Origin of the sequence: Methylocella sp. (assembly GCF_044226135.1) — a bacterium.
GTDB lineage: Bacteria > Pseudomonadota > Alphaproteobacteria > Rhizobiales > Beijerinckiaceae > Methylocapsa.
Map to the genome: position 1 here is coordinate 1 of NZ_JBGAHM010000009.1, position 105517 is coordinate 105517.

Annotated in this window: 99 protein-coding genes, 2 tRNA genes and 1 pseudogene; 52 read left to right on the forward strand and 50 right to left on the reverse strand. The window is 69.4% G+C overall.

All coding sequences use genetic code 11. The features are described 5' to 3' along the window. From ACILRB_RS06135 to ACILRB_RS06175, 9 genes are all read right to left on the reverse strand, one after another. Positions 1-819: serine/threonine-protein kinase (locus tag ACILRB_RS06135; protein WP_395665417.1), on the reverse strand; the 819-nt coding region annotated here is incomplete at its 3' end. Between the two features lie 43 nt (positions 820-862). Further along, complete coding sequence (locus tag ACILRB_RS06140) at positions 863-1318, reverse strand: FKBP-type peptidyl-prolyl cis-trans isomerase (RefSeq protein ID WP_395665418.1); 456 nt, start codon at positions 1316-1318, stop codon at positions 863-865. Between the two features lie 36 nt (positions 1319-1354). Next, entirely contained in the window at positions 1355-2068 is a 714-nt protein-coding gene (gene tagF / locus ACILRB_RS06145; RefSeq protein WP_395665419.1) for a type VI secretion system-associated protein TagF, read from the reverse strand. Continuing rightward, positions 2065-5646: a type VI secretion system membrane subunit TssM gene (gene tssM, locus ACILRB_RS06150; protein WP_395665420.1), complete on the reverse strand. Its 3582-nt coding sequence runs from the start codon at positions 5644-5646 to the stop codon at positions 2065-2067. Before tssM ends, tagF begins: the two co-directional genes overlap by 4 nt. A gap of 8 nt (positions 5647-5654) precedes the next feature. Then, a complete protein-coding gene (gene tssL / locus ACILRB_RS06155) occupies positions 5655-7151 on the reverse strand; it encodes a type VI secretion system protein TssL, long form (protein WP_395665421.1) in 1497 nt (498 codons plus the stop codon). A gap of 93 nt (positions 7152-7244) precedes the next feature. Further along, positions 7245-8582, reverse strand: a complete 1338-nt coding sequence (gene tssK / locus ACILRB_RS06160) for a type VI secretion system baseplate subunit TssK (RefSeq protein ID WP_395665422.1) — start codon at positions 8580-8582, stop codon at positions 7245-7247. Positions 8583-8673: 91 nt separating this feature from the next. Continuing rightward, the gene (tagH, locus tag ACILRB_RS06165; protein WP_395665423.1) at positions 8674-9984 is read right to left on the reverse strand and encodes a type VI secretion system-associated FHA domain protein TagH; all 1311 of its coding nucleotides are present in this window, start codon (positions 9982-9984) and stop codon (positions 8674-8676) included. Between the two features lie 39 nt (positions 9985-10023). Continuing rightward, positions 10024-10584, reverse strand: coding sequence for a DUF6931 family protein (locus ACILRB_RS06170; protein WP_395665424.1), 561 nt, complete (start codon positions 10582-10584; stop codon positions 10024-10026). A gap of 11 nt (positions 10585-10595) precedes the next feature. Further along, complete coding sequence (locus ACILRB_RS06175; RefSeq protein WP_395665425.1) at positions 10596-12455, reverse strand: type VI secretion system Vgr family protein; 1860 nt, start codon at positions 12453-12455, stop codon at positions 10596-10598. Positions 12456-12643: 188 nt separating this feature from the next. Between ACILRB_RS06175 and ACILRB_RS06180 the strand changes: the two genes are divergently transcribed. From ACILRB_RS06180 to tssH, 8 genes are all read left to right on the forward strand, one after another. Next, positions 12644-13972 carry an ImpA family type VI secretion system protein gene (locus ACILRB_RS06180; RefSeq protein ID WP_395665426.1) on the forward strand — a complete coding sequence of 443 codons (1329 nt, stop codon included), beginning with the start codon at positions 12644-12646 and terminating at the stop codon, positions 13970-13972. Positions 13973-14169: 197 nt separating this feature from the next. Continuing rightward, complete coding sequence (tssB, locus tag ACILRB_RS06185; RefSeq protein ID WP_395665427.1) at positions 14170-14706, forward strand: type VI secretion system contractile sheath small subunit; 537 nt, start codon at positions 14170-14172, stop codon at positions 14704-14706. A 14-nt stretch (positions 14707-14720) separates the two neighbouring features. Continuing rightward, complete coding sequence (gene tssC, locus ACILRB_RS06190) at positions 14721-16229, forward strand: type VI secretion system contractile sheath large subunit (RefSeq protein WP_395665428.1); 1509 nt, start codon at positions 14721-14723, stop codon at positions 16227-16229. A gap of 129 nt (positions 16230-16358) precedes the next feature. Continuing rightward, positions 16359-16844: an Hcp family type VI secretion system effector gene (locus ACILRB_RS06195; RefSeq protein ID WP_395665429.1), complete on the forward strand. Its 486-nt coding sequence runs from the start codon at positions 16359-16361 to the stop codon at positions 16842-16844. A gap of 119 nt (positions 16845-16963) precedes the next feature. Further along, positions 16964-17512, forward strand: a complete 549-nt coding sequence (tssE, locus tag ACILRB_RS06200; RefSeq protein WP_395665430.1) for a type VI secretion system baseplate subunit TssE — start codon at positions 16964-16966, stop codon at positions 17510-17512. Between the two features lie 2 nt (positions 17513-17514). Further along, on the forward strand, positions 17515-19473 hold the full coding sequence (gene tssF, locus ACILRB_RS06205; RefSeq protein ID WP_395665431.1) for a type VI secretion system baseplate subunit TssF: 1959 nt from the start codon (positions 17515-17517) through the stop codon (positions 19471-19473). Then, on the forward strand, positions 19470-20480 hold the full coding sequence (gene tssG / locus ACILRB_RS06210; RefSeq protein ID WP_395665432.1) for a type VI secretion system baseplate subunit TssG: 1011 nt from the start codon (positions 19470-19472) through the stop codon (positions 20478-20480). Before tssF ends, tssG begins: the two co-directional genes overlap by 4 nt. Positions 20481-20489: 9 nt before the next feature. Further along, on the forward strand, positions 20490-23123 hold the full coding sequence (gene tssH, locus ACILRB_RS06215; RefSeq protein WP_395665433.1) for a type VI secretion system ATPase TssH: 2634 nt from the start codon (positions 20490-20492) through the stop codon (positions 23121-23123). Between the two features lie 48 nt (positions 23124-23171). Here the strand turns inward: tssH and ACILRB_RS06220 are convergent, their stop codons facing one another. The 3 genes from ACILRB_RS06220 to ACILRB_RS06230 are packed head-to-tail and all read right to left on the reverse strand — an operon-like array spanning position 23172 to position 26502. Continuing rightward, the gene (locus ACILRB_RS06220) at positions 23172-23825 is read right to left on the reverse strand and encodes a DUF4384 domain-containing protein (protein WP_395665434.1); all 654 of its coding nucleotides are present in this window, start codon (positions 23823-23825) and stop codon (positions 23172-23174) included. A 20-nt stretch (positions 23826-23845) separates the two neighbouring features. Further along, on the reverse strand, positions 23846-25504 hold the full coding sequence (locus ACILRB_RS06225) for a caspase domain-containing protein (RefSeq protein WP_395665435.1): 1659 nt from the start codon (positions 25502-25504) through the stop codon (positions 23846-23848). Continuing rightward, on the reverse strand, positions 25501-26502 hold the full coding sequence (locus tag ACILRB_RS06230) for an OmpA family protein (RefSeq protein WP_395665436.1): 1002 nt from the start codon (positions 26500-26502) through the stop codon (positions 25501-25503). Before ACILRB_RS06230 ends, ACILRB_RS06225 begins: the two co-directional genes overlap by 4 nt. 246 nt (positions 26503-26748) lie before the next feature. Between ACILRB_RS06230 and ACILRB_RS06235 the strand changes: the two genes are divergently transcribed. From ACILRB_RS06235 to ACILRB_RS06250, 4 genes are all read left to right on the forward strand, one after another. Next, positions 26749-27039 (forward strand): PAAR domain-containing protein, encoded by a 291-nt coding sequence (locus ACILRB_RS06235; RefSeq protein WP_395665437.1) that lies wholly within the window; start codon positions 26749-26751, stop codon positions 27037-27039. A gap of 39 nt (positions 27040-27078) precedes the next feature. Further along, complete coding sequence (locus tag ACILRB_RS06240; RefSeq protein ID WP_395665438.1) at positions 27079-28089, forward strand: DUF4424 domain-containing protein; 1011 nt, start codon at positions 27079-27081, stop codon at positions 28087-28089. A 30-nt stretch (positions 28090-28119) separates the two neighbouring features. Further along, on the forward strand, positions 28120-28671 hold the full coding sequence (locus tag ACILRB_RS06245) for a hypothetical protein (protein ID WP_395665439.1): 552 nt from the start codon (positions 28120-28122) through the stop codon (positions 28669-28671). A 71-nt stretch (positions 28672-28742) separates the two neighbouring features. Next, complete coding sequence (locus tag ACILRB_RS06250) at positions 28743-30440, forward strand: hypothetical protein (protein ID WP_395665440.1); 1698 nt, start codon at positions 28743-28745, stop codon at positions 30438-30440. Between the two features lie 6 nt (positions 30441-30446). Here ACILRB_RS06250 and ACILRB_RS06255 read toward each other — a convergent pair whose 3' ends face one another. Both ACILRB_RS06255 and ACILRB_RS06260 read right to left on the reverse strand, forming a co-directional pair. Next, positions 30447-31493 carry a TraB/GumN family protein gene (locus ACILRB_RS06255; RefSeq protein WP_395665441.1) on the reverse strand — a complete coding sequence of 349 codons (1047 nt, stop codon included), beginning with the start codon at positions 31491-31493 and terminating at the stop codon, positions 30447-30449. Continuing rightward, on the reverse strand, positions 31435-33009 hold the full coding sequence (locus ACILRB_RS06260; RefSeq protein WP_395665442.1) for a hypothetical protein: 1575 nt from the start codon (positions 33007-33009) through the stop codon (positions 31435-31437). Before ACILRB_RS06260 ends, ACILRB_RS06255 begins: the two co-directional genes overlap by 59 nt. Before the next feature lie 331 nt (positions 33010-33340). Between ACILRB_RS06260 and ACILRB_RS06265 the strand changes: the two genes are divergently transcribed. From ACILRB_RS06265 to fae, 8 genes are all read left to right on the forward strand, one after another. Next, positions 33341-35686, forward strand: a complete 2346-nt coding sequence (locus ACILRB_RS06265) for a tetratricopeptide repeat protein (RefSeq protein WP_395665443.1) — start codon at positions 33341-33343, stop codon at positions 35684-35686. 186 nt (positions 35687-35872) lie between these two features. Beyond that, on the forward strand, positions 35873-36847 hold the full coding sequence (locus ACILRB_RS06270) for a beta-ribofuranosylaminobenzene 5'-phosphate synthase family protein (protein ID WP_395665444.1): 975 nt from the start codon (positions 35873-35875) through the stop codon (positions 36845-36847). 20 nt (positions 36848-36867) lie between these two features. Next, positions 36868-37755 (forward strand): NAD(P)-dependent methylenetetrahydromethanopterin dehydrogenase, encoded by an 888-nt coding sequence (locus tag ACILRB_RS06275; protein WP_395665445.1) that lies wholly within the window; start codon positions 36868-36870, stop codon positions 37753-37755. Between the two features lie 10 nt (positions 37756-37765). Further along, the gene (locus tag ACILRB_RS06280; RefSeq protein ID WP_395665446.1) at positions 37766-38923 is read left to right on the forward strand and encodes an ATP-grasp domain-containing protein; all 1158 of its coding nucleotides are present in this window, start codon (positions 37766-37768) and stop codon (positions 38921-38923) included. Next, a complete protein-coding gene (gene mch / locus ACILRB_RS06285; protein ID WP_395665447.1) occupies positions 38910-39872 on the forward strand; it encodes a methenyltetrahydromethanopterin cyclohydrolase in 963 nt (320 codons plus the stop codon). Before ACILRB_RS06280 ends, mch begins: the two co-directional genes overlap by 14 nt. A gap of 12 nt (positions 39873-39884) precedes the next feature. Further along, on the forward strand, positions 39885-40835 hold the full coding sequence (locus ACILRB_RS06290) for a RimK family alpha-L-glutamate ligase (protein WP_395665448.1): 951 nt from the start codon (positions 39885-39887) through the stop codon (positions 40833-40835). Then, the gene (locus tag ACILRB_RS06295; RefSeq protein WP_395665449.1) at positions 40832-41743 is read left to right on the forward strand and encodes a triphosphoribosyl-dephospho-CoA synthase; all 912 of its coding nucleotides are present in this window, start codon (positions 40832-40834) and stop codon (positions 41741-41743) included. The genes ACILRB_RS06290 and ACILRB_RS06295 overlap by 4 nt, the downstream gene beginning before the upstream one ends. Before the next feature lie 144 nt (positions 41744-41887). Further along, complete coding sequence (fae, locus tag ACILRB_RS06300) at positions 41888-42397, forward strand: formaldehyde-activating enzyme (protein WP_395665512.1); 510 nt, start codon at positions 41888-41890, stop codon at positions 42395-42397. 237 nt (positions 42398-42634) lie between these two features. Here the strand turns inward: fae and ACILRB_RS06305 are convergent, their stop codons facing one another. Further along, a complete protein-coding gene (locus ACILRB_RS06305) occupies positions 42635-43351 on the reverse strand; it encodes a HisA/HisF-related TIM barrel protein (RefSeq protein ID WP_395665450.1) in 717 nt (238 codons plus the stop codon). A gap of 105 nt (positions 43352-43456) precedes the next feature. Between ACILRB_RS06305 and ACILRB_RS06310 the strand changes: the two genes are divergently transcribed. After that, entirely contained in the window at positions 43457-44494 is a 1038-nt protein-coding gene (locus ACILRB_RS06310) for a hydantoinase/oxoprolinase family protein (RefSeq protein ID WP_395665451.1), read from the forward strand. Here ACILRB_RS06310 and ACILRB_RS06315 read toward each other — a convergent pair. From ACILRB_RS06315 to ACILRB_RS06345, 7 genes are all read right to left on the reverse strand, one after another. Continuing rightward, positions 44479-45036, reverse strand: coding sequence for a DUF447 domain-containing protein (locus ACILRB_RS06315; RefSeq protein ID WP_395665452.1), 558 nt, complete (start codon positions 45034-45036; stop codon positions 44479-44481). The two genes, ACILRB_RS06310 and ACILRB_RS06315, sit on opposite strands and share 16 nt — an antisense overlap. Beyond that, complete coding sequence (locus ACILRB_RS06320) at positions 45033-46487, reverse strand: DUF6513 domain-containing protein (RefSeq protein ID WP_395665453.1); 1455 nt, start codon at positions 46485-46487, stop codon at positions 45033-45035. Before ACILRB_RS06320 ends, ACILRB_RS06315 begins: the two co-directional genes overlap by 4 nt. A 7-nt stretch (positions 46488-46494) precedes the next feature. Then, a complete protein-coding gene (locus ACILRB_RS06325) occupies positions 46495-47136 on the reverse strand; it encodes a uridylate kinase (protein ID WP_395665454.1) in 642 nt (213 codons plus the stop codon). Then, on the reverse strand, positions 47133-48314 hold the full coding sequence (locus ACILRB_RS06330) for a (5-formylfuran-3-yl)methyl phosphate synthase (RefSeq protein ID WP_395665455.1): 1182 nt from the start codon (positions 48312-48314) through the stop codon (positions 47133-47135). The genes ACILRB_RS06325 and ACILRB_RS06330 overlap by 4 nt, the downstream gene beginning before the upstream one ends. A 128-nt stretch (positions 48315-48442) precedes the next feature. Then, the gene (locus ACILRB_RS06335; RefSeq protein ID WP_395665456.1) at positions 48443-49024 is read right to left on the reverse strand and encodes an anthranilate synthase component II; all 582 of its coding nucleotides are present in this window, start codon (positions 49022-49024) and stop codon (positions 48443-48445) included. Beyond that, positions 49021-50412: an aminodeoxychorismate synthase component I gene (pabB, locus tag ACILRB_RS06340; protein ID WP_395665457.1), complete on the reverse strand. Its 1392-nt coding sequence runs from the start codon at positions 50410-50412 to the stop codon at positions 49021-49023. The genes ACILRB_RS06335 and pabB overlap by 4 nt, the downstream gene beginning before the upstream one ends. Before the next feature lie 153 nt (positions 50413-50565). Next, the gene (locus ACILRB_RS06345) at positions 50566-50748 is read right to left on the reverse strand and encodes a hypothetical protein (protein ID WP_395665458.1); all 183 of its coding nucleotides are present in this window, start codon (positions 50746-50748) and stop codon (positions 50566-50568) included. Between the two features lie 404 nt (positions 50749-51152). On the opposite strand from ACILRB_RS06345, the gene ACILRB_RS06350 reads away from it, so the two are divergent. Genes ACILRB_RS06350 through ACILRB_RS06365 form a run of 4 tightly spaced genes read left to right on the forward strand, consistent with a single transcriptional unit; the run spans position 51153 to position 55589 of the window. Next, positions 51153-52259 (forward strand): tungsten formylmethanofuran dehydrogenase, encoded by a 1107-nt coding sequence (locus ACILRB_RS06350; protein WP_395665459.1) that lies wholly within the window; start codon positions 51153-51155, stop codon positions 52257-52259. After that, complete coding sequence (locus tag ACILRB_RS06355) at positions 52259-53887, forward strand: formylmethanofuran dehydrogenase subunit A (RefSeq protein ID WP_395665460.1); 1629 nt, start codon at positions 52259-52261, stop codon at positions 53885-53887. The genes ACILRB_RS06350 and ACILRB_RS06355 overlap by 1 nt, the downstream gene beginning before the upstream one ends. Then, on the forward strand, positions 53875-54783 hold the full coding sequence (fhcD, locus tag ACILRB_RS06360; RefSeq protein WP_395665461.1) for a formylmethanofuran--tetrahydromethanopterin N-formyltransferase: 909 nt from the start codon (positions 53875-53877) through the stop codon (positions 54781-54783). The genes ACILRB_RS06355 and fhcD overlap by 13 nt, the downstream gene beginning before the upstream one ends. Further along, entirely contained in the window at positions 54780-55589 is an 810-nt protein-coding gene (locus tag ACILRB_RS06365) for a formylmethanofuran dehydrogenase subunit C (RefSeq protein ID WP_395665462.1), read from the forward strand. Before fhcD ends, ACILRB_RS06365 begins: the two co-directional genes overlap by 4 nt. A 24-nt stretch (positions 55590-55613) precedes the next feature. Here ACILRB_RS06365 and ACILRB_RS06370 read toward each other — a convergent pair whose 3' ends face one another. The 4 genes from ACILRB_RS06370 to ACILRB_RS06385 form a co-directional block, all read right to left on the reverse strand. Continuing rightward, positions 55614-56063 (reverse strand): ankyrin repeat domain-containing protein, encoded by a 450-nt coding sequence (locus ACILRB_RS06370; RefSeq protein WP_395665463.1) that lies wholly within the window; start codon positions 56061-56063, stop codon positions 55614-55616. Next, positions 56063-56374, reverse strand: a complete 312-nt coding sequence (glpE, locus tag ACILRB_RS06375; RefSeq protein ID WP_395665464.1) for a thiosulfate sulfurtransferase GlpE — start codon at positions 56372-56374, stop codon at positions 56063-56065. The genes ACILRB_RS06370 and glpE overlap by 1 nt, the downstream gene beginning before the upstream one ends. 76 nt (positions 56375-56450) lie before the next feature. Beyond that, the gene (locus ACILRB_RS06380; RefSeq protein WP_395665465.1) at positions 56451-56909 is read right to left on the reverse strand and encodes a Rieske (2Fe-2S) protein; all 459 of its coding nucleotides are present in this window, start codon (positions 56907-56909) and stop codon (positions 56451-56453) included. A gap of 284 nt (positions 56910-57193) precedes the next feature. Then, complete coding sequence (locus ACILRB_RS06385) at positions 57194-57922, reverse strand: cytochrome c biogenesis CcdA family protein (protein WP_395665466.1); 729 nt, start codon at positions 57920-57922, stop codon at positions 57194-57196. A 228-nt stretch (positions 57923-58150) separates the two neighbouring features. Between ACILRB_RS06385 and ACILRB_RS06390 the strand changes: the two genes are divergently transcribed. After that, positions 58151-59593, forward strand: coding sequence for a lipopolysaccharide biosynthesis protein (locus ACILRB_RS06390; RefSeq protein ID WP_395665467.1), 1443 nt, complete (start codon positions 58151-58153; stop codon positions 59591-59593). Here the strand turns inward: ACILRB_RS06390 and ACILRB_RS06395 are convergent, their stop codons facing one another. Further along, entirely contained in the window at positions 59594-60514 is a 921-nt protein-coding gene (locus tag ACILRB_RS06395) for a 50S ribosomal protein L11 methyltransferase (protein WP_395665468.1), read from the reverse strand. Positions 60515-60720: 206 nt separating this feature from the next. Here ACILRB_RS06395 and msrB point away from each other — a divergent pair, with 206 nt between their 5' ends. Then, positions 60721-61125, forward strand: a complete 405-nt coding sequence (gene msrB / locus ACILRB_RS06400) for a peptide-methionine (R)-S-oxide reductase MsrB (RefSeq protein ID WP_395665469.1) — start codon at positions 60721-60723, stop codon at positions 61123-61125. Here msrB and ACILRB_RS06405 read toward each other — a convergent pair. Then, a complete protein-coding gene (locus ACILRB_RS06405; RefSeq protein ID WP_395665470.1) occupies positions 61122-61337 on the reverse strand; it encodes a hypothetical protein in 216 nt (71 codons plus the stop codon). The two genes, msrB and ACILRB_RS06405, sit on opposite strands and share 4 nt — an antisense overlap. A 260-nt stretch (positions 61338-61597) precedes the next feature. On the opposite strand from ACILRB_RS06405, the gene ACILRB_RS06410 reads away from it, so the two are divergent. Next, positions 61598-62293, forward strand: a complete 696-nt coding sequence (locus ACILRB_RS06410) for an alpha/beta hydrolase (RefSeq protein WP_395665471.1) — start codon at positions 61598-61600, stop codon at positions 62291-62293. Here ACILRB_RS06410 and ACILRB_RS06415 read toward each other — a convergent pair. Then, on the reverse strand, positions 62259-63065 hold the full coding sequence (locus ACILRB_RS06415) for a class I SAM-dependent methyltransferase (RefSeq protein WP_395665472.1): 807 nt from the start codon (positions 63063-63065) through the stop codon (positions 62259-62261). The two genes, ACILRB_RS06410 and ACILRB_RS06415, sit on opposite strands and share 35 nt — an antisense overlap. 222 nt (positions 63066-63287) lie before the next feature. Here ACILRB_RS06415 and gloB point away from each other — a divergent pair, with 222 nt between their 5' ends. Both gloB and ACILRB_RS06425 read left to right on the forward strand, forming a co-directional pair. Beyond that, positions 63288-64058 (forward strand): hydroxyacylglutathione hydrolase, encoded by a 771-nt coding sequence (gene gloB / locus ACILRB_RS06420; RefSeq protein ID WP_395665473.1) that lies wholly within the window; start codon positions 63288-63290, stop codon positions 64056-64058. Continuing rightward, the gene (locus tag ACILRB_RS06425; protein ID WP_395665474.1) at positions 64055-64537 is read left to right on the forward strand and encodes a cupin domain-containing protein; all 483 of its coding nucleotides are present in this window, start codon (positions 64055-64057) and stop codon (positions 64535-64537) included. Before gloB ends, ACILRB_RS06425 begins: the two co-directional genes overlap by 4 nt. 40 nt (positions 64538-64577) lie before the next feature. Here the strand turns inward: ACILRB_RS06425 and ACILRB_RS06430 are convergent, their stop codons facing one another. Beyond that, on the reverse strand, positions 64578-65276 hold the full coding sequence (locus ACILRB_RS06430) for an ABC transporter ATP-binding protein (protein WP_395665475.1): 699 nt from the start codon (positions 65274-65276) through the stop codon (positions 64578-64580). An 11-nt stretch (positions 65277-65287) separates the two neighbouring features. Here ACILRB_RS06430 and ACILRB_RS06435 point away from each other — a divergent pair, with 11 nt between their 5' ends. Beyond that, a complete protein-coding gene (locus ACILRB_RS06435) occupies positions 65288-66091 on the forward strand; it encodes an arylesterase (protein WP_395665476.1) in 804 nt (267 codons plus the stop codon). A 133-nt stretch (positions 66092-66224) separates the two neighbouring features. Continuing rightward, positions 66225-66758, forward strand: coding sequence for an RNA 2',3'-cyclic phosphodiesterase (gene thpR, locus ACILRB_RS06440; RefSeq protein ID WP_395665477.1), 534 nt, complete (start codon positions 66225-66227; stop codon positions 66756-66758). An 18-nt stretch (positions 66759-66776) separates the two neighbouring features. Here thpR and ACILRB_RS06445 read toward each other — a convergent pair whose 3' ends face one another. Beyond that, on the reverse strand, positions 66777-68180 hold the full coding sequence (locus tag ACILRB_RS06445) for a cytochrome P450 (protein WP_395665478.1): 1404 nt from the start codon (positions 68178-68180) through the stop codon (positions 66777-66779). A 197-nt stretch (positions 68181-68377) separates the two neighbouring features. On the opposite strand from ACILRB_RS06445, the gene ACILRB_RS06450 reads away from it, so the two are divergent. Beyond that, positions 68378-68453: transfer RNA gene (locus ACILRB_RS06450), tRNA-Glu, on the forward strand. 199 nt (positions 68454-68652) lie between these two features. On the opposite strand, the gene ACILRB_RS06455 is transcribed toward ACILRB_RS06450, so the two are convergent. The 5 genes from ACILRB_RS06455 to ACILRB_RS06475 form a co-directional block, all read right to left on the reverse strand. Continuing rightward, complete coding sequence (locus ACILRB_RS06455) at positions 68653-69135, reverse strand: hypothetical protein (protein ID WP_395665514.1); 483 nt, start codon at positions 69133-69135, stop codon at positions 68653-68655. Positions 69136-69404: 269 nt separating this feature from the next. Next, positions 69405-69551, reverse strand: coding sequence for a hypothetical protein (locus tag ACILRB_RS06460; protein WP_395665479.1), 147 nt, complete (start codon positions 69549-69551; stop codon positions 69405-69407). A 12-nt stretch (positions 69552-69563) separates the two neighbouring features. Further along, positions 69564-71105 carry a DUF1254 domain-containing protein gene (locus ACILRB_RS06465; protein WP_395665480.1) on the reverse strand — a complete coding sequence of 514 codons (1542 nt, stop codon included), beginning with the start codon at positions 71103-71105 and terminating at the stop codon, positions 69564-69566. Positions 71106-71163: 58 nt separating this feature from the next. After that, complete coding sequence (locus ACILRB_RS06470; protein WP_395665481.1) at positions 71164-71946, reverse strand: hypothetical protein; 783 nt, start codon at positions 71944-71946, stop codon at positions 71164-71166. A gap of 131 nt (positions 71947-72077) precedes the next feature. Continuing rightward, complete coding sequence (locus tag ACILRB_RS06475) at positions 72078-74633, reverse strand: arylsulfatase (RefSeq protein ID WP_395665482.1); 2556 nt, start codon at positions 74631-74633, stop codon at positions 72078-72080. Positions 74634-74864: 231 nt separating this feature from the next. On the opposite strand from ACILRB_RS06475, the gene ACILRB_RS06480 reads away from it, so the two are divergent. Beyond that, positions 74865-75878, forward strand: coding sequence for a helix-turn-helix domain-containing protein (locus ACILRB_RS06480; protein WP_395665483.1), 1014 nt, complete (start codon positions 74865-74867; stop codon positions 75876-75878). A 66-nt stretch (positions 75879-75944) separates the two neighbouring features. On the opposite strand, the gene ACILRB_RS06485 is transcribed toward ACILRB_RS06480, so the two are convergent. After that, positions 75945-77549 carry an arylsulfatase gene (locus ACILRB_RS06485; protein WP_395665484.1) on the reverse strand — a complete coding sequence of 535 codons (1605 nt, stop codon included), beginning with the start codon at positions 77547-77549 and terminating at the stop codon, positions 75945-75947. Between the two features lie 658 nt (positions 77550-78207). On the opposite strand from ACILRB_RS06485, the gene ACILRB_RS06490 reads away from it, so the two are divergent. Genes ACILRB_RS06490 through ACILRB_RS06520 form a run of 7 tightly spaced genes read left to right on the forward strand, consistent with a single transcriptional unit; the run spans position 78208 to position 84451 of the window. Continuing rightward, entirely contained in the window at positions 78208-79179 is a 972-nt protein-coding gene (locus ACILRB_RS06490) for an AAA family ATPase (protein ID WP_395665485.1), read from the forward strand. Positions 79180-79189: 10 nt separating this feature from the next. After that, positions 79190-80179 (forward strand): DUF58 domain-containing protein, encoded by a 990-nt coding sequence (locus ACILRB_RS06495; protein ID WP_395665486.1) that lies wholly within the window; start codon positions 79190-79192, stop codon positions 80177-80179. Then, positions 80176-80631: a DUF4381 domain-containing protein gene (locus ACILRB_RS06500; RefSeq protein WP_395665487.1), complete on the forward strand. Its 456-nt coding sequence runs from the start codon at positions 80176-80178 to the stop codon at positions 80629-80631. Before ACILRB_RS06495 ends, ACILRB_RS06500 begins: the two co-directional genes overlap by 4 nt. 1 nt (position 80632) lies before the next feature. After that, positions 80633-81628: a VWA domain-containing protein gene (locus tag ACILRB_RS06505; RefSeq protein WP_395665488.1), complete on the forward strand. Its 996-nt coding sequence runs from the start codon at positions 80633-80635 to the stop codon at positions 81626-81628. Next, complete coding sequence (locus tag ACILRB_RS06510) at positions 81625-82551, forward strand: VWA domain-containing protein (RefSeq protein ID WP_395665489.1); 927 nt, start codon at positions 81625-81627, stop codon at positions 82549-82551. Before ACILRB_RS06505 ends, ACILRB_RS06510 begins: the two co-directional genes overlap by 4 nt. Beyond that, entirely contained in the window at positions 82548-83195 is a 648-nt protein-coding gene (locus tag ACILRB_RS06515; RefSeq protein ID WP_395665490.1) for a tetratricopeptide repeat protein, read from the forward strand. Before ACILRB_RS06510 ends, ACILRB_RS06515 begins: the two co-directional genes overlap by 4 nt. After that, positions 83192-84451: a hypothetical protein gene (locus tag ACILRB_RS06520; RefSeq protein WP_395665491.1), complete on the forward strand. Its 1260-nt coding sequence runs from the start codon at positions 83192-83194 to the stop codon at positions 84449-84451. The genes ACILRB_RS06515 and ACILRB_RS06520 overlap by 4 nt, the downstream gene beginning before the upstream one ends. A gap of 52 nt (positions 84452-84503) precedes the next feature. On the opposite strand, the gene ACILRB_RS06525 is transcribed toward ACILRB_RS06520, so the two are convergent. Then, a complete protein-coding gene (locus tag ACILRB_RS06525; protein WP_395665492.1) occupies positions 84504-86108 on the reverse strand; it encodes a peptide chain release factor 3 in 1605 nt (534 codons plus the stop codon). A gap of 66 nt (positions 86109-86174) precedes the next feature. Here ACILRB_RS06525 and ACILRB_RS06530 point away from each other — a divergent pair, with 66 nt between their 5' ends. Next, on the forward strand, positions 86175-86624 hold the full coding sequence (locus ACILRB_RS06530; protein ID WP_395665493.1) for a DUF1810 domain-containing protein: 450 nt from the start codon (positions 86175-86177) through the stop codon (positions 86622-86624). A 9-nt stretch (positions 86625-86633) separates the two neighbouring features. On the opposite strand, the gene thiD is transcribed toward ACILRB_RS06530, so the two are convergent. The 6 genes from thiD to ACILRB_RS06560 all read right to left on the reverse strand — a co-directional run bounded on the left by thiD (position 86634) and on the right by ACILRB_RS06560 (position 90863). Next, entirely contained in the window at positions 86634-87497 is an 864-nt protein-coding gene (gene thiD, locus ACILRB_RS06535) for a bifunctional hydroxymethylpyrimidine kinase/phosphomethylpyrimidine kinase (RefSeq protein ID WP_395665494.1), read from the reverse strand. A gap of 33 nt (positions 87498-87530) precedes the next feature. Further along, a complete protein-coding gene (locus tag ACILRB_RS06540; protein WP_395665495.1) occupies positions 87531-88034 on the reverse strand; it encodes a DUF2937 family protein in 504 nt (167 codons plus the stop codon). Positions 88035-88152: 118 nt separating this feature from the next. After that, on the reverse strand, positions 88153-89154 hold the full coding sequence (dusA, locus tag ACILRB_RS06545) for a tRNA dihydrouridine(20/20a) synthase DusA (protein WP_395665513.1): 1002 nt from the start codon (positions 89152-89154) through the stop codon (positions 88153-88155). Between the two features lie 56 nt (positions 89155-89210). Further along, positions 89211-89465, reverse strand: a complete 255-nt coding sequence (locus tag ACILRB_RS06550) for a hypothetical protein (RefSeq protein WP_395665496.1) — start codon at positions 89463-89465, stop codon at positions 89211-89213. An 82-nt stretch (positions 89466-89547) separates the two neighbouring features. After that, the gene (locus ACILRB_RS06555) at positions 89548-90210 is read right to left on the reverse strand and encodes a 3-oxoacid CoA-transferase subunit B (RefSeq protein WP_395665497.1); all 663 of its coding nucleotides are present in this window, start codon (positions 90208-90210) and stop codon (positions 89548-89550) included. Then, a complete protein-coding gene (locus ACILRB_RS06560; RefSeq protein ID WP_395665498.1) occupies positions 90210-90863 on the reverse strand; it encodes a CoA transferase subunit A in 654 nt (217 codons plus the stop codon). Before ACILRB_RS06560 ends, ACILRB_RS06555 begins: the two co-directional genes overlap by 1 nt. Positions 90864-91083: 220 nt before the next feature. On the opposite strand from ACILRB_RS06560, the gene ACILRB_RS06565 reads away from it, so the two are divergent. Beyond that, positions 91084-92475, forward strand: a complete 1392-nt coding sequence (locus ACILRB_RS06565; protein WP_395665499.1) for a GntP family permease — start codon at positions 91084-91086, stop codon at positions 92473-92475. Positions 92476-92568: 93 nt separating this feature from the next. On the opposite strand, the gene rplQ is transcribed toward ACILRB_RS06565, so the two are convergent. The 4 genes from rplQ to rpsM all read right to left on the reverse strand — a co-directional run bounded on the left by rplQ (position 92569) and on the right by rpsM (position 95275). Next, positions 92569-92997 (reverse strand): 50S ribosomal protein L17, encoded by a 429-nt coding sequence (gene rplQ, locus ACILRB_RS06570; RefSeq protein WP_395665500.1) that lies wholly within the window; start codon positions 92995-92997, stop codon positions 92569-92571. Positions 92998-93110: 113 nt separating this feature from the next. Next, positions 93111-94127: a DNA-directed RNA polymerase subunit alpha gene (locus ACILRB_RS06575; RefSeq protein ID WP_395665501.1), complete on the reverse strand. Its 1017-nt coding sequence runs from the start codon at positions 94125-94127 to the stop codon at positions 93111-93113. A 308-nt stretch (positions 94128-94435) separates the two neighbouring features. Then, on the reverse strand, positions 94436-94825 hold the full coding sequence (rpsK, locus tag ACILRB_RS06580) for a 30S ribosomal protein S11 (RefSeq protein WP_374305666.1): 390 nt from the start codon (positions 94823-94825) through the stop codon (positions 94436-94438). A gap of 81 nt (positions 94826-94906) precedes the next feature. Further along, on the reverse strand, positions 94907-95275 hold the full coding sequence (gene rpsM / locus ACILRB_RS06585) for a 30S ribosomal protein S13 (protein WP_395665502.1): 369 nt from the start codon (positions 95273-95275) through the stop codon (positions 94907-94909). Positions 95276-96050: 775 nt separating this feature from the next. Here rpsM and ACILRB_RS06590 point away from each other — a divergent pair. Further along, a tRNA-Gly gene (locus tag ACILRB_RS06590) sits at positions 96051-96125 on the forward strand. A gap of 137 nt (positions 96126-96262) precedes the next feature. Here the strand turns inward: ACILRB_RS06590 and ACILRB_RS06595 are convergent. Beyond that, the gene (locus ACILRB_RS06595) at positions 96263-96442 is read right to left on the reverse strand and encodes a hypothetical protein (protein WP_395665503.1); all 180 of its coding nucleotides are present in this window, start codon (positions 96440-96442) and stop codon (positions 96263-96265) included. Between the two features lie 280 nt (positions 96443-96722). Here ACILRB_RS06595 and ACILRB_RS06600 point away from each other — a divergent pair, with 280 nt between their 5' ends. The 6 genes from ACILRB_RS06600 to ACILRB_RS06625 all read left to right on the forward strand — a co-directional run bounded on the left by ACILRB_RS06600 (position 96723) and on the right by ACILRB_RS06625 (position 101773). Continuing rightward, a complete protein-coding gene (locus ACILRB_RS06600) occupies positions 96723-97613 on the forward strand; it encodes an SMODS domain-containing nucleotidyltransferase (protein ID WP_395665504.1) in 891 nt (296 codons plus the stop codon). A gap of 20 nt (positions 97614-97633) precedes the next feature. Further along, complete coding sequence (locus ACILRB_RS06605) at positions 97634-98152, forward strand: SLATT domain-containing protein (protein WP_395665505.1); 519 nt, start codon at positions 97634-97636, stop codon at positions 98150-98152. A 251-nt stretch (positions 98153-98403) separates the two neighbouring features. Continuing rightward, a complete protein-coding gene (locus ACILRB_RS06610; protein ID WP_395665506.1) occupies positions 98404-99051 on the forward strand; it encodes a hypothetical protein in 648 nt (215 codons plus the stop codon). A gap of 325 nt (positions 99052-99376) precedes the next feature. Beyond that, entirely contained in the window at positions 99377-100279 is a 903-nt protein-coding gene (locus tag ACILRB_RS06615; RefSeq protein WP_395665507.1) for a hypothetical protein, read from the forward strand. Continuing rightward, complete coding sequence (locus ACILRB_RS06620) at positions 100276-101001, forward strand: DUF2971 domain-containing protein (protein ID WP_395665508.1); 726 nt, start codon at positions 100276-100278, stop codon at positions 100999-101001. The genes ACILRB_RS06615 and ACILRB_RS06620 overlap by 4 nt, the downstream gene beginning before the upstream one ends. Positions 101002-101017: 16 nt before the next feature. Then, positions 101018-101773: a hypothetical protein gene (locus ACILRB_RS06625; RefSeq protein ID WP_395665509.1), complete on the forward strand. Its 756-nt coding sequence runs from the start codon at positions 101018-101020 to the stop codon at positions 101771-101773. Between the two features lie 13 nt (positions 101774-101786). Here the strand turns inward: ACILRB_RS06625 and ACILRB_RS06630 are convergent. Continuing rightward, positions 101787-102538, reverse strand: a pseudogene (locus ACILRB_RS06630) (IS5 family transposase). A gap of 214 nt (positions 102539-102752) precedes the next feature. On the opposite strand from ACILRB_RS06630, the gene ACILRB_RS06635 reads away from it, so the two are divergent. Both ACILRB_RS06635 and ACILRB_RS06640 read left to right on the forward strand, forming a co-directional pair. Continuing rightward, a complete protein-coding gene (locus tag ACILRB_RS06635) occupies positions 102753-102959 on the forward strand; it encodes a hypothetical protein (protein ID WP_395665510.1) in 207 nt (68 codons plus the stop codon). Between the two features lie 331 nt (positions 102960-103290). Continuing rightward, positions 103291-105486, forward strand: a complete 2196-nt coding sequence (locus ACILRB_RS06640) for a ParB/RepB/Spo0J family partition protein (protein ID WP_395665511.1) — start codon at positions 103291-103293, stop codon at positions 105484-105486. Positions 105487-105517 lie beyond the last annotated feature (31 nt).

Consider the following 105517-nt stretch of genomic DNA (forward strand, 5'->3'; position numbering starts at 1 on the left):
GGTCTGCAGCCGGTCGGCGGGATCTGGCCGCAGCATGGCGTCGAGCGCCGGCCGCAGCCGCGCGTCGACCCCGGAGAGATCCGGAAGACGCTGGCGCTTCTCGATCATCTCGACCTGCGTCCCGCCCATGTCGAGCGCTTCGCCGCGCAGCGCCTCGGCGAGCACCAGGCCGAGGCTGTAGATGTCGGACCGCGGCCCGACCTCGCCGCCATAAAGGCCGACCTGCTCGGGCGACACATAATTGAGCTTGCCGGCGAAGCCGACGTCGATCAGCGTCGTGCCGGCCTCGGTCGAGCGGGCGATGCCGAAATCGATGATCTTGGCCTCGTCGACGTCGCCGCGCTGGAGGATGACGTTGTCAGGCGAGACGTCGCGATGCACGATGTCGCGCCGGTGCGCCGCCCCGAGCCCGCCCGCGAGCCGGATCGCAAGGCGCCGGACCTCGGCCGGCGGCAGCGGGCCGCGCCGCAGCGCCTGCGACAGCGGCTCGCCCTCGACGAACTCCATGGCGAGATAGGCGCGGCCGACCGCGGGATCGACCGAGAACAGGAAATAGCGGATGATCGCCTCGTGATGCAGGCGATGCAGCTTCGAGGCTTCGGAGCGAAACAGCGCCAGCGCCAGCTCGTTCTCGGCGAGATCGGCCCTGATCACCTTGATCGCGACGGGATCGCCCGTCTGGATGGCGTGGCCCCGGTAAACCTCGCCCATGCCGCCGCGCGCGAGCAGCGCGTCGATTTCATAGACGCCGTTGAGCTGCTGTCCCGGGCGCAGGATCGCCGCGCCCGCAAGCTCGTCGTGGTTTGATCCGTGAGCCACGATCCGCGACCTGTGAAAAGCGTTGGGCGCCGCGGCGCGCCGGTTATTTCACGCCGAGAAGTTCGACGTCGAACAGGAGCGTCGCGTTCGGCGGAATCACCCCGCCCGCTCCCCTCGCGCCATAGGCGAGCTGCGGCGGGATGACGAGCGTGCGTTTGCCGCCGACCTTCATGCCGGCGACGCCTTCGTCCCAGCCCGGAATGACTTCGCCTGCCCCGAGCCTGAAGGTGAAGGGCTCGTTGCGGTCGACGGAGGAGTCGAATTTCGCGCCCTTCGCGCCGTCCTTGTAGAGCCAGCCCGTGTAATGGACCGAGACCGCCTTGCCGGGCGTCGCCTCGGCCCCCGCCCCGACCGTCGTCTCGGAGACGCGCAGGCCGGATTTCATGGTCGTCTCGGCGGCGAGCGCCGGCGCCGCGGCGGCCGCGAGCGAGGCGCCAAGGAGCGCGGCGCGCGAGGCGCGCGCGCCGGGAAGCAGTCTGCGAAGGAAATCGGCGGCCATGGAAGCCCTTTCAGCTTTGCGACGTCGCCCGACTTATCACATTCCGGCGCCCGCGCCGCCAGCGGATTTCCCCGTCAGGAACAGCGTGAACAGGGAGGGATCGGGCAGGCCCGAGAGCGCCATGGCGAGCGGACGGAAATCCGCGCCGCCGCGCGTATGCCAAAAACTCGCCGCGCCATAGGTCCGCGCCCAGTCGGCGCGGCGCAAAGAGGCGAACAGCCGCTCGGGCGGCGTGTCGTCGAGCGGCGCCATGAGCCCGCCGCGCAGCGCCAGAGCCGGCGCCCGCGCCGCGACGAGGGGCGCGAGCTTCGGCCGGGGCAGCGCGGCGAGCGCGGCGAGCGCCGCCTCGAACGGCGCGCCGGGCGCGAGCGTGCCGAGCAGCAGCTCCTCGGCGGCCTTGAGAAACGCCTCCTGGTCGACGAGCTCAGGAGGCGCAATCCCCTCCGCCCCTTCGGCCATGGCGAAGGCCAGAAGCGGAAAATAGCGCCCGTTCATGTCGATCGAAGGGGCCATGACGCCAAGCGCCGGCGCGCCGCAGATCTCGCCGCCGAGCCAGAAGCGCCAGAGCGGCGCGGCGAGAAAGGCGGAGCGCCAGCCCCTGTCGAGCGCGAGCCGGCTCGCGGCGACGCCCGCATGCAGCCACGGTTCAAGCGCCGCGATGAACGGGCGCGGCGCGTCATGCGCCACATAGTCGGGCCGCGCGGCGATCTTGCCGAACAGGCCCATGCGCAGGGGGGCGGCGCGCGTCACAGATCGGCCGGGCAGCGGAAGTCGCGCAGCGCCGGCAGCGTGAAGGGATTGAGCGTGGTGCCCGCGCGAATCCGGTATTGCAGCTCGCGGCCGCCGACGATGTAGCTCAGCGTCAGCTCGTCGCCGCGCGCCACCGGCGCGCCGGCCTCGATGAGCCGGAACAGCGCCCAGGGGCCGCGCCGCTCGAGACTTGAGGGCTGCGCGCCCGGCGTGTCGGGCGTCACGATCACGGCCGCCCGGTTCGCGCCCGCGCCCGGCCATTGCGCGACGACGGGCGCTGAGGCGCCGGCCGGGCTGACGATGGGCGTGCCGTTGAGGTCCATCTTGACGCCGACGCCGGCCGGCGCGGGGGCCGGGGCCGCCTGCGCCGTTCCGGCCGCGGCCGGCTGCGCCGCGGGCGCCAGCGCCGGCGGGAGCGGCGCGGGCGGCGGCGTGACGGTCAGGGTCAGCGCCGGCATGAGACCCCCTTGAGAAAAGAACGCCTCCCTGATCTGCTGCGCGCGCTGGAACTCCTTCAGCGTGGCGTTGGACGAGGCCAGCGCCCGCCCGACGCTGCTTTCGGGCCGGAACGCCCAGGCGGGTTTCGAGGTGTCGACATATTTGGCGAGCTCGGCCGAAAAGAACCGGTCGAGAATCCCCTGCGCGCCGAACAGCCGGCCGAAATCGGACAGCGCCGCCTCCCGGTCCGATCTGGCGAAGGGATAGCGGTTCGAAACGATCTGCTGGCAGATGTTGGTGACGTTCTCGCGCAGCGACCGGTTCAACTGCGCGCGAAAGCTGTTGGTCAGGTCGCCGTCGACGTCGGTCGCGGCCTGTTGCAGCATGGTCGAGAAGGGCGTGGGCAGAAGATTGGCGTTGCCGCGCAGCGCCGCGACCTGCGCCGCGATCTGGGCGTTGGCCTGCGCCGCCTGCGCCGGATCGCCGGCGAGCCGCAGATTGCGGTGGATCTCGGCGAGATTGCCGATGATCACGTCGATCGGCTGGCGCGCCGGATCGCCGTCGACGAGCACATGATAGGGCTTGAACGCCTGTTCGATCTCGGCGCCCGGCGCGGCGCGGTTCTGGAACAGCACGGCGTCCCTGTCTTTCGCCTCCCTGTCCTTGGCGTCCTTGTCCCTGGCGTCCCTGTCTTTCGCTCCAGCGTCGGCGAAGCCCGGCCGCTCGCGCGTCAGCGCGGTTTCGTCGCGCACTGACTGCACGATCTGCTTCAGCGGCGAGGTCGGCGCGGCGACCGCCGCCAGCGTGGCGTATTTGGGCTTGTCGGCGAGCAGGCGCTTCAGCTTGAGTTTGGCCAGCGCGCCGCGCCAGGCGGCGATGAAGTCGCGCGAATAAAGCGCCAGCAGATCGTCGTTGAGGCTTTTGTACTGGTCCTCCACCGCCGCCTGCGCCCCGGCCTCGCCGAGCGCCCAGCGGTCGGCCTTCAGCCGGTCGGCGATCTGCGGCAGCTCGGGGAGAAACAGGCGATGAAAGCCCGCGTATGTATAAAAGGCGGGGATCGTGACCGTGTCGAGCGGCGCGCCCTGAAGCGCCTCGAACACGAGCGTCGAATCAGGCCCCGCCGCGCGCGCGGCGCTCCATTCGGGCGCGGCCGAGGCCGCGGCCTGCGCGCGCAGAAGCTCATAGGCGCGCTGCGACAGGCTGAGCCGCGCGAGCAGCGCCTGCGTCTCGGCGACGAGCGGCCCGTTGAGCTCGACGGCGACCTCGCCGTTGAGGTCGAACATCGCCGCGACATGCGCCTCGAGCAGGCGGCGCCCCTCGGCGTTGGCCGCGCCCGGATAGAGGTTTTCGGAGAAATCGCGCCGCAGAGAGTTCATCACGAGGTCGCGGTCGACCGGATGCATCCCGCCGAGCATCAGGTAAACCTTCAGCGCCTCATACTGGAAGCTCGCGTCGCCGCGGTTCGCCTCCATGCGCTCTTCGAGCCGGTAGATCAGGCGCGGGCGCAGCAGGCGTTCGAGCGCCATGGCGTAGGCGCCGTTCGAGGCCGACTGCAGCCGCTCGAACTGCGACAGGCCGAAGGTCGCGGACAGCGGCGGCGTTTCGCCCCGCGTCTCGAAGCCAGCCGGCAGATAGCGCAGCTTGTTGAGCGGCGGCAGGATCCTGGCGAGGTCGCGGTCGGAGATCTCGGTCTCGCGGGCGAGCGGCCCGGCGACGGCCGTGAACTCGGCCGCGCCGGCCTGCGTGCGCGCGATGAGCTCCCGGTTGCGCTGGTAGCTGCCGAACCAGGCGAGCGACAGGCCGGCGCAAAGGAGCGCGATCGCGCCGAGCGCCGCCCCTTTGAGCATGCGCGCGCGGAGCACGGCGGCGCGGTCGGTCGAAACCCATGAGGCCTCGCCGATCACCACCTTGCCCAGCAGGTCCTTTAGAAAATAGCTCTGGCCGCGCCCCAGAAAGGCGTTCGCGGCCCCTTCGCGCGCGCCGAATTCGCGCGTCAGCGCGCCGATGAGCTGGTCGATCGGCGCGCCTTCCTGCGTGCCGGAGGTGAAATAGAAGCCGCGCAGCGCCGCATTGGCGTGGTAGCGCGTCGGCTCGAAGATGAGGTTCAAAAAGTCGTGGAGCGGCTTCTTCAGCGCCGCGATCTGCGCCGGAAAGCCGTAGAGCGAGGCGCGCGTCGCGGGCGAGGGCTCCTCCTGCAGCCGGTCGACGACAAGCTCGTTCAGCCGCGCGATCAGCGCGTCATATTGCGCCGGCGTCTCGCCGACGAGATTGGCGGTCTTGTCGGCCGTCTGAAAGGTCGCGCCCCAGACCTGCGCCCGCGCCGTCTCGCCGAAGGACGAGAAGAACTCGCGGAAGCCCGCGACGAGATCGGCCTTGGTGAAGACCACATAGACCGGAAAGTCGATCTTCAGCTCGTCATGCAGCTCGATCAGCCGCGCCCGGACGGCGAGCGCATGGGCCTGAAGCTCGGCCGGCCCCGCCGTGATGACGTCAGACAGCGCGATCGCGACGAGCACGCCGTTGATCGGCTGGCGCGGCCGGTTCTTCTTCAACAGGTCGAGGAAGGCGAGCCAGCTTTTGTGGTCGGCCCTTGCGTCCGAATCCTGCGTGGTGTAGCGCCCGGCCGTGTCGACCAGCACGGCGTCTTCGGCGAACCACCAGTCGCAATAGCGCGTGCCGCCGACGCCGGCGACCGCCGCCGGCGCCGCGCCCCGGCTCAGCGGAAACTTGAGTCCGGAATGGACGAGCGCCGTGGTCTTGCCGGCGCCGGGCGGGCCGATCAGCAGATACCAGGGCAGCTCGTAGAGATAGTCGCGCCCGCCCTTCGACGCCTTTTTCAAGGTGGCGAGCGCGTCCTTCATCCGTTCGGCGAGGACCGACCCGTCGCCGTCCTCGACGGCGGCGGTCTCCATGCCCTTCTCGATGGCCGAAGCGCTCCTGCGCCTGCGCCACAGCGACCAGCCGGCGACGGAGGCCCCGGCCGCGACGACGAGCAGCACCGCGACGTCGCGGACGACCGGATGTTCGAGCGGCCGCCAGCCGCCGATCGAGATCATCGGCCCGGCGAGCCAGACAAGGGCCGCGAGCGAGGTGAGGCCGGCGCCGAAGGCGATGACGCGGAGAATGTCCCTGCCCAGCATGGCGCGCCTCAATCCGACCGGGTGATGGAGATTTCGACGCGCCGGTTCAGGGCGCGCCCGGCCGGCGTGTCGTTGGAGGCGACCGGCTGCTCATCGGCCTTGCCGTCGACCTCGAGGCGCGCGCCGTCGCTGATACCCTTCTTCAGCAGGGCCGAGACGGCCTTCGCCCGGGCCATCGACAGGTCCCAGTTCGAGGCGAAGGGCGAGGTCGGCGCGAGCTTCACATTGTCGGTGTGGCCGACGACCGAAATCGCGCCGGGCTCCTTTTCGAGCGTCTCGGCGACGCGCGCCGCGACCGGCTCGAAAGCCGGCTTGACCACGGCCTTGCCCGAGGCGAAGGCGGCGAGGTCGCCGACGATGATCTTGATGCGCGTCGAGGTCTGGGTGGCGTCGACCTTTTTGGCGGCGATCTCGGGCGCGAGCGCGAGGCGGATGCGCTGGAGCTGGGTCAGCCTGCCGGGCTCGGGCGGGGGCGGCGCGGGCGGCGGCGCGAAATTCTGCCGCACGAGCTTGATCTCGCCCCGGCCCAGAAGATCGCCGAGCCCGGCGGCGGCGACGTCGGCCGAGCCCGCCAGCAGCATGCGCAGCGTCACGAACAGCCCGAACAGGGCGAGCGCCGCAAGCCCCGCCACGCTCCACAGCGGGACGCGGGCGCGCAGCGCCCCGCGCGGCAGGTTCTGCCCCTTCCAGAACGGCGACAGGTCGCGGTCGACGCGCGGGCGCACGCGGCGCAGCAGCTCGTAGAGGTCGCGCCTGATCTGTTGCAGGTTGGCGACGCCGTTCTGCGCGCTGCGGTGCACGCCCTGGAAGCCAAGCGCGAGGCAGACATAGAACAGTTCGAGCAGGTCGTAAGTGTTGAGCGGGTCCGCCTTCGCCCTGTCAAGCTCCGCGAAGAAACGCACGCCGCCGATGCGCTCGCCGAAGAAGCGGCTCAGCATCGAATATTGCGTCCAGACGTGGCGGTCCTCGGTCGGGATGTTCTGGACGATGTCGTCGGCGGTGGCGCAGAGGATGTATTTGGCGGATTCGGCCTGCGCCGGCGCAACGCCCGCCTTGCGCACCTCCTTGTCGAACAGGGCGACCGCGTCGGCCACCTGCCCCATCAGCGCGGCCGGCGAGGCGTGAAGCTGGGCGACGCGCAGGCGCCCGAGCAGAAGCAGCAGCGGCCCGCCGGCGCGCAGCAGCGGATTCTCATTGGGGACGATCAGCTCGCCGACGTCGATGTCGCGCCGCGGCCCGTCCTGCGGCGCGAGCTCGGGCGAACGCCCCTTGATCCATTCCTCGCCGGGCGAGGCTTCGGGCGCATAGGCGGGCGGCGGCGCATAGGCCCGCGCCGGAGCGGGACCGGAGGCCGGCGCGGAAGGCGGCGGCGCAAAGGCGGGGGCAGGAAGGGTATGCGCCTGCGCCGGACGGGCGGGCTCGGGGCGCCGGCCGCCGGGATTGGGCACGATCACGGTGCGGCCGTCGCGCCGCCCGAGCCCGTTGAAATTGTCGTCGCCCGTCATGGTCCGGCCTCAGCCGTTCTCGCCGCGCGCACCCTGGCGCGCGCCGCCCCGGCGCGCCGTGCGCCAGCGAACATGGCGCAGCCTGGCGCCATTTTACCCCCGATCCTCCAGCACCGCCCAGAGTTCGAGCGACAGCTCCGGCCAGTCGCCGGAAAAATGCATGCCGATCGAGCTCGCCGTGGAGAATTCCGGCCACAGCGGCGAGGTGCGGTCGAGATAGAAGTACACATGGTCGGTGATGGCGCGGATCTGCGGCGGCGGCGTCGGCAGATGCACGAGCGGCACGCCGGGCAGATGGGCGTGCACAATCTCGTTCATCTTGGAGCCCGGCCCGACCTTGAACAGCTGCGGAAACGCCGTCTGGATTTCCGAAAGCGGACGTCGCGCGGACACTTCGAGCACGAGGCTCGCGGTGCGGAACAGGCTGCGGTCGCGGATCGGCGAGATGAAGGCGTTTTCCGCGCGCGCGATGATGTCGAGCCGGATCGCCCGGCGCCCGAGCCGCGCCGACAGAAAATCCTGAAGGTCGCGCAGCACGGGCGCGAAGGTCGGCTCCAGATTGTCGTGGTCGTAGAGCGGATAGAGCCGCGCGCGCCGCTCGGTGGTGGCGAATGTGGCGAGTTCTCCCGCCAGCCGGACGAGCTCGACGTAAAGCCGCTCGGGATGGACGAAGCGCGAGCCGCGCAGGTGCTGGAGGACCGGAATCGTCCGGTTCAGGACCTGCAGCACGAGATAGTCGACGCTCTGCAGCCCGCCGCCCGCGGTCGGGTCCGCGGCATAGCGGGCGAGTTCGCCGAGCTTGGCGTCGATCCAGCCGATGACGCGGTCGAGCCAGCCTTCGACCGTCGGATGGGCCGAGACGAGCAGCAGCGTCGGCGCGAATTTTTCGTCAAAGATGATCGATTTGTCGCGCACCTCGACGATGCGCGCGACGGCGAGGCCCTGAAAGCCCGGCCGCGCCGTCTTGCGCAGGTCGAACGACAGGCGCGGATAGGCGACGTCGATCTCCTCCTCGACGCGCAGCGGGGAGGTCGAGTCGATGAAGGTCTCGGCGCCGATCACATAGCGGCTCGCGCTCGGGGCCTCGGCCGCGTCGACCTCGCGCGTGTTGGCGGCGGCGGTCGGCATGGAGAGCCAGACGAGCTGGCCGGCGGTGGCGTCAGGCGCCTCGATCGGGGCCGGCGGCGGGCTGTCGTTCGGCACGTCGAAGGGGGTGCCGTCGGGCATGATCCCGGCCGCGCGGCGCAGCGCGAACCGGCTCTGCTGCGCGAGGTCGCGGTCGATCTCGATATGCGAGAACCCCCATGGGTAGGGCGTCACATGGCGCGCGCGCTGCTCGACGAGATGCTCAAGATAGCGGTCGGCCTGCTGCAGATGGTGGGGACGAAGGAAAAGCCCTTCCGACCAAAGGACTTTGCTGTGCCACGACATTCCGTCCACCCCGCCCCGGCGCCTCGGCCGTCCGAATCAGCGCCCCAAACCGCGACGCGCCAAACATAATCCCTTTTGCGCGCCGCGCGCCCTACCCCTTGCGCGCCTCGTCGTAGCATTGCGCGAAATACAGCATGAAGACGCCGGCGAGGCCGTCAGGATGCGCGTCGGCCCGCGCCTTCGTCTGCGCCGCATAGGCCTCCCAGGCCCTGGCCTTGCGCGACGAAAAAAGCCCGCCGTCCTTCTGCTCCGCCTCGATGCGGGCGGGGTCGAAATCGGCGGCGAAGCGCGCCGCCGCCTCGCGCGCGGCCGCGAGCGTCGCGCGCTGCGCGGCGCGAAGGTCGAAAAACGCCTCGCGCAGCGCCTGCGCCGCCGGCAGATAGGCGCGCGACGGCGGGCCGAACATCAGGGCGAGCGCGTCCTGCGCGGTCGGCGAGAATTTCAGCGGATTGTTGCCCGCGGGCTCGATCGTCGTCACATGGGCGCGCGCCAGTCGCTTCATGTCGAGCCGCTCCTGCAGCATGGCCTTCGCCTCCTCGGCGACGACGCGCATCAGGGCGCCGAGCTCGGCCGCGAAGGCCTCGGCGTCAGGCCGCGCCAGCGCCTGCGGGTCGAGCCCCGCGGCCTCGGCGAAGCGCCGCGCGAAACGCGCGTCGACCCCGCCCTGCGGCGCGAAGGGCGCGCCGGCGAAAGGATCGGGCGCGAAAGGATCGCGCGCGAACGGGTCGCGCGCCTCTGGGGGCGCGGCCGGGGCCGCCGCTTCGCTCTCCCACAGAGGGCGGCGCGGAACGGGCGGCGGCGGAACGGGCTCGGGCGCGGCGGGCGCCGGCGGCGGCGGCAGCCAGTCGGCCTCCTCAAAGCGCGCCGGCTCCTGCGGTCCTGCGGCTTCGGGCGGCCTTGCGGGCGCGACCGGATCGAACACGTCGAGCGCCCAGTCGAGAAAATCGGGCCCCTTCGGCCGCTCGGGCGCGGAACGCAGCAGGCGCGGGTCGATCGGCTCAGGCGCGGCCTCGGCGCTCTCCCATAAATCGTCGGACGGACGCGGGAGCGGCGCGGCCTCGGCCTCCGCGCCCGCGGCCTCCGGCCCGTCGAGCGAGACCGCGACGATGTAATGGCCGATGAGCAGGCGGTCGCCGTCGCGCAGGCGGCGCGGCGCGCGCAGGCGGAACGGCTCGTCGTTGACGAAGGTGCCGTTCGACGACACGTCGGTCAGCACATAGCCGCCCTCGGCGTAGCGGATCTCGCAATGCTTGCCCGAGATGAAGCGGTTTGGGTCCGGCAGCGTCCAGTCGAGATGGGCGTCGCGGCCGATGTCGACGCCGCGCCGGCCCGTCACCGTGAGGCTGACGGGGCCGCCGTCCGGCAGGTTGGCGACATTTTCGAGAACGAGCTTCAGCGCCATGGCGTCGGCCTTTTTCGCGGAGGGCTCAGCATCGGCGGGTCAGTCGGCGGCGGCGCGGGCGAGGCCGGCCTCGATCCAGCCGCGCATGAGATCGTCGCGCGCCGCAAAGCCCGCCCGCGCGCCGGCGAGGATGAGGCTGATGCGCGCCGCCTGCGCGGTGGCGTAGAGCGGCATGGGGACGAGATGCTTTTCATCGACGGCGATCTGCCCGCCGGCGCGCCCGGCGGCGAAGGCGGCCCAGGTCGCCGGGCTCTTGACGTCGGCGCGTTCGGCGAGGTCGAGCGCGCGGCGCCGGCGCGTCTCGTCGGGCTCGCGCGTCCAGGCTTCGGCGGCGGCGAGCGCGGCGGCCTCGGCGGGGCTCGCACCGGACATCGCGTCGCGCCGCAGGCATGCGCAGGCCCACAGCACGGCGTCGAAGCGCGACAGCAGATAGGCGCAAAACGACAGCGCCCCCTTGAGCTCGCCCGCGCCCGCGAGCGCGCGCGCGAAGTCGAGGCTGCCGCGCGCGTCGGCCGGCGCGCCGACGTCGATCCGCGCCGTCGGATAGGCCTCATAGAGGTCCTGCGCGGTCGCGAAGCGGAGGCGGACGGCGGCGTTCATCTGCGGGCCCCTCAGTTGATCTTGATGATTCCGGCCGTCAGATTGATCATCGCGCCGCCCGAAACGTCGGTCTTGATCGACGACTGCACCGTGATCATCGGGGCGTTGATGGTGACGCTCACGGGGTCGATGGTGATCGAGCTCGCGCCGACCGTGAAGGTGATCTTCTGGAGCGCCTCGACGGCGATGGTCTGCAGCACGGTCACGTCCTGCTTGCCCTTGACGTCGATCGTCTGGTCGCCGTTCTGGATCGAGAGCTCGTCCGAGCCGTTCCTGAGCGTGGTCTTGCGCGAGGGGTCGCCATGGCCCGCAAAGACCTCGCCGATCTCGACCGTCTCGGCGCGGCGGATCTTCACCTCATGGTCGCGCTCGCCATGCATGCGGATCGTCTCCGCGCCCTTCTTGTCCTCGAACATGAACTCGTTGTAGCCGCCATGGCCCTTCGACGAATCGGACTTGAGGCCGGACTGCGTCTTGTCGGCCGGCATCTCGTAGGGGTGCTTGTAGTCGGCGTTGTAGACCGCGCCGGTGACGAGCGGCCGGTCCGGGTCGCCTTCGAGGAACTCGACCACCACCTCCTGGCCGATGCGCGGAATGGCCTGGCCGCCCCAGCCCTTGCCGGCCCAGACCTGCGCCACGCGCACGCGGCACGACTGCCTGTTCTTGCGGTCCCAGAAGAAGCGCACGAGGATGCGGCCGTGCTCGTCGACGTCGATCTCCTCGCCGTCCTTGCCGACCACCTTCGCCGTCTGCGGGCCATGGACCAGCGGGCGCGGCGTCGCGAGCCGGGCGCGGAACGGCACGTCGCTCGGCAGCAGCTCGTAGCGGCCCGAATAGAGATCGCCGAAGCCGCCCTCGCCCGAGCGATAGGACTGCGCGTTGTAGGCGTGCAGCGCGCGCAGCACGAGATACTCCCTGTTCTCGCCGGCCGAGGGATGGCCGTCGAGCGTCGTCAGCGCGCCGGGAAACAGGCTGACCGAATCGCCTTCCGCGGTCTTGCGCCGGTCCTGCGCCTGCTCGGCCTCAAGGCGCACCCTGGCGTAGGTCTCGCCGTCCGACTTCTTCTTGTAGTTGCCGGGATAGTCGTAGATCTCCATCTTCGAGCGGGCGTAGCGCGCCTGCCCCTGCGCGTCGCTTTTCAGGTCGGCGGTCGGCTGCAGATAGTCATAGTCGACGAGCGCGAATTTCCCCGAGCGGAAGCGCCGCTGCGGCGTCCAGGTCGCGACATGCTCGCGGTCGCGCCGCTCCTGCCGGTCGCCGCCGAGGAAGGGCAGCTTCGAGAGGCCCGGGGCGGGCTTGTGCGAGGATTTGGCGTCGGCGAGCACCAGCGTGTGCTTGTCCTTCGAATATTCGAAGAAATAATAGATCCCGTGCCGCTCCATCAGCCGGCTGACGAAGGCGAGGTCGGTCTCGCGATACTGCACGCAATAGTCGAGCTCGGGATATCCGCTCGTGGTGCGGTCGGAGAAATCGCTGAGGCCGCGGCCCTTGAACACCTCCTTGACGATGTCGAGCGCGGTCTTGTTCTCGAAGATGCGGCAGTCGCTCGTGCGCGACAGAAGCCACAGCCAGGGGCGCAGGGTGAGCCTGTAGAGATGCTGCTCGCCGCGCGAGCCGGCCGCCTGCGCCTCGACCAGCACGCCGTTGAACAGGCGCTCGCGCCCGTCGTAGGATTTCAGCGCGACCGAGCAGTTGGCGCCGATGGCGCGGTCGAAATCGAGGTCGGCCTCAAGGCTCGCCGCCTCGACGCGAAACTCGAACAATTCGCTCAGGCCCTCGGCGCCGTCGAAGCGCCGCGCGGCGAGCTTGTCCTTGCCGAGCGGCGTCTCAAGGACGGCGAGACGCGTGTCTTGAGCAAGTTCGGACGTCATGCGAACCTCGAATGCCCGGTCGGGCCGACGATACAGGCTTGCGGCGGCGCCGTCGAGCCGAAGGCGGCCCGAAGCCCGACCCGAATCCTGTCCGGACGCCTTGCGCATGGCGTTGCGTTTTCACACAGTTCCGCCCGCCCCCAGCTCCGCCCGCCCCGCCGGCCGCGCCGCAACAGAAGGCTGACCCCATGGCCGCCGAAGACGACGACGCCTTCTCGCTCGCCGCGCTCGCCGCGCCGCTCGCCCCCGACGCGCCCTGCGGCCCCGACCTCGACCTCGAAGGCGACGCGGCCTACATGAACTTCATGGCCGCCGGCGAAGGCGTCGTGCCCGCCACCTTCTATTCTCCGCACGACGGGCGCCCGTTCGACCGCGCGCAGGCCGATTTTCCCGCCCAATACGCCGCGCTGAAGCCGCTTCTCGCGCGCACCCGCGACCTGCGCCTCGTGGTCCTGCTCGCGAAGTTCCGCATCCTCGACCGGGATCTCGCCGGCTTCGTCACGGCGGCGCAGGCGCTCGCCGCGCTCTGCGCGACGCAGTGGGAGGCCGTTCACCCGAGGGGCGAGGACGGCGACTTTCTGCTGCGCATGGCGGCGCTGCAGTCGCTCGACGACATGGCGCCCGTCATCCTGCCGCTGCAATATGCGCCGCTGTTCGAGCACAAAAGATTCGGAACCGTATCTTTTCGCCTGCATCTTCTCGCCGAAGGCGAGGCCCAGCCGCGCGGCGAGGAGGAGCGGCCGGACCCCGCCGCGCTGCGCCGCGCCTTTGAAGAAACCGATCTCGACGCGCTGCGCCGCCGCCGCGACGAACTGGGCCTTCTCGTCGACGCGCTGCGGAGCATGCGCGAAGCCTTCGTCAGCCATGTCGGCGCGGCCGAGGCGGTCGCCTTTCCGCGCCTCGCGCCGCTCGCCGACGCCATGCGCGCGCTGCTGCAGGCGCAGGTCGCGCTGCGCGACCCCGCCGCCGCCCCCCCTGCCGACGACGCGCCGCCCGAGACGGGCGCGGCGGACGGCGCGCCGACGGCCGCGCTCCCGGCCGGAGACGTCAAGGACTTTCGCGCCGCGGCGGCGGCGCTGCGCGCGGCCTCCGCCTATTACATGCGGCGCGAGCCCTCCAATCCGGCGCTGCTGCTCGTGCGCCAGGCGCAGGAGCTGATCGGCAAATCCTTCCTCGACGCGCTGCGCGTGCTCGCGCCCGACTATGTGGACGAGGCGAAGCTCTCGATCGGCCGCGCGCATATGTTCGAGCTGCCGGTCGCGCGGCTCGCCGATTTCGCCGCCATCGAGGACGCCCCGGAGGACGACGGCGAGCCGCCGTCGTTTGCGGTCGACACGCGCGAGGCCGCGCTCGCCCTGCTGGCGAAGGTCGGCGCCTTCTACCAGCAGGCCGAGCCCTCAAGCCCGATCGCCTATCTGGTCGAGCGCGCCCGCGCCGTGACGGGCCGCGACTTCTTGAGCCTGCTGAAGGACATGCTGCCGCCCGACACGCTGCGCACGCCGGACGGCGGACGCTAGCGCCCCGTCCCTGTGTCGCGCCGCACATACGCGCCTGTCGCACGCGCCTATCTCCTGTGGCGGGCGCATGAGGCGCCGGCCGACCGTGTGGCGCGGGAATCGATTGACCGTCCAGGCTTTCAGGATCACCCTCGCGCGGACACAGGCCTCAACTCGTTTCGCCGCGGCGCGGCTGCAGCTTTTGAAGGATGTGTGACATGACAGGCGACAGCGGACAGAGCTTCATCAAGCGCAACCGTCCCCCGCGCGTGCAGATCGCTTACGAAGACCCCTACGACGCCGAACGCAAGATCGAGCTGCCCTTCGTCATGGGCGTGATGTCGGATCTTTCGGGCCCGAGCCCGGGCGTCGAGAAGCCCGACGTCGCCGACCGCGGCTTCGTCGACGTCGACATGGACAATTTCGACAAGCGCATGGGCGCGATCGAGCCCGGCGCCTCCTTCGCCGTGCCGGACCGCCTCGGCGACGACCCGGACGCCAGGCTGTCGGTGTCGCTGCGCTTCAAGAAGATGGACGACTTCGGCCCCGCCGCCGTGGCCCGCCAGGTGCCGGCGCTCGCGCGGCTGCTCGAGGCGCGCGACCAGCTCGCCAATCTGCTGCGCTACATGGACGGCAAGGCCGACGCCGAGGCGCGGCTCAAGAAGCTGCTCAGCGATCCGGGGCTTCTCTCCGCGCTCAACGCGCGCATGGGCGAAGCGAAGGGCGGCGAATCCGAAGCCGCCGACAAGGCCTGAGAGAGGAGCGGGACATGGTTGCAGACGCCCAGACCGTCGTCGACTCCTCCGCCTCCGCCGCGGGGCAGGACGTCGAGGAATTCGCCGCGCTCCTGAAGCAGAGCTTCAAGCCGCGCACCGAACGCGCCGAGACCGAGGTCGAGAACGCGGTCTCGACCCTCGTGCGCGAGGCGCTCGCCGACCAGAGCGTGATCAAGTCCGACGTGCTCGACACGATCGAATCGATGATCGCGCGGCTCGACGAGAAGCTCACGGCGCAGATGAACGAAATCCTGCACGCCCCGGAGTTCCAGAAACTCGAAAGCGCCTGGCGCGGCCTGCATTATCTCGTCTACAACTCCGAGACCGACGCGCAGCTCAAGATCCACGTCATGAACGTGTCGAAGAGCGAAATCTACAAGAACCTGCGCATGTATCCGGGCGCCCGCTGGGACCAGAGCCCGCTGTTCAAGCGCGTCTATGAGGCCGAATTCGGCCAGCTCGGCGGCCAGCCCTATGGCTGCCTGATCGGCGACTATGAGTTCAGCCACCTGCCCGCCGACGTGCAGCTCATGCGCGACCTCTCGAAAGTCGCCGGGGCCGCGCACGCCCCCTTCTTCGCCGCCGCCGCGCCGACGCTGATGGGCATGGACTCCTGGACCGAGCTCATGAACCCGCGCGATCTGTCGAAGCTGTTCGACACGCCGGAATATGCGGCCTGGAAGGGCCTGCGCGATTCCGAAGACTCCAAATATGTCGGCCTGTGCATGCCGCGCGTGCTGGCGCGCCTGCCCTATGGCGCGAAGTCGGAGCCTGTCGAGGAGTTCGCCTTCGAGGAGGACACCGACGGCCACAAGGGCGACAAATACGCCTGGATGAACGCCGCCTACGCCATGGCCGTCAACATCAACCGCGCCTTCAAGGACTACGGCTGGTGCACGCGCATCCGCGGCGTGCAGTCGGGCGGCGAGGTGATCAACCTGCCGACCCACACCTTCCCCACCGACGACGGCGGCGTCGATCTCAAATGCCCGACCGAGATCGCGATTTCGGACCGGCGCGAGCATGAGCTCGCCAAGAGCGGCCTCATCCCGCTGATCCACCGCAAGAACACCGACAAGGCCGCCTTCATCGGCGCGCAATCTGTCTACAAGCCGAAGAAATACGAAGGCAAGAACGGCGTCGAGGCGACCGCCTCCGACAACCTCAAGGCGCGCCTGCCCTACATGTTCGCGGTGTCGCGCTTCGCGCACTACCTCAAATGCATGGTGCGCGACAAGATCGGCGCGACCAAGGAGGCCGAGGACCTGCGCGTGTGGCTGCAGGAATGGATCACCCAATATGTCGACGGCGATCCGCGCGGCTCCTCCGAGACGGTCAAGGCGCGAAAGCCGCTCGCCGACGCGCGCGTCGACATCTTCCCCGACGAGGAGAACCCCGGCTATTACGCCGCGCGCTTCTACCTGCGTCCGCACTACCAGCTTGAGGCGATGGACATCGGGCTGAGCCTGGTGTCGCGCCTGCCTTCGGCGGAGAAAAAATAATCCTTCGCCAGAAAACAAGTATTGTGCGATCAAACACCGAGAAACAACAGAGAAGCAGATAGTCTACAGTCAGACGCAACAAGGATGCGGCGTCACAGAGACTGACTTCTCCAACCCATCGAGGCGAACATGTCCGGCGATATTTTCCTGAAGCTCGAAGGCATCGAAGGCGAGAGCGAGGATTCGAAGCACAAGAACGAAATGCAGGTCGAGACGGTGTCCTGGGGCGTGTCGAACGCCACCTCCTTCTCGCAGGGCGGCGGCGGCGGCGTCGGCAAGGCGCATCTCCAGGACATCCATCTGACCAAGAAGGTCGACAAGGGCAGCCCCAAGCTGTTCCTCGCCTGCGCGTCGGGCGAGCATGTCAAATCGGCGACGCTGACCTTCCGCAAGTCGGGCAAGGAGCAGCAGGAATATCTCATCGTCAAGCTGTCGGACGTGATGATTTCCTCGATCTCCTTCCAGGACCACGCCGCGGGCGGCGACCTCGCCCATGAGAGCATCTCGCTGGCCTACGCCAAGATCGAGACGGAATACAAGCCGCAGAAATCCGACGGCACCCTCGCCGGCGGCATCCAGAGCGGCTGGAACGTCAAGGAGAACAAGAAGGTCTGACGCGCCTGACGCCAGCGCCCGGCGCGCGGCGTTCACGGGGCCTTTTTTCGGACACTCGGCCGGCGCTCCGCGTCCCCCCGCGGCGCTCCGGCCTTATTTTCTGCCGGATGGACCGCCGGATGTCTCAAGGCTCGCGCAAGAACCGGCTCAGCCCCCCCTTCATGCACGCTTTCCGCGTCGCCTTCGAAAAGAAGGACGCGCGCCAGAAGCTCGACCTGCGTGACGAGGCCGGCGAGCGCGTCGTGGCCGCGCGCCGCTCGGCCGCCCGCGGCGCCGTGACCGAGGCGGCGTTGCGCCGCGAGGTCGCCCGCGACCTCGAAAATCTCGTCAACGCCACGGCGCTCGAGTCGAGCGAGGACCTGTCCGCCTTCGACGCGGTCCGCGGCTCGATCCTCAATTACGGCCTGCCGGACCTCATCCATCGCACGATCGACGACGCCGGGGTCGAGGGCGTCGGCGCCGAGATCGCGGCCGCCGTGAAGCGTTACGAGCCGCGCCTCGCCCCCGCGACGGTCAGCGTGGCGCGCGACGACTCCTTCGACGGCGCCGAACTCAGGCTGCGCTTTCTCGTGCGGGCCGACCTCATCTGCGCGCCGGTCAACGCGCCGGTCGAGTTCGTCGCCGACGTCGAGATCGATTCAAGCGCCGTCGCCATCAGGAAGGCGTAAGGATGAACCGCGAGTTTCTCGATCATTACGACCGCGAGCTGAAGCTTCTGCACGAAGAGGCGCGCGCCTTCGCCGAAGACTATCCGGGCGTCGCCGAGCGGCTCGGCGGCCTGCTCGACGAGCGCATGGACCCGATGATCGCGGGCCTGCTCGAAGGCGCGGCCTTCCTCGCCGCGCGCGTGCAGTTGAAGCTCAAGCATGAGTTCCCGGAATTCACCAACAATCTCATCGAGCAGCTCGTCCCCGACTATCTCGCGCCGACGCCCTCGGCGCTGCTCTTGCGCGCCGCTCCGCCCTATGACGATCCGGCCCTGCGCGACGGCCTCACGATCGAGCCCGGCGCCTATCTTGAGGCGGTCTATCGCGAGCGCGAGCGCCAGGTCGCCTGTCGTTTCCGCCTCGCGGCGAAGATCACGCTGCTGCCGTTCGAGATCGTCGGCGCCGATTATTACGGCTCTCCGGCGCCGCTGCAGGCGCTCGGCGCGCCGGTCGGGCCCGAGACGCTGGCGGGGCTCAGGATCTCGTTCACCCATCGCAGCGCCGCGCTGCGCGAGGACGAGCCCGCGGCCGAAGAGGCCGGGACGCGGCCCGAGCTCTGGTTCGACGGCTGCCGCTTCGACGAACTGCCAATCTATTTCCTCGGCGCGGAATCCGACGCCGTGGCGCTCTATGAACAGATCTTCGCCTGCCGCGCCGGCGTCTATCTGCGCTATCTCGACCCCTTCGGCGATCCGGTCGTCGTTCCGCTGCCCTCCGACTCCATCGAACAGATCGGCTTTCGCGACGACGAGGCGCTGTTTCCCAAGAACGAGCGCGTCTTTTCGGGCTTCGAGCTGCTGCGCGAATATTTCGTCTTTCCGCGCAAATTTTTAGGCATGAGGCTGACCGGGCTGCGCAAGGTTCTGAAGAAGCTGCCGGCGCGCGACGTCGACCTGATCATCGCCTTCAGCGAGCTCAACCCGCGCCTGCAGGTCGCGACGCGGCCCGACATGTTCGCGCTCTACGCCGCCCCGGCCGTCAATTTGTTCGAGAAGACGCTCGACCGCGTGCAGGTGAAGCCGAACCAGCATGAATATCACGTCGTGCCGGACCGCAGCCGCACGCTCGATTTTGAGCCCTGCCGCATTCTTTCGGTGTTCGCGCATCATCGCGGCGGCGAGGACAAGCGACCGGTTCGTCCGCTCTATTGCGCCGAGGTCGAGGCCGGGTCTGGCGGGCTGCACTACGCCGTCCGGCGCCTGCCGCGCCGGCGCACGGCGCGCGAGGAGAAATACGGGCCGACGTCGGATTATATGGGTTCCGACATGTTCATCTCGATCGTCGACCATTCGCCCGACGCCGAGGCGCGCTCCGTCGCCGAGCTGAGCGTGCGCGCGCTGTGCTCCAACCGCCATCTGCCGGAGCTTCTGCCGACCGGCCAGGGCGGCGCCGATTTCCGCTTCATCGACAATATGTCGATCGAACTGCAATGCGCGGCGGGGCCGACGCGCCCGCGCGAGCCGGTCGTCGCGCAATTGCGCAGCCGCAGCGAGTCGGCCTACGCCGGGCGGGTCGCGTGGCGGCTCGTCAATCTTTTGAGCCTCAACCACCTCGGCCTCGTCGAGCGGGGCGCGGGCGCCGCGGCGGAGGCCCTGCGCGAGACGCTCGCCATGTTCGCCGACATGTCGGACAGCGCGACGGAGCGCCGCGTCAGGGGCGTGCGCAGCGTCGACAGCCGCCCGGTCGCGCGGCGTGTGCGGCAGGCGAACGGGGTCGGCGTCGCGCGCGGCACGGAAGTGACCGTGACCATCGACGAGAAGGCCTTTGAAGGCGCCGGCGCGTTTCTTCTCGGCGCGGTCCTTGACCGCTTCTATTGCGAATACGCCGGCTTCAACCATTTCACCCAGACCGTGGTGCGCAGCGTCGAGCGCGGCGTCATCATGCGCTGGCCCGTGCGCTCGGGCCTCAGGAGGCCGCTGTGAAGCTCGACGACGCGCGTGAAAAACCGTGGAGCTTCGATTTCTTCGCGACGCTGCGCGCTCTGGAGCGGCGCTGCGCCGACCGGCCGCGCATTGGCGACGCCGGCGCGCGGCGCGAGGATTACGCCCGTCTCGGCCAGGACCTTTACATGGATTTCCCGGCCTCGACGCTCGCACGGTTCGAGCCGGGGCCGGACGGCGGCGCGCATATTCTCGTCAAGTTCCTTGGACTGCTCGGGCCGCAGGGCGCGCTGCCGCTCGCCGCGACCGAGGAGGCGCACGGCTGGAGCCTCGCGCGCGACGAGTCCTTTCCGCGCTTTCTCGACATCCTCAACCGCCGCTTCCTGCAGCTGTTCTTCCGCGCCTGGGCCGACGCGCGTCCGATCGCCCAGCACGACCGGCCCGACGAAGACCGTTTCGAGACCTATATCGGCTCGGCCTGCGGGCTCGGCTCGCCGATCTTCCGTCATCTCGACAGCCTCGACGACCGCGCCAGGCTTGGCTATTCGGGCCTTCTCGGCGCCAGCGCGCGCTCGGCCGCGCGCCTGTCCGCCGCCGTGCGCGGCCTGTTCGGCGTCAAGGCCGAGATCGACCAGTTCGTCGGCTCGCGCCTGCCGATCGAGGCCGCCGACCAGTCGCGTCTCGGCTCGGCGGCGCTCGGCGTCGACGCGCTCATTGGCGCAAGCTTCTACAGCGTGCAGGACAAAGTGCGCCTGCGCATCTTCGCGCCCGACATGGCCGCCTATCGTCGCTTCCTGCCGGAAGGCGCGTTCTGCGAAAAGCTCGCCGACCTCGTCTTTTTCTATGTCGGCGACGAACTTGATTTTGACCTCGAACTCGCCATTCCGGCGAGCAAGGTCGAGCCTGTCAGGCTCGGACGCGCCGGCGCGCTCGGCTGGACGAGCTGGATCGCCCCCGACTGGACGAAGGCCGAAGGCGTGCGCCGCGACGCGCGTTTCCATCCGGCCGAGCGCATGCGCGAGAAACGGGCGAAAGCCGCACAGCGATAGGAGAGCAGGATGGCTGACGTCAGTCTTGAGGCGGTGACCGGCAAGCTCAACCGCGTCGGCTATGAAACCTTCATGCAGGCGCTGCGCCAGGCGAAGGGCGCAGGCAACCGCAACGTCGAGCTCGCGCATTGGCTGTCGTTCATCCTGCAAAAGGAGCGCTCGGACCTCGCGCTCACCGCCGACCGGTTCAGTCTCGACCGCGGCAGGCTCGCGGCCGACGTCGCCCGCGCGATCGACGGCTTCCGCCGCAACGAGACCGAGGCGCCCGGCGTCTCCCACGCCATCATCGACCTGCTCGACCGCGGCTGGCATTACGCGACGCTGTTCTTTGGCGAGACGCAGATCCGCACCGGCCATCTCATCGCCGCCGCCATGAAGTCGCTGGAGCTGCGCCGCGCGCTGACGTCGATCTCGCCGGAGTTCGCCAAGATTCCGGGCGACGGGCCGACGGACGAGCATCGCACGCTGTGGGCGGGCTCCGAGGAGGAGAATCTCCAGCCGATCGACGGCTCCGGCGTCGCCGCCGCGGGATTGCCGGGCGCGCAGCAGGCGCAGGGCGCGAAGGGAACGACCGCGCTCGCGCGCTTCTCGCAGGATCTCACCGCCAAAGCCGAGGCCGGCGAGATGGACCCCGTGCTCGGGCGTGACGACGAAATCCGCCAGCTCGTCGACGTCCTGATGCGCCGGCGCCAGAACAATCCGATCCTGACGGGCGAAGCCGGCGTCGGCAAGACGGCGATCGTCGAAGGTCTCGCCCAGCGCATCGCCGCCAAGGAGACGCCGCCGGCGCTGCGCGGCGTGCGCCTGCATGCGCTCGACATCACGCTGATGCAGGCGGGCGCCTCGATGAAGGGCGAATTCGAGCAGCGCCTGCGCGCCGTGATCGACGAGGTCCAGGCGTCGCCGACGCCCATCATATTATTCATCGACGAGGCGCACACGCTGATCGGCGCCGGCGGCGCGGCGGGCACGGGCGACGCGGCCAACATCCTGAAGCCCGCGCTCGCGCGCGGAACGCTGCGCACCATCGCCGCCACCACATGGAGCGAATACCGTCAGCACTTCGAGAAGGACCCGGCGCTGACGCGGCGCTTCCAGCCGGTGCAGGTCGACGAGCCCGACGTCGCGCGCTGCCGCGCCATGTTGCGCGGGCTCGTCGGCCCGATGGAGGCGCACCACAAGGTGCGCATCTCGGACGCGGCGATCGCGGCGGCCGTCAATCTTTCGCATCGCTACATTCCGGCGCGCCAGCTGCCCGACAAGGCCGTGAGCCTGCTCGACACCACATGCGCTCGGGTGGCGATCAGCCAGAACGCCGTCCCCGCCGCGCTCAGCGACGCGCGCGCCGGCGCGCATGCGCTCGAGGCCGAGAAGGCCGCGCTCCTCGCCGACGACGATCTCGGCGAAACCGACGAAGACCGGCTCGCCGAAATCGGGGCCGAGCTCGCCGCGCTTGGCGAAAAGACAAAGGCGCTTGAGGCGGAATGGGCGCAGGAGCGCGCCCTGATCGACGAGATCGTCGCCTTGCGCGCCGCCCTCGCCGAGACGCCGCAGGACGTCGAAAAACGCGCGACGCTGAAGGAGAGGCTCGCCACGCTCGGCGGCGTCGATCCCGAGAAGCGCATGGTCTACGCCCATGTCGACGAGCCGTCGGTCGCGGCCGTCGTCTCGGACTGGACGGGCATTCCGGTCGGGCGCATGGTCAAGGATGAAATCGAGAACGTCCTGCGCCTGCCGGAAATCCTCAACAGGCGCGTCGTCGGGCAGGCGCACGGGCTCGCCATGATCGCGCGTCGCATCGAGACGAACCGCGCCGGGCTCGACAATCCGGGCAAGCCGATCGGCGTCTTCATGCTCTGCGGACCTTCAGGCGTCGGCAAGACGGAGACGGCGCTCGCCCTCGCCGAAGCGCTCTATGGCGGCGAACAGAACGTCATCACCATCAACATGTCCGAATATCAGGAGGCGCACACCGTCTCCTCGCTGAAGGGCGCGCCGCCCGGCTATGTCGGCTATGGCGAAGGCGGCCGGCTGACCGAAGCGGTGCGGCGCAAGCCCTACAGCGTCGTGCTGCTCGACGAGGTGGAGAAGGCCCATCCCGACGTGCATGAGCTGTTCTTCCAGGTGTTCGACAAGGGGATCATGGAGGACGGGACGGGCCGCAAGATCGACTTCAAGAATACGCTCATCATATTGACGTCGAACGTCGGCACGGACGTCATCATGCGCGCGGCGGAAGACGGCTCATCCGACGCCGGCGCCGGCGCGCTCGCCGCCGCGCTGAAGCCCGAGCTCCTGAAATATTTTCCGCCGGCGCTCATCGGCCGCCTCGTTCCCGTTCCCTACCTGCCGCTGTCGCGCGAGACGCTCGCAGGGATCGTGCGGCTCCAGCTCGGGCGCATCGCGCGGCGCGTGCGCGAGGCGCATCAGGCCGACTTCCGCTATGACGACGAGGTCGTGGCGCATATCGTGGCGCGCTGCGACGACCCCGATTCGGGCGGCCGGGTCATCGACAACATCATCACCAACACGCTGCTGCCCGCGCTGTCCCGCGAATTCCTGAAACGCGTTCTCGCCAGGGAGGAGGTGCGGGAGGCGCGGGTGAGGATGCAGGACGGCGCCTTCGCCTATGAATGGGCCTGAGCGCGCAGGATCTGACGCGCGAGGCGGCGCGGCGGCGAAGGAGGCGGTTCAGGGCGTGATTTCATAGGGCTGCGTGGCGATCGACCAGCGCGGGTCCTTGAGGCCTCCGTCTCCGGCGATGCGCAGACGGCGCGCGGCCTCGACCAGAAACGCCTTCGCTTGCCGCGGATCCCTCAGCTCCGCCGGCACGTCGGGCAGATCGACGACATGCACCGGGCTCGGGCTCAACAGCGCGACGAAGAGCCCCGACCCCGCCGGCGGCTCGGCGACATATTCGAACGCCGCGAAAGGATTGAAGCGGTTCGGGATCAACGCCGGGCGCCCGGGCTGCAGCAGGTTCGACCTTTCGCCGGCGCCGGCCGGCAGCGCCATGGAATAGATGTTCGGGTAGCGCTGCGTCACCTTTCCGGCGGCGTCGGCCTCGATCAGGATCAGATAGCCGGGCGCGCGCGCGCTGACGCGAAACGCCACTTTCGAGCCGAGCGGAATATGTTCGCCAGGCGAAATCTCGATCGTGAGACCCGCCGGATTTTCGGGGCCGCCCGCCGTCGACGGCTTTTGCGGCGAAACCAGCGTGACCGCCCGCGTCGCGCCTTCGGCGCGCGCCGGAGCCGCAGCCAGGATGGCGAGGCCGATGAGCGTCGCGAGGCGCGCGCGCCTGCGGCGCCGCCAGGCGAAAAATACATGACGACCGTTCGGCATGCAAAGAGGCGGACCTGGCGTCATGGCGCCGTGAACACGCCGACGGAGCCGACGCGCATGTCGGGGCGCGCGTTCTGCGCCACCGCCCGCACGACCTCGGCGGCGGCGCGGCGCGCGTTGAGGCGCCTGAGCGCGTCGCGCAGCGCCGGCATGGGCTCGTTTGAGCTTATGGCGATCATCTGGTCCGCGCCAAAAGGCGCGCGCGCGCGCACCGCGAGGCGGAACTGCGGCCCTTCGAGGGGCTCGGCCTCGGCGTCGCTGCGCGGATGAATGAGCTGCACCGTCCCGTCTCCGGCGAGGTTGAACAGGATCAGCGAACGCCCGGCTAGATCGTCGACGACGACCTCGAGCTGAGCGCCGCGCCGGTAGAGCCGGCCGTCGGGCGACAGGGAGATCCTTTGCAGCGCGTGCGTCGACATGCGTTTTATGGCGCGCACCGCCGCCGCCCTGTCTATGACGCTCGGCAGATCGTCGCGCGCGATCTCCTGCGCGACGACGTCGCCTTCCGAGACGACGTCGCCGGTCCTCGCGTCCCAGAGAAGTTCGGGCGTCTGACGCGGCGTGACGACCTCGAAGCGCGCCTCGCGCGGGGCGAGGCCCGCGAGCGCGCCCTCGCCGCCGCCGATCCCGGCGATCCGCAGCGGCTTTTCGGCCGCAAGCGTGAGCGCGGACTTTTCGCCGCTCACGCTCGCGGGCGCGGGGCGGGCGCTTTGCGGCGGCGCGACGAAGGTGACGGCGCGGGTCAGTTCGACAACGGGCTCGGTCTTCGGCCGCACCTCGGGCGCCGACGCCGAAACGATGGTCTGGCGCTGGTTCGAGAGCTGATAGGCTTCGGCGCGCACATAGGAGAACAGTTCGTCGACGGTGATCCTGCCGTCGCCGTCGGCGTCGGCCGCGCCTTCGAGCGCGCGGGCGAAGCCATAGCTCAGCGCGCCGCGCCAGCCGTCCACGCCCGGCACGCGGATTTCCGGCGCCTTGGAGCTTTTGTCGACGGCGGCGAGAAAGATCGAGCGCTTGAAGTCGAGTTCGGTGGCGTAGGCGTCGGCCGGCGTCGAAACCGGCTTCAGCTCGTCGTCGGTGACGACATAGGTCGGCGCCGAGCGATAGACGAGATCGCCGCCGCGCGGATCGACCTCGCGCGCGAGGCCGCCGCCCGAGCAGGCGTCGGCCACGAACACGACGCGCGCGCCGCGCGATTCGAAAATCTTGATGAGGTGGTTGAACTCCTTGTCGAGAATGCGCTGGCGCGTGCCGGGACCGGACGGCGCGAAGCCGGCGAGCAGGAACACCGCATCCTTGCCGTCGGCCTCGGAGCCCCTGACGCGCTCGGGCTCCTGCGCGCCATGTCCGGCGACCGTCAGGATGACGAGGTCGCCACGCCCGACGCGCGCCGAAAGTCCGAAGGCCGCCTGAAGGATCGATTCGCGGTCGGCGGCGTCGTCGTAGAGGGCGACGACGTCCTTGACGCCGAGCCCGCGCAGCGAAGTCTCGATGTCGCGCGCGTCGGCGACCGCGCCGCGCAGCGGCGCGAGGTTGCGATATCCGTCGACGCCGACGACGATGGCGTGGACCGCCCCAGGGTTTTGCAGCGCGAGCGCGGCCCCCCCGGCCTGGGCTCGCGCAGGGCCTGCGAGCGCGCCCGAAAGCAGCAAAGCGGCGAGCGCCGCGCGAGCGTTCATTCGCGCCTCCATTCGACGCGCCGGTCGAGCGCATAGCGGTCTTCCTGCGTCAGCCCCTCGAGCCCGTCGGTCTGCAGCGGCTCGTCGGCGCCGACGCCCTCGGCCTCGACCGCGACGGGCACGCCGTTCTGCTTCAGGAAGGCCGCGACCGACTCGGCGCGGGCGACGGACAGCCTCCTGTTGAAGTCCTGGCCGCCGCGCGGGTCGGTATGGCCGACGAGCCGCACGGCGCCGGGCTGCTGCTCCCTGATGGCCCGGGCGAGCTCGGAGGCGGCGAGCCGCCCCTGCTCCGTCAGACTCGCCGAACGATAGTCGAAGGTGATCGGCATCGGCACGGCGCGCGGGACGACGCCGCGCACCCGCGGCGCAAAGACGCCGCCGAGCCGGCCGTCGCGCGTGGCGGCGGCGGCGACGAAGCCCTTTTCGCCCTGCCCCTCGTTGACCGCGAGCAGCCGCGCCGCGGCGGCGCGCCTGACCAGGCTCTCGACCGCCTCGCGCGTCGGCGCCTTGGGCGTCATGGTGTCGTTGCCAAGGATGTCGATGGCCCGGTCGAAGGCGCGCGCGGCCTCGGCGAAACGGCGCTCGCCGAAGAAGATTTCGGCCCGCGTCGCGGCCGCCTGCCACAACACGGCCGGCGCGTCCGCCGCGAGGATGAGCGGCATGTAGCCGGCCTTTGGAGCCTGCGCCGCCATCAGCTTCTGCGCCGCCGCGAGCCGCGCCGCGGCGAGGCGGCGCTGCGCCGGAATGACGAAGCCCGCGCAGGCGGGGTCGGCGACGAGCGCGGCGATCGAGGCGTCGGCCGCCGCGGGCGCGGCGTCGACGGCGCTGTTGAAGGCGGCGAGGCGCCCGGCGCAGCCGTCGGCGGCGGCCGGCGCGACAAAGCCGCAGACGCTCGCGCCCGTAACGCTCGCGCCCATGCCGCTCGCGCCGATGAGGCAGGCGCGCGCCAGAATTCCGGCGCGGCTTGCGCCGTCGCGCGCGGCCGCAGATGTGCTCATGGCGAAGGACCCTCGAACTCCGGATCCGGCGGCTCGCGGCCGCCGACGCGCAGGCCCGGCAGGTCGCGGCCTTGCGATTTTACTCCAACCCGCAGGGGCTTCAAGGCGCGGTGCGGGCGCGCACCGCCGCCGCGCGGCGCCTGCGCGAAAAAGCGTGACGCGACGCCGTCGGGCGGTTGGCCGCCGCGCGCGCCGGCCTATAATCCGGCGCGGAGCCGCCGTCCGGGAGCCCACAGGGAGCCTTCCATGCCGCCCGCAGCACGCCTCACCGACGCTCACGTCTGTCCCATGGTCACCGTGCTCGTGCCCCATGTGGGCGGGCCGATCGTCGCGCCCGGGGCGCCGACGGTGCTGATCGGCGCGCTGCCGGCGGCGCGGGTCACGGACGTCGCCATCTGCACGGGGCCGCCCGACATGATCGCGATGGGCTCGACTTCGGTCTTCATCAACGGGCTGATGGCGGCGCGCATCGGCGACATGACCGCCCATGGCGGCGTCATCGTGACCGGCCTGCCGACGGTGCTGATCGGCGGCTGAGGCGGGTTTTGGCGCGTTCGCGCGGGGAGAGGGAGGCCGATGGCCGGCGCAGGACGAATTCTCGGCGCGGCGCTGTTCCTCGCCCTCGGCGGCGCGGCGGGCCGCGCCAACGACAGCTCGATCGAGCTTGCGATCGGCGGCGTCCGCTTCACGAAATCGCCCGACGTGTCGATGGAGGAGGAGCGCCTCGCGATCACGCCCGAGACGGTGTCGGTGTCCTATCGCTTCGTCAACCGATCCGACGCGCCGGTCACGCTCGACATCGGTTTTCCGCTGCCGGACATCGACCTCGCCCGGGAGGACGAGGAGCTGGCGATCCCGAGCGACGACCCGGTCAATTTCGTCGACTTCAGGACCAGCGTCGACGGCGCGCCGGTCAGGCTCGACGTGATCCAGCGGGCGAAGCTCAAGGGACGCGACGTGACCGCCGAGGTGAAGGCTGCGGGCCTGCCGCTCGCGCTCATCGGCGCCGACGCCTATGACCGCCTCAGGGCGCTTCCCGCCGCGACGCGGGAGAAGCTCGTCGCCGACGGGCTGCTCGCGCCGAACGGGACGGGCGCGAACGACGAAGTCTTCTACGGCGCGCAATGGACCGTCTCGACGGTGTTCGCCCGCAAACAGACCTTCGCGCCGCATGCCGAGGCGCTGGTCGAGCATCATTACCGGGCGAGCGTCGGCATGAGCGTCGACACGGCGCTGCGCAAGGGCGTGCGCGACGGCGACGGCATGGAGGCGTTTCTTGCGAGCTATCGCAAGGACTATTGCCTCAACGAGGATTTCTTCCGCGGCCTCGACCGCGTCGCCGGCCCCGTTCCCTCGGCCGGCCCGACGCTCCTCGAACGCCGCATCGCCTATGTGCTGAAGACCGGCGCCAACTGGGCCGGGCCGATCAAGAAATTCCAGCTGACGGTCGACAAGGGCAAGCCCGACCGGCTCGTCAGCTTCTGCTTCGACAACGTCAGGAAGGCGTCGCCGACGCTCTTCGTGGCCGAGCTCGAGAATTTCACGCCGAAGCGCGACCTGAAAATTCTCATGATCGGCAGGGACTGAGCGCCGGCGCGCCCGCCCGAAAGGAGGCGCATGATGAACGACAAGGTGAAATACTGGTTCACGGGCCAGTCGGGCTTCGAGCTCGACTGCGGCGCGACCGAGAAGACGCGCGTCGTCTTCGCCATGATCGCCGAGGACAAGTCGGAGATCGCCTGGTACATGTTCTCCTCGACGCCGAGCCGGAAGGGCCAGCAGGAATGCGCCAAGACGGACGTCTGGATCATTGACGATCCGTTCGGCTTCAGGGTCGGGATCGGCCGGACGATTCCGCACACCTTCCAGAAGAAGATCGGCATCGACGGCCTCGCCGACGCCAAGACCGGGAGCGTCGCCACGCTGACGATGGAGACCGAGGCCAATTCAAATTTCGTGAGCTTCCGCATCTCCGACCTCAAGACGAAGGCCGGCGAAATCGTCACCTTCCCCTTCGGCATGCAGAAGAGCGACACGCCGAAGCATGTCGGCCAGCCCATCAGCGGCCGGGTCTATTTTCTCGAGAAGCGCGCCTTCGTCGAAAAGGATTTCGACCGCGGGCCGCAGGAGAAGGCGTCGGAGAGCAAGGTCTCGGGCGCCGTCCTTTGAGTCTTGTGCGGCGGGTGCGGCGCCGCACCCATGGCCGGCGCGGCCCGCGCCACAGTGGCGGCGACGGCTTCGTGACATCGACGGACATGCGCATCTTCGCTCCCGCCAGCCTCCTTTTCGCCCTCGCGCTCGCCGCGCCCCCGTGCGGCCCGGCGCGGGCGCAGGCCGCAAGCGCGCAAGGGGCCGCGCAGGGAGCCGCCGCGCAGGGGGCCGCCGCGCAAGACGTCGCCCGGCAGGATCCCGGCGCGCGCGACGCCGTCGTCCGGCGTTTTTCGGCGGGCCTCGGCCCGGAGGCGGTCGGCCTCGTCGACGCGTCCGAAGACACCGAGATCAGCGGGCCGCAGGCGATCTACGCCGGCGACGACGGCCAGATCTATCTGCTCGATCAGGTCAACGACCGCGTCCTCGGCTTCGACGCCCGGGAGCCGTCGCGCACGCGCTCGCTCGCCCTGCCGCCGGGCCTCGAGCCGACCGACCTCATCGTCGCCGCGGGCAGGGTCTATGTCTGGGACGGCCGGCCGATCGCGCTCGAGGCCGCCGACGGCGGGCTGACCCGCAGCCTGTCGGCGCCTGAGGCCGGCGACGAAGACCTCGCCCGCTCCATGTTTGCGCAGACGGGATCGCAGGAGGAGCCGCAGCCGGGGGCGACCCGCGCCGTGACGCCGCCGCGCGCGAACGGGCTCGTCTCGACCCGCGGCAGGGGCGCCGTCTCGGCGAAGGTCACGCTCGACAAGTCGGGCGCCGGCGCCCGCGTCGAGGTCGCCCTGCGCGGCGCGCCAAAACCCTTCGCCACGCTGGCGATGAAGGCGAAGGACAGGTTCGGCTCGATCGAGCTGCTCGACATCGACGCCGACGGCCGTTTCTATGCGCTCGCCGAGAACATTCCGGCCTATGCCGGCCCGCGCGCCGGCGCCTCGACGTTCGTCGCGCGCTTCAGCGCCAAGGGCGCGCTCGAAGGCGTCTATGAGCTGCCGCTGACGCCCGCCGTGGCGCTGTCGCGCCGCTTCGTCACCATCTCGCCCGACGGCGACGTCTATTTCCTGCGCACGCGCAAGGGCGTCGTCGACGTGATCGGCGTCGGCTTCGAGCCGATGCGGCCGGGCCAGACGATCGCGCCCCGCAACGCCGCCGCCGACTATGCGGCGCTGGCGCGGCTCGGCCCCAGCGCCATCGCCGCCATGCGGCCCCTGACGCGCGCCAATGTGGTCGAGATCGGCCGCGCCTTCGAGGGATTTTCGTGGCGCGTCTCGCCACGCTCCTACGGCGGCGAGCCGGACGCGCAATGCTCGGGCTTCAACCGCGTCAGGCGGCCCGGCTATCTCATCGGCCACGCGGGACAGGACGTGCGCGGCGTGCCCTATTGCTGGGGATGCCAGGGCTCGCTCGCGCAATTTTCGGCGCGCGTGTCGAACGGCGCGCTCGCCGGCAACGTCTGCACGCGCGACACGCCGCGCCGCGACGTCGTGGGCGTCGACTGCTCGTCCTTCGTGAGCGCGGCCTGGGGCCTTTCGACCCATTTCACCACGCTCGCCATTCCCTCGATCACGACGCTCGTGCCGGACCCCTGGGCGCTGAAGCCCGGCGACGCGCTGAACAAGCCGGGCTCGCATGTGATGCTGTTCATGGGCTTCACGGCGGACCGCAAGGCCGAGGTGCTCGAAGCCTCGCCCGGAGCCTGCAACGGGCGGGTCTGCCGCAACGTCTATCCGCTCGCCGCGCTGCTGCAGCGCGGCTACGAGCCGCGGCGCTTTCGCGCGCTGGCCGACTGAAAGCGCTCACTGCGCGCGTTCGACCACGAAGCCGCGCCGTTCAAGCCGGCGCAGCAGCCCCGCCTCGCCCGGCAGATGCGCCGCGCCGACCGCGACGAAGGCGGAGCCCGTTTCGAGCAGGGGCGCGGCGCGCGCGGCCATGCGCGCGCTGCGGGCGTCGAGCAGGAGCGCCAGAAACGCCTGCGGCGTCCCCGACCCCGCGACGCCCGGGAGGGGTTCAGGCGCGCGCATGAAAGCCGCGAGCGCGCCGGGATCGTCTTCGGCGTAGCGCAGAAGCGCGGTTTCGACGATGTCCTCGCCGCGTTCGGCCTGAAGCAGCGTGGCGGTCAGCAGCGCACGCGCGGTTTCGTCCGAAAGCGGCCCAAGCCCCGAGAGCTGTTCGGCCATGGTTTCGAGCCCGACGAGCCTTTGGCCGCGCCGGCGCGCCTCGCGCATGATCAGGGCGTCGGCGTAGTCGCCCGATCTGGCGCAGGCCGGCAGGTCGAGCGTGACGGCGAGCGCGCCGGCCTTCGTCGCGCGGGCGGCGGCGGGGTCGAGGCCCGCGGCCTCTGCCAGCGCGTCGAGCCGGGCGAGGTCGTCCGCGTCGAGCAGCGCGTCGGGGCGCTCCTGCGGCGCGGCCCGCGTCGCCGCGCGGAACGCCGCCGGCGCGCGCTTCAGGGCGCGCCGCAGGGCCGCGCCGGTCTCCACCGATTCGACGGCGACGGTCTTCGCCCGCGCCAGCGCCGCGGCGGCGGCGGGCTTCAGCCGGGCCGCGCGCGGATCGGCGAGATGCAGCGTTCCGAACACATAGGAGGCGGCAACGCCCGGGCGCGAGACGCGAAACAGAAGGCCGCGCCTGAAGGGCGCGGCCTCGGCCTCGGCCTCGATCGCCGCAAGCTCCTGCGGCGCGGTCTGCGCGATCAGCGGAAAGAGGTCGCGCCCGCCGCATTCGGCCAGCGCCGGCGCGGCGGGCGCGAAAGCCGCCGCGGCGCAGACGATCAGGGCGCGGAAACGCTCACCATTCGTAGCGCACGCCCGCCCTGCCGCCGGCGCCGATGAGGCCCTTGCCGCCATAAACGTCGCCTGCGAGATAGGAGCTGAGGCCGCCGCCGTGGTCGAGATTGAAGGCCAGCCGGCCGAGGCCGCGCACCTGGTTGCGGTCGGCCGAGGCGAGGAGATTGTCGGCGTTGAAGGCCGCGCCCGGCAGGAAGCCGCCGTTGATCGCCACGGCGCTGTAGGCGAGGCCGGTCAGCGTGATCGAGACCGGCGTGTCATGCACGACGAGGCCCGAGGTTCCGAGCCGCGCGCCGCCCTGCACCACGATGCGGTTGCCGTTGGCGAGGCCGAGATCAGCCGCGCCGCCGCCATAGCCGAGCCAGGTGAAGCGCGCCCCGACCGTCGGCTCGAGATAGAAGCGCGGATCGAGGATGAAGCGGTAGTTGAGGTTGGCCGCGACCGTCGAGGTGAGCAGGCTCGTTCCGCCGCCGCCGGAGAACACCGCGTTGAAGGGGCCGGCCGGGCCGCCGAAGGCGAGAGAATCGGTGAAATTCTGGTCGACGCTCAGAAGGTCGAACTTGGCGAGGATGTCGGCCGAGAACGGGCCGGTGAAATAGCTCGCATAGGCGCCGAGCGTCGGGCCCTGCACGCGCGCGTGCAGATAGGTCGAGCTCGGCCCCACCACGTCGGGCTGCGCCGAGGCGGTCTGCGTGTTGAGGTTCATGGTCGAAGTCGAGAAGCCGGCGAGCGCGCCGACGATCACGCCGTCTCCGGGCGCGAAGACGCCGCGCATCGTGTAGTCGAGGCCGGTGTGGAAGCCGACGAGGCCCGTCTTGGCCGTGACATAGGTGTTCGTCCCCACCGGCGAGCCGTTGTTGAAGTCGGGGCCCGAAACCGCGGCCGGCCCAAAGGCGTCGCGCCGTTCGTAATTGCCGAAGACCTCGCCCCAGACGCCATAGCGCGCGGGCGCCTCGACCGGGACCGGAACGGGGCCGTCCTTGCTGACGAAGGCTGGCGTGACGGCGCGCGCGGGTTCGGGCGCGACATGGCGCGCCGCGGATTTTTGCGCATGTTTTGCGGCGCGCCGCGGCGCGGGCCGCGAGACGGGCGCGGCCGCGGCGGGCTCAGGCGCCTCGGCGGCGGGCGCGGGAATGCGCTCGCAGGCGCCGTCGACGCGGCGGAAGCCGGCGGCGCAGCGGTTGATTTCCTCTTCGCGGCGGCCGGCGACGGATTTCTCGGCGCTGCGGGCGGTTTCCTGCGCGCTCGACTGCGAAAGCTCGCTCAGCGCCTGGCTGGCGAGGGCCGCGCCGGAGAAGGCCGCCGGATCGACGCCGGCCGCGCCGGCGTTGGTGCACTGGCCGTTCTGAAGCTGAACCCCCTCATAGACGACGGTCGCCTGGTAGAACTGGGTCTCCTGCTTCGTGCACTGGCCGCTCGAAGGGTCGAACTCGACGCAGACGAGCTTCGATTTCGTCACGACCTGCGGCACGGACGAAGGGCAAAGAGACGCGGCATGGGCGCCGGCCGAGCCGCCAAGCCATAGCGCGACGGCCGCGCCCGCAGCCCCAAACCCCTTCGACACCCTGATCGCCATGATCTCAAGCCCCCGCTGAGGCGCGCAGGATAGACCGGAAACATGCGGCGGACTGTGTTGTCGGCGCAACAAGCGCGGTTTAAACTTGCGATCGTCATGACCGGGGCGTCAAAAATCCGCACTGCGCCGCGTCAAGTCTTGTCCCGCCTTGACCGCGCCGTCGCCTGCTCCGCCGCCCCTTCGCGCTGGGCCCCGACGCGAGAGAGGCGGGCGGCGTGCCGGCGCGCACCGCCCGTCGCCGCGGACGGCGCCAAAGGTCGCGGGCGGCCGGCGCTTCGGCGCGGCCCCGGCGCGTCAGCCGCGCGTCGGTCAGCTCCGGGGAGCTTTCGCCATGTCCGTCCATCCGGCGCGCCGCGCGCCTCTCGCGGCCCTCCTCGCCGCAGTTTTCACTTTTGCGGCGGCTCCCTCTTTCGCGGCGCCGGCTGGCGACGCCGACGTCGCCCTGTGCGGACGCTCGCTGTCTGACCCCGACGCCGGCATTCCGGCCTGCACCCGCCTCATCGACCTCGACCGCACGGGGCCGGCCGCGCCCGCGCTCTACAACAATCGCGGCGTCGCCAAGGTGCGCAAGGGCGACCTTGAAGGGGCGATCCAGGACTTTTCGGCGGCGCTCGACCGCAACCCCAATTCGGTCGACGCCTATCGCAACCGCGGCTTCGCGCGGCAGGCGATCGGCGACTTCGACGGCGCCGTCGCCGACTACAGCCAGGCGATCCGCCTGAACCCGAAGTCGCCCGATCTTTTCAACGCGCGCGGCGCGGCGCTCGTCAACCGCGACGAAATCGACCGCGCCGTCGCCGACTACGACCACGCCGTCAAGCTCGACGGCAAATTCGCCAAGGCCTATTACAACCGCGGACAGGCGCGCTATCTGAAGAAGCAGTTCGACCGCGCGGTCGAGGACTTCAACGCCTTCATCCGGCTGTCGCCCAATGAGGCGAAGGGCTATGTGCAGCGCGGCGACGCGCGCCTCGCCCAGGGCGACGCCGCAGCCGCGATCAGCGATTACGACGCCGCCGTCAGGGTCGATCCGAAGAACGGCGAGGCGTATAGCCATCGCGGCGAGGCGGCGCGGCTCAAGGGCGACCTCGACGCCGCCCTCGCCGACCAGGACAGGGCGATGGGGCTCGGGCCGACGCCCGAAATCCACCTGAACCGCGCGCTCGTCTACGCCGATCAGGGCCGGCTCGATCCGGCCGTCGCCGATTGCGACGAGGCGATCCTGCTGCGGCCGAAATATGATCTCGCCTACGCCCAGCGCGGGCGCATGAAGCGGCTTGCAGGAGATCTTGCGGGCGCGCTCGACGATCTCGACCGCGCCGCCGCGCTCAATCCGCGCTCCGCCCTCGCCTTTTCGTTCCGCGGCGACGTCGAGCTGGCGCGTGACGCGCGCGAGCGCGCGCTCGCCGATTTTTCGGAGGCGCTGCGCGTCGCGCCGGACTTCGCCCCGGCGCTCGCCGGACGCGGTCAGGCCTATGAGAAGATGGGCGAGACCGCGAAGGCCAGGGCCGATTATGAAAAGGCGCTGGCGCCGCAGGGCGACGCCGAGGCCGCGCTCGCCCGCCCCGCGCAGAACCTCGCACGGGCGCGCCTTTCGGCGCTCGCCGCGAACGAGGCCTCGGCCGCCAAGTTCGCCGCCGCCGGCGCGGCGAGCGCCGCGAGCGACGCGCGCGCGCGCGCCGAAGCCGACGCGAAGGCCAAGGCCGCCGCGGCGCGCGACGCCGCGGCGATCGAGGCGCGCATCGGCGCCGAAGTCGAGGCGCGCACCAAGGCCGCGGCCGACGCCGCCCGCGCCCGGTTCGAAGCCGAAGCCGCGGCGCAGGCCCGCGCCCGCGCCGAGGCCGACGCACGGGCCAAGGCCGAATTCGAGCGGCAGGCGAAGGCCGCGTTCGAGGCGCGCGTGAAGGCCGAGGTCGAGGCCCGCGCCAAAGCCGCCGCCGAAGCGGTCCAGGCCAGGGCCGCGCCGCTCGCGCCGGCCGGGGTGCGCGTCGCGCTCGTCGTCGGCAACTCCAATTACGCCGAAGTCGCGCGCCTGCCCAATCCGACGCGCGACGCGAAGGCCGTCGCCGAGGCGCTGCGCAAGGTCGGCTTCGATGCGGTTCTGGCCGAAACGGACCTCACCCGAGACAAATTCCTCGCCGCGCTGCGCGCCTTCGAGGCCAAGGTCGACACGGCCGACTGGGCCGTCGTCTATTACGCCGGCCACGGCATCGAGATCGGCGGCGTCAACTATCTGATCCCGGTCGACGCGAAGCTGCGCGCCGACCGGGACGTGCAGGATGAATCGATCACGCTCGACCGCGTGCTGCTTGCGACCGAACATGCGAAAAAGCTCCGGCTCGTGATTCTCGACGCCTGCCGCGACAATCCGTTCGCCCAGCGCATGCAGCGCACCATGGCCTCGCGCTCGATCGGCCGCGGCTTCGCCCGCGTCGAGCCGGAAGGCGGCACGCTCGTCGCCTACGCCGCGCGCGACGGGCAGGTGGCGCAGGACGGCGACGGCGAGCACAGCCCCTTCGCCGACGCCTTCCTGCGCAACGTCGTGAAGCCGCAGCTCGAGATCAACATGCTGTTCCGCCAGATCAGGGACGACGTGCGCGCGGCGACCAAGCAGCGGCAGGAGCCCTTCACCTATGGCTCGCTGCCGGGCGAGGCCTTCTATTTCGTGGCTAAATGATACAAATTCGTCGCAATGACGCGATGAAACCGGGCGCGGCTTGAACTCGCGCCGACCCCTGAGTATGAAAGCCTCGCCTTCAGGAGCGGGCCAGGTCTTCCGCCGGAGCCCGCCGCGTCGTCCTGTCGGGTCGGGCGGCCGCGGCCGCGCGCGGCGCCCGTCGCGAAACCTCCGGCGAAAGAAGCGATGTCCGCACGCGTCACCGTCGCCGCCCCCGCGCGGCTTCATCTCGGCTTTCTCGATCTCAACGGCGGGCTCGGCCGGCGCGTTGGCAGCATCGGCCTCGCCATCGACCGCCCGGCGACCCGGCTTTCGATCGAGCGCGCCGCGCGCGACGAGGCGGAGGGGCCTGACGCCGCGCGCGCCGGCGCCCATGTCGCGGCCCTCAGGCGGCGCCACGCGCTCTCCCATAGTTATAAGGTGCGGGTCGAAACGGCGATCCCCGACCATGTCGGGCTCGGCTCCGGCACGCAGCTCGCCCTCGCGCTCGGCGCCGGCCTGCGCGCGCTCGAAGGCCTGCCGAGCGACCCGGCCGACGACGCGCTTCTGTTGCAGCGCACGCAGCGCTCCGGCATCGGGGCGGCGATCTTCGACGGCGGCGGCCTCGTCGTCGACGGCGGACGCGGCGGCAAGACCGTCACGCCGCCGGTGCTCTCGCGCATGAATTTCCCGCCGGACTGGCGCGTCATTCTCGCCTTCGACCCGGATCTCAAGGGCGTGCACGGGCCGCAGGAGGCGGAATCCTTCGCCGCCCTGCCGCCCTTCGCGGCCGAGGCCTCCGGCGAAATCTGCCGCCTGACGCTGATCCAGGCCCTGCCCGCGCTCGCCGAGACGGACGTCGCGGCCTTTGGCGGCGCGATCGCCCGCATCCAGGAGATCGTCGGCGCCTATTTCGCCCCGGCGCAGGGCGGCGGCGCCTTCACCAGCGCGCGCGTCGGCGCGGCCATGCGGGGCTTCGCGCGCCATGGGGCGCATGGAATCGGGCAATCCTCCTGGGGGCCGACCGGCTTCGCCTTCGCCGGCAGCCAAGCCGAGGCTGAGCGGCTCTGCGGCGTCATGCGCGAGGAATCTAACGCTTTAGGAGTAGACATCCGCGTTTGCGCAGGCATTAATCACGGCGCAATCGTAAGGGGCGAAGCGCCCGAAAAGAAGACGCCATAACGCCATCAGAGGGGATCCGCGTGGCCAAGACCATTCTGCATATGTTGACGCCGCTCAAACATATGAGCCCGTTCGACGTGAACATGGCGCTCGACGCCGGCTACGATTCGGTCACGCCCTACACCAATGTGACGCTCGACGAAGTCACCGCCCTGGTGCAGGACGCGATGTTCTCGCGCTCGCCCAGGGACGCCGTGCGCACCGGCGTCTTCTTCGCCGGCAAGGACGCCGGCCTCGCCCTCGACATGATGGACGTCTTCAAGAAGACGCTGCTGAAGCCTTTCGAAATTTCGGCCTTCGCCGATCCGGCCGGCTCCTTCACCACCGCCGCGGCCATGGTCGCCTGCGTCGAGAAGCTGCTCAAGGAGAAGAAGGGCAAGAGCCTCAAGGAGTCGAAGATCCTGATCTTCGGCGCGACCGGCGTCGTCGGCTACGCCGCGGGCGTGATCTCGGCGATCGAGGGGGCGAAGGTCGCGCTCGCCGGCTATGACGGGGCGAAGCGCGTCCAGGGCAAGGCCGACGACATCAAGGCCCGCTTCGGCGTCGAGACGGTCGGCGTCGACGGCTCGACCGAAGACAAGAAGAAAGAGGCGCTCGAGGGCGTCGACGTCGTCTATTGCGCCGCCGCCGCCGGCGTGCAGGTGCTCTCGAAGGAGCTGCTCGCCTCTTCGAAGAGCCTGCTCGTCGCCGCCGACGTCAACGCCGTGCCGCCCGCCGGCATCGAGGGGCTGCAGCTGTTCGACAATGGCGCGGAGCTGACCGGCGGCGCGCTCGGCGTCGGCCCGCTCGCCATCGGCGACATCAAATACAAGACCGAATCCGGCCTGTTCAAGCGCATGGCCGCCTCCGACAAGCCGGTCGCCTTCGACTTCCGCGACGCCTTCGCCCTGGCGCGGGAGCTTGTCTGAGCATAAGTTCATGAATCCCCAAGGGATTCTGATCGCCTCCGGATCCGGGCGGGCGCTCGCCGAAGCCGCCCGCAAGGCTGGCTTCGCGCCGCTCGTCGCCGATCTCTTCGGCGACGCCGACGCGCGGGCGGCGAGCCTCGCGAGCCGGCGCGCCGGCGACTGGCGCGAAGGTTTTGCGCCCGCGCCCCTCCTCGCCGCGCTCGAGGCGCTCGCCGCCGACGGCGCGCGCCTCGGCGCGCCGCCCGTCGGGCTCGTCTATGGCGCAGGCTTCGAGGACCGGCCGGAGCTCGTCGCGGCGATGGCCGCGCGCTGGCCGCGTCTTGGCAACGCGCCGGACGTCCTGCGCCGCGCCAAAGACCCCGAAAGCCTCGCGGCGCTGTGCCGCGCGCTCGCCGTTCCGCATCCCGCGCGGCGGCGCACGCGGCCTGACGCGCCCGAAGGCTGGCTCGCCAAGGCGCAGGGCGGCGCCGGCGGGACGCATGTCGTCCCGGCCGCGGAGGTCGACGGCGCCGGCGAGGCGGAGGGCGTCTATTTCCAGCGCCGCGTCGGCGGCGCGCCGGTCGGCGTCGCCGTGCTCGGCGACGGGCGCGAGGCGATCGCGCTCGGGGCGAGCCGGCAATGGACCGCGCCCGCGCCGCATGAGCCGTTCCGCTACGGCGGCTGCGCGCGGCCGGCCGGCCTGCCCGCCCCGCTTGACGCGCGCCTGCGCGCCGCGGCCCTCGCCATGGCCCGCGCGCTGGGGCTCAAAGGTTTGAACAGCGTGGATTTTCTGGTCGAAGGCGAGGCCTTTCACCTGATCGAGGTCAACCCCCGTCCCGGCGCCACGCTCGACGTCTATGACGCGGCCGAAGCGCCGCTGATGGGCCTGCATGTCGAGGCCTGCCGCGGACGCCTGCCGCGCGTCGCGCCGATTTTTTCAGGCGCGGCGGCGGCGGCGATCGCCTACGCCCCGCGCGAGATCGCGGCCATGCCGGCGCTCGACTGGCCGGACTGGGCCGCCGACCGCCAGAGCGCCGCGAGCTTCGTCGGCGAACATGAGCCGATCTGCACCGTCACCGCCAGGGCGGGCGAGCCCTTCGCCGCCAGAACCCTGGTCGAGGAAAGAAGCGCCGCCCTCTGGGGGGCCATCGAAAAGGAATTGGGAGAGCGACGCCATGAGCCAGCCTAGCATCAACGCGCTGACGGGCGCCCTCGTCGACGCCATGGTCGCCGACGCCGCGCGGCTGCGCGTCGCCGTGTCGACCGGATCGCGCGGCGAGACCGTCATCGACGCCGGCAAATCCGTGCCGGGCTCGATCGAAGCCGGGCTTCGCCTCGCCGAAATCTGCCTCGGCGGCCTCGGCACGGTGACGCTGTCGCCGACGCGCCTCAATCCGAAATGGCCGTTCGAACTCGCCGTGCGCACGACCGACCCGGTCGTCGCCTGCCTCGCCTCGCAATACGCCGGCTGGGCGCTCTCCCATGGCGAGGGCAAGGGCGCCTTTTTCGCGCTGGGCTCGGGCCCCGGCCGCGCGCTCGCCTGCAAGGAGCCGCTGTTCAACGACCTCGCCTATCGCGACAGGGCCGAGCGCGCGACGCTGGTGCTCGAAAGCGAATGCCCGCCCCCGCCGGAAGTCGTCGACAAGGTGGCCGCCGCCTGCGGCGTCGCGCCCGAAAAGCTCGCCTTCATCTTCGCCCCCACGCAGAGCCTCGCCGGCGGCGTGCAGGTCGTCGCCCGCGTGCTCGAAGTCGCGATGCACAAGGCGCATGAGCTGCATTTTCCGCTCGAGCGCGTCGTCGACGGCCTCGCCTGCGCGCCGCTTTCGCCGCCCCATCCCAAATTCGTCGAGGCGATGGGCCGCACCAATGACGCCATCATCTATGGCGGCCAGGTGCATCTCTTCGTCACCGGCGCCGACGACGACGCGCAGGCGCTCGCCGAAAAGCTGCCGAGCGTGACCTCGCGCGACTTCGGCCGGCCCTTCGCCGAGATCTTCAAGGCCTACAAGGGCAATTTCTACGACATCGACCCGATGCTGTTCAGCCCGGCCGAAGCGATCGTCACCGCCGTCGATTCGGGGCGCTCCTTCCGCGGCGGCGGCGTCGACCACAAACATCTCGACGCCAGCTTCGCCTGAGGGGCGTCCGCCTTGGACGATTTCGCGCAAGACGCCGCGACGGCCGGAGCGCCGCGCATCGCGGTGGCGGTCGATCTCTATGACTGGCACGCCCGCGACCTCTGCGCCGCCTTCGCCCGCGCCGGGGCGCGGGCGACGCCGATCCGGCTCGCCCAATGCGGCTTCGACACCCGCCGCAGGCACGGGCTTTCGATCCACGGATTTGGCGGCGACCTGCCCGACGCCGTGTTCGTGCGCGCGATCGGCTCGGGCACCTTCGAGAGCGTGACCCTGCGCCTGTCCGTGCTGCATGCGCTCGAAGACCTCGGCGTTCTTGTCGGCAACGGCGCGCGGGCGATCGAAATCTGCGTCGACAAGGCGGCGACGAGCTTTCGCCTCCTCGCCGCCGGCCTGCCGACGCCGCCGACCTGGGCCGTGCAGTCCGAAGACGCGGCGCGCCGGATCGCGCGGCGCGAATGCGCGCATGGCCCGCTGGTGCTGAAGCCTTTGTTCGGCGCGCAGGGCTTCGGGCTGAAGCTCATCCGCTCCGAAGACGACCTGCCGGCGCTGCACGAAGTCGAATATGTCTATTATCTACAGCGTTTCGTCGCCGCGCCAAAAGACGCGCGGGACTATTCGGACATGCGCTTCTTCGTGTCGAACGACGCTGTCGTCGCGGCCATGATCCGGCGCGCGCCGGACTGGATCACCAACATCAAGCTCGGCGCGAAGCCGGAGCGCCTCGACGCCGACCCCGCCCTGTCGCGGCTCGCGCTGCGCGCGGCTGAAAGCGTCGGCGCGCAATTTTGCGGCGTCGACATGATCTGCGACGAAAAAGGCGCCCCGCAGCTTCTCGAAGTCAACAGCATGCCGGGGTGGCGCGGGTTGCAGAAGGTCGCGTCGTTCAGCGTCGCCGACCGGCTCGCCGGCGATTTTCTGCAGCGCATGCGCGCGGGCGCGAAAACGGTCGCGCGAGTCGCATGAGCGCGGCGGCCGCGCTCCACCCGCCGGCGCCGGCGCCAACCGGGCCGGAGCAGGCGTTCGTCGCCTCCTGCCGCGACGAGATCGAGGCGCTGAAGCCCGGCAACGTGCATGTCCACGCCGCGGGCCATGGCATGACGGTCGACCAGTTTCTGCAAAGCGCCGAGGTTTCGGCGCCGCCCTTGTGCGCGCGCGGCGCGCCTGTAGGCGCCCGCATTCTCGGCGCGACGCGGGCGAGCGTCGCACGCGTCGGACTCAACACCAATCTCGGCATCGTGCTGTTGTGCGCGCCGCTCGCCGCCGCGGCCGAAACGGCGGCGCCGGCCGCTCGCGGCGACGCCGCCGCGTCGCTGCGCGCCGCGCTCAAGACGGTCTTGCGCGCGCTCGATCTCGCCGACGCCGAAGCGGCCTATGAGGCGATCCGCCTCGCTTCGCCCGGCGGCCTCGGCGCGGCCGCGCGCCATGACGCGCGCGAGCCCGCGACGACGACCCTGATCGAGGCGATGCGCGAGGCGCAGGGACGCGACATGATCGCGCGGCAATATGCGCAGGACTTCGCCGAGCTGTTTGGCGCGGGCCTTCCCGCCCTGCGCGCCGCGCGCGAACAGGGCGCCCGCGCGCCATGGCTTGCGAGCGTCGTCCATATGGAGTTTCTGGGCCGTTTCGACGACAGCCATGTCGCGCGCAAATTCGGGCCGGACGTCGCGCGCGGCCTGCGCGAACAGGCGGCGCCGTTGCGCGAAAGATTTTCCGCATCGCGAAATCCGGTTGAATTCAACGCCGAATTGCTGGCCTTCGACGCGGATCTCAAATCCCGCGGGCTCAATCCCGGGACGACCGCCGACCTCACCGTCGCGACGCTGTTCGCGGATCGGCTAATCGACTTGATTGCGCGCGACAATAATGATTGAGTGCGCGCCGGCGGACCAGCGCCGCTTCTATCCGGCTAACCGGCCCGGCCAAGACGGGCGCTGACAACAAGGATCGGACCTTCATATCCGTTTCTTCCTCGATCGATATCGAAGAAGGATGTCTCCATGGGAGGGTTGTTTAACATGACCAAGATCAACAAACTGATGGTTGGCGAGTCGCTCGTCGGCGAAGGCAACGAAGTCGCCCACATCGACCTGCTCATCGGCCCGCGCGGCAGCGCCGCCGAGACGGCGTTCGCCAACGCGCTCGTCAACAACAAGGACGGCTTCACGTCGCTGCTCGCGGTCGTCGCGCCGAACCTGCTGGCCAAGCCCGCCACCGTGATGTTCAACAAGGTGACGATCAAGAACGCCACCCAGGCGGTGCAGATGTTCGGCCCGGCCCAGCGCGGCGTCGCCAAGGCGGTCGCGGACTCGGTCGCCGACGGCGTGATCCCGGTCAAGGAAGCCGCCGACCTGTTCATCTCGGTCGGCGTGTTCATCCACTGGGAAGCCAAGGACGACCAGAAGATCCAGGACTACAACTACCAGGCCACGAAGGAAGCCATCGCCCGCGCCGTCGCCGGCGAGCCGACGCCCGAGACCGTCGTCGCCGAGCGCAACACGGCCAAGCACCCCTTCGCCCCGAACTAAGACGTGACGCGCGGCCCCCAGGGTCGCGCCGAATGAAAAACCCTCCTCGGCGCCTTTTACGGGCGCCGGTCCTCCGCCATCGATCCGCCGCCGCAGCGGAAGGAGCCTCGCTCTTTCCGCTGCGCGCGGTTTGGCGGCGAAGGCCGTGCGCAGAGCGCGCCAAAGACGCCGCAACGCCGCGGGACAGGGTCGTCTTCGGGACCAGCCTGAAAAAAACAACGAAGTCCGGGAGGGAGTCTAGTGGCTCCCTCTCGCCATTTCCGGCGTCGCGGCGAGGTCGCGGCCCGTCAGCTGGCCGTCATGCAGCGCCGACGCCACCAGCGCGCCGGCCACGCCCCCCCGCTTGAGCGCCTCAAGATCCTCAGCGTCGCGCACGCCGCCGGCCGCGAAGACCGTTCGCGCGCCCAGCGCTTTCACCGCCGCGACGCGGCTGAGGTCAGGCCCCGCGTTGGCGCCGATCCGGCCGAAGGTCATGACGATGACGCGCGCCGGCCAGAGATGGGGCGCGTCAAGCAGGCCGGACGGACCGACCAGCGCGTCGCCGCGGAAATCGAGCGACAGGATGAGCCGTCTTTCATTGCGCAGCTCTTTGAGCGGCTCGACGCTGTCGAGCGACTCGCTTCCGATCACGAGATGGGCGTAGCGGTGACGCGCCAGAAAGGCCCGCGCGCTCGCCCCGTCGCGCGCGCCCGCGTCGACCCAGAACATCGTCTCGGGAAAGGCGGCGTAAAGTTCGAGCAGCGCCTCGCGATGATCGCCGGTCCCTTCTATGGCGTCGAGGTCGGCGACATAGATGATCGGGAACGGATGCAGCGCCAGGAATCCCGCGGCGACGTCCACCGGGGCGCTGGTCGCGGACAGAGGAGTCTTGATAGGGGCGTAGAATTCGCGACGCCCCAGACGCGCGCGCACAGCCGTTCCCTTTTTGAGGTCAATGACGGGGATGACGTCCATTCAAGTCAAGGCTCCGGTTCTGGATCACATAGCCGTGCGTGAACTCCACGACTTTTCTAAGATCACCACGCGAATTTTCACTTTTTAGTAGAGGTTTTCGAAGTCATGAGCGCGATCATCGGCTGGGACGTGGGCGGCGCCCATCTGAAAGGCGCCCGCGCCGAGGATGGAGTCGTGACCGCCGCCGCGCAGATCCCCTGCCCGCTGTGGCTCGGGCTTGGCGAACTCGACCGGGCCTTCGGCGAGGCGCGGGCCGCGCTCGGCCGCGCGCCCCTCAACGCCGTGACCATGACGGGCGAATTGTCCGACGCCTTCGCGACGCGCGCCGACGGGGTCGAGGGACTGGCCGAAATCGCCGCGCGCCTTCTCGCGCCGGACCGCGCCTTGATCTACGCCGGCGCCGCGGGCTTCGTCGCGCCCGAGGCGGCGCGCGCCCACGCCGCCGACATCGGCTCGGCCAACTGGCGCGCCAGCGCTGAATTCGCCGGCCTGCGCCTTGACGAAGCGCTTTTCGTCGACATCGGGTCCTCAACCGCCGATCTCATCCCCATCGCTTCGGGCGCGCCGGTGGCGTTGGGGGCGACCGACGCCGGGCGGCTCGAACATGGCGAGCTCGTCTACACGGGCCTCTCGCGCACTTTCCTCATGGCCGGCCCGCGGCGCGTTCCCTTCGCGGGCCGGCTGACCGGCCTGATGAACGAATGGTTCGCCGACATGGCGGACGTCGGCCGCATCCTCGGCCGCCTGCCGCCGGACGCCGACTCCATGGACGCGCCGGACGGGCGTGAGAAGACGCCGCAAGCCTCCGCCGCGCGGCTCGCGCGCATGATCGGGCGCGATTCTGAGGAGGCCGACGCCGCCGCCTGGCGCGGGCTCGCCGCCTATTTCGCCGAAACGCAGCTGCGCGAGATCATGGACGCGGCCTTCCTCGTGCTGTCGCGCGGCGCGCTCGGCGAAGACGCGCCGATCCTCGGCGCCGGCGTCGGCCGGGACATCGCCGCCGAGCTCGCGCGCCGGCTGGGGCGCCCCTTCATGCCTTTCGACGCGCTGATCGAGGCGACGCCCGAGGCGCGCGAAAAAGCCGCCGACTGCGCGCCGGCGGCGGCGCTGGCGCTTCTCGCGGCGCGTCAGCCTGGCGCGTAAAAACGCTCGCGCGCCTCGACCAGCCACGACCACGCCTCACGTTCCTCGGGGCCCGCCGTTTTTTCTATGGCGATCGACAGATGATCCATCTCGCGCTCGATTTTCTCGCGCGGCAAAAGGCGCAGGCGGGTAATCAGCACGGCCGCCTCGAGCACGGCCGCGCGGGCGCGGTTCATGCCTTCGAACGGCCGGTGCGCGACGAGGCTTTCGACGCGGCACAGGAAGCGCGGCCGCTCCGCATGATCCTCGACATGTTCGACCGCGAGCGTCGCGTGGGACAGCGCCGCCGCAAGCCGCGGCGGGCGGCCGGGCTCGGTCGGCGCGAGCGGCCAGTCGCGCCGACCGGTGACAAGTCCTGCAAAAATTCGCGCGTCGTCGACATAGCTTGCGACCGCGAAAGGCACGGCGCGCAGATTGTCGAGCGTCGTCGACGGGCGGAAGGGCGCGATGATCCAGCGGCCCGCGTCTCCGGTCAGGCCGAGCGGCGCGAGATGCGGGCGCCCCGCGCCGTCGAGGGAGGTGACGACGGCTTCGCGGATCACGGCTCGCCGCGCTCCGCGGGCTTTTTTTCGCTCTCGCCCTTCTCCTTCTGGCGCAGCGTGTGGCCGGCGTCGCGCAGCCGGTCGCGCTCCTCCTGCGCCTTGTCCGCGCCGACGCCCCAGTCGAGCGGCTCGTCCTGCATGTAGCGCTTGCCGAGCGCGAAGGCGATCTCCGCCTTCTGCAGCTCCGCGCCGAGATAGAAGGCGTGGCCGCCGTCGGTCTCGACCCCGAGCCTGGGGAAGAACGAAAAGGCGTCGCGCTCTATATGATGCACGTCCTTGTTATAGACGTGCAGCCCGTCCTCGGCGACGGCGATGCGGTAGTTCTGGTCGCGCACGTCGGCGGCCATGTCGGCGATCTCCTGCGCGTTCGAGGGGAAGGGGCGCATGTCGTGAAGCTGGACGAGGCCCGCGCCGAATCCCTTCGGCAGGGCGTCGCCGGCGGCGGCCGCGAACATCAGGCGCCGCGCCGCGTCGTGCTCCTCGAGCGTGCGCCTTGTATGAGGACTGACATGAACGGTCAGCATGTTGCGGATCTTGAGCTCGGAGCAGACGCCGAGCAGCGCCGCCGTGACGCCTCCAGAATCGGCTTCCGTCAGCTCGGTGAGATTGCCCGTGCCCATCATGATCTCGACGTCGGGCAGTCGCCGCCGCGCCTCGACGTAGCGCACGATCGAATCGGCGAAGCCGTAATGGATGGGGTCGAGAATCGGATCTATGATGAAACTCATGTTTCGCGCGCGGGCCTTCTCCGCCGCGCGCACGAGCGAGTCGAGGTCATGCACCGGCGAGCCGACGAGGATCGGCGTCGTCGCCGTTGCGTCGGCGATCTCGAGACAGGTTTCGTCGAGGCTCAGCAAAAAATCCGCTCCCGCGAGCGCGGCGCGGCGCAGCTCCGTGCGGTTGAAGGAGTCGACGCTGACCCTGAGCCCCTCCCGCTTCAGAGCCCCGACCGTCGCCTCAAGATGCGGAAACTCGGTGTCGGGCAGGCAGCCGAGGTCGATGACGTCGGCGCCCTTGCGGCTCAGGCTTCTGGCGCGGGCCACGATCTCGTCGATCGACAGGGCGGTGGCGTCGACGATCTCGGCGAAGATGCGCATGTCATAGCCCGAAAGATCGGGCTCGCGCGCGCCATGGCCGAGATAGACCGGCAGGTCGGAGACTTCGTCGGGGCCGCGCAGGACGGGCGCGCCGAACGCTTCGGACAGCTTTTCGAGGTCGCCGCGAAAGCGCCCCGGCAGGATGATCCGGTCGGCCTCGACCGGGCGCGGCAGGCGGCGCAGCAATATGGCGTCCGTCATCAGCGCCGCGACCTTCACGCCCGCGTTGAAGATCGTCCAGGAGAACGGCGTCTCGCCGAGCCCCTCGAGGACGCGCCTCAGACGCGGATAGGCGAGATGCCCGGTGACGAAAAGCAGGCGCTCTCTGGGCGCGGCGCCCTCCCCGTCCGCCATGACGCGCTCAGGCCGCGCGCGCGGCCGGGCGGGCGACGAGCCGCCCCGGCGTTCCGGCCTCGCTGAAGCGCGCCCTCGCGCCCGCGAGATCGGCCGGGCCCGCAAGATAGACGCGCGCCCCGCTCGCCGCGGCGTAGCGCGGGAACAGCGGATCGACGACGCCGGCGGCCGCAAGATCGGCGAGCGAGGCGCCCGCCGCGACGCCGCAGGACTTGACCAGCAGAAGGTCGCGCGCGCCGAGCGCGCGGGCGAGCCACGCCGACAGCGAATCCGAGGTCATCTCCCAGCTCGCCTCGACCGTCGGGTCGCTCGAGGCCATCGCGTGCGGCAGCCAGACGGGGATGCGGCCCGAGGCCAGCGTCGCGAAAATTTCGGCGCGCGAGGCGGCGGGCTTCAGCCGCGGCCACGCCGCGCGCAGCACCAGCGCATATTGATGCATGGCGAGCAGCGCGAGGCGGTGCGCCGTCGCGTCGTCGAAGCCGAGCGGCTCCTGCGCGCGGCGCACGGCGTCGGCGAAGGGGCCGCCGCCCGGGACGATCACGAGGCCCCGGCCCGGACAGGCGGGCGCCATGGCGAGCGCGTCGAGCCAGGGCTCGCGCGCCGGGGCCGCGGCGAGGCTGCCGCCGATCTTGGCGACGATGAGGTTCATCGCCCGCCCGCCCGCGCCAGCGGGGCGAGCGCCGGCTCGACGCCCGCGCCGAACAGGTCTTCGAGCGCGGCGGTCTCCTTGGCGCGCTCGCGCACCATCTCGACCCCGACCGCGCCGCGGATCACGTCGAGCTTTTCGACGCGCACCTTCACCCTCTGGGCCGCAGGATGGCGCAGCACGCTTTCGGCGATCTCGCGCGCGAGCGTCTCGACGAGCTCGATATGGCCGCGCCCGGTGATGATGCGGATCGCGTCGGTGACGAGGTCGTAGGAGAAGACGTCGCGCATGTCGTCGGAATGAAGCCGCGCCCGCGCGACGTCGACGTCGACGTTGAAGCGCACGTCCTGCTTCTTCTCGCGCTCGAACTCATAGGCGCCGATGAAGCAGGGCATGACGAGATCGCGCACGAAGATAAGGTCGGTTTCGGCGGCCTCCTGCGTCGGCACATAGCCGCGCCCGAGCAGGCGCCAGTCGACGCCGCCGGCGGGCCCGTCCGTCGCCTCCTCGCCGAGCGGGATGAGGTCGCGGATCATGGCGAAGGCCGCCGGATCGAGCGGCCCGGCGCGGTCGCCGCCCTGGCACAGCGCGCCGCGGAAGCCGAGATAGTCCGGCCGCAGCGGCAGCAGGCGCGGCGCGTCCGGCGGCTCGAGCGAGCCGGCGAGGCCGCAGACGAGCTTTCTGGCGCGGCAGCGCTCGACGAAGGCGGACAGCGCCGCGACGTCCATATGGTCGAGCAGGCGCCCGCGCCCCTTGCGGCAGGTGTCGAGCATGGCGCCCTTGAAGCCCGCCCGCGCCATGTCGTCGACGAGCGCGAGGTCCGGCGCGAGATCGGCGAACAGCACGCCGACGAGCGAGGTCTTGCGCGCGAGCGGCGCCAAGGCCGCCACGACCTCGGCCGCGTTTTCGGGCTTCAGCCCGATCTTGACGAAATCGGCGCCGGCGCCGGCGAGCGCCTCCGCCGCCTCGACGGCCTCCTGCGGCGCGTGGAAGCGCTCGCCCGCGGCGGCGCTGACGGGCTTGCGGCGCGCGACGAGCCGCACGACCGCGGCGACCGTCGCGGCGGGCAGCGCGCCGAGCGCCCCGCGCTCCGGGTCCTTGAGGTCGATCACGTCGGCGCCGCCGGCGAGCGCCGTCTCGGCTTCGGCCGCGTCGATCACGCTCGCCAGCATCGCAGTCATGAGAAACGTCCTTCAGGAGCGCGCCGCCGGGGGGACGTCGTCGCGGGCGGCGCCCCCGGCGTGTTCCATGTTTCCGGCGTTTTCTATTTTCAACGCATGAAGCGCAGGGAAATGTCCATCGAAAAGTGTCAGACCGCCGCCCCGGCCGCGGCCGGGGCGCGAAACCCCAGAAAATTGCGCAGGAGGCGATGGCCGCTCTCGGTCAGGATCGACTCCGGGTGGAACTGGACGCCGAAGGTCGGATGGCGTTTGTGGCGCAGCGCCATGATTTCGCCCTCGGGCGACCAGGCGGTGGCCTCAAGTTCGGTCTCATAGCCGTCGAGTTCGACGATCAGCGAATGATAGCGACCGACGCTGAGCGGCTGCGGCAGGCCGGCGAGGACGTCGGAGCCCGTGTGGCGGATGGCGCTCGCCTCGCCGTGCGTCGGCCGCAGCGCCCGTGTCACGAGCCCGCCGAAGGCCTGGCCGATGGCCTGATGGCCGAGGCAGACGCCGAGGATCGGCACGCGCCCCGACCATTCCCTGATCAGGTCGATCGACATGCCGGCCTCGTTCGGCGTGCAGGGGCCGGGCGAGACCAGGATGGCGTCGAAGGGCTCGGCCGGCGGCGGCGCGTCGTTGCGCACCACGACGGGCGTCTCGCCGAGTTCGCGCAGATAGCCCGCGAGCGTGTGGACGAAAGAGTCGTAATTGTCGACGACGAGGATCATGCGAACTCCCGCGCCCCGAAGGCCTGGAAGATGCGCCGCGCCTTGTCGAGCGTCTCGACATATTCGGAGGCCGGGTCGGACGCGGTGACGATGCCGCCGCCGGCCTGCACCACGCACAGCCCGCGCCGGAAGCTCGCCGTGCGGATGACGATGTTGAGGTCCATGAGGCCGTTGAAGCCGAGATAGCCGAGCGCGCCGCAATAGGGCCCGCGCGCGTGGCGCTCGAGCTCGGCGATGATCTCCATGGCGCGCAGCTTCGGCGCGCCGGTGATCGAGCCGCCGGGAAAGGCCGCGGCGAGCAGGTCGACCGGCGTGAATCCTTCGGCGAGCCGCCCCGTCACGGTCGAGACGAGATGATGCACGCTGGCGTAGGTCTCCACCGCGCACAGATGCGGAACCTTGACCGAACCCGGCGCGCAGACCCGCGAAAGGTCGTTGCGCAGCAGGTCGACGATCATGACGTTCTCGGCGCGGTCCTTGCGGCTTTCGGAAAGCGCCTTGGTCTGCAGCATGTCGAGCAGCGCGTCATGCGTGAAGCGGGGCCGCGTGCCCTTGATCGGCCGCGTCTCGACGAAGCTCCCGTCGACGCGCAGGAAGCGCTCGGGCGAGGCCGAGGCGATGGCGAAGCCCTCATGCTCCAGAAAGGCGGCGAAGGGCGCCGGATTGACCGCGCGCAGGCGCCGGTAAAAGCCGAAGGGGTCGAAGCCGTCAGGGACCGGCGCCGCGAAGCGCTGCGACAGATTGGCCTGGAAGATGTCGCCGGCGAGGATGCGCTCGATCACCTCGGCCACCGCGCGCTCATAGCCCTCGCGCGTGAAATTGCTCGCAAAGCCCGACAGCGAGGCGAGGCCCGGCGGCGGCGCCCTGAAGCCGCAGATGCGGTCGAGGATCTCGTCCGCCCGGCTCCGCGCCCGCGCCCGCCGCGCCCCGGGCTCGGTCTCGGGGAAGCCGGTCGAAACGACGAAGGCGCGCCGCAGGATCATGTCGAAGGCGACGACGACGTCATAGAGCCCGATCGAGAGGTCGGGAAATTCGAGCTCGTCGAATTCGGCCGCCGGCAGGCGTTCGAGGCTGCGCCCGAGGTCATAGGAGAAAAGCCCGGCCGCCCCGCCCTGGAACGGCGGCAGGCCCGGTTCGAGCGGCAGCGCGAAGCGGGCGAGCGCCGCCCTGAGCCTTGCAGTCCACGACGGGTCGCTCCAGCGCCCGGTCAGCCGGTCGAACGGGTCGGCGGCGACGAAGCCGTAGCGCCCGAGCGCGCCGTCGGCCATGGCGCTGTCGAGAAAGGTCAGCATCGGGAGGCCGCGCAGCGCTGCGGCGATCTCGACCGGATCGGCGAAATCGATCTCCTGAACGACGAGATCTCGGGCGGCGACGTCTTGGACGAGCATGGGCTTCAGCGTGCGGGGGCTTGCGCCCGACGGTTTTGCGACGCGGCGCCGGCGGGCCGGAAAGCCGGCGGACGGTCGGAGCATCGCGCGCGGCGCGGCGGCGCGCAAGGCCGTCGCGCCAAGGGCGCGCGCGCGGCGGGGCGCGCGGAGCGGTCAGCCCTTTTTCGGCGCCTCGGGCTTGCCGTCCTTCGGCGCGTCCTCGGGCTTGGGCGCGGGCTTTGGCGCGTCGATCGGCTTCGGCCGGCCCTTGTAGGCGTAAAGCGCCGCGGCCCGCGCCGCGGCGTCGGCATGCAGGGCTTCGGCATGCAGGGCTTCGGCGTGATGATGATGCGGCATGGGTCTCTCCCCGGCGCCTGAACGGCGATTGTCCTTGTCGGGCGGCAAGGCCGCCACGCGCCGCGTCCTATGCCGCGCGCCGGCCGGGGCGTCAACGCCTCTGTCTGGAAAGCGTCCCGCCCGCCGGGTGAAAAACGCGGCATCGGCGTCTTGCGCCTGTTTTACGACTAACGTAGCATCCGCGCGCTTCTGGAAAGGGGCCGACCGCCCGGCCGGCTCATAGACGCCCGTCGTCCCGCCTCAAGTCCTCCCGCCGACGTCCGTCCAGCCGCATGGTTTCGATCGCGACGCTCCGGCCGGCGGCATGCGGCCCGGCGGGCGCGACGCGACAGGCGGCGGACCGCGCGATTCGGGCGGCCGCGCGACCAAAGACAAGGCGGGAGAGCGATGAGGAGGAACGGTCCATGGTCGAGGCCCTGATCGACGGCAAGCCCGCCTCGCTCGACGCGGCGACGGCGCGCGCCGCAGAAATCCTGTCCGCCGCGCGTTTCCCGCTGATCGGCGGGCTCGGCGCCGACGTCGCCGGCGCGAGCGCCGCCATTCTGCTCGCCGAGCGCCTGCGCGGCGCCTATGACCACATGCGCTCGGCCGAGATCTTCCCCGACCTCGCCGTGTTCCGGCAGGCCGGCGCCATGATGACCACGCCCTCCGTCGCGCGGCTCCAGGCCGACGTGCTGGTGTTCGTGGGCGACGACCTCGCCGAGATCTGGCCGCAGGTCATGGAGCGCCTCGAGCCCGGCGCCGTCCCCTATTTCGACCTTGAGAAGGCGCGCCGCAAGATCGTCTGGATCGCCCCGCCGAAGGGCGCGAAGATCGACGGCGCGGAGCTGCTTACGCTCGAGGGCCTCGACGTCAAGAGCGCGCTCGCGCTGCTGCGCGCGCGCGTCGCCGGCAGGCCGGTCGCCGCGCCCGCCGCGACCGTCGCGGCGTTTGACGCGGCGGCGGCGATTCTCAACGCGGCCCGGTTCGGCGTGTTCGTCTGGGGCCCGCGCCTGCTCGACGCGCTCGCCGTCGAAATGGCCCTCGGGCTTCTCCTCGACCTCAACAAGACGACCCGCTTCACGAGCCTGCCGCTCGGGACGAGCGACAACGCCGCCGGCGTCACCCAGACGTCGGGCTGGAGCACCGGCTTTCCGCCGCGCACCGGCTTCGGGCGCGGCTATCCCGAGCATGACGCCTGGAAATATCAGGCGGCCCGCCTGATCGACGCCGGCGAGGCCGACGCCGCGCTGTGGATCTCGTCCTACAGCGCGAGCGCGCCGGACTGGGCCGGGGCCGCGCCGCTCGTCGCGCTGACGGCGCAGGAGACGCCGTTCAAATCCACGCCCGCCGTCGAAATCCGCGTCGGGCGCCCCGGCGTCGACCATGACTGCGCCGATTTCGCCAGGGAGGCCGCGGCGATCGTCGCGCGCACGGCCTCAGCGCCGAGCGCGGCGCCCACGGCCGCGGCGGTCCTGCGGGCCATCGCCGCAAAGCTGCCGCAAGGCGCCAAAGGGACGGGAGACGCCTGATGCTCACTCTTCTGAAAGGCGGCCGGGTCGTCGATCCGCTCAACGGGCGCGACGAGGTCGGCGAGGTCTGGATCGAGGACGGCCGCATCGTCGCGCCGCCGCAGGGCAAGGCGCCGGATCGGACCTTCGACCTCTCCGGCAAGATCGTCATGGCCGGCGCGATCGACATCCATTCGCACATCGCCGGCGGCAATGTGAACACCGCCCGCCTGCTGCTGCCCGAGCTGCACCGCGCCCGCATGGCGCCGCAGCTGCCGCTCGGCACGGCCAAATGGTCGACCTATGAAACCGGCGTGATCTACGCCGGCATGGGCTTCACCACGGTGGTCGAGCCCGCCGTCGCGCCGCACCAGGCGCTGCAGGCGCACCTTGAACTGTCAGACATCCCGATCATCGACAAGGCCACGCTGACCATTCTCGGCAACGACGACTTCTTGTTGTCTCTGCTGCGCGACAATGAGAGCCCGGCGGCGGTCGCCGACTATGTGGCGGCGACGCTCGCCGCGACCAACAGCCTCGGCCTCAAATGCATCAACGCCGGCGGCGCCGAGGCGTTCAAATACAACGCGCGCACCTTCGGCCTCGACGACGTGGTGCCTTTCTATGGCGTGACCTCGCGGCGCATCGTCGAGGGGTTGCAGCAGGCGCTCACCGACCTCAAGGTGCCGCATCCGCTGCATCTGCACATGAACAATCTCGGCGTGCCCGGCAATGTCGAGACGGCGCTCGCCACCATCGAGGCGGCGCGCGGCATGCCGCTGCATCTCGCCCACATGCAGTTCTACGGCTACGGCTCGGAGGGCTCGCACGGCTTCTCGTCGGCGGCGGCGCAGGTCGCGGCCTCGGTCAACAGCCACAGCAACGTCACGATCGACGTCGGCCAGGTGATGTTCGGCCAGACGGTGACGATCTCGTCCGACGTGCTGCGCCAGTTCAGCGCGACGGGCGGCGCGAAGCCGAAGAAGTCGGTGATCTACGACGGCGACGCCAACGGCGGCGGCATCGTCCCCTATCTCTACAGGGAGGGCGATTTCGTCAACGCGCTGCAATGGGCGATCGGCCTCGAACTGTTCCTGCTGGTCGAAGATCCCTATCGCATCTTCTTCACCACCGACCACCCGAACGGCGCGCCCTTCACCTCCTACCCGGACATTCTGGCGCTGCTGATGAGCCGCCAGAAGCGCGCCGAGGTTCTCGCGCGCGTGCCGCAGGACATGCTTTCGCTGACCACCCTGCCCTCGATCGACCGCGAATATTCGATCCATGACGTCGCGACCATGACGCGCGCCGCGCCGGCCCGGCTGTTCGGCTTCAAGGACCGCGGCCAGCTCGCGCCGGGCGCGGTCGCCGACGTCGCGGTCTACACGCCGGGCGACGATTTCGCGAAAATGTTCCGCCGCGCGCATCTCGTGTTCAAGGACGGCGACCTCGTCGTGCGCGACGGCGAGATCAGCCATTATCGCTGGGGCAAGGCGCTGAAGGTCATGCCCGGCTTCGACCGCGCCATCAACCGCCGGCTCGAAGACTATTACGAGCGCCACTACGGGATTTCCTACAACATGTTCGCGGTTCCCGAGCATATCCTGCCGCGCGAAAACCCCTTTGAGGAGGTCGCATGCGCGCGATAACCGCCAACGGCGTCCGCATCGACGACAGCTTCGCGGAAGCCTTCCCGATGCGCGGCACGGCGATCGTGCTGACGGCGCCCAACGCCAAATGGGCGATGCAGGCGGCGGTCACCATGACCGGCTTCGCCACCTCGGTCATCGGCTGCGGCGTCGAGGCCGGCGTCGACCATGAGCTGTCGCCCGACGAGACGCCGGACGGGCGCCCCGGCGTGCGCGTGCTGCTGTTCTCCATGTCGACCGACATGCTCGGCTCGCAGCTCGTGACCCGCGCCGGCCAATGCGTGTTGACCTCGCCGGGGTCGGCCTGCTTCGCCGATTTCGACGCGCCGGACCGCATTCCGATCGGCGACCAGCTGCGCTATTTCGGAGACGGCTGGCAGATCTCGAAGAAATTCCTCAACCGCCATTTCTGGCGCGTGCCGGTGATGGACGGCGAATTCCTCTGCGAAGGAACCACCGGCCTCACCAAGAAGGCCGTCGGCGGCGGCAATCTTCTGGTCATGGGCGCGACTTTCGAGTCGACCATGAACGCCTGCGAACACGCGCTCGAGGCCATGAAGAAGATTCCCGGCGCGATCATGCCTTTCCCCGGCGGCGTCGTGCGCTCGGGCTCGAAGGTCGGCTCGAAATACGCCGGCGTGCCGGCCTCGACCAATGACGCCTATTGTCCGACGCTGCGCGGCGTGACCAAAACCGCGCTCGAGGACGACATCGGCTGCGTGCTCGAAATCGTCATCGACGGACTCGACGAAAAGGCCGTCTCCGACGCCACGCGCGCCGGCCTCGGAGCCATCGTGGCGCTTGGGCCCAAAGACGGCGCCCTGCGCGTCGGCGCCGGCAATTACGGCGGCAAGCTCGGGCCGTTCCATTTCCATCTCAAGGACCACCTGCCGTGACCGTGCGTCTCACCCTCAAGGCGGAGCCGGACCAGCGGCTCGACCTCTCGCCGCTCGTCCCCCATCTCCTCGCCGGCAAGAGCGAGGCCGAGATCGCCGCGATCGAGCTTCAGACCACCAGGGAAAAGCGCACGGTCGGCGACATGTTCTCCGTGAAGCTCGACGGCGACGGCGAGGCGGTGCGCATCGAGGGCGGCTCGGCGCGCTTCGACCATGTCGGCGCGGCGCTCGCCTCGGGCGAACTCCTGCTCGAAGGCGACTGCGGCCAGTCGGCCGGGCGCGGCATGTCCGCGGGCCGGCTGACGATTCGCGGCTCGGCCGGCCCCTTCGCCGCCTCCGCCCTTTCGGGAGGGATCATGGAGATTGCGGGCGACGCCGGCGATTTCCTCGGCGCGCCGCTCGACGGCGAGATGGAGGGCATGAGCGGCGGGCTCGTCGTGGTGCGCGGCTCGGCCGGCGCGCGCGCCGGCGACCGGATGCGGCGCGGGACGATCGTCGTCGAAGGCGCGGCCGGCGACTACGCCGGCAGCCGCTTCATCGCCGGCACGCTGATCGCGGTCAGGGGCGCCGGCGCCCTGCCCGGCTATCTGATGCGGCGCGGCACTCTGGTGCTTGGAACCGCGCCCGCGCTCGGGCCGACCTTCGTCGACTGCGGCGCGCATCGCCTTTCGTTCATGGGCCTGTTCGCCCGTTTCCTGAACGACTACAGCGCCGGCGCGGCGACGCTGCTGCGCGAGCGCTGCGCCCGTTTCGGCGGCGACACGGCGGCGCTCGGCAAGGGCGAAATTCTGTTTCCGGCGGCCTGAAGGCCGCCGGCGCCTTATAAGCGCTCAGCCCCGCGCCATCGACCTGGCGCGGGCGCGCAGCAGATTGAGGCAGTCGAGGCTCGCCGCCATGTCAAGCGCGGAAAAGCCGTCCTGCGTCTCAAGCTTCGGATCGGCGCCGGCGGCGAGAAGCCGCGCCGTCGCCTTCGCCCTGCCGGCCGAGGCGGCGTACATGAGCGCCGTCACCCCGCCGTCGTTGCGGCTGTCGATTGCCGCCCCGGCTTCAGCCAGAAGGTCGATCATCTCGCCGCGGTCCTCGACGCAGGACAGCCAGACCGCCGTGTTGCCATCGCCGTTGCGCGCCTCGAGCTCGGCGCCGGCGGCGATCAGCGCGCGCGCGGCCTCGGGCTCGCCTTCGAGGCAGGCGCGCATCAGCGGCGTCAGGCCGCGCGGATCGCGCGCCAGCGCGCCCGCAAAACCCTTCGCGCCGAGCCAGAAGTCAAGGTCGAACCCCATCAGCCGGCCTTCCGCGCCCAGGCCTCATAGCCGCCGTCGAGGCTGTAGACCTCCTGAAAGCCGAAATCGGTCAGGATGCGCGCATATTCCTGGCTGGCGTTGCCATGATAGCAGCAGATCACGACCGGCGCGGCCTTGGGCGCCTTTTGGATCACTTCGCCGAGCCCGTCCATGGTCAGATGGCGCGCGCCCTCGATATGGCCGCGGCCGTAGCTGCCGGGATCGCGCACGTCGAAGACGAGCGCGCCCTCCTGCGCCATGACCGCCCTCGCGCCGTCGACGTCGACGCGCCTGTAGCTCTTGCGCTCCATATTTTGCTTGCGCTCCCTGTCGGAGCCCGGCGCGCGAAGGAGCGTGCTTGCGCCGCGCCGGGCGTCCGCGAAAAGATCAGTCCGGCATGATCAGGGTGACGGGGCCGTCGTCGTCGTCGCCGCCCGGCGCGAAGGGGTCGCGCTTGCCGTCGTCCTCGACGAGCTTGACGCCGACGAGGCAGACCTCATGGTCGATCACCGCGACGGCGACCGGTTCGAGGCTCTTGTTGACGCAGGCGCCGTCGACGCAGACGCCGGTCTCGACGTCGAACAGCGCGCCATGCTGGCCGCATTCGAGATTGCGCCGGTCGAGGCTCAGCAGGCGCCCGTTGCCGCCGTCGAGCCGAACGCCCTTGTGCGGACATTCGTTGACGTAGCCGACGTAAGTGTCAGCCATGGTGCGCATGATGATGATCGAGACGGGCTTCTCCTCGCCCTTCTCGTCGATGTGCATGAATTCGAAAGCCGCCGCCGCGCCGGGCTCGAAGGCTTCCTCGTCCGCGATCGCGAAGACGTCGATATCTTCTGCCGCCACACCCATCCGCCCTGATCTCCCAAGCTTCGGCGCGGCCCCGGAAGGCCGCGGCGCCCCGGGTCGCCGGCTTCGCGCCGGACCCGCTCGCGTCAGAACAAAGGTGCATGAAGCGTGCCGGAACGTCGGCCCGCGCCCTCCAGCGCGTTTCCCCGCCTTGAGCGCCCGGGGCGGCGCGTCGGGCGCCTCGCCGCCCCGGCGCGTCTCGGGTCTGGAACAGGTCCAGACTGTGTCGCAATCCCGACATCGGGAGCGCGTCGCCGAAAAGGCGCCCTTGGCCGCGCCGTTCAGCCGATGCTGGCGAGGCCCGGAAACGTCTGGATCAGCCAGAAGGAGGCGTCCTGGACCGCCCCGGTCAGAAAGGCCACTCCGGTCGCGACGAGAAGCCCGCCGACGACCTTCTCGAACAGGCCGAAATGACGCCGGAAGCGCTTGATGGCGTGGACGAAAGGCTCGATCGCGAGCGCCGCCAGAAAGAACGGCGCGCCGAGCCCGAGCGAATAGAGCGCGAGCAGCGCCGCGCCCCGCCAGGCGGTCTGCTCGGAGGCCGCGACCGCCAGAATGGCGGCGAGAATCGGCCCGATGCAGGGCGTCCAGCCGAAGGCGAAGGCGAGCCCCATGACATAGGAGCCCCACGGCCCGACCGGCTTCTGAACATGCACGCGCGCCTCGCGATACAGCGTCGCGAAGCGGAACACGCCGAGAAAATGCAGCCCCATCAGGATGATGACCGCGCCCGCAATGACGGAGAGGGCATGCAGGTGCTCGCGCAGGAGCTGGCCGATCACCGAGGCCGTCGCGCCAAGGGCGACGAACACCGTCGAGAATCCGGCGATGAACAGCGCCGCCGCGGTCAGGATGTCGCGCCGCGCCTTCGCCTCGCGCTGGGTCGCCACCTCCTCGATGGTCGTGCCGGCGAGATAGGTGAGATAAGGCGGCACGAGCGGCAGGACGCAGGGGCTCAGGAAGGACAGGAGCCCGGCGAGAATCGCGGCGGAAAGCGAGACGTCATGCATGACGCGCTTTTAGACTCGCGGGCCCGCGCCCGCCAGCGCGACGCGCGCCCGCAGGCCGCCGGCCCGTCAAACCGGCGTGACCTTGAGCCCCCGCTCCAGCCCCGCGCGCGCTTGCCTCGCGCCCTTGCCTCGCGCCCGCGAAAATGAAAAATGACGCAAGCGGTCAGGCGGCGCGCGGGCGGTCGCAGACGGCGGACGAGCAGGCGAAGGAGCGGGGGCGACGCCAGAATGACGGTCTTCCTCGCCTTCTTTCTGAACATCGTCTTCAATTTCGCCGTCGGCCTCATCGTCGCGCGCTTCCTCGGGCCTGAGGAATATGGCCGCTTCGCGCTGGCGCACGCCACGGCGATCGCCGTGCAGACCGCCTTCTTCGACTGGGTCCGGCTCGGGGCGACGCGCTTTTATTCGGAGCGCGTGCGCAGCGCCGACCCGGCGCTGCGGGCGACGCTCGATTTCGGCTTCGCGGCGCTCGCCATGGGCATCACCGCCGGGGCGGCGCTGCTGCTTCTGTCGGGCGCGCGCTTCACGCTGTCAAACGGCCTCATCATGCTGGCGCTGGGCGTCGCCGTCGCCAACGGGCTTTACGATTATTACACGGCGCTGGTCAGGGCGCGGTTCCAGGACCGGCTGTTCGCGCGCCTGCTGATCGTGCGCAACATCCTCACCTTCGCGCTGATGGGCGGAGGCGCCTTCTATTTCGGATCGGCGAAAATGACGCTGATCGGCGGCATTGTCAGCCTTGCGGGCTCGGTCGTGACGGCGCGCGCCGCGCTGCAGGATCCGCTCTCCGACCCGCGGCTCGCGAGCGCCGAACAGGCGCGCCGCCTCATGGCCTACAGCCTGCCGATCGTCGCGGCCAATCTGCTCTATCTCTCGATTCCGCTCGCCAACCGCGCCATCGTCGCCGCCGTCTACGGATTTTCGGAGGCCGGCCAGTTCTCGCTCGCCTATGACTTCGGCGCCAAGGCGGTGCAGGCGATCGGCTCGGCGCTCGACGTCGTGCTGTTCCAAATCGCCGTCGCGACGCATGAGCTGCGCGGCTCGGCGCCGGCGCGCCGGCAGGTCGGGCGCAACATGACCATCGTGCTCTCGATGGTGCTGCCGGCCTGCACCGGGCTCTGGCTCATTCTTCCCTCGGTTCAGCTGCTGATCGTGCCGTCGGAGTTTCGCGGGCCGTTCGGCGACCTGCTCACCCTGATGATGGCCGGGCTGTTCTGCATGGCGCTGATCCAATACGCCGTCGGGCCGATCTTCCAGATCGAGAAGAAGACCCTGCCGATCATCGTCGCGGCTCTCGTCGCCTGCCTGGTCGATCCGCTCCTGATCTTCGCCCTGCCGCGCAGCTCCGGCGCGGCGGGGCTCGCCGTCGCCCAGACCGGCGCGCTCGCCGCCTCGCTCGTCACGCTGCTGATCTTCGCGGGGGCCGCGCGCCCGTGCTGGCCCAGGCTGCGCGACGTCGGCGCGATCATTCTCGGCAATGCGGCGATGATCGCCGCGCTCGCCCCCTGGCGCGAGCACGACCCGGGCCTCGCCACGCTCCTGCTGCAGGCGTGCGCGGGCGCGGCGATCTACGCCGCGATCGTCATGGGCGCCGACATCGCCGGCATGCGGACGCTGGCGCTCGACCAATATCGCAAGGCGACGGCGCGCCGCCGCAAGGCCGCGCCCTGATCACGCCCGCTTCTGCATGAGCAGGCTCGCCCAGCCCTCGATGTCGACGCGCTGCTGCAGCACGACGCCCTGCGCGCGATAGGCGGCGAGAACCCCCGGCGCGTCGCGCGCCAGAAGGCCCGAGAGAATGACGTCGGCCCCGAATTCGCTCGCCGCCGCGATCTGCGGCGCGAGCGCGCGCAGGGGCTTCGCCAGAATATTGGCGAAGACGAGCTCATAGGGCGCGCCCCGGCGCAGCACGGGATGGGAGAGGCCCGAGGCCTCGACCGGCTCGACGAGGCCCGAAACCCCGTTGAGACGCGCGTTCTCGGCCGCGGTCGCGACCGACACGGGATCGATGTCGCAGCATTCGACCCGCCGCCGGAACAGCTTGGCGGCGGCGATGGCGAGCACGCCCGTCCCCGTGCCGACGTCGAGAATGGCGCGCGGCCTGCGCCGGCGGGCCACCTTGTCGAGCAGCAGCAGGCAGCCGCGCGTCGTGCCGTGATGGCCGGTGCCGAAGGCGAGCGCCGCCTCGACCTCGATCGCGATCTCATGGTCGCGGATCTCGTCGCGGCTATGCGCGCCATGCACCACGAAGCGGCCGGCGCGCACCGGCTTCAGCCCTTCGAGGCTCGACGCCACCCAGTCGCGCGCCTCGACGCGGCCGAAGGTCAGCGCCCGGGCGGCCGCCTCGCCGGCCGTCGCGGCGACGAGGGCGCGCAGCGCGTCCTCGTCGGGCGCCGACCCGAAATAGGCCTCGACCAGCCAGGGGCCGCCGCTCCAGTCCTTGGTCGAGGGCTTTTCCTCGAAGGCGGCGACGGCGGCGTCGGCGGGATCGAAGGTCTCGACGACGACATCGGAGACGAGGCGCGCCGTGGCCTCGTCGCAGGACAGCCGCATCACATGGGCGGCGTTGTTGGGCGGCAGGCCTTCGAGCATCACAGGCGCCCGCGCGGACAGGGGATGGCCAAGGCTATTTCTTGCCCTTCTTCTTGCAGATCTTCTGGCATTTGCCGCCGCCGCACCATTTGCATTTGCTCATCGCCCGATCTCCCGTCGCGGCCCCGAAGCGCCATATAATACAGGCTCGCGCCCCGCGGAAAAGCCGCTCGCGGCCGAAGCGCGCTTCAAGAAAGGCTGACGTCATGGACGCAAAGACCTATCCCGTCACGCACAGCGACGAGGAATGGCGGAAAATCCTCACGCCCGAGCAATATGTGGTCATGCGCCGCCACGGCACGGAGCCGGCGGGAAGCTGCGCGCTGAACCACGAGAAGCGCGCCGGCGTGTTCTCCTGCGCCGGCTGCGGCCAGGAGCTGTTCGCCTCGCAGCGCAAGTTCGAGAGCGGCACCGGCTGGCCGAGCTTCAACGATCCGGTCCCGGGCGCGATCGAAGAGTCGCAGGATTCGAGCTTCGGCATGCGCCGCACGGAGGTGCATTGCAGCCGCTGCGGCTCACATCTCGGCCATGTCTTCCCGGACGGCCCGCCGCCGACGGGCCTGCGCTACTGCATCAACGGCGTGGCGATGAATTTTACGCCCGGAGCTTAAGGGATATAAACCGCCTCGATCACCTTGAGCTCGGCCCCGAGCGGGTCGGCCTCGAGGCGCACGACCTCGGCCATCAGCTTGTCGCGGAACTTGTAGGCGCGCCGCCAGCCGTCCTCATTGGTCGGCGGCCAGGGCGTGAAGGTCTTCTTGTCGACCATCAGGGCCTCGCAGCGCAGGCGCGGGCCGGTGATGTTGCGGGCGATGATATACATCAGGACCTCCGGCGCGTTTCCGGCGAGCCTTGGCCGCGGCGCCGGCGGGCCCTCCGCCTCGGCCGGCCGCAGGGCCGCCACAAATCCTAACGCGTCGCGCCGCGCGCCACAATGGCCGGCCGGGCGGGCGGCCGCGCGCGCGGCGTCGAAGCGGTTCCGCTTTCGTGCGAAATCCTCTATTGCCGGAGCGACCCTTCCCGGCCGCGCCGCGCGCCAGGGCTGAAGCTCGCGCGGGCGCCAGTTTGACGGACAGCTAGAACATGGCGGCGATGATCGACGGCCCGCGACTTGCGGCGAAATCCAGGACGGCGAAGCAGCTCGTCGTCTTCCTGCACGGCTATGGCGCCGACGGCAACGACCTGATCGCGCTCGGCCAGCAATGGCAGGCCTTCATGCCCGACGCGGCCTTCGTCTCGCCGCATGCGCCGGAGCCCTGCGTGCAGTCGCCGGGCGGACGGCAGTGGTTCGGCCTGACCATGCGCGATCCGGCCGAGCGCTGGACCGGCGTCAACAAGGCCGGCCCCACGCTCGACGCCTTCCTTGACGCCGAGCTCGAACGTCACGGCCTCGACGATTCGCGGCTGGCCCTCGTCGGCTTCAGCCAGGGCACGATGATGGCGCTGCATGTCGGCCTGCGCCGCAAGCGCGCGCCCGCCGCCGTGCTCGGCTATTCGGGCGAGCTCGTCGGGCCGGAGCGCCTTGAGGCGCTCGCCGCCGAAAAGACCGGCAAGCCGCCGGCCGTGCTGCTCGTCCATGGCAGCGAGGACGAGGTGATCTCGCCCGAGGCGCTGTTCCTGTCCGGCGAGGCGCTCGCCGCCGCGGGCGTGCCCTGCCAGTGGCATTTTTCGGTCGGGCTCGGCCATGGCATCGACGGCGCGGGGCTGCGCCATGGCGGGCTGTTTCTGGCGAACAGCCTGAAGATCAGGATCGATCCGAAGCTGCGCGCGCGGCTTTGAGCGCGGCCGTGAACGCGGCGGCCTTGCCGGCCCGCGCGACCGGCGCGACGCCGACGGCCTCCGCGGCGGGGACGAACTGCGGCGCGCTCTCCTGCGCGCGCTGCCCCGCGGGCACCGGCCGGTAAAGCTGCTTCGTCGCCTCGACGACGACCACGCCGGCGCCGGGCAGGCCGAACAGCGCGGCGATCTTCTCGAAGCCGGCGCAAAGGCGCAGCAGCGCGCGCGAGCGGAACGGCGGCGTATGCAGCGCCTCGTCCCAGTGGGCGGGCTCGAACAGGGTTTCGCGCATCAGTTCGCGCAGCTGCCCGCGCGAAAAGGGCTGGCCATGGCCGAAGGGGGTGCGCTCCGCCCGCGCCCAGAAGCCCGAGCGGCTCGGCGCGACGATGAGAAGCCGCCCGTTCGGCGTGAGCACGCGCCACGCCTCGGCGAGCAGGTCGCGCTGGCGTTCGTCGGTCTCGAGCCCATGGATCAGGATCGCGCGGTCGATCGAGGAATCGGGCAGCGGCAGCGCCGTCGGCTCCACGAGGCCGCTGGCGTTGAGGCCCTCGGTCGGCCAGCGCATGACGCCCTGGCGCGCCGGCATCAGGGCGATCGCGCGCACCGCCTCGTCGCGGAACATGTCGAGATAGGGCGTCGCATAGCCGAGCCCCAGGACGGAAAGGCCGACGCAGTTCGAGAACCGCCGCCGCACGATCTGGGCGATCTGCCGGCGCGCCAGCTCGCCCTGCGGGGAGGCGTAGAAGCGGCGAAGGGCGGAGACGTCGAAGGGCATGGCGCGCTGGCGGCTTTGAGGCTTCGCCCAGAGTTTTAGGCGCAACGCGGGCAAAAGGAAACTGCGGCCGCCCCGGCTCACGGCCCGCCGCCGCTCACGACGACGTCAGCCGGCCCGCGGCGACATTTGACGGGCTCGCGGCGGCATTTGACGGGCTCGCGGCGGCATTTGACGGGCTCGCGGCGCGTGGCAATATCGCGCCGCCCTCACGGAGCCGCGCCCATGGCCCTGCACATCCATCAGTTTCTCTGCCTCAAGGACAATTTCGGCGTTCTCGTGCACGACCCCGAGACGCGGGCGACGGCGGCGATCGACGCGCCCGACGCCGCGCCGATCCTCGCCGCGCTGAAGGCGCGCGAATGGATTCTGACCGACGTGCTGCTGACGCATCACCACGCCGACCACGTGCAGGGCGTCCCGGGGCTCAAAGCCGCCTTTCCGCAGGTCCGCGTCGTCGGCCCGCGCAGGGAGGCCGACAAGATCGGCGCGCTCGACCTCGCCGTGGCCGAAGGCGATCCCGTCATCATCGGCTCGATCGAGGCCCTGACCATCGAGGTTCCGGGCCACACCAGCGGCCATGTCGCCTACTGGCTCGAATCCGAGGACGTCGCCTTCGTCGGCGACACGCTGTTCGCGCTCGGCTGCGGCCGCGCCTTCGAGGAGGCGCCGCGGGTGCTCTATCATTCGCTGAAGAAGCTCGCCGCCCTGCCCGACGAGACGCAGATCTATTGCGGCCATGAATACACGCTCGCCAACGCCCGATTCGCGCTCTCGGTCGATCCCGGCAACGCGCTTTTGAAGGAGCGCGCCGCGGCCGTCGCCGCGCTGCGCGAAAAAGACGCCTTCACCCTGCCGACGACCATCGCCATCGAGCTTGCGACCAACCCCTTCCTGCGCGTCGAGGAGCCTGACTTTCAGGCCGCGCTCGGCATGGCCGGCGCCGAGCCCGAGGCGATCTTCGCCATGCTGCGCGAGCGGAAGAACCGGTTTTGAACGGGCTTTCGGGCCGCAGCGCCGAAGAGGTCGCGACGCTTCTCGGCCTCGCGCCGCACCCCGAAGGCGGGCTCTACCGCGAAACCTTTCGCGACGCGGCGCTGACGGCCGAAGGGCGCGCGGCCTCGACGCTGATCTATTTCCTGCTGCGCGCCGGCGAGCGTTCCCGCTGGCACAGGGTCGACGCGGCCGAGGCCTGGCATTTTTACGCCGGCGCGCCGGTCGAGCTCGGGCTTGCCGGGCCGGAGGCGCCGCCGGAGCGCCATCGGCTCGGCGCGGATCTTTTCGCCGGCGAGCGGCCGCAGCTCGTCGTCCCGGCGCATGGATGGCAGAGCGCCGAAAGCCTCGCGCAGCCCGGCGGCTGGAGCCTCGTCGGCTGCCAGGTCGCGCCCGGATTTGAATTTTCGCGCTTCGAGCTCGCCCCGCCCGGCTGGCGTCCGCCGGGCTGGCGCGAGCCCGAACCGCCGGCGGGCGGCTGAAACGGCGGCGAAGGCGCCGCCGCGGGCCGAACCTCCGTCCCTAAAGCGCCGGCTCGCGCCCGCGCGTCTCTTCGACGATCCGGCCCGAGGCGAAGCGCGCCACGCGCCCGCAGCGGGCGGCGAGTTTTGGGTCATGCGTCACGAGCGCCAGCGTCGCGCCGCGCTCGCGCTGCAGCGCAAAGATGAGGTCGGCCGCGGCGGCCCCGGTCTCGGCGTCGAGATTGCCGGTCGGCTCGTCGGCGACGAGCAGCGAGGGGCGCGGCGCGAGCGCCCGCGCCAGCGCGACGCGCTGCTGCTCGCCGCCCGACAATTGCGCCGGATAATGCGCGAACCTATCTTTGAGCCCGACGCCGGCGAGTTCTTCGGCCGCCTTGCCGAAGGCGCGCGGATCGCCCGCAAGCTCAAGCGGCAGCGCGACGTTCTCGAGCGCCGTCATGGTCGGGATGAGATGAAACGACTGGAACACGACGCCGACATGCGCGCCGCGAAACCGCGCCAGCGCGTCCTCGCCAAGCGCGTCGACGCGCGTTCCGCTGACCGAGATCGCGCCCGATTCGATCCGCTCAAGACCGGCGAGCGCCATGAGAAAAGTCGATTTGCCGGAGCCCGACGGGCCGACGAGCCCGACGCTCTCGCCCTGCGCGATGGCGAGCGAAACCCCTTTCAGAATGTGAACGCGGGCGGCGCCGCGGCCAAGGCTCAGATGCACGTTTTCAAAAACGACGGCGGGCTCACCCATTGCGAGGGCTCATGCGGCGGCTCCTGACGAAACGGCCCGGCGCGCGACGGGCGGACGAGGACTTATATGGCGGGCGGCGGCGCTTTCTCAAAGGCGCGCTTCTCGCCGGCGCGGCGGCGGCGCTGTGCGGCGCGGCGTCGCCGCGTCTTTGCGCCAAAGAGACCGCGGCGAAGCCGGCGCAGGGCGACATCGTCATTCTGGCGCTCGGCGACAGCCTGACGGCCGGCTATGGGCTGCCGGCGGCGGCGGCCTTTCCGGCGGCGCTGGAGCGCCGGCTGCGCGCGGACGGCGTCGCGGCCCGCGTCGTCAACGCCGGCGTTTCGGGCGACACGACCTCAGGCGGGCTCGCCCGGCTCGACTGGGCGATGGGCGACGGCGTCGACGCCGCGATCGTCGAGCTTGGCGCGAACGACATGCTGCGCGGCGTCGACCCGAAGATCGCCCGGGCCGCGCTGCGCGGCATCCTTGAAAAGCTGCGCGCGCGCGGCGTTCCCGTGCTCATCGCCGGCATGCGCGCGAGCGGCAATCTCGACGCGGCCTATCGGGCCGAATTCGACGCGATCTATCCTGATCTCGCGCGCGAGTTCGACGCCGCGCTCTATCCGTTCTTTCTCGACGCGGCGTTCGGCCGGCCCGCGCTCCTGCTGCCGGACGGGCTGCATCCCAACGCCGCCGGCGTCGAGGCGATCGTCGCGGCGATCCTGCCGCAGGCGAAGGCGCTGGCGGCGAAGGCCCGCGCCGCGTCATCCCCAGAAAACTCGGCCGCGCCAGGCGCCGGCGACGCGGCCAAAGGCGCCCTTGATACAAAAGGTTGAACGTTGGCCGGCGGCGCGGCGCAAGGCCTTTGCGCGGCGGCGGCATTTCCGCGGCGCCGCAAAAATGCTAGGAAGGCCGCGTTCAGCCTTGTCATGCGAATCGGCTTCTTTCTCCACCGACCTGGGAGGAACCATGCCTCGCCTCTTCACCGGCCTCGAGATCCCGCAGGAGATCGCGACCGATCTGTCCATGATGCGCGGCGGCATCCATGGAGCGCGCTGGATCGACGTCGAGAATTACCACATCACCCTGCGCTTCATCGGCGACATCGACGCCGCCGCCGCCCATGACGTGCACCAGACGCTGTCGCAGATCCGGCGCAAGCCGTTCGAGGTGTCGCTCGAAACCCTGGGCTTCTTTGGCGGCGACAAGCCGCGCGCCATCGTCGCCAGGGCGAAGCCGGCCGCGCCGCTCGTCGAGCTGCAGGCGCAGCAGGAGCGCCTGCTGCGGCGGATCGGCATCGCGCCCGAGCCGCGCAAATTCGTGCCGCATGTGACCCTGGCGCGGCTGCGCGCCGCCTCGGCCATGGCGGTCGCGGACTATCTGTCGTCGCGCGCGTTCGTTTTCTCGAAGCGCTTCGAGGCGAGCCGCTTCGTGCTGTTCTCGTCGCGCGATTCGGTCGGCGGCGGCCCCTATGTGGTCGAGGCCGCCTATCCGCTCGGCTGAGCCGGGCGCGGCGCGGCCTCAGCGCCGGCGCAGGATCATCGGCAGGCCGCCGTCGGGCCGCAGCGTCACGCGCTGCACCGGCTTTGGCGCATGGCCGCGCGGCGTTTCGAGCGCGAAGTCGCGCACGATATGGGCCAGAAGAATCGCCGCCTCCTGCAGCGCGAAGGCGCCGCCGACGCAGACGCGCGGCCCGGCGCCGAGCGGCAGATAGGCGAAGCGGTCGATCTTTTCCCGCGCCCCCGGCAGAAAGCGGCGCGGGTCGAACAGGTCAGGCTCGTCCCACAACAGCCTGTGCCGGTGCAGCACCCATTGCGAGACGACGACCAGCGTTCCCCGGCGCACGCGCCGCCCGGCGAGCGTGTCGAACTCGACCGCCTCCCGGCTCATGCTGGCGACCGGCGGATAGAGCCGCATCGCCTCCTCGATCACGGCGCGGGTCTCGACGAGGCGCGCGGCGCAGGAGTCGGCCGGCCCTGACAAGGCCGCGTCGGCCTCGGCGGCGAGACGCCGGCGCCAGTCGGGCGCAAGCGAAAGCAGGTAAAGCGACCAGATCACGGCGTTCGCCGTCGTCTCATGGCCCGCGCCGATGAAGGTCGCGATATTCGCCCTGACCTCGGCCGGCGTCAGCCCCTGCCCCGTTTCGGGGTCGCGCGCCAGCAGCAGAAGGCCAAGGAGATCGCGCGGCGCCCCGGCCGGATTTCTCGCGACGAGACGCCTGCGCCGCGCGATCAGCGCGTCGACCGCCTCCTCGAAAAAGACGAGCGCCTTTCCCGATCGGCGCCGGCCAAGGCGCGGCGCCCAGTCCGGCAGGTCGAGCAGGTCGAACGGGTCGAACGTCCCGACGCTGCGGAAAAAATCGGTCAGCGGCCGGGTGAAGGCCGAGGCGTCGCGCCCGAGCCCGTCCGAAAACAGGGTGCGGCCCAGAATGTCGAGCGTCGCGCCGGCGATCTCGGGCTGGACGTCGAAGCGCCGCCCCTCCGGGAGGCGACGCCAGCGCGCGACGAGCGCGGCCGCCGCCTCCGCCATCACGCCCGCGAAGGCGGCGACGGCGCGGGGCGTGAACAGCGGCGCAAGCGCGCGGCGCTGCGCGCGCCAGGCCTCGCCCTCGACCTCGAGCAGCCCGTCGCACAGGCTCTCGCCCAGAAGACGCTTCTGCAGCGCGTCCTTGCGATAATTGGCGGCGTTGTCGACCAGCACGCGGCGGATGGCGGCGGGATCGCTGACGACGGCGATCGGCCCCAGAATCGTCCGGCCGATGAGAATCGGCTGCTCGAAATGCGCCCGCGTCCAGGTCTCGATCGGATTCCGGCGCAGAAGCCGCAAGGTGGCGAAGGCCGACAGCGGCCGCTCCTGCGGCGGCGGCGCGGGCGGCCGCACAAAGGCGGCGCGGGCGGGGTCGGAAGCGGCGCGCGAAAACTCCATGGGGAAAGTCTATGCGCGGCGCGAGGCAAGGCAAGCGGGGCCGGACGCGCAACCGACAGGACGCGCTCGAAACCGGGGCGCGCGCAAAACCGGGCGGAATGCGACAGCGCCACGGCGCGCAGCCGCGGCGGCGGGAAAAAGCAGGCGCCCGCTTGCAAGAGCGCGGCGGGCGCGCTAGAAGCTGCGCTCCACCCGCTGCTCCCTTCGTCTAGCGGTCTAGGACGTCGCCCTCTCACGGCGAAAACAGGGGTTCGAGTCCCCTAGGGAGCGCCATTGATTCCAATGGGTTAGCTGAACGGCTCCGGCCTCTGTCCAAGTTTTGGCCAATATATCGAGCTGGAGCGCCGTGGGTTTCCACGCAGTTTTGCGGGGTCGCGCCCCCGTCGCCAAGGCGCGCCGCATCGCGGCGCTGACCCGTTCGGCAGGGCTGCGCCGCCTTCTCGCCGCTGAGCCGAGCAGCGTCGGCTCATGGTCAACAGAGCGCTGCCCGGTAGGCGTCGACGGCCGCGCGCCCGTTCGCCCGGCTGACCTCGGTCAAGGCGATGATCTCGGCGCGCTCCGGCGAGAACGCATAGCCCGTTTCAAGCGCCTCAATGATCGCGTCCGAACCTTCGTTCGCCGCGAACCCGGCGGCGATCGTCTCCTGGATCATGTCGCGCGTATAATCCGTGATCGCCATGTCGGGATCAGGGTTCGGTGCGGTGCGGCCATCCTTGAGCCGGCGCATCCCGACGAGCTCGGCGCCGCGCTGGCGGGCTTCGTCCGCGGCGCGCCGGTTCGCCTGGCGAACAAGATCGCTCGCCGTCTCGACGCCGATTTGCGCGAACGATCCGCCCGACGAGTCCACGGCGACGCGCGCGAGGTGCGAGCCGACGCCGTCGGCCGTGTTCGACCCGGCTTCCTGCTCGCACAGGATCCCAATGATCTGCTCCTCGGTAAAACGCGATCCCTTCATCTCCGCCTCCCGCTCGGGCGGACTCTACTCAAAATCGGAGGAGTTTCAGGGACTCAGCTCAGCCTCGACCCGGCATGTCGAAACGAGAGCAGTCGGCCGCTGGATATCAGCGTCGCCAAGCGCCGCCGCGGCGCTCCGCCTCTGGCTTTCAGCCTCAATCGAGGCTCGCAGCGCCGCGAGCCTTTGCGCGTTCGCTGCGAGCCCCTTCCCGATGCGGCCCAGCCCCGTCTCAATGCCGTCGAGGCGCTCCATGACGCCGTTGCGTCGCGTCAGAAGCTTTCTCTCAGATGGACCGCCTCAGCCTCCGGATGGCGCCGGGCGATGGCGATCCGCCCCGGCAGGCCGAGGAAGACCGCGCCGGTGAAGGCCAGCGCCGCGAAGGTGATGTCGTCCCAGAAATCGAGCTCGGAACCCATGGCGGGCATCGGTCAGGGTTGCAGCGCGATCTCGCCCGGCCGCCAGCTCTGGTCGAACCAGGGCTCCAGCGGGCCGTAGAGGCGCAGGATCATGAACCAGCCCTTGCCGGGAATGGTTTCGACCCAGTTGCTCTCCATGCCTTCGGGGGCTTTGGGACCGAACCACACGTCCACAGAGCCGTCTGCATTGACCTTCAGCTTCCTGTCCTGACTGGACACGCTGGGAAACTGCTGGTTGGTCTGCAGCATGGAGCGCGTCTGGGTGTCGTAGACAATGACCGACCAGAAATCCTTCACCGGAATGTTCGGCGGCAGATGCAGCTTGTAGGCTTTGGCGCCGTCGAACGGATTGCCGTCGGCGTCAAGCGCGGTCCACGGATACTGCGAGCCTTCGCCGACCATCTTCTCGGCCATGGCCGGCGTGACGCCCGTTGCGATGTAGTAGAAGAAAGCCGCGCCATCGAGATTGCTCACGCCTGGCGACGCCTCGAACTTGTAGCCGCCGAAAAATGGCTTGCGCCACTGGCTGTCCGGATAGATGAAGCCGTCCTTGAGCCGCATCTTGTAGGCGATCGTCCGGACCGTGACGGCGCCGATATTGGCGGCGTCGGCCAGGATCTGCTTCATGCGCCCGTCCGGCGTGAAAGGCTTGCCCTTCTCGATTCCGATCGAGGCGAAGAGGCCGAGCGTCGTCGGGTCCGAGCCCGAGGACGGTTCGGTTTGGATCGCCTCGTTGAGCAGCTCCCAGAAGGCGTAGTCGCCCGGCGGCACGAAATTGGAAGGCTTGCCGGAGAGATCGACATATTTGATCGGATGAGCGTCAGGCGCTTCGCCGAGCGGATAGATCTTCAGCGTCTTTTTCACGAGATCGACGCCGGGCTTGGGCGAGCCGTCGACCAGGAACGAGCGGAACGGCATCCAGTTGCCATAGGTCGCCGGGCGGACGACGAAATAGCCATCAGGCACATTGCCTTGATAACCGGGTGGCAGGATCAGATATTTACCGCCCTTGCCGCGATCCGCGCCGGTGACGCCGACATCGGCCACCCAGCGATACCAGACGTCGTCGATCAGCCCGAGCACCTTGGGCGGAATCTCGACCACCAGCGGACCCTTGCTCGTGTCGAGCCAGATGAAGCTGTAGACTGTGTTGTCGTTGGCTGTCAGCTCGACGGTCTTCGAATCGACCAGTCGCTCCCAGATCACGTCGGTCTGGTTGACCGGGCCATAGTCGCGCAGCGCATTGCGCATCGCGATCTGGTTGACGATCGGAAGTCCGAGCAGATAGGCCTGCAGCGCGCGCGAGCGGTCGAGATTGTCGTAGATCTTGTCGGCCGTTTCAGGCGCGGGAACACCATCGTGCAGTTGCAACGTCCCGATGGAGCTGTCGACTCTGTCCGGCGTCGCAATCCCCGGGGCGATCGCCGTCGTCATCTTGTAGCTCTCTGCCTTGGCGGGCGCGAGCATCGCGGCGCCCAGGAGCAGAGCCGCGGGAATGGCGAGCTTGGTCATCTTGTCATTCTCTATGTGGCGGCGGGGCGGGTTGCGGTTCATGCCAGCTCCGCTGATCTGAGAGCCGGGCGCGGCCACACGCCTGTTTGAGCGGGCGACTTCAGGGCTTCACGTTACACGCGCCTTCTTTGCAGGCGTCATAAGTGTTCTGCAGATTGTCTTGAACAATCCAATTATACCCCTCAGGCGTGGAAATGATCAGATCCTGATCGAGGGTGACGACCCGGTATTTCCAGCCCTTCGGCAGTTTAAGCTTGGCCGCCAGATCCTTCAACCCCTCATAGGTCAGGCTCGGATCGACGATCTTGCCGAAGGCCTGCATCACCCAAGGCGTGCCGCGAGGGTCTTCAAGGACATAGAGCGGCTTGCCCTTCTCGAAGGTGAACGTCGACTTGCGGTGTGACTTGAGCTCCTCGTAGGGCGTCATGTGCGCGACCTTGAGGTCCATGCCCTCGGGCAGCCGGCCTTCGCCCCACCAGCGCGTCTCAAGTCCTTCGAAGGCGTGCGTCGGCCCGACCGGAATCTCGATCTTGTCCATGGTCCAGCCGCGCGGGCCGTTCTTGTAGGCGGCCAGCACGTCATAGGTCTTTTCCAGTCCCTTGACCGTGACCTTGTCCCACATGGACGCCGGACAGGTATCCATCTTGTCGGCGGCATTGTTCAGATTGCTTGTGTTGAAGTAGACGCCCGCAATGCCGGTCGCGGGCGTTCCAGCGAACAGCCAGACCTCGCAATACTGGACCGCGCGAAGCCTCTCGTAGGTCGTCATTTCCGGGGCCTTGGGGGTCGGAATGGGCATGCGACCTTCGGCCGTCGCCGCGCCGGGAGACCACATTATGGCGGCCGCCAGCACGACGGCGGTTCTGATTGACGGGTTCTTCATGGCAGTTCTCTCGTTTGTGTGGCGGGCGTTCATGCTCTGGCCCGACGTGCCGGAGCGTGAAGGCCCTCGTCGCGGCCGACGCCGGGCGCGGCGTTCCGCCATGCCCGGCGCGCTGTTGTGTCCAGGCCGCGTCAGTTGGCGTCCTGCGCCGCCTTGAAGGCGGCCTCCAGCTTGGCCTTATCTTCGTCAGTCAGCTTCGGCGGATCGAGCGCAAGGGTCAGCCTGGCGATCTTGCCGGTGAAGGGGAACGGCAGGCGATAGTCGGCGTCGTCGACCGGGGTGCCGGTGTCGGCGCCGATATCGAAGGTCTCGTCCCATTGCAGGATGAGCGGGACCGTGTGGTCCATCTTCTGGGTCGCCACCACCTTGCCGTCCACCGAGAGGACGCCGACGCCGGAGCGCCCGATGCCGCTCGTGTTGTTGAAGGCGAGGGTGGCGAAGCCCAGCCCGTCATACTTGAAGTCATAGACGAGCGTGTGCTTGCCGGGGCTGAGCGCCTCGGGGCCCTGCCACTTGACCCGCTTCAGATCGAGCAGGTTCCAAGTGAACACGGGCTTGCCCTTCAGCAGATAGAGCCCGAAGCCGCCGAACCTCCCGCCTTCCGTCAGGATCACGCCCTCGGCGCCGGCCTGCGGCACGTCGATCTCGGCGGTGATGGTGTAGGAGGAGTTCAGCACCTGCGGCGCGCCGCCGTGCGGAATGCCGGTGACCTGGACGCCGGAATAGTCATAGACCAGCCGACCGCCGGTCATGTCCGGGCGCGGCGCGACAAGGCGCGTCGCCACCGAGGCGTCGAGCGGCAGGACCTGATACTTCGCGAACTCCGCGAACATCAGCTCCCTCATCTCCTGGAGCTTGGCCGGCTGCTCGGCGGCGAGGTCATGGTCCTGGGTCCAGTCCTTCGCCACGTTGTAGAGTTCGAACTTGTAGGCGCTGGCCGGGTTCAGGATGGCCTTGCCGAGCAGTTTCCACGGCGGGCGCACCGGCGCCGCGCTGAGCATCCAGCCGTCATTGTAGAGGCCCTGAACGCCCATCATCTCGAAATACTGGATGTGGTGGGTGGAGGGCTTGTCGGCTCCGTCCTTGCCGAAGGTGTAGACCATGCTCACGCCTTCGATGGGCTTCTGCCCGACGCCGTCCACCATGGCCGGAGCCGGGACGCCGGCGGCCTCGAGAAGGGTCGGCAGCACGTCGATGACATGGTGGAACTGGTTGCGGACGCCGCCCTTGTCGGTGATGCGCCCGGGCCAGGAAATGGCCATGCCCTGGCGGGTGCCGCCGAAGAAGGAGGGGATCTGCTTCATCCACTTGAAAGGCGTGTCGAAAGCCCAGGACCACGGCACCGCGAAATGGGGATAGGTCTGGTCGGAGCCCCAGACGTCGTAGAACTTCATCTGGTCCTTGACCGGCAGCTCGACGCCGTTGAACTGCAGCACCTCGCTTGGCGTGCCGTTGGGCGATCCTTCCGCCGAGGCGCCGTTGTCGCCGGAGATGTAGATGATCAGCGTGTTGTCGAGCTGCCCCATGTCCTGCACCTTCTGGATCACCCGACCGATCTCGTGATCGGTGTAAGCGAGGTAGGCGGCATAGACGTTGGCCTGACGGATGTAGAGCTTCTTCTCCTCGTCGTTCAGGCTTTCCCAGCGCTTGAGGAAGCCGTCCGGCCAGGGGGTGAGCCTGGCGTCCTGCGGGATCACGCCGAGCTTCTTCTGGTTGGCGAAGATGGTGTCGCGAAGCTGGTTCCAGCCCCCATCGAACAGGTGCATGGCCTCGATCTTCGCGATCCACTCCGGCGTCGGGTGATGCGGCGCATGGGTGCCGCCCGGCGTGTAGTGGACGAACCAGCGCATGTTCGGATTGAGGTCATGCAGCATCGACAGCCAGTGGATGGCGTCGTCCGCCTGGGCCGTGGTCAGGTTCCAGCCAGGATTGCCGATATAGGGATAGATGGCGGCGGTGTCGTTGAACAGGTTGGGCTGCCATTGGCTCGTGTCGCCGCCGACGAAGCCGTAGAAATGCTCAAAGCCCAGGCCGGTGGGCCACTGGTCGAACGGGCCGGCCTGGGTGGCCGCCCAGTCGGGCACATTGTGATCCTTGCCGTACCATGCGGTGCGGTAGCCGTTGTCCTTCAGAATCCGGCCTACGGTGGCCGTTTCCTTGCCGATGATGGAATTGTAGCCGGGAAAGCCCGTGGACTGCTCGGCGATGACGCCGAAGCCCACCGAGTGGTGATTGCGCCCGGTGAGCAGAGCCGCGCGGGTTGGCGAGCACAAGGAGGTGGAATGAAAATTGGTGTAGCGCAGGCCGTCATTGGCGATGCGGTCGAGCGCCGGAGTCGGGATCACGCCCCCGAAGGTGGAGGGCGCCGCAAACCCGACGTCGTCGGTCATGATCAGCAGGATATTGGGCGCGCCCTTCGGCGGCGTCACAGTGGCCGGCCAATAGGGGGTGGACTGCGCCGCATTGAGCTCGATCTGCCCCCTGAAGGGCTGCGGCGCCGGCGGCAGGTAGTTCCCATCTATGGTGATCGTGGCGTTGGGCGAGCCGGGCGTTCCGGCGATCTGCTGCGCCCGGGCCTCGCCGGCGAAGCCCGCGACGGCCGCCAGGACGCCCGCCAGCGCCGTAAGAGCCGCCACGCCGCCGCGGCGGAGGCGCGCGAAGCCTGGTCGGTCCAGTTGTTTCGGCATATCCCTATCCCTTCTCCCTATCTCTTCGGCATGTCTGTGGCGCAAGCCGCACGATGGCGGCCGACGCCCGCTCGAGCGGTCTTTCGCCGCGGCGCATGGAAAAATTGCGCTCGATCTTGCGGTCGACAATACTGCGGCTGCGGAGATAGAACTTGGTTATTCCTGCCAAAGCCGCTCTGGCCACGGTCACGCTTGGGGGCCTGCGGCGACGGCTCACGGAAGAGGACCGCCATGCCTCCCATTCCTCTGATGCGCTTCGGAACGCTTCAACCGTTCCTGAGATATGCCAGCGCATGCGATGAGCGGACCCTGACCGTCGCCGAGGACGCCGGCCTGCCGCTGCAGGTGATCAGCGATCCCGACGCGCTCATTTCCGGGGAGCGCGCCCTGCATGTGGCCAACGCCCTTTCTCGCAAGCTCAGCATGGCCGATTTCGGGTGGAGGGTGGGAGAATCGACCGATCTTGCGGAGCTCGGCGCCTTCGGCTTGCGGATTCTCGAGGCCCCGACGCTGCATGCGGCGCTCGCGCGCGCAGCGGAGGAGTTCAGCCAGTTCAATTCGGCATGCGTGCTGCGGCTCGAGGTCGAGGACGGCGTGATTTGCCTGCAGCACCTGCTCGAGAGGAGCGAGAGGGATGAGGTGGCGGGCCAGGCCCAGCAATTCGCGCTCTCGCTCCTGCTGAACATTGTCCGGCGCTACGCCGGCCCGCAGTGGCGGCCGGGCCGCTCGAAACTCCCGGCGAATGTCTTTTCCTATATTCCGGCTGAAGAGGCTGAACGCAATCGCCTGCGGCCGTCAGACCGCTGCGAGGCCTCCGTCACCATCGCTGCGTCCTTGCTCGGTCTCCCGCTCAGGTCCGGCGCGGCCGGCTCCGGGAACGGGGCGGACTGGAAAGGCAAGCCGAAGCTCAGCCATGAGTTCGTGCAATCGGTGGAATGCGTCATCCACTCCATGTTCGGCAGCGGCAAGATCACGGCGGACCGGGTCGCGAAGACAGGCCAGATGAGCGTGCGTTCCCTCCATCGGGAGATGGCCGCCCGCGACGCTTCGTTTGGCCACACGCTCAATCGGCTGAGATTGCGGCGCGCCCACACGCTGCTCACGGCGTCGTCCATGAAGATCGGCGAAATCGCGGATTTCCTGGGCTATGCCGAGCAGTCGAACTTCAACCACGCCTTCCGGCGCTGGACGGGAGCCTCTCCCGGCGCCTATCGCGCGCTGTCGCGAGCCAGTTCGGCGCGGTAGGGCGCCGCCGCGCGTCTTCGCGTCCGCGCGGCGTCGAAGCCCTGCCTCGACGCCGCCGGTCCTGCGTCAGTCCTTCGCGCCGGCCTTGGCCCGGTTCGCCTTGATCTTGGCCTCCACGTCGGCTGTGATCTGGTCGATCGTGAAGCTCGCCGACTCCTGGCTCGGCGGATAGTCGACGAAGGTCTGAAGCAGCGCGCCGGCGTGCGTCGTCGCCTGCATCAAAAGATAGTCGTTCTTGACCAGCCAGTCATAATACTGGTCGGAGACGACGTCGGCGCGCTCATAGGGGTCCATGCGCAGGTTGAACAGCTTTGGCACCCTGTAGCAGGTCAGCGGCTCCATCCACACCTCGAAGCCGCCGGGCGTCTTCTGCTCGCAGAACACGGTTTTCCAGTCGCCGTAGCGGTAGCCGACGAGATCGCCGCCGTCGTCGAAATAAGCGAATTCGCCGCGCGCGCTTTTCGGCGCCTTTCCGGTCAGGAAGGGCAGCTGGTTGTAGCCGTCAAGATGCACCTTGAAGGTCTTGCCGCCGAGCGAGGCTCCGTTGAGCAGCTTCTCCTTGACGTCCGATTCTCCGGCCGCGGCCAGCAGGGTCGGGAACCAGTCGAGGCCGGAGATCATCTCGGTCGAGACTTCGCCGGCCTTGACGTGTCCGGGCCAGCGGACCATCGCCGGCACGCGGAAGGCGCCTTCCCAGTTGGTGTTCTTTTCGGAACGGAACGGCGTGGTCGCGGCGTCCGGCCACGACCACTGGTTCGGCCCGTTGTCTGTGGTGTAGATGACGATGGTGTTCTTCGTCACGCCGAGGTCGTCGAGCGCCTTGAGCAGCTTGCCGACGTCGCCGTCATGCTCGATCATGCCGTCGGCGTAGTCGTTGCCGGGCATGCCGCTCTGGCCCTGCATCGACGGCCGGACATGGGTGAAGGCGTGCATGCGGGTGGTGTTCATCCAGGTGAAGAACGGCTTGCCGGCCTTGACCTGCCGCTGCATGAAGTCGATCGCGGCGGCCGTGGTTTCGTCGTCGATGGTCTCCATCCGCTTCTTGTCGAGCGGGCCCGTGTCCTCGATCTTGCCGTCGGCGGAGCTTCTCAGCACGCCGCGCGGCGAATTCGACTTGACGAAGGCGGGGTCGTCCTTCGGCCAGTAGGGGCGTTCAGGCTCCTCCTCGGCGTTGAGGTGGTAGAGATTGCCGAAGAACTCGTCGAAGCCGTGGTTGGTCGGCAGATATTCGTCGCGGTCGCCGAGGTGGTTCTTGCCGAACTGTCCGGTGGCGTAGCCGAGCGGCTTCAGCGCCTGGGCGATGGTCACGTCGCGCGGCTGGAGGCCGACGCTCGCGCCGGGAATGCCGACCTTGCACAGGCCGGTGCGCTTGCACACCTGCCCGGTGATGAAGGTGGAGCGGCCCGCCGTGCAACTGTTCTCGGCGTAATAGTCCGTGAAGCGCAGGCCCTCGTTCGCGATGCGGTCGATGTTGGGGGTCCTGTAGCCGACGACGCCGTCGCCGTAGGCGCTGATGTTGGTCAGTCCGATGTCGTCGCCGAAGATGACGAGGATGTTCGGCTTCGCAGACGGCTCCGGCGCCGGCGCGGTCTGCGCCAGGCTCACGTTCGTCACGCCTGACAGGACGGTCGAAATTACAGCCGCCGACGCCAGGAGCTTTTTGATCTTCATGTTGGGCCTCCTTTAGCACGCTTCGGAACGTCAAGACGCATCCCGGGAACGATTCCCGCCGCGGCGGCGCCTGCTTCGCGGCGGGAATCGTTCCCGGGAGCAGGCCCAAATCAGTTCCAGCAGGTCGGTTCGAGCAGGTCGGTTCGAGCAGTTCGGTTCGAGCAGTTCGGTTCGAGCAGTTCGGTTCGAGTCAGTAAAAGAAAAAAACGAAGAGACGGCGACAACCGGCGCCATGATCGCGAAAACATTCAGGCGAGACATCCGACGCTCGCCGTGCTTCCCTTGCGCATCCGCTTTGAAGCGCGAAACGGTGGCACGCGCCGGGCGTGGTCGTCAAGAACGCCGGCGGCGCCGCATGGCGCATCGCAGGCGCGGTCCGCCCCAACGCGGTTCGCCCAAGCGCGGCCTCCACAACAGACGCGCGGACATCTGGGGCCAACGGCCGCGCCCCGGTTGAGTTCACGGCGGAGGTCGGATTAATCTGTCCGCCCGTTCACGAAAATGACGGCGGGCCGTCATGCTGAAGCGGAACAAAAACGGCCCATGATCATTCCCCGAAGCTCGGCGCGCCCGACAAGGCTCTCGACGCGGCTTCAGGGAGGGGCGCGGCCGACATGCAGGCCGGCTGAACCCCGCCGTCCGTCCGAGAGGGAACGACATGCCGGCCCGCGACGCGATTCTCGACATCCAGTCCCGTGTGAACGCTTCGGTCATCGGCCAGGAGCGTGTGGTCGAGCGCCTCGTCGTCGCCCTTCTGGCGAACGGCAACGTGTTGATCGAAGGCTTGCCGGGGCTCGCCAAGACCCGCGCCGTGAAAAGCCTGTCGCAAGCGCTCGAAAGCGATTTCAGCCGCATCCAGTTCACGCCGGACCTGTTGCCTTCCGACATCACCGGCGGCGAAATCTACCGCGCGGAGTCCGCCGGCGCGGGCGCGTTCGAATTCCGCAAGGGGCCGATCTTCGGCAATCTGGTGCTCGCCGACGAGATCAACCGCGCCCCGGCCAAGGCGCAGTCGGCCCTGCTCGAAGCGATGGAGGAACGCCAGGTCACGGTCTCCGGCGCGCGCTATCCGCTGCCCGAGCTGTTCATGGTGCTCGCCACGCAGAATCCCATCGAGCAGGAGGGGACCTATCCGCTGCCGGAGGCGCAGATGGACCGTTTTCTCATGCATGTGCGCATCGACTACCCAAGCGACGCCGACGAAGCGAAAATCCTGCGGCTGGCGCGCGCGGAGGCCGCCGGAACGGCCGAGGCCGCGCCGCCGAAGGTTCCCCAGAGCGCGGTGTTCGCGGCCCGCGAGGAGATCGACGCGGTGACGATGGTGGAGGCGGTCGAGCGCTACATCGTGGCGCTCGTGGCCGCCACGCGCCGCCCGGCCGAATTCGGCGACCAGTTGAAGACCTGGATCGGCGTCGGCGCGAGCCCGCGCGGCACGCTCGCGCTCGACCGCGCCTCGCGCGCCCACGCCTGGCTGCAGGGGCGGACCTATGCGACGCCCGAAGACGTCCAGAACGTCGCCCATGACTGCCTCCGCCACCGCGTCTCGCTGACCTATGAGGCGAGCGCCGACGGCAAGCGCGCCGACGACGTGATCGACGAACTGCTCCGCCAGGTGGCGGTCGCGGTGTGAGGAGGCGGCGATGGCGCGGACCTCCGGCATGAAGCCCGACGCAAGCGAAGCGCGGGCTTACGTCACGCTCGACGACCTGCTTTCGCTGAACCATCGCGCCAAAGGCTTCAGCTTCCTGCCGAAGCAGCCGGTCCATTCGCTGCTCGCCGGCCGCCACGCCTCGCGGCTGCGCGGACGCGGCCTCGACTTCGAGGAGCTGCGCCAGTATTGCGAGGGCGACGACGTGCGCGCCATCGACTGGCGCGCCACGGCCCGCCTCGGGGAGCCGCAGGTGCGCGTCTATGCCGAGGAGCGCGACCGGCCGGTTCTGCTGCTCGTCGACCAGCGGCTCAGCATGTTCTTCGGCAGCCGTCACGCCATGAAGTCGGTCGTCGCCGCCGAGGCCGCGGCGCTCGCGGCCTGGCGGACGACCTCGCTCGGCGACCGGGTCGGCGGACTGGTGTTTTCCGAAAACGGCATGGACGAGGTGCGCCCCCGGGCGCGCCGGGGCGCCATCGGGCCGCTGTTCGAGGCGATCGTCCGCCACAATCGCGCGCTGAGGAGCGACGATCCGCGCAGCCTTGATCCGACGCTGCTCAACGTCGCGCTGGCGCGGGCGTCGCGGCTGCTGCCGCATGACGGGCTCTTGACCTTCGTCACCGACGCCGCCGGCGCGGACGCCGAGACCGTGCGCCTGACGACCGAAATCTCGGCCCATAACGACGTGCTCGCCATTTTCGTGTTCGACCCGCTCGAAGCCGAATTGCCCGACGTCGGCCGCGTCGCGATCGCCGACGCGGGGCGGCGGATCGAGATCGACAGCTCCGCCCGCGGCCTGCGCCGGCGCTTCGCCGCGAGCTTCGTCGAGAGGCGGGAGGCGATCGAGGGCTTTTCCCGCAAGCGCGCCATGCCCGTGCTGCCGCTCTCGACCGCGCGCGACGTCGCCGGGCAATTCCGCGAACTGCTCGGCCGGCGGCTGGCGCGCACGCCGGCGAAGGGCGCGGGAGCTCAGGCGAGATGACGGACGACGCCGCCCTCTCCCGCCTCGCCGACGTCGTGGCGCCGGCGCCCGCGCCATGGTGGCCGCCCGCGCCGGGCTGGCTGATCCTCGCCGCGGCGGCGCTCGCCGCGCTCGTCATCCTGACCGCGGCGGCGGTCAGGCGCTGGCGGCGCGACGCCTACCGGCGCGCGGCGCTGGCCGAACTCGACCGGCTGGCCCCGGCCGCCGACGCGGCGGGCGCCGCCGCCGTCTCCGCCGTGCTGAAGCGGGCCGCGCTCGTCGCCTATCCGCGCGTCGACGTGGCCTCGCTCACGGGCGGCGCCTGGCTCGCCTTCCTCGACCGCACCGGCGGCGACGGTTTTTCGGGGCGCGCGGGCCTCGCCGGGGCGGCGTCGGGCGCGCCTGCCGGCGACGGCGCGGCGCTGCTGGCGTCGGCGCGGCGCTGGGCGCGGCGCCACCGGGGGGAGGGCTAGCATGCTGTCTTTCGCCTACCCCTGGCTCGCGCTGCTGGCGCCCCTGCCCGCGCTGGCCTACTGGCTGGCGCCGGCCTATGCGCCGCGCCGCCCGGCCCTGCGGGCGCCGTTCTTCGCCACCCTCGCGCGGCTGACGGAAGCGTCGCCGGGCGGGCGGGGCGGCGTCGAGCCGGGCGGCCTGCGGCGGTTTCTCGTCCCTGGCCTCTCGTGGCTCCTGGTCCTCGCCGCGCTGGCCCGTCCGCAATGGACGCTGCCGCCGATCCATCAGGACCGGCCGACGCGCGACCTGCTGCTGCTGGTCGATCTTTCAGCCTCGATGGACACGCCCGACTTCACCGACGCGGCGGGCGCCAGAGTGAGCCGCCTCGTCGCCGCCAAGCAGGCGCTCGACGATTTTCTCGCCCGCCGCCAGGGCGACCGCGTCGGCGTCGTCGTGTTCGGCGACGCGCCCTTCCCGCTCGTCCCCTTCACCGCGGACCTCGGCCTCGCCCGCGAGCTTCTCGGCGAGATGCAGGTCGGCGTGGCGGGGCCCCGCACCGCCTTCGGCGACGCCATCGGGCTCGGCCTCAACCTGTTTTCGACCTCGACCGCGCCGGCCAAAACCATCATCGCGCTGACCGACGGCAACGACACGGCGAGCCGGGTCCCGCTGGCGGAGGCGGCGCAGGCGGCGCGCGACAGGGGCGTCGTGATCCATACGGTCGCGGTGGGCGACCCGGCGGCGGCGGGCGAAGACAAGCTCGACGAGGCGGCGCTCCGGCAGGTCGCCGAGATCACGGGCGGCGGCTTCTATCGCGCGATGGACCGCGCCCAGCTCGCGCAGATCTACGCCCGGCTCGACCAGATCGAGACGCGCAGGGTCGACTCCGTCTCGTTCCGGCCCAAGGTCGAGCTTTACTGGGCGCCGCTCGCCGGCCTCCTGCTGCTGTCGATGCCGGCGCAGGCGCTGCGCCTCCTGCGCCGGCCGCGCCGGCGGGCGCAGGAGGCTGTTTCATGAGCGGCGGCCCCCTGATCGAGAGCCTTGCGCAGTTTCATTTCCTGCGCCCGTGGTGGCTGCTGCTGGCCGCGCCGGCGTTCGGCCTGTGGGCGCTGCAACGGCGCGCGGCCGACGTCGCGGCGCGCTGGCGCAGGGCGATCGACCCGGTTCTGCTGCGTCATCTCATCGTCGACGGCGGCGGGCGCCGGCGGGCGAGCCCCGAGACCCTGCTGCTGGCGACATGGATCGTCGGCGCCGTCGCCGTGGCCGGGCCGAGCTGGCGGCAGGCGCCGTCGCCGTTCGCGCAGGCGGCGCGGCCGGCGATGTTCGTCCTCAAGGTCACGCCGTCGATGCTCGAACGCGACCTCGCCCCGACCCGCCTCGACCGGGCGCGGCAGAAGATGTCCGACCTGCTCAGGCTGCGCGAAGGCGCGCCGACCGGCCTTGTCGCCTACGCCGGCTCGGCGCATCTCGTTCTGCCGCCGACCTCCGACGGCGCGGTGACGAACGAAATGGCCGGCGCCCTCGCGCCGGACCTGATGCCGCGCCAGGGCGACGCGCTGGCGCAGGCCGTGACGCTCGCCGCCGCCACGCTCAAACATGCGGGACAGGGCGGCTCGATCCTCATCTTCGCCGACGCCGCGCCGGCGCTCCAAAACGCCGCGCCCGGCGCGCCGGTCATTCTGTTCGCGATGCTGCCGCAGGCGCGCGCCGCCTCGGATCCCTCGCTCGCGGCGGCGGCCTCGGCGCTTCACGCCAGACTCGTGGCGACGACGCTCGACGACGGCGACGTCGCGGAGCTGGCGCAGATCCTTGCGACCGCCGGGCCGCCGCCGCCGGCGCCGGGCGAGGGCGAAAGATGGGAGGAGGCCGGATATTGGTTGACGCCCCTGCTCGCGCTGATGGTCCTGTTCTGGTTTCGTCGCGGATGGGCGCTGGCGTGAGGACCGCGCGCGCCTTCGTGTGGCTCGGCGTGGCGCTCGTCGCGGGGCTGGGCCTCGGCGCCTGGCGGGTCGGCTGGCCGAACCTTTGGGCGAGCCCCGACCAGCGCGGCCGCTTGCTGTTCGAGCGCCAGCGCTGGTCCGACGCCGCCGCCGCGTTCCAAGACCCGCTCTGGCGCGGCGTCGCGCAATTTCGCGCCGGCGATTTCAAGGCGGCGGAGGCGACCTTCGCCGGCGTCGACACGGCGCAGGGCGCCTATGACCAGGGCAATGCGCTGACGATGCTCGGCAAATATGAAGAGGCGACAAAGCGCTACGATCGCGCCCTTGAGCTGCGGCCCGGCTGGCCCGAGGCCGAGGCCAACCGCCGCATCGCCGCGCTGCGCGCCGAACGGCTCAAATCGCCCGGCGCCGACGTGGGCGACCAGCGCGAAGGCGCGGATCGGATCGTCTATGACAAGGACGCCGTCGCGCCCGAAGGACGGGAGACGCAGACCGCCGGCGCGCCGATGGACGACGAGGCGGTGCGCGCGCTGTGGCTGAAGCGCGTGCGCGCGCGGCCCGCCGATTTTTTGCGCGCGCGATTCGCCTTTCAGCTTGAGGCAGGACAGGCGCCGGCGGACGCGGCGCAGGGAGGCAAGCCATGAGGTGGCTCGCGGCGCTTCTGGCGTTCGCCGGGCTGGTCGCGCCGCTCGCCGCGCAGGACGCGTCAGTCGGCGCTCCGCCGCCGGCGGTCGTCGTGCGGCAGAGCGTCGATCCGGCGTCCGGCGCGGTGGTCGGGCAGCGCGTGGCGATCTATGTGGACGTGCTGTTTCGCGGCAGGATGCCGCGGCCGCCGCGCCTGAGCCTGCCGGACACGCCCGGCGCGCAGATCTTCCGCTTCGAGACGCAGGGGCTCACCCTTCGCGAGACCATCGACGGCGAGGCCTATGTCGGCCAGCGCTTCGAATTCGCGTTCTACGCCCGCCGCGGCGGCGCCTTTGAGGCGCGGCCCGCCGTCGTGACACTGCTCGACGCGGACGGCGGCGTGACCGGCCATGCCGAGGGACAGGCGACGCGCTTCGACGTGGCCGCGCCGCTGGGGGTCGACGTGTCGCAGCCCGTCGTCGCCGCCCAGAGCCTCGCCCTCGACGAGCAATGGAGGCCGGCGCCGACCGGCCCGTTCAAGCCCGGCGACGCGCTGACGCGGGTCATCTCCCGCAGCGCCGAAGACGTGCCGGGCCTCGCCATGCGCGATCTCGCCTTCCCCGCGCCGGACGGCGTGCGCGCCTATGTCGACCCGCCCGACATCGACGACCGCAGCGAGCGCGGCGTCGTCACGGGACGCCGGACGGACCGCGTCACCTATGTTTTCGAGCGCGGCGGCGCCTTCGCGCTGCCGGCGGTCGTTCAGCCCTGGTGGGATCTTGGCTCCCGCAGCCTGAAGAGCGCCGAGGCTCCGGGAGCCACGATCCGCGTCGAGGAGCCTCCGCCCGCGCCCGACGCGCCTCGCCCTTCAGGGCGCCTCGACGCCGCGCGTCTCGCGCTGCTCGCGGCGGGCGGCCTCGGCCTGGCCGCGCTCGCCCTTGCCGCGGCGCGTCTGGCGCGGCGGCGGCGGTCCGATCCCGAGCGCGCGGCCTTCGCCGCCCTGCGTCGCGCCTGTTCGGGCGCCGACGCCGCGACGATCTACCGGCGCTTCTCGGACTGGGCGCGGACGCTGCCGCAGGAGCGCCGCCGCGCCGCGCGAAACGCCATGACCGGGCTTGAGGCCGCGCTGTTCCGCACGCCGGCGAAAGACTGGAGCCGCGACGACTCCCGCCGGCTGCTCGCCGACGCTCAGGCCCTGCGCCGGCCGCCGCAGGCCGGAGCGGTTTCGCCGCTGCCTCCGCTCAACCCGGGCGGGACGGGCGCGCCGTTTTCGTAGGGCGCCCCTTACAGCCTGCCGCCGGCGTGCGGCGGCGGCGCGGCCGCAAGGCTTACGCAAGCCCCTTCTGATAGTCCTTCACGTCGGAGAAGGCGGCCTCCGGCCATTTCTCCTGCTCGTAGCGCAATTCCCAGGCCGAGGTCGCCATGAACACGGGCGCGCCGTCGAGGTCGGCCGCCATCGCCGAGCCGTGCGCCCGCATGAATTTCTCAAGCTCGGCCGGGGTCGAGGCGCTCACCCAGCGGCAGGTCTCGAAGCGGCTCTGCTCGAAGCCGGCGTCAAGGCCATATTCAGCCTTGAGCCGCTCGGCGAGAACGTCGAGCTGCAGCGCGCCGACCACGCCGACGATGGCGCCGGAGCCGTCGTTTGGCAGAAACAGCTGCACCACCCCCTCCTCGGCCATCTGGCCGAGCGCCTCGCGCAGCTTCTTCGCCTTCATCGCGTCGCTGATCTTGACCCGGCGCAGGATTTCCGGCGCAAAGCTCGGCACGCCGCGAAAGACGAGGTCCTCGCCCTCGGTCAGCGTGTCGCCGATGCGCAGCGCCCCATGGTTGGGGATGCCGACGACGTCGCCCGGGAACGCCTCTTCGGCCAGCTGGCGGTCCTGGGCGAAAAAGAACTGCGGCGCGTTGAGCGCGATGTTCTTGCCGGTGCGCGCCAGCTTGGCCTTCATGCCGCGCCGCAGCCGGCCCGAGCACACCCGCATGAAGGCGATGCGGTCGCGGTGGTTCGGGTCCATGTTCGCCTGGATCTTGAACACGAAGCCGGTCATCTTCTCCTCGCGCGGGTCGACATGGCGCGAGGCGGCGTCAAGGCCCTGCGGCTCGGGGGCGAAAGCCTTCAGCGCGTCGATCAGGTCGCGCACGCCGAAGGCGCGCAGCGCGCTGCCGAAATAGAGCGGCGTCAGATGGCCTTCGAGAAAGCTCTTCCGGTCGAAGCTCTTGAGCCCCATGCGGGCGAGCTCGATCTGCTCCTGCGCGACCGCGAAATCGGCCTCGCCGAGAAGCTCGCGCAAAAACGGGTCGTCGGGGCCGCGGACGGGATGGGGCTCGCCGTCGCGGTCGATCCGGCGCACGATGTCATGGGTCAGGTCATAGGTGCCTTTGAACGCGCGTCCGAAGCCGAGCGGCCAGCTCATCGGCGCGACGTCGAGCGCCAGCGTCTTCTCGATCTCGTCGATCAGTTCGAACGGGTCGCGCGTCTCGCGGTCGAGCTTGTTGACGAAGGTCAGGATCGGGATGTCGCGCAGCCGGCACACCTCGAACAGTTTTCGCGTGCGGGCTTCGATGCCCTTGGCCGCGTCGATCACCATGATCGCCGAATCGACCGCGCTCAGCGTGCGATACGTGTCCTCGGAGAAATCCTCGTGGCCCGGCGTGTCGAGGAGGTTGTAGACGCAGCCGCCATATTCGAAGGTCATGACGGAGGTCACGACCGAGATGCCGCGCTCGCGTTCGATGCCCATCCAGTCCGAGCGGGTCTGGCGGCGGTTGGCCTTGGCCCGCACCTCGCCGGCGAGCTGGATCGCGCCGCCAAACAGCAGCAGCTTTTCGGTCAGCGTCGTCTTGCCGGCGTCCGGGTGCGAAATGATGGCGAAGGTGCGCCGGCGCGCCACCGGATCGCCGGCGGGAGCGTTATAGGGAGCTGAAACGGTCATGGCCGGGTTCAGTGGCGGCAAGGAGGCGGGCTGTCAACCGGCGGCGAAGACGGAGCAGGAGCGGCCATGGCGCAGGCGGACGATCCTTTCGATCTCGCGCGGTTCGTCGCAGCGCAGGACGGCGTGCTCGAAACCGCCATGGCCGAGCTGCGCGCCGGGCGAAAGCGCAGCCACTGGATGTGGTTCGTCTTTCCCCAGATCGCCGGGCTCGGCGCCAGCGCCATGGCGCGGCGTTACGCGATTTCGGGGATTGAAGAGGCGCAGGCCTATCTCGCGCATGAGCTTCTGGGGCCGCGGCTGAAGGCGTGCGCGCGGCTCGTCATGACGCATGAGGGGCTTTCGGCGCGCGACATTTTCGGCGCGCCCGACGACGCGAAAGTCTTCTCGTCCCTGACGCTGTTCGCCGAGGCGGCGCAAGAGAGGAGCGAGTTCAGCGCGGCGCTGGACACATTCTTCAGGGGCGCGCGCGACGCCGCGACGCTGGACCGGCTCGGGACGGACGCGCGCCTGGACTGAAACCGCGCGTCAGGGATTTGCGTCGCGCCCTTCGCCGCGCGCCGCGAAAAAATGATCCATCGGCCCATGCCCCCCCTCGCGCCCGACCCGCAGCGCGCCGGCGCCTCTCAGCGCGCCGGTGACATAGGCCTTGGCCGCGACGATCGCCTCCAGCATCGGCTCGCCGCGCGCGCGAAAGGCGGCGATGGCGGAGGACAGCGTGCAGCCCGTGCCATGGGTGTTGCGGGTGTTCACGCGCGGCGCGGAAAGAATCTCCTCGGTCTCCGCGTCAAGAAAGAAATCCTCGCTCGTCTCGCCGCCGGCGTCGCCGCCCTTGACCAGCACGGCGCGCGCGCCGAGCCGCATCAGCCGGTCGGCCGCCTCGCGCATGGCGTTTCGCCCGAGCGGGCGCGCGACCCCGGCGAGCCGGCGCGCCTCGTCGAGATTGGGCGTGACGAGCGAGACGAGCGGAAACAGGCGCTCGATGATCGCCGCCTCCACCCCCTCGCCGGCGAGCGCGTCGCCGCTCGTCGCGGCGAGCACCGGGTCAAGGGTCACAAAGGCCGGTCTGAAGCGGGCGAGCCGGTCGGCGACGACGCCGACCGTTTCGGCCGAGCCCAGCATGCCGATCTTGACGGCGGCGACCTCGACGTCCTCGAAAATCGCGTCGATCTGCGCGCCGACGAAATCGGCCGGCGGGAGATGCGTGGCGCGCACCCCTTGCGTGTTCTGCGCCGTCAGCGCCGTGACCACGGCCATGCCGTAGCAGCCGAGCGCGGAGAAGGTCTTGAGATCGGCCTGAATCCCCGCCCCGCCTGACGGATCGGAGCCGGCGATGGACAGAAGATTGGGGCTTTGCGTCGTTGCGGGCGTCGCTGCGGTCGCGGTGTTCATGGCTCGACCTTTCCTTGCCCGCCCGCGCGAGCTTCAGGCGCGGGCTTCGCGCCTGCGTCGGCCGAAGGGCGCGGAGAGAACGCTCCAGAGCGTGAATCCGACGACGAAGCCGAGGCCGCCGAGCGCGAAACCTTCCGTCGTGACGGGAACAGCCGGCTCGAAGCTTTCGTAGGCCCGCGCCCCGAGCTTCGGGTCGAACTGCGTCGCGAGCGCGACGAGGCGGCCGATCGGCCCCGCCTGCGCCATCGCCTGATTGGCGCTGACGAGCTTCTCAAGACGCTCGGAGGTTTCCTGCATCTGCGCGCCGCGCCCGCGCACGAGGCCGTCGTCGCTGGAGAGCAGGCGGTCGACGCCCTGCCGCGACGTCAGGCCGAAGCGGGCGCTGTCGGCGTCGAACTGCGCGACGATCGCCTGAAGCTCGTCGATCGCGCCGCCGAGCCGCTGGCGATATTGCTGCGCATATTCGGGGACCTGCGAGCCCACGACGCCGGCGGCGAGGCCGACGCAGAGCCCGAGCCTCGTCCGTAACGTTCCCATGCGCCTCCCGCCTGAGCGTCGCAAGCAGCCGACCGGAGCGTGACGCGCCGCCGTGGCGGCTTCAGGGCGCCGATCGCTTTTCTTCAACGCGCGGCCAGCGGCCCGCGCCGAAAAAATTTCAGGCCTCGGCCGGCTCGCGCGTCTCGGCCGGGTCGATCAGCCCCAGCGCCTCGCGCAAAACCTCGGCGCCCGCGCCGCGGCCGACCCCTTTCGTCGCGAGATGGCGGCGGAAGGCGCGCGCGCCGCGCCGCCCGTTGAACAGGCCGAGCATGTGCCGCGTCATGGCGGCGAGCGGCACGCCTTCGGCGCGTTTTTGCTCGATGAACGGGATATAGGCGAGCGCCGCCTCCATCGCGTCTTCAAAAGGCGCCGGCTCGCCGAACAGCCCGGGATCGACGCGCAGCAGCAGCGCCGGGTCGTGGTAGGCGGCGCGCCCGACCATCACGCCGTCGACATGGGCGAGTTCTTCGCGCATGGCGTCGAAATCCGCCAGCCCGCCGTTGAGCACGACCGGGACGTCCGGGAACGCCTGCTTCAGCCGCCGCACCAGCCCATAGTCGAGCGGCGGGATGTGGCGGTTGTCCCTCGGCGAGAGCCCTTCGAGCCAGGCCTTGCGCGCATGGACGATCAGCGCGTCGGCGCCCGCGGCGACGACCGCCCCGGCGAAGCCGAACAGCGCCTCCTCGGGGTCCTGCTCGTCGACGCCGATGCGGCATTTGACCGTGACCGGAAGCCGGACCGCCGCCTTCATCGCGGCGACGCCTTCGGCGACGAGCGCCGGCTCGCGCATCAGGCAGGCGCCGAAGGCCCCCTTCTGCACCCGCTTCGACGGGCAGCCGACATTGAGGTTGATCTCGTCATAGCCGTAATCGGCGCAGATGCGCGCGACCGCCGCGAGATCTTCGGGCTCGCTGCCGCCGAGCTGGACCGCGACCGGATGCTCGACCGGCTCGAAGCCGAGCAGGCGCGCGCGCGGGCCATGCAGCACGGCGCCGGTCGTGACCATCTCGGTGTAGAGCCGCGCGCGGCGCGACAGCAGCCGATGCAGGACCCGGCAGCGCGAATCGGTCCAGTCGAGCATCGGCGCGACGCAGAAATGATAGGGGGAGAAACCGCTGATTTTTCAGAACCTCTGCAAACAGGGCGGCGAGGCGGGGCCGCGCCGCGCCCCTCGCCTCAATCAAAGGCTTCGGGGCTGAAATCCTCGCCGCACCATTTGCGCCATTGCGCCGCCTCCATGGCGTCGGCGAGCCGGCGCAGCCTGCGGATCGTCGCGGCGGCGCCGTCCTCGCGCGCCGCGCAGGCGAGCTGGACGCTCAGCATGGCCTCGAGCACCTTCGATTTCGGCGCGCCGCCGGCATACATGTCGCCGAGCTTTTCGAGCCAGCCCTGGCGCAGCGCGCGCGCCAGCGCCTCCGAGTCCTCGCTCATCTTTCGGGTCCCGTTCCGAAGCGCCGATCCGGAACGCCATGATAGCCGATTTTCGCGCACGCCGGAACGTCGTGCGAAAGCTTCAGGCGGCGACGGCGAGCTCCATTTCGGGCACGTCGCCTGACACGATCAGCCGCGCCGCGGTCGCCGCCCGGATCGCCTCGACCGAGACGTCGGGCGCGCGCTCGCGCAGGACGAGCCCCTCGTCGGTCGGCTCGATCACGGCGAGCTCGGTGACGACCAGCGTCACCCGCCGCAGCGAGGTGAGCGGCAGGGTGCAGGCCGGCAGGATCTTCGGCGCGCCCCTGGCCGTATGCTGCATGGCGACGATGACGCGGCGCGCGCCGGTGACGAGATCCATCGCCCCGCCCATGCCCGGCACCATCTTGCCCGGCACCATCCAGTTGGCGAGCAGGCCCTTTTCGTCGACCTGCAGCCCGCCGAGCACGGTGGCGTCGAGATGGCCGCCGCGGATCAGGCCGAAGGACACCGCGCTGTCGACCGTCGCCGCGCCCGGCACGGCGGTGACGAAGCCGCCGCCGGCGTCGGTCAGGTCGTCCCACTCCATGCCGTCGGGAGGCGGCGCGCCCATGCCGACGATGCCGTTCTCGGACTGGAACAGGATGCCGGAGCTGTGCGGCAGGAATTGCGCGACGCCGGTCGGCAGGCCGATGCCGAGATTGACGAGCGTGCCCGGATGCAGCTCGCGCGCGACGCGGCGCTGGATGATTTCGACAGGCGTCATCAGCGGGCCCTTTCGATGAGATGGTCGACGAGCACGCCCGCGGTGTCGACGGCGTCCGGCGGCACCGCGCCGACGGGCAGGATCTCGCGCGGCTCGGCGATCACCACCGCCCCGGCCATGGCCATGACCGGATTGAAGTTCGTCGCCGTGAGCTGATACGACAGATTGCCGTTGTAGTCGGCGCGCTCGCAGGCGACGAGCGCGAAATCGGCCGCAAGCGGCGGCGCATAGAGCCAGCTCTCGCCGTCGATCTCGATGACGCGCCGGCCTTCGGCGGCGAGCGTGCCGAGCCCCGTCTTGGTCAGGACGCCGCCGAGCCCGTAGCCCGCCGCCCTGATGCGCTCGGCGAGCGTGCCCTGGGGCACAAGCTCGACCTCCATCTCGCCCGAGATCATCTTTTTCTGGGTTTCGGGATTGAGGCCGATATGCGAGGCGACGACCTTCGCGACGCAGCCCGCCGAAACGAGCCTGGCGAGGCCGAAGCCGGGCCTTCCCGTGTCATTGGCGATCACGGTCAGATTCTTGCGGCCGGCGGCGACGATCGCGTCGATCAGGCGGTGCGGCGAGCCGACCCCCATGAAGCCGCCGATCATCACCGACGCGCCGTCGGGGATGAGGGCCGCCGCGTCAGCGGGCGATATGGCGCTTTTCATGCTCAAGCCTGCTCCTGCTGGTCAGCTCCCGCACAGCAATACTCAAGCCCCCGTCTTTCGCAAGCCGCCTGGGCGCCTGCCGCGTCCACGACCTCAGGAGAGCTGGAAGGCGCAGGCGGCGCCGGCTAGGCTCGGTCCGGACCGGCTGATTCGCCGCGCCGGACGCATGGCTCGACCCGGCGTCCCGAACCGGCCGCGTCTTTGGGGGGAAGGACGCCGCATGGATCTCCTGATCGCGCTCGCCGCGCTGTTTCTCCTGATGTTCGTCGCCTATCGCGGCTTCAGCGTGATTCTGTTCGCGCCGATCGCCGCCATGCTGGCGGTGCTCGTCACGGACCCGTCCGCCGTCCCGACCGTCTTCACCTCCCTGTTCATGGAGAAGATGGTCGCCTTCCTGAAGCTCTATTTTCCGGTGTTCCTGCTCGGCGCGGTGTTTGGCAAGGCGATCGAGCTGTCGGGCTTCTCGCGGGCCATCGTCGCCGCCGTCGTCGGGCTCATCGGCGCCTCGCGCGCGATTCTCGCCATCGTGCTGGTCTGCGCGGTGCTGACCTATGGCGGCGTCTCGCTGTTCGTCGCGGTGTTCGCGGTCTATCCCTTCGCCGCCGAGCTGTTCCGCCGCTCCGACATCCCGAAGCGGCTGATTCCGGGAACAATCGCGCTCGGCGCCTTCAGCTTCACCATGGACGCCCTGCCCGGCACGCCGCAGATCCAGAACATCATTCCCTCGGCCTTCTTCCACACCACGGCCTGGGCCGCGCCCGTCCTTGGCGTCGTGGGCGCGATCTTCATTCTGGTCTCGGGCCTCGGCTGGCTCGAATGGCGCCGCCGCCAGGCCGCGGCGAAGGGCGAAGGCTATGGCGCGGGCCAGCTCAACGAACCGGAGACCGAGGCCGACGCGCCGCTCGCCTCGCCCTATGTGGCCATCGCGCCGCTCGTCGTGGTGTTCGTCTCGAACAAGCTTTTGACCATGCTGATCGCCTCCGCCTATCCCGGCCGGCATGAGGTCAGGCTCGCCGGCATGAGCGCGCCGGTCGTCTCCGACGCCGCGGCGCTGACGGCGATCTGGGCGGTGCAGGGCGCGCTCATTCTGGGCGTTTTGACCGTGTTCGCCCTCGCCTTCCGTCCGCTGACGCGCAAATTCGCCGACGGCTCCAAAACGGCGGTCGCCGGCGCCCTGCTCGCCGGCATGAACACGGCCTCCGAATATGGCTTCGGCGCGGTGATCGCCGCGCTGCCCGGCTTCGTCTTCATCCGCGACGCGCTGGGGAGCATCGGCGATCCGCTGGCCAAGGTCGCGATCAGCGTCTCGACCCTCGCCGGCGTCACCGGCTCGGCCTCGGGCGGGCTGTCGATCGCGCTCGCCGCCATGTCTCAGCAGTTCATCGCGGCGGCGGACGCCGCGCATATTCCGATGGCCGTGCTGCACCGCGTCGCCGCCATGGCGTCGGGCGGCATGGACACGCTGCCGCACAATGGCGCGGTGATCACCGTGCTCGCCGTCACCGGCCTGACGCATCGCCACGCCTACGCCGACATTTTCGCGGTCACCGTGCTGAAGACGGCGGCCGTGTTCGTGGTCATCGGCTTCTATTACCTGACCGGGCTTTATTGAGCGTCTGCGCCGCGCCGCAGCCCGATGACACGAAAAATCCCCCTCCGCCGGCGGGCGAAGGGGGATTTTACGTCCTGCGAAACGCCGGCGCGGTCAGGAGGCGGCGACGGCCTCTTCCTCCTCGGCGCCCTGGACGGGCCCCGAGTCCTTGCCCTTGGCGCTGACGTCGCGGTCGACGAATTCGATCACCGCCATGGCCGCGTTGTCGCCGTAGCGGAAGCCGGCCTTGAGCACGCGGGTGTAGCCGCCGTTGCGGTCCTTGTAGCGCGGGCCGAGCACCGCGAAGAGCTTGCCGACGAGGGCGACGTCCTTGATCTGGGCGATCGCCTGGCGGCGGGCGTGCAGGTCGCCGCGCTTGCCGAGGGTGACGAGCTTTTCGACGACGGGGCGAAGATCCTTCGCCTTGGGCAGGGTGGTGACGATCTGCTCATGCTTGATGAGCGCCTGCGCCATGTTGGCGAACATCGCCTTGCGATGCTCATGGGTGCGCCCGAAGCGGCGATGCGCGTTGCCGTGATACATTTGGCCTTCTCCGTTTGATTATGACGGCCGCCGCGCCACGGGTCGGCCGTCCTTTATGCGCCCGTCTTTGCGGGCGAAGCGCGGACGGGGCCGCCGCGCGCGGCCCCGAAGTCTCAGTAGTGCTCCTCGAAGCGCTTGGCGAGGTCGTCGATGTTGTCCGGCGGCCAGCCATTGACCTCCATGCCGAGGTGGAGGCCCATCTGCGCGAGCACTTCCTTGATCTCGTTCAAGGACTTGCGGCCGAAGTTCGGGGTGCGCAGCATCTCGCCCTCGGACTTCTGGATGAGGTCGCCGATGTAGACGATGTTGTCGTTCTTCAGGCAGTTCGCCGAGCGCACGGAAAGCTCGAGCTCGTCGACCTTCTTGAGCAGCGCCGGGTTGAAGGCGAGCTCGGGGATCGAAGGCGTCGACTCGACGCGGCGCGGCTCCTCGAAATTGACGAAGACGTTGAGCTGGTCCTGCAGGATGCGCGCGGCGAAGGCCACGGCGTCCTCAGGGGTCAGCGCGCCATTGGTCTCGACCTGCAGCGTGAGCTTGTCGAGGTCGAGGTTCTGGCCCTCGCGGGTGTTCTCGACGCGGTAGCTGACCTTGCGCACCGGAGAATAGAGGCTGTCGATCGGGATGAGGCCGATCGGCGCGTCTTCGGCGCGGTTGCGCTCGGCCGCGACATAGCCCTTGCCGGTGCTGATGGTGAACTCCATGCGGATCTCGGCGCCCTCGTCGAGGGTGCAGATGACGAGGCTGGGGTTCAGGACGACGATGTCGCCCGTGGTCTGGATGTCGCCGGCCGTGACCTTGCCGGGGCCCTGCTTCTTGAGGACGAGGCGCTTCGGCCCGTCGCCCTGCATCTTGACGGCGATGTCCTTGATGTTGAGAACGATGTCGGTCACGTCCTCGCGCACGCCCGGAATGGACGAGAACTCATGCAGCACGCCGTCGATATGGACGGAGGTGATGGCCGCGCCCTGCAGCGAGGACAGCAGGATGCGGCGCAGGGCGTTGCCGAGCGTAAGGCCGAAACCGAGCTCGAGCGGGCCGGCGACGACGGTCGCGACGCGCTTGGGATCGTCGCCCGGGATCACCTCGAGCTTGTTGGGTTTGGTGAGCTCCTGCCAGTTCTTCTGAATCACGAACAGAGCCTTTCTGACGGTGCGGCGCCCGTTTCGGCGCCGGACAAGTCTTGCCGTATGTTATAAGATGCGGCGCTCCGGAGCGCTTTCCGATCGGAGGCGGAAGCCCGATCGGAAAGCGTTCCTGCGCCGGGGCTTGAGCGGCGCCCCGTCGGGGAGGCCGCCGGAAACGCCTCGGGCCGACGGCGGCGGCGCGGGCCGCAACACCGGCGACGCGCGGCCCTGGACTGAAATGCGCGTCGCGCCGCGCGGCCCTTTGGAGCCGGCGGCGCCTGAAAATCAGCCGGCCGCCTTCGGCCCGGAGCGCGTCAGACGCGGCGGCGCTTGCGCGGCCGGCAGCCGTTGTGCGGGATCGGCGTGACGTCGCGGATCGAGGTCACGGTGAAGCCCGCCGCCTGCAGCGCGCGCAGCGCGGATTCGCGGCCCGACCCGGGGCCCGACACCTCGACCTCGAGCGTGCGCATGCCGTGCTCGGCGGCCTTGCGCGCGCAATCCTCGGCCGCCATCTGCGCGGCGTAGGGGGTCGACTTGCGCGAGCCCTTGAAGCCCATGGTGCCGGCCGAGGACCAGGAGATGGTGTTCCCCTGCGCGTCGGTGATGGTGATCATGGTGTTGTTGAACGTCGAGTTCACATGCGCGACGCCCGACGCGATGTTCTTGCGTTCGCGACGGCGGACGCGGGTGGTTTCCTTGGCCATGATGCTCCAGACTGTCCTTCAGGCGCGCCCGTAACGCCAGGCGCTAGGGAGGGCGGCGGCCGCTGCGGGCCGCGCGCGAAATTACTTCTTCTTGCCGGCGATCGGCTTCGCCTTGCCCTTGCGGGTGCGGGCGTTGGTGTGGGTGCGCTGGCCGCGCACCGGCAGCTGGCGGCGATGACGCAGGCCGCGGTAGCAGCCAAGGTCCATGAGGCGCTTGATGTTGATCGCCACCTCGCGGCGCAGGTCGCCCTCGACGAGATAGTCGCGGTCGATGGTCTCGCGGATCTGCAGCACCTCGGCGTCGGTCAGTTCGGAGACGCGGCGCGCGTCCGGAATATTGACCTTCTTGCAGATCTCCTCGGCCTTCTTGGAGCCGATGCCGTGAATATATTGAAGCGCGATGACGACGCGCTTGTTGGTCGGAATGTTGACGCCGGCGATACGTGCCACAGATCTTCTCCATGTGAGCCGCGGCGGGGCCGCGTAAAGACTCCCGCGTCCGGTGGAGGCCGGCCCCTGCGGGAGCGCCCAGATTGCTCGAAGACGCAAGAAACGCCTCCGGAAACTCGCGTTTCAGGCTGAAGGGGTGCGCATAACCGATCATCGCGATGGCGTCAAGCGCTTTCGCCAGGGCGGGCGACGGCGGCCGGAGCCGCCGGCCGGGCGTGCGCGAAGCTTCGCGCAGCGTCCCGCCCCAGCTTCGCCGCGGCGCGCGAGGCCCGTTCGGACGCGCCCGCTTTGGCGCCGAATCATTTCGGAACGCCGGATCTCGGGCGCCAGACCCGTCTCAGCCGAACGAGCGCATCTTGTCCCGCCGCCGGCGGCCGGAGAAATCCGGCGCGGCGCGCAAGACCGCGCGGCGAACATGCGCCGCTCCCGGCCCGCGGCCGCGGGCCGGCGAGACACAGGCCCTTTTCGCCGGCCGCATGCGCGCTTGACGGCGACGGCCTGGCTGACGCCGGCCGGCCGGCGGACCTGTCTTTACTTTGTGTTTATGCGCCCCGGCGGTCGGGCGCGGCGATTGGCGAGACGGCGGAATAGCCGCGACACAGCTCAGAGCGCGGCGACGACATGGCGCCATGGCAAATGGCTACTTGGCGGCTTGGCGGCTTGGCGACGACGTGACGGCGGCGGTCTTGTGAAAAAAGCCGCAAAAGGAGCGGTTGCAATCCAGATTCGTTTGGGCCATATAGCCGGGGCCGGCGGCGACGCCTCCGGCTCGGACGCGGGTGTAGCTCAGGGGTAGAGCACAACCTTGCCAAGGTTGGGGTCGTGGGTTCGAATCCCATCGCCCGCTCCAAATTTCTCCAAATAATCAACGACTTATAACGAAGCCGCCGAGAGGCGGTTTTGTCGTTTTCGGCTTGGTGACCACTTGGTGACCACCGATGTTGGGAGTACCCATCAGTTCTCCCCCTGGGGAAAACTGCGCACCCTCTATCGAAACGAGGTGGCTCGCCATCGCACGCAGTTGATACGGGCCTGTAATTGCCTGATCGAACTGACCACCGATCCCGCTCCGACGGAAAGACGGCTGATCCACTTCGCGAAGCGCGGGCAGCGGTCGTAGAGGTCATTGCCAAGGATGTTCATGAGAAGCCCGATCTGGAGTTCCATGCGAGGTCTCCCGTCGGCATGTCTTGGAACTCAGCGAAAACGGCTAGCGCCCGTGCGCGTTCCGCCGTGGTGAGGGAGTAGAAGCGGCGCCGGAGCCGGCCCACCTCCTTGGGGTCCACGTCCTCCCAATCGCCCTTGAGCCAATCGGCCGTCTCCAACCGGGCCAGCATCGGATACATAGTCCCGGATCCGATGCCGGCGTCTGTAGTTGTGGGCGGTTGGGCTTCCTGATGTTCCGTCTTCGTTCTGCTGCGGGTAAGGTGCATCCTGGAGAGTCGAGATGTGGATCGCAGTCCGCCAGCGCTTCAGAGCTTTTCATGCCGACCTGAACCCGATGAAGGATCAGGTCGAGGACGCATTTGGTAAGGCCAAGCGCGTCGGTCAGGCCCTGCAACGTGCCTACGGCGGCGAGGCGACGGAGAACCCGCCGATCTTCCCGGTGGGCTCTTGGGGCAAAGGCACGCCGGTGCGACCGTCCGCGGACATCGACATCATGGCTCGGTTCGATTGGGCCATGTATCAACGCTTCCATGCCTACGCCTTCAACGGGCAGTCTGCGCTCCTCCAGGAGATTAAGGACAAGCTGGAGGCGGCCTATCCGCAGACCCGAAAGCGTGGCGATGGGCAGGTGGTCCAGATCGATTTTAACTCAATCATGGTCGAACTCGTGCCCGTGTTTGCAATCGGCAACGGGCAGTTCATCATGCCGGACACGAACGGCGGTGGATCGTGGAAGACGGTCGATCCGGCTGCGCAGATCAAGCTCATCGACGATGCTGACCGGGACTTCAGCGGCAACGTCCGCCCGCTCTGCAAGATCATCAAGCGGTGGAAGCACGAGTGCTCCGTCGATCTAAAATCCTTCGCCATCGAGCTCCTGGTTGCAGATTTCTTCCGCAACTACCCTTGGGGCAATTACGACTACTACTATTACGATTGGTATGTGCGGGACTGCCTAAAGTTCATCAAGACTCGGGTGAACGGGTGGGTAGCGATCCCCGGCACAGGCGAAATCGTCCAGCTTGGCGACAAGTGGGCTTCTAAGGTCGAGACGGCCATCGGCATCGCTGAACAGGCGTGCGATTATGAGCGAGACGACTACGACATCCTAGCGGGCGTAGAATGGCAGAAGATCTTCGGACCCCGGATCCCGATCCACGTGCTGTCGTAGAAGCGCGCCGCCGAGAGATCGTGAAGGAAGCCCTGAGGCAGTCGGAAAGCTGCCTCTGGACCTCCACGATGCTCTACATTTGGCTGCGTCGGGTGCGGTGGCAGCACAAGGCTATCACGCTCGCCCCCATCGTCCTGACGGCCCTCGCTGGCGCAGCCTTCGCCAAGGCTTGGCTACCTGCCGTCGCCGTGGCGGTCATCGCCTTCCTGGCTACCTTGATCCCATCCATATCGGAGGCTCTCGACATCCAGACGCACGTCGAAGAGCTCAAACGGACCGCTGCCGAATATAAAGCGCTTCAGGACCGCTTCCGGCGCCTTGCGAGGATCACAGCGCTCGGCGAGGTGGATAAGGCGGAAGAGGTCCTGGCAGAGCTCATGGACCGCATGGACGCCGTCCGGGGTGGATCCATCACTCCGCCCGATCGGTATCGCGAGGACGCAAAGAAGCAGATCGAGGGCGGCAATTACGATTTCGCGGTCGACCTGCCGACCGGAGAGACCCCATCCGGCAAGCGATCAGAGCCGCCGAAGGTTTGAGCGGCGGCCCCACGCTGCTGATCGTCGACGTGACGGTGGCCATAGTGCGCCAGGAGCCGAAGTTCGCTGCTGCGACGATGAATGGCCGGTTTGGGGTCGTGAAGAGACCGGCGGCTTTCGGGTGACTGGGCCTGGAAGCGGACGTAGATTCCGCTACATCGCCGATCCTGACGCAAGTCGCGCTGTGTCGACCTTTTCAAATGGCGCTCAATAAGCAAACTGTAGTGGTGTGGTGGGTGAGAGGAGAGACCGTGAAGGCCCAGATTCAGGCGAACTATGAAGAGCGGCTTTCCCGCTACGTCACTCTAATCCAGGGTGAGGCGCCGCCGGGTCTCGTGCCCAAGTTGGCCGTCTATCGCGAGCTCATCCGGCAGCAGGGTATGCATGGGGACCGGCTCTGGAAAATCGAACCGATCCTCCATCCCCTGATCTTTTCAGTTGAAACCGACCTGCATCTTGCAACGGCCCGACTGCTGGAGGAACCGCGCCGAGCAGAGGGGAGCTTGTTCGCATTCCTCGCCTTCTGCATGAAAAACCAAGCGAACATCACGTGGAAGTCAGGGCCTCCGCCGATCGAAGTCCTGGAGAAACAGCTCGATGAACTGGAATCGAGGCGCAACACAATCAATGCCATCATGGGACGGCGCGATAAGTTTTTCGCTCATCTCGACAAGCGCTATTTGAAAGAGCCTGCGCGTATATACGCCGACTATCCGCTCGAAGCGGAAGAGGTAATTGCACTGGTAAACGCGGTGATCGGGGTGGTCACGGAGCACCAGTGGAAGCTACAGGAGAGCGCCGCCATCAGCGTCGCCGAATTCTACGCGATTGGCGTAGAGAACATGGTGCGAAATCTGGAGGCTGGCCGTCGCAAGAACTTCCCGGGGCAGCTGGATTGATTGATATAATGCCGACGTTCAGGACGAGGGCGTCCATTCAGTTCACGCTATACGGCTGAAAATGGGCCGACAGCGGAATGGGCGCTCCTGGGACGTGTCGAACACATAGCTGCCATTCGGCAGCCAAGATTACTCCGGCTGCTGTGCTTTGCACACGCAAATAATATTTGAACCGTTAGAAATTATAAATTGGATAAAGAGATGAAATATCGTTTATACTGATAGGGTGGGGCATTAGAGCCTCTCACCGCCCACCACGATTCTACTTTGCGCGGCGATAGCTTGGTTGTTTCACCGCGCAACGCGATAGGCCCCGCGAGCGCCCATGGGCCAAGTATGGACCAAGTCGATGCACCGGATACCCATCGTCGGCGACGCGCCGCGAGCTTCGGCGCTCAACAACATGAGCGACGCCGAGAAGATCGAGTTCGCCCGGAGCCCATTCGTGCGGACGCTCCACGTTACGGCCGGGACGTTGGTCACGACGATCCGCTGGTCCTACGTGCACGCGACGCTCGGCACCCAGCGTTGGCGCAACGGCTCGGCGTTCTTTCTCGACATTGACGGTCGGATCATCGCCGTCACCGCGGCGCACGTCCTCCGCCTCTACCAGGAGGGCAAGCAAATGTCTCGGGGCCGCATCGCGTGCCAGCTCGGCGACCTCACCTTCGATCCCGATGCTCGATTGATTGACGTGAACGACGGGATCGACATTGCGACGTTCAACGTCACAACCGCCGAGTTCGCGCAAATCGGAAAGCAGCCGTTCGCTGTCGCCGCGAGCGATTGGCCGCCGCCCCATCCGGCGACGACACGGCCCGGCCGACCCGGCCTCACCGGGTACTTCGCCGGATTCCCGGAAGACGCGCGGCTTTGGATCAATAGCTGCGCGATGAGCTTCGGGCTCTACGTCGCGGGCGGGCCCATCGGCTCCGCGACGGAGCGCCAAATCTCCATGCCCTTCGAGCGCCAGTTCTGGGTCGACACGCTGGGCCTCGGCTTTCCGCCCGCTGGCTTCGATCCAGGCGGGATCAGCGGCGGTCCGATGATGATGCCGCTCGAAACCGACGGCGCCTGGTCGTTGCACCTAGCGGGAGTGATTTCGGAATTCCCGCCGAGCGTCCTCGGCGTCGAGACAGTGATCGCCGCGCCCGCCCATTTCATCGCGGCCGACGGCCGGATCAATGAGCGAAGTGCGCCGACCCGATTCGCGGAGCCCGTGGCATGACCGACACGGATTGGATTGCGCGCGACGGCGGCCGGACCGTGTGGCGCTACATGAGCTTTTCGCGCTTCGTCTGGCTTCTCCAGCGAAAGCAGCTTTGGCTCTCCCGCGCTGACAAGCTGGGCGATCCTTGGGAGATCGCGCTGGCGGGTGATCAGCTCGACCATATCGTGAAGCGACAACCCATCACGCCGCTGGGCGAGGGGAAGCGCGAGACGGCGATGGAGCGCGCCGCTCGGATCATCCCTGCATGGCGAGAGAAGACCTTCGTGAATTGCTGGAACGCTTCCGAGCATGAGTCGCACGCGCTCTGGCGCATCTATTGCGGTCCGACCGAGGGTGTCGCGATCCAGACGACGCTCGGGAAGCTGCACGAATCCGCCCGCGGGGTTGCGCTCTTCCCGGTGATCTATGAGACGCCCGGCGCTCACCGCCGCACGCCGCAATTGATCGAGCTCGCGACGCGGAAACGCCCAATGTTCGCCTATGAGCAGGAAGTCCGCATGGTGCACATCGCCGAGCCCGACCAGGCCGAGACGCTCGGCGTGCAGGATTTCGGCCGTTGCCTGGATTGGAGCGCCGAAGATCACGCCGACTGCATCCGCGTCCATCCTCTCGCCGATGGGTCGTTCATAGAGGCCGTGACCAGCGCGGTCGAGTATTACGCGCCCGGCCTTCGGGACCGCGTTGAGTGGTCGGCTATGCGCGATCCACCGCCGGTCTGAAACCAGGAAGCAGCACATGACCCAGCGAAAATCGAACGAGGGCAAGGTGCTCGACGCCGTGATCCGGCGGATCGAAGAGCGCGACGGCGTGAAGCGGGCCGACATGCGCGATCCGGAAGCGGAGATGCATCCGTCGCCGGTCGACCAGGTTTCCACCTTCGGCGGCGTCCTTCATGCCTTCGAGCACACAGAAATCGAGCCGTTTCCGGATTACATCGAGACGCGGAAGCACAACGCAGAATTGCTCGGGCCGATTCCCGCTGCGCTGGCCGACCTGGCGAAGCCGGACGAGTGCTTTCAATTGCTCGTCCCGATTACCGCGTCGGTTGGGCTCAAGCGCTCGGATCACGACGGCGTCCGAGCCGCGCTGGTCGTTTGGGTTCGCAAGGAAGCGCCAGGTGTCGAGCCGAGGCCTTACGGGAGCCGCGTGACCGCGAGAGAGGCGCAACCGCCCGGCGTGCCATTTCCCGTAAGGCTGACGCGCTATCGGCCCGCAATGGCGATGGGCGGCCGCTTCGATTTCGTTCAGGTCGCGCCGGGCGGCGGTGATGCACCTCGCGTCGAGCGGATCGCGCGAGCTTGTGAGAAAAAATATCGGAAGCTCGCCGCCTGGAAGGCCGAAGAGGGCGCGCGCTCGATCATCGTCTTCGAGGACAACGACATGATCCTCACGAACGAGCAATTGATCGCCGACGCCTTGGTCAAGGCCGAAGCCTCGCGATCCGACTGCCCCGACGAGGCCTATGTCGTCGCGACCTATGTCGTGCCCTAGGGTCTGTTTGGATTCATCTTGAATTTATCACGCCGGCGGTGAGATTGATCATTGCTTCAAAGCTGGTGTCAGTTTTGTCTGCTCGCATGGCGATCCGCTTAAATTCCTTGAGTTTGCAGAAGAAGTTTTCGATCAGATGTCGCCATTTGTAGATTTCGGCGTCGATGGCGAGAGGTTTTGCGCGCCGCGGATGCTGAGAGATGACGATCTTGGCGCCGCGTGCGTCGAGGTCGGCGATGATGGAATTGCTGTCGAAGGCCTTGTCTGCAATCAGCGCCTCGAAGGTCAGTCCTTCGATCAGCGGCGGGATGCCGACCGTGTCAAAGCGCTGTCCTGGCAGCAGCACGAAACGCACGAGATTGCCGAGCGCATCGGTAAGTGCCAGGATTTTGGTGGTCATTCCGCCTTTCGAGCGGCCGATGGCCTGTTTTTGCGTCCCCCTTTTGCGCCCTGTCCGTGGCGGTGGACCTTGACGATGGTGGCATCGACCATGACGTACTCCATGTCCGGCTCGTTTGAGACCGCATCAAACATGCGCTTCCAGACGCCCGCCTTTGCCCAGTCCCGAAAGCGCGTGTACACGGTTATCCAGTTGCCGAAGGCGCGCGGCAGATCACGCCACGGACTGCCAGTGCGGGCAATCCACAGCACTGCTTCAACAAACAGCCGGTTGTTATTGCCGCTCCGGCCCGGATCGCCCGGCTTGCCAAGACAAAGCGGCTCCATCTTCGCCCATTGGGCGTCAGTCAGAACGAATCGGTCCATCCCAAGCTTGAATCACAACCAAGCCAGGATGAGAATCCTGAATCCAAACAGACCCTAGTACGTGACATGCCTTCGGCGGCCGGGCCGGACCTGCGACGACGACGGCGAGCGGTTCTGGCAGGTCGACCCAGCGGCGCTCACCGATCTAACCGGCCGCTGACGGCGCGGCGATTGCCGAAAACGGGTCCCGGTCTGCTTCGGGGTGGGCGTCTGCATGACCGACATGGGGCGCAAAGCGGACGTCGCTGAAGGGGCAGTCGACGGGCAGCTTTGGGTCAGAACCTCCTATCCTGCGCACAATGGGATGGAAGCCGAACAGCGTGAAGGTCTTCTGCCGATTCGCCACCGCCCACAGTTGATACCTGCCTGTCATTGCATGATCGAACCGACCGCCGATCCCGATCCGACGGAGAACGGCTGACGTCCTCACCGCCTCCACCGCCCGAGACAATACGGCGAGCTGCGCTCGCTTTGTCCTGATCGGCTGCGGCTGAAGCCTTGCCGATCCCGAATGAGGAGAGATGGTCTTAGCCCTCTCTCCCCCGCGACCGCCACCTGCGCGAGGGCGGGGCCGCGCGCTCGCAAGGCGGCGCATAGCCATCATCGTCCCAACCGTTCCGATCCACCCCGCTCGCGGCGCAGCCCAGCCCTGCTCGCCGGCAGCCGCCCCCCTCTCTGCCGCGCGCTCACGCGCCCCCGGAAGGCATGTCGAAGGACATGCCTTCGGCATTTACGGAGAAAGGATCGGAACAATGGCTAGGACATCGAAGAAGGCGAAGGCTGTCACCGAGACGATGGCGGATCAGATTGCGGACGCGGAAGCCCGCAGCGTCGGGGAAGCGGCGACGGAAATCGTCGGCGCGCTGCCCGCACCGGAGGCGGAGGCCGTGGCAGTGGCCGCGAGCGGCGCGACGGCTTTCATTCCGCTCAACAAGTTGAAGAAGTCGCCCCGCAATGCGCGGAAGACCCCGCACAGCCCGGCTATCATCGAAGCGTTGGCAGCCAGCATCGCCGTCAAGGGCATGTTGCAAAACCTTGTGGTGGAGCCCGAGCTTGATGCGGCGGCCGAGCCTACCGGCAGTTATTTCGTGACGGTGGGCGAAGGCCGCAGGCTCGCCCAGCTTCTCCGCGTGAAGCGCAAGGAGATCAGGAAGACCGAAACGGTGCGCTGCGTCATCGACACGGCGAACGACCCGCACGAGATCAGCCTTGACGAGAACGTCACCCGCGAGGCGATGCACCCGGCCGACCAGTTCGAGGCGTTCCGCGAGCTTGCGGAAAATCGCGGCTGGGGTGCGGAGGACATCGCCGCCCGCTTCGGCGTGACGGCGCATGTGGTGCGCCAGCGCCTGCGGCTCGGCGCTGTCAGCCCTAACCTGTTGCAGGTGTATCGAGACGGCGGCTTGAGCCTCGACCAGTTGATGGCCTTCGCCATCACTGGCGATCATGCCCGGCAGGAGCAGGTTTTTGCGAATCTCTCCTACAACCGCGAGCCGTGGATCATCCGCCGCGACCTCACCAAGGCACACATTCCGGCGACGGATCGCCGGGCGATCTTCATCGGCCCGGAGGAGTATACTGAGGCGGGCGGCACCATCCTGCGCGACCTGTTCACCGAGGATCGTGGCGGCTTCTACGAGGACGCTGCGCTTCTGGACCGGCTCGTCATCGAGAAGCTGGAAAGCACCGCCGCCGCCGTTCAGGCGGCGGAAGGCTGGAAGTGGGTTTCGGTCCACATCGACTACCCGCATGGCAACGGCCTGCGCCGCGCCTATCCGCAGCCGGTGGAGCTTTCCGAGGAAGATGCCGCCGCCTATGCCGCCGCGCAGGAGGAATACAACCGGCTGTCGGAGGAATGGGACGGCGCAGAGCAGCTCCCCCCGGAGGCGGACGAGCGGTTCGGGGTGCTTGAAGCGAACATGGAGCGCATCGATGCGCTCCGGCACATCTATAACCCGGACGACATCGCGCGCGGAGGCGTGTTGGTCGTGCTGTCGCATGACGGCACTGCCCGCATCGAGCGCGGCTTCATCCATCCCGAGGACGAGAATTGGGAGCCGGAAGAAGCCACAGAGGGCGTTCGCGTCAACGACGACGGTGGGATCATCGAGGACGGTGCACATGACGAGGACGGGAACCATATTTCCGCGCTCGACGCGGAGGACGAGGACGCCGGGGATGCGGGCAAGCCGCTGTCCGACCTTCTCGTACGAGACCTCACGGCCCACCGCACGCTCGGCCTGCGCCTCGCTCTCGGCGAGCAGCCCGACATGGCCTTGCTCGCCGTCACACACGCCCTCGCCGCGCAGAGCTTCTATCGCGGCGCGGAAGCCGCCTGCCTCGAAATCCGGCCGACGAGCAGCACCCTCGCCGGGCACGCGGACGGCATCGAGGACACCGCCCCGGCGAAGGCGCTGGCGGATCGCCATGCCGAATGGGCGGCGGACATGCCGTGCGACGTGGCGGACCTGTGGGGCTTCGTCGTCGCACTGGATCAGGCGAGCGTGTTGGCGCTGTTCGCACATTGCGCCTCGCTTACCGTCAATGCGGTGAGGCTACCCTGGGAGCGCAAGCCGCGCGCCCATGAGACCGCCGACAGGTTGGCAACGGGGCTCGCCCTCGACATGACGGCCCATTGGACGTCCACGGCGCGGAGCTATTTCGGCCGCGTGACCAAGGCTCACATTGTCGCCGCCGTGCGGGAGGCTGTCAGCGACGAGGCCGCCGACCGGATCACCGGCCTGAAGAAGCAGCCCATGGCGGAAGCCGCCGAGCAGCTTGTCGTTGCCACCGGATGGCTTCCCGCGCTCCTACGCACCGAGCGGCCGGCATGGCTGGATGAACTGGAAGCGGACGCCGGAGCGGTCATGGATGCGCCCACCGCAGCCGGTCCCGACGATACCGGCACGGCCGAGCACGGCGCAGCCTTCAATCACGCTGCCGAGTGAGCTCACGGCCGGAGCCGCCTCCAGCGGCTCC

Coding starts and splice junctions, on each gene's coding strand:
- ACILRB_RS06410 (WP_395665471.1), top strand. CDS start 61,598: ATGGCGGCGATGATCGACGGCCCGCGACTTGCGGCGAAATCCAGGACG.
- ACILRB_RS06540 (WP_395665495.1), bottom strand. CDS start 88,034: ATGGGAACGTTACGGACGAGGCTCGGGCTCTGCGTCGGCCTCGCCGCC.
- ACILRB_RS06140 (WP_395665418.1), bottom strand. CDS start 1,318: ATGGCCGCCGATTTCCTTCGCAGACTGCTTCCCGGCGCGCGCGCCTCG.
- ACILRB_RS06390 (WP_395665467.1), top strand. CDS start 58,151: ATGACGGTCTTCCTCGCCTTCTTTCTGAACATCGTCTTCAATTTCGCC.
- ACILRB_RS06225 (WP_395665435.1), bottom strand. CDS start 25,504: ATGAACGCTCGCGCGGCGCTCGCCGCTTTGCTGCTTTCGGGCGCGCTC.
- tssM (WP_395665420.1), bottom strand. CDS start 5,646: ATGCTGGGCAGGGACATTCTCCGCGTCATCGCCTTCGGCGCCGGCCTC.
- ACILRB_RS06385 (WP_395665466.1), bottom strand. CDS start 57,922: ATGCATGACGTCTCGCTTTCCGCCGCGATTCTCGCCGGGCTCCTGTCC.
- ACILRB_RS06295 (WP_395665449.1), top strand. CDS start 40,832: ATGAGCGCGGCGGCCGCGCTCCACCCGCCGGCGCCGGCGCCAACCGGG.
- ACILRB_RS06270 (WP_395665444.1), top strand. CDS start 35,873: ATGTCCGCACGCGTCACCGTCGCCGCCCCCGCGCGGCTTCATCTCGGC.
- ACILRB_RS06445 (WP_395665478.1), bottom strand. CDS start 68,180: ATGGAGTTTTCGCGCGCCGCTTCCGACCCCGCCCGCGCCGCCTTTGTG.
- tssE (WP_395665430.1), top strand. CDS start 16,964: ATGTCTCAAGGCTCGCGCAAGAACCGGCTCAGCCCCCCCTTCATGCAC.
- ACILRB_RS06620 (WP_395665508.1), top strand. CDS start 100,276: ATGACCGACACGGATTGGATTGCGCGCGACGGCGGCCGGACCGTGTGG.
- fhcD (WP_395665461.1), top strand. CDS start 53,875: ATGCGCGCGATAACCGCCAACGGCGTCCGCATCGACGACAGCTTCGCG.
- ACILRB_RS06255 (WP_395665441.1), bottom strand. CDS start 31,493: ATGGCGGCAAGGGCCTCATCGGCGCCGGCGGCAGGGCGGGCGTGCGCT.
- tssK (WP_395665422.1), bottom strand. CDS start 8,582: ATGTCGTGGCACAGCAAAGTCCTTTGGTCGGAAGGGCTTTTCCTTCGT.
- pabB (WP_395665457.1), bottom strand. CDS start 50,412: ATGCTCGTCCAAGACGTCGCCGCCCGAGATCTCGTCGTTCAGGAGATC.
- ACILRB_RS06635 (WP_395665510.1), top strand. CDS start 102,753: ATGACCGACATGGGGCGCAAAGCGGACGTCGCTGAAGGGGCAGTCGAC.
- thiD (WP_395665494.1), bottom strand. CDS start 87,497: ATGAACACCGCGACCGCAGCGACGCCCGCAACGACGCAAAGCCCCAAT.
- ACILRB_RS06355 (WP_395665460.1), top strand. CDS start 52,259: ATGCTCACTCTTCTGAAAGGCGGCCGGGTCGTCGATCCGCTCAACGGG.
- tssH (WP_395665433.1), top strand. CDS start 20,490: ATGGCTGACGTCAGTCTTGAGGCGGTGACCGGCAAGCTCAACCGCGTC.
- ACILRB_RS06485 (WP_395665484.1), bottom strand. CDS start 77,549: ATGAAGATCAAAAAGCTCCTGGCGTCGGCGGCTGTAATTTCGACCGTC.
- ACILRB_RS06305 (WP_395665450.1), bottom strand. CDS start 43,351: ATGGACGTCATCCCCGTCATTGACCTCAAAAAGGGAACGGCTGTGCGC.
- ACILRB_RS06230 (WP_395665436.1), bottom strand. CDS start 26,502: ATGAGCACATCTGCGGCCGCGCGCGACGGCGCAAGCCGCGCCGGAATT.
- ACILRB_RS06640 (WP_395665511.1), top strand. CDS start 103,291: ATGGCTAGGACATCGAAGAAGGCGAAGGCTGTCACCGAGACGATGGCG.
- ACILRB_RS06555 (WP_395665497.1), bottom strand. CDS start 90,210: ATGACGCCTGTCGAAATCATCCAGCGCCGCGTCGCGCGCGAGCTGCAT.
- ACILRB_RS06490 (WP_395665485.1), top strand. CDS start 78,208: ATGCCGGCCCGCGACGCGATTCTCGACATCCAGTCCCGTGTGAACGCT.
- ACILRB_RS06330 (WP_395665455.1), bottom strand. CDS start 48,314: ATGACTGCGATGCTGGCGAGCGTGATCGACGCGGCCGAAGCCGAGACG.
- ACILRB_RS06280 (WP_395665446.1), top strand. CDS start 37,766: ATGAATCCCCAAGGGATTCTGATCGCCTCCGGATCCGGGCGGGCGCTC.
- rplQ (WP_395665500.1), bottom strand. CDS start 92,997: ATGTATCACGGCAACGCGCATCGCCGCTTCGGGCGCACCCATGAGCAT.
- ACILRB_RS06595 (WP_395665503.1), bottom strand. CDS start 96,442: ATGGAACTCCAGATCGGGCTTCTCATGAACATCCTTGGCAATGACCTC.
- ACILRB_RS06480 (WP_395665483.1), top strand. CDS start 74,865: ATGCCTCCCATTCCTCTGATGCGCTTCGGAACGCTTCAACCGTTCCTG.
- ACILRB_RS06370 (WP_395665463.1), bottom strand. CDS start 56,063: ATGGGGTTCGACCTTGACTTCTGGCTCGGCGCGAAGGGTTTTGCGGGC.
- fae (WP_395665512.1), top strand. CDS start 41,888: ATGACCAAGATCAACAAACTGATGGTTGGCGAGTCGCTCGTCGGCGAA.
- rpsK (WP_374305666.1), bottom strand. CDS start 94,825: ATGGCCAAGGAAACCACCCGCGTCCGCCGTCGCGAACGCAAGAACATC.
- ACILRB_RS06525 (WP_395665492.1), bottom strand. CDS start 86,108: ATGACCGTTTCAGCTCCCTATAACGCTCCCGCCGGCGATCCGGTGGCG.
- ACILRB_RS06195 (WP_395665429.1), top strand. CDS start 16,359: ATGTCCGGCGATATTTTCCTGAAGCTCGAAGGCATCGAAGGCGAGAGC.
- ACILRB_RS06180 (WP_395665426.1), top strand. CDS start 12,644: ATGGCCGCCGAAGACGACGACGCCTTCTCGCTCGCCGCGCTCGCCGCG.
- tssB (WP_395665427.1), top strand. CDS start 14,170: ATGACAGGCGACAGCGGACAGAGCTTCATCAAGCGCAACCGTCCCCCG.
- ACILRB_RS06240 (WP_395665438.1), top strand. CDS start 27,079: ATGGCCGGCGCAGGACGAATTCTCGGCGCGGCGCTGTTCCTCGCCCTC.
- ACILRB_RS06470 (WP_395665481.1), bottom strand. CDS start 71,946: ATGAAGAACCCGTCAATCAGAACCGCCGTCGTGCTGGCGGCCGCCATA.
- ACILRB_RS06615 (WP_395665507.1), top strand. CDS start 99,377: ATGGGCCAAGTATGGACCAAGTCGATGCACCGGATACCCATCGTCGGC.
- ACILRB_RS06460 (WP_395665479.1), bottom strand. CDS start 69,551: ATGGGTTCCGAGCTCGATTTCTGGGACGACATCACCTTCGCGGCGCTG.
- ACILRB_RS06520 (WP_395665491.1), top strand. CDS start 83,192: ATGAGGTGGCTCGCGGCGCTTCTGGCGTTCGCCGGGCTGGTCGCGCCG.
- mch (WP_395665447.1), top strand. CDS start 38,910: ATGAGCCAGCCTAGCATCAACGCGCTGACGGGCGCCCTCGTCGACGCC.
- msrB (WP_395665469.1), top strand. CDS start 60,721: ATGGACGCAAAGACCTATCCCGTCACGCACAGCGACGAGGAATGGCGG.
- ACILRB_RS06235 (WP_395665437.1), top strand. CDS start 26,749: ATGCCGCCCGCAGCACGCCTCACCGACGCTCACGTCTGTCCCATGGTC.
- tagH (WP_395665423.1), bottom strand. CDS start 9,984: ATGGCGCTGAAGCTCGTTCTCGAAAATGTCGCCAACCTGCCGGACGGC.
- ACILRB_RS06550 (WP_395665496.1), bottom strand. CDS start 89,465: ATGAGCGAGGACTCGGAGGCGCTGGCGCGCGCGCTGCGCCAGGGCTGG.
- ACILRB_RS06625 (WP_395665509.1), top strand. CDS start 101,018: ATGACCCAGCGAAAATCGAACGAGGGCAAGGTGCTCGACGCCGTGATC.
- ACILRB_RS06220 (WP_395665434.1), bottom strand. CDS start 23,825: ATGCCGAACGGTCGTCATGTATTTTTCGCCTGGCGGCGCCGCAGGCGC.
- ACILRB_RS06170 (WP_395665424.1), bottom strand. CDS start 10,584: ATGAACGCCGCCGTCCGCCTCCGCTTCGCGACCGCGCAGGACCTCTAT.
- ACILRB_RS06395 (WP_395665468.1), bottom strand. CDS start 60,514: ATGCTCGAAGGCCTGCCGCCCAACAACGCCGCCCATGTGATGCGGCTG.
- tssF (WP_395665431.1), top strand. CDS start 17,515: ATGAACCGCGAGTTTCTCGATCATTACGACCGCGAGCTGAAGCTTCTG.
- ACILRB_RS06430 (WP_395665475.1), bottom strand. CDS start 65,276: ATGGGTGAGCCCGCCGTCGTTTTTGAAAACGTGCATCTGAGCCTTGGC.
- ACILRB_RS06415 (WP_395665472.1), bottom strand. CDS start 63,065: ATGCCCTTCGACGTCTCCGCCCTTCGCCGCTTCTACGCCTCCCCGCAG.
- gloB (WP_395665473.1), top strand. CDS start 63,288: ATGGCCCTGCACATCCATCAGTTTCTCTGCCTCAAGGACAATTTCGGC.
- ACILRB_RS06475 (WP_395665482.1), bottom strand. CDS start 74,633: ATGCCGAAACAACTGGACCGACCAGGCTTCGCGCGCCTCCGCCGCGGC.
- ACILRB_RS06320 (WP_395665453.1), bottom strand. CDS start 46,487: ATGGCGGACGGGGAGGGCGCCGCGCCCAGAGAGCGCCTGCTTTTCGTC.
- ACILRB_RS06350 (WP_395665459.1), top strand. CDS start 51,153: ATGGTCGAGGCCCTGATCGACGGCAAGCCCGCCTCGCTCGACGCGGCG.
- ACILRB_RS06500 (WP_395665487.1), top strand. CDS start 80,176: ATGACGGACGACGCCGCCCTCTCCCGCCTCGCCGACGTCGTGGCGCCG.
- ACILRB_RS06530 (WP_395665493.1), top strand. CDS start 86,175: ATGGCGCAGGCGGACGATCCTTTCGATCTCGCGCGGTTCGTCGCAGCG.
- tssC (WP_395665428.1), top strand. CDS start 14,721: ATGGTTGCAGACGCCCAGACCGTCGTCGACTCCTCCGCCTCCGCCGCG.
- ACILRB_RS06465 (WP_395665480.1), bottom strand. CDS start 71,105: ATGAACCGCAACCCGCCCCGCCGCCACATAGAGAATGACAAGATGACC.
- ACILRB_RS06245 (WP_395665439.1), top strand. CDS start 28,120: ATGATGAACGACAAGGTGAAATACTGGTTCACGGGCCAGTCGGGCTTC.
- glpE (WP_395665464.1), bottom strand. CDS start 56,374: ATGGAGCGCAAGAGCTACAGGCGCGTCGACGTCGACGGCGCGAGGGCG.
- ACILRB_RS06495 (WP_395665486.1), top strand. CDS start 79,190: ATGGCGCGGACCTCCGGCATGAAGCCCGACGCAAGCGAAGCGCGGGCT.
- tssL (WP_395665421.1), bottom strand. CDS start 7,151: ATGACGGGCGACGACAATTTCAACGGGCTCGGGCGGCGCGACGGCCGC.
- ACILRB_RS06310 (WP_395665451.1), top strand. CDS start 43,457: ATGAGCGCGATCATCGGCTGGGACGTGGGCGGCGCCCATCTGAAAGGC.
- ACILRB_RS06435 (WP_395665476.1), top strand. CDS start 65,288: ATGCGGCGGCTCCTGACGAAACGGCCCGGCGCGCGACGGGCGGACGAG.
- ACILRB_RS06505 (WP_395665488.1), top strand. CDS start 80,633: ATGCTGTCTTTCGCCTACCCCTGGCTCGCGCTGCTGGCGCCCCTGCCC.
- ACILRB_RS06260 (WP_395665442.1), bottom strand. CDS start 33,009: ATGGCGATCAGGGTGTCGAAGGGGTTTGGGGCTGCGGGCGCGGCCGTC.
- ACILRB_RS06510 (WP_395665489.1), top strand. CDS start 81,625: ATGAGCGGCGGCCCCCTGATCGAGAGCCTTGCGCAGTTTCATTTCCTG.
- ACILRB_RS06345 (WP_395665458.1), bottom strand. CDS start 50,748: ATGCCGCATCATCATCACGCCGAAGCCCTGCATGCCGAAGCCCTGCAT.
- ACILRB_RS06325 (WP_395665454.1), bottom strand. CDS start 47,136: ATGAACCTCATCGTCGCCAAGATCGGCGGCAGCCTCGCCGCGGCCCCG.
- ACILRB_RS06335 (WP_395665456.1), bottom strand. CDS start 49,024: ATGATCCTCGTCGTCGACAATTACGACTCTTTCGTCCACACGCTCGCG.
- ACILRB_RS06455 (WP_395665514.1), bottom strand. CDS start 69,135: ATGAAGGGATCGCGTTTTACCGAGGAGCAGATCATTGGGATCCTGTGC.
- thpR (WP_395665477.1), top strand. CDS start 66,225: ATGCCTCGCCTCTTCACCGGCCTCGAGATCCCGCAGGAGATCGCGACC.
- ACILRB_RS06560 (WP_395665498.1), bottom strand. CDS start 90,863: ATGAAAAGCGCCATATCGCCCGCTGACGCGGCGGCCCTCATCCCCGAC.
- ACILRB_RS06600 (WP_395665504.1), top strand. CDS start 96,723: ATGTGGATCGCAGTCCGCCAGCGCTTCAGAGCTTTTCATGCCGACCTG.
- ACILRB_RS06405 (WP_395665470.1), bottom strand. CDS start 61,337: ATGTATATCATCGCCCGCAACATCACCGGCCCGCGCCTGCGCTGCGAG.
- ACILRB_RS06175 (WP_395665425.1), bottom strand. CDS start 12,455: ATGACGTCCGAACTTGCTCAAGACACGCGTCTCGCCGTCCTTGAGACG.
- ACILRB_RS06265 (WP_395665443.1), top strand. CDS start 33,341: ATGTCCGTCCATCCGGCGCGCCGCGCGCCTCTCGCGGCCCTCCTCGCC.
- ACILRB_RS06565 (WP_395665499.1), top strand. CDS start 91,084: ATGGATCTCCTGATCGCGCTCGCCGCGCTGTTTCTCCTGATGTTCGTC.